This is a genomic window from Paenibacillus nitricinens (genome assembly GCF_052056485.1).
Classification (GTDB): domain Bacteria; phylum Bacillota; class Bacilli; order Paenibacillales; family Paenibacillaceae; genus Paenibacillus_AQ; species Paenibacillus_AQ nitricinens.
On record NZ_CP183948.1, the window covers coordinates 5,075,097 to 5,190,439 of the forward strand.

Genomic DNA, 115,343 nt, shown 5'->3' on the forward strand with positions numbered 1-115,343 from the left:
ACTCATTCCGCGAATCTCCGAATCTGCACGAGATGCTGATCTGCGCAAATCGTCAGCACCGGAGCGAGCTCGCCTGAAAATATCATCAATGTTCGCTCGTCCAAGTCTCCGAGTTTCGTCTGCAGCATCACCGATCCGACTTCCTAAATCATCCGCTGCGCTCCGAGATCGTCGAAGATCAGATACAAGGTTCTCCCCCATCTGTCCAGAAGCTCGACGAAAATCCAGTAAATCATTAGTCGCCCCAAGAATGACCTTCCGCATATTCTGGACAGCACCTGAAATAAGATCCCGTGCTTCGAACGGGACCGTCACTTTTGTTGTTGCTGCTATAATTGTTCACCCCCTTCCTGACTATTTCTTGTTAGCCAGGCGTTTGGCTTCCTCCTCAGCAATCATCCCCGCGGCAAGACAGAAAAAATACTGCCGCTGCTTATCCACCTCATAAGGCAGGATCTCAGCCGGCAGCCGCTTCTGGTTAATCCAAAAGGATGCTACCCAGCTTGCTTCTCCGTCTTGCTTGATGAGTTTTTTGCTTCTTTCATAAGTTCATCCTTTGTTTCTTGGAAATTACGCACAGCTTTGCTAAGCTCCGAATAATCAGCAGGATTGTCTAGGATACGCGGTGGCAACTCATACTTACTGATGCAGTTGAACGCCAGAAGCAAATCCTTGTTGTTCCAATCGAAATCGTGTTCAGTTGCCTTAACGATCATGACATCAATCTCGTTATAGGATTCTTTCGGATCTCCGTTGTCTTCATAGGCCAGCTCATAAGCTCTGCGCACCTCAATAGTAGTAAGGCGGCGTACTGACCAATTTTCTCCGTCTGCTGGCACCGTGACGGTGTCATCGTTCCGACCTGCTTTGCCCTTGGATAGATATTTTTCTAATTTATCGCTCATGTATACTACCTCCATTAAGATATTTTCGAATAGAAAAAGACCGTCAAAGTTACGACGGTCTGATTGAGTATTTAGATACTTAAAGCATTAAGAATTTATAAAAAATATAAGAAAATATGACGGCAAATATAAGAGAGACAATCGCTAAATTTCTTTCACCTTTCCAAGCTCGTAAAGCGTTAGCTATATATAAAACTATCATTCCACCAAATAACACTACTAGATTAACACCGGTTAAGTATACAATAATAAATGCTACTACCACACAACTCCAGATAATTTTGAACCATAAAGGATATTTCATGAGGTACCTTTTAAGCATAACCTGCCTCTATTCTCTTCGAATTTGTATAAATTGTATTCTCCAAACCTTATTACAATTCCTTCCTATTCGAAGTACTAATATAACTACAGGCTGCTTGTAAGAATTCATGCCATATAATCCGGAAACTGTTCAATGAAATCAAAATCATTCGCGGTACCGGAAAGTGTGATATCGATGCCATTGTTGTCGTCAATCTTGGCAACCAGCAAATCCATTTCGTCATGAATATGCACACCGCTGATCATCACCCGTTCTACATTACCAGTCTGCATGTCCTCAAGAGAGCCGGTGATCCGGTCCAGGAACATCGTCTTACCTGCCTTGAAATCAGCCAAGAGCCTGTAACGAAGAGAGGACTCCAGTTTTGACATAACCAGCTTTACGGTGATCTCATACCCGACAATCTGTTTCGTCTTAGACATCTTCCGCGCACGGATAATATCCAATGTCTCTGGCTTCAGAATAACCTCTACTTCTTTAATGGTCTGAATCGAGTCGCCATTGTCATCCTGCACGGATAAATTACGGCCAATAAGTTCGCGTTCCATCTATTACGCCACCTCCCAATCAATATTGAAGATTTCAATCGCGTCCAACGGTTTTGCCGACAGGGAGAAGTAAGCATAATCCATGTCACTGATCTTCGTTGGATGCTCGGTAAATGTAAATTCTGAGCCAATCGCCTTTTGTTCAGCACGTGTCTTCAGATAACTCACGACTGCTGCGATAAACATTCCTCGACCATCCTTGTCATTGTCCAGCTTAGCCTTGTTTGCTTTGCCAGCAGCGTAGATGTCATTCAAAATTTGGTCAATCGTCATGGAAACTCGAATCTTACCGAAGTCCTCCCGTTCCCCTGCCCCAAGCGTGGTCAATGTGTTCACTGCTGACTCAATAATATAATCGTAGCCGTCTCGGGTAGCCATCAGGGTACCTTCGGCTAGGCCTTTAAGTACCTCGCTGTGACTCCAGTCCACCTTTGCCTCCGTCATTGGCACCTTAACACCCGTAAATGATTTATTCGCTGGTGTTCCAGCTGCAAGACCAGCTACCCATGCTGCCCACTGCAGAGAAGTATAAGTCTTTCCGTTAGAATGTTCGCCAGCCAAGGAGCAATTGATGATAAAACGAGCATTAGCAGCGCGACTGCGGGTGTTGTGAGCTTCAATATCATCATCCGTAGATGTTGCGCCTGCAATCACTAGCTGCGCCAGCTTACGAGCCTTGGTGCGTCGATCTAGCAGCCATTGCTTAGCAGCAGCTTGTACCGCTGTGTCCGAGGAAGGTAGATAAACGACATCAAACACTAGACCATCAATGCGATTAAAGATGCTGCTCCAATTGGCTGCCGTGATCGCTGCAGTACCGGTAACTCCGCCGGCCAACTTTGTATAGGCTACATCAGCCAACGCCGTTGCACCTGTGTCCTTGAATCGAACCATATTGGACTTTTTCAGAACACTGATAGCTTCAGTTTTATCAGCGACCAAGAAATTCTCAGTATCATAGATACCTTTCGTATCCCGAATGACAATTTCTTTCTTTGTTGCATCCACCAAACTCGCCCGAATTAGGTACTCGAAATCATTTCCGCGAGTACCTGGATAACGAGCTTCTATAGTGTAGCTACTAGCTACTGCAACCGAAGCAGCTACCTCATTCCCATTGGTAACCCTATACCCCACTACCGTTGCACCATTCTCTGCAGCCAGTTCCAACTCATCTACAAGTAGACCAGATTCCTTAAAGCGCTCGGACTGATCCGCCATATCCACTGCTTTATTTGGCAATCCCCACTCCGCTTGATACGGTATCAAAACGCGGCCAGATACCGATAGGACACGAGACTTCGCAACCGCCTGCAACTCCACATACGCGCCTGGTCTATTCCGTTGTATCGACATTCACTGTTTCCTCCTTTTTTGTCAGTCCAAAATAGGCCTGCACTTTTTGAATAACTTCCTGCTGAGACAGCAGAGTATCTTCTTCACAATCAAAAAGAGCGCCTGCAATTTCAAAGCGTTCCCGCTTCAAAACCACTGCGCTCTCAATCCATTCCTGCTTAGTTCTCTTGTTCAGGGTATCCGGAACAGCATTAGTAGGCTGGCGAATCTGTTTTTTTATGCTCATGTTTAAGTTCCCCTCCCTTTTTTATGAACACAAGAAATAACCGCCCTCTCCCTAGGCGGCACATTCCGTACTATCGTTTCCCGTTAGAGTTCAATGGCTTTTCAGGCGCCTTTGTTGAAATTAAGTGGGGAATTCATCAATTATTTCTACAACTTCGATTTTTCCGTTAATCAACAGCTCAGGAAGTTCGTTATTTATATTACCCTTCCAATATTCTCTTGCTTGTTCGATTTTTCGGGAGAAAGGAATTCCATCTTCCTTTGGTAAAAGATTACCGTCACCTTCAAAGATATTCCCAATAACCCGAAGTTTAACGATCTGCAAGACTTTTCGATAATAAGAATCGAAAATCCCTTTCCATTTCAGAGCTTCTTCATAGCTCTTCGCAGCGTATAAGCAAGACAATCGAGAAGGATATTCAGGATATTCTTGCAATCTAACCATTTCAACTATTACTTCTCTAGTGGCTCTGATTGTTTGCTCCATATATCTAATAGCTACATCTGCATTCTCTTTATCCATCTTAAAGCCGTCATTTGTATAATGACCGTGCAATATTTGAATAAAGTCTTCACCTTTGGAATTTATACATTCCTTCTCAAAAAAGAAGTGATACAAGGTATTTTTTTGGTTTTTGTCAAAGCTAATTATCTGCCCAATGTCCATTTTTCTTCTGGTGACAATGTGATAAACATACAATTCGCTTCCTTCCATGGACTGCCCCCTATTAACCATTGATAACATAGGTGAATTCGGCGTTTACCAGCATTATCCTGCCCGTTAGCTTAAAAAAGAATCGAACAGTAAGTTCAGCTTTGCTCAATATAAAAGTCTTTGATCTTTTCAACTGGACTTCCATCATCGTTCACAAGCAACTTCGGCACATGTAAAAGGTATGAATACCTGAAGGTAACTTCCATCCGATCATTCTGCGGCCGCGTGCGTGGAGCCTCAATAACCATCATGATTCCAAAGCGCTGCGAAACCACACAGAACCGCCGCTGGCGGAGGTAAAGGAAGAAGGTTGATAAGTCTAGGGGAATGGGCTCTCCGTCTTCCTCTACCACACTTCGGTCGATGTCGTAATGAAAGACTAACCCTACATCCTCAATGATTCGGTCTGCCCGTGGCGTGTGTACTTTATCGGATACCAGATCCGTCTCGATAAATACACTAGGGCGATCAAACTGCCCCGCTAACCAGCGAGATCTATCCCGGAGAATTGGTAGCTCCGGATATACCCGCTGTACGAGTTCTGCCCAGACTTTCAACCCTACATCTATCATGACAGCATCCTCCCTAATTCCTTCTCTAGCCGACTCATTATCAAAGCATTCATCCCGCCCTCCAATTGCTGAACAGCGATGTCAAAGAATTGCCGACCAATGAACGATCGTGGCTTAGCCATAAATCCGGTCTTCGCCCTGGGATCGTAGACAAATGTTCCATTCGTTGCCCAATAGCCGGGGACAAAGTGAGCCTTGTGGATGGTGTAACCATCATTGAGATGGCGTGCGTAAGGAAGGTTAGAACCCACTTCGATAGAAATAGAGTTACGGTCTACATCCCATTCCCAAATGTTGTTATCCTCTCCACGAGTAAAGGAGTTCCACATCAATCCAGTGTCAATCAGATCCTGTTTATCAATCTCATCGATGACCAGGTTCAAAAGTGTTTCGCCCACAGCCTCAACAATGTTCTTAAGGATCTGACTAACCCCTTCGTCGCTCAGCTTCTTGAATTTCTTCGCTAAACCATCAAAATCATGCATGTTCACTGCCTTTCACCTCGCAAGTCACCAATAACTCACGCCAGTAACGGCGTGGGTTAGAGTCAATTACCAGATACCTGCGTCCGAACAGTAACACTTCGTCACTGATTCGGACGTCTGCATTCTTCGGCACACCTATTGTCTTTTTGACAATGTATATGACAGGAATGGATTCTGCCTTGACATCGGTCTGGGTCTTAACAACGAAACAGTTCAGATCTGCGACCTTACCCGCCTTCCGATCGCTGAATAGATTGTCCGCATCCTGCTGGCGGCCGACCCGGTACACTGCCAACGGGGTATTCATGCGGTGATTCATAGCAAATAGGCCGTGATGTTCCCATCATTCGGCCCGGACTGCTGCTTCTTGACCCACAGGAAGAGGATAGAGTCCACATCAGCATTGCCTGTGGTCTTCCCTTCAACTGCCTGCCGGGTATATGTCCAAGCGCCGTCACTTTCCGCTGAATAACCGCGGGCAACGGAAGCCAGGTATTCTTCGCTATCCTGTAGAGCCAGCGACTCCGCCAGCTTGACCCAGGCCAGCATGAGCTGCTTATCTGCCACCTCCGGAAAAGAAACAGGCAAATACAGCTCGATCCGGGTCTGTGCGTCATCAATGTACTGCTCAAGCTGATCGTCAGTAGCCTCCTTCACGGCGCTGACACGGCTACGGCCCTTAAGGAGTGTCGTTGTTAGCATCAGGCACACCGCCGCCTTCTAGTGCCTTTAGTTCATTGATAAGCTCGGGCTTCTTCATATCCGCAAAACCTTCAATACCGGCTTTCTTCGCCTTGTCCTTCAGTTGGGGAACTGTCAGATCTTCCAGTGGGATGATCTTCTCCTCATTGACCTCAAAATCAGGATCATCCCGTAAGTGCTCCAGCACAGTCTCGTTTTCCACTAGCACTGGCTTAGCCGGCTCAAATCGAATACTATGCAACCGCAGAGAAGCGTTATTACCTCGGTAAGTTACGTAAGGCATTAAAATTCCACCCCTTCCACGTAGGCCAGAGCTTGCGGCTCTTCGAAGATAGCGTCGAAGTCGGAATGAATTGCATAGAAGCGTTTATCCGTCCAAATCGCCTCTTTGCCCTCAGTCGTCTTACGAATCTGCATATCGTAGGTGTGGACCATTGCAAAGTTCGGCTGATAAGTAAAGAGAATGGCTCCTTCCGGCATACTCCAGACCTCTTCAACATCGTAAGCGTTGACTTTCTTCGTGCCCCCCAAGATCTGCAACTGAATAGATGCGCTGGTGTCCTTCTCAGCCAGCATCTGAAGTCGCTCACTGAAGGTATTTGGATGCATGAAATATTTAAACACCCCACCAGCTCGGTACCGGGTTGGTATCGCACGCTCAACCTCAAACAAAATCCCTGTTTTCTCTTTAGCCGAAAGTGTTTTCCAATCTAAATAATGACCAGTTGTTCTGGCCAGTTTCAACCAACCGTCATTGATTTTCAAAAAGTCATAGTCAGGGTCGGTGTTCGGGGTTGCAGTATCACCATTAAAGCCGATGTCCTGCATATTCTCACCGTAGTTGTTTGCCATAGCCCGCATGATGATGTCCTCTGCGTTTTGGCCACGTACCCGCTGAGTCTGACGGATGAATTCTTCGGTAATATCAAAAGGAACAATTACTGGTTCCACTGAATATGGAATTTGTGGAAAGGTCAGCCCTGGTGTGTTGGAAGCCATAATATCCTCTTTTTTACTACGCATGTTCCGGCCCCGTACACCTACCTTATCAATTGTCCCTTTTGAACTCTTCCGGTTCTCATGACGAATACCTTTAAGGAAGCCATTAGCTTCATACGCCATATCCGTGAAAGCTTCAACTTCCTCATAGTTCAAGGCATTTTGGTCCATTGGTGTAACGATGGTTGATTTACGAATGCTCGTACTAGCGATGTTACCGTTTGTTCTCATGATTTGCATTCCTCCTTCGAATTACAGGAAGCGTCCGAAACTAACGGCGCCTTCTGATTTGCTGATTTCTTCTTCATCACCTTGCGCGGAAGCACCACGGCTGTTCTTTACCAGTTGCACATCTGCTGCCAGCGTCTGCATCTGCTCACTTAGTGGTGCCAGAGCTTTTGCTATGGCTTCTGTAACTGCATTCTCTTCTGCGGTCGTAGTCGAAGCAGCACTGCCTGCAGGTTGGTCACCTTCGACACCTTCTTCTTTCTTAAGCTCCGCAATCTCGGACGTCAGGCCTTCCACCTGCTTTGCGATCGGGGCCAGTGCGGCCGTTACAGCCTTTGCAATATCTTCAGCTTTCAAATCGTCTTCCTCCTCAGGCTCTTCCTCTTCAGGAGCCGTTTTATTTTTCAGTTCGGTCAGAGCTGCAATAGCATCATCGACATGTTTCAGGTTGCCGGCAGAAATCTTCTTGCCAGCTTTTGCAATGGTTTCAGGCGGCGCGCCGATAGCTTTCACGATATCCTCCTTGGTCAACACGTCCTCGGCGATGTCCACAAAGTCCTGTAGTGCCTCCCGAATGGTCTCCGCATCGGTTTCCATCCCGCTGTTATAACTGTCCCAATTAAAAAGAACCGAGTTAAGGGCATCTTGTGCAGCCCAAAATTCTCGGTTCTTCCGGTTCTTATGGTATTTATCAGCGACCGCGCCCTTCTCGATCAGGCCCAGCGCTTTGGCTATTCGACTTAAAATTCCCTTGGATACCTCCTCTTCCTCCTCAATCTCTTCCCGCTTACCTACACCCCACATTGAAAATCCGGTTATCTCTTCTTTCTTGATAGCCTCCCAAGTGTCGTCGTCCGTTACTTTCACAGCTGCCACCCAGGAGCCCTTGATGATCTGCTGCTCACCAAGCGTCATGTCGCAAGGAGCAATGTACGACTCAATGACAAAGCCCTTGTCGGCCTCGAGATCGTGCTGCTTGTCGATGTTGTAAGTATGCTGCTTCTCCATGAAGAGATGGGCTGCCTTCTCAATCTCTATTTCATCCATTTGATCGTCATGTGCATCTGCCACATCCGGCTGATACACCACGCCTTTGACAATCCGCTTATCATCGTCGATTTTGGCGATCTGGACTTGCTTCTGGATGGCGTTCTTCCCAGCGTCTTTGATAATGGCAAACGGCACGCCGTTGGCGCCCTTGTCAACCAGGGAGATGTGCGTGATTTTAGCATCTTTCAGTTTATAGCTCATATTCTGTTCTCACCTCCTTTCAATACAAAAAGCCGCTATTCGCGACTTTTTGTAGAATTAGTTATAAATTCATGCACATCTATAATGTCTTTACACAACTCATAAGGACCATCTTCTTCATACCACTTATAATACAGTCCACCATTCAATTGACGCTTTCTACAAATATCTCTTATTACAGCTGTATAGCGATGTCTTTCTCTGAAAGGAACGTTAAATAAAGCATTTACTTTCATCTGTGCTTCAGAAATTAGAACGTGTTCTTCATCGGTATTAAATTCTCTTTTTAAATTTCCAATTCCCGTTCCTGTGAAATTGTGTATTTTAGCAATTGAAATAGTTTCATCATTGTAAGTTCTCACAGGACCGTAAATATGGCTTATCTCTCTTCTTGAAAGCTTCAATACCTTCCCATTAGGAAAGAGAACATTATATTTTCTCATACCAATTAATTGTTCGTGAATCACCGATAAATAATTTTCAACCACCAGTTCATTCCCATCAAAATAATAGAAGTAACATGGAAATACTATTTGTCGAATATACCCACTAAAATTCATTTTTTTCTTACCTAAATCAATTATTCTGTCTCTAATTCTGATTTGAAAGGCTTGTCCTGAATTCTGTATCTTGCTAACCAATTCTTTATCCATAAAAATCCTCCTTCATTCAATAAACTAAATCTACCAAAGAAGGTCTCTTTATGAAACTACTTTTCTTATTGCATAATAGACTGCATCGTACACCTGCAGCGGATAATCTCCTCGGCACGTCCAGAAGGATCTCCCGGAAACATCAATTTGCTTTTTCCAACAGTAAACGGTTTATCCAATTGTTGAATCTGTCCGTTAGCCTTCTTATGTGTCTTTCGGGTCCTGTCACCTTTAGAAGAACGCCATTTCTTGCCGGTGACCACCTCGGATTGCTTCCAGCCTTCAAACTTACCGCCATTGGCCGCTGCCGTGCTCATGGTTCGCGAAACGGTAATAGCCCGCTCCATGTTGAATGGACCAACATCACCTTTGGCGGCCGCCGCGCTGATCTCACGTACGAGCAGCGCCCGTTCAGAAGGAGTCTTTCCCTCCTTAATAGCTTTCTGAAATGCTCGGGTCATGACATCCTTACTGGTCCCGTTCATATCTGGAACAAGCTTCTGCAGATTCTTTGCGAACCGGGATGCTGCCTTATTCTTCGTGGACCAGGTCTTGTCGGTGTTCAGCACCATCAGCTCAGATTCACCGGCTAAGTGATACAGCGGAGTGAAGGAATCATATACCGCCTGCTCGAACTGTACCGTAAAGAGATCCCCGCTTTGAACAGACAGCAGAACCTTCCCAAGCTCACCAATATCAATCAGCAACTCCTCACTGAGTTCCAGAATCGCATCATGCAACGCCTTCCCTTGCAGCTCAAGGATTTCAACTATCCGGTTTTCACCATGCTTGTACAGCTCCTCTAGCACCGCCCGCTCCGCATGGTTCAGCTCTAAGCTATCCAGAAACTCTGTATCGTCCGCTTTGGCGATAAGCTCCCAGCAATCCTTACACATGGCCGACTACCTCATCATGACTCTGACGCAGCAGACGCTTGGCAATGGTGGATACCTGCTCTTGCAGATTGTCTACATCCGAGTTAGGTTCTGGCACAGTTAATGCAGGCTGACTATTAATCAGTTGAGCAATCGGTGTATCCAAATATTCATCAGTGTATTTTGACTCATCGACCGTTGTATCAAGTACCTCTTCAGCGATCGGGATTAAATCTCTGATCAACATAATGCCTCGGTCTGCGATAAAGTCCAGCAGCGCCTTGCGGTCTTCCGGATCAATAATACGCGGTCCACGCAAAGTTGCCCGTACGCGGAAGATGCCCATGGCCGGGAATAAACGCTTATTAAAGATTTCGTCCATGATCCACTTGCGGTACGGTTCAAAGACCTGCTCCTCTGCAAACCGCAGTGCGGCCTGCGCCGTAGCGCGGTTGTAATCGGAGCTCTGGCCTACCAAGATCGGCGGCAGCCGGAACGCGGAGAGAATATCGGCTTTCTTGTCCTTCCCGTATTCCAGGAACAAGGCATCCTGCTGGAGCAAATCATTCAGCTTGTCCAGCTTAATAGACACCTTCTCAACCTTTTCATCCAACGGTCCGCCAGTCTCCTCCCCGATCGCTTCCAAGTAGAGTATGCCGCCCTGGGATTGCGACCCCTTTACATTTCGCAACAGCTCCATCGATTGCTTAGTCAGTCGGCCATTGGTCACAGTCAGCAGCATGGAAAGCATGCGGCCATTGGAGAAATAGGAAACGTTCAGCTCCTCCGCCTCCCGGCTGCCGACTACGCCTGGGGCATTACCGAACCAGCGCGGCTCCCCATATGGTCCATCGTTACCTAGCTTCAGCGGGATGATCTGATTGCCTTGACCCTCGGTTCCAAACGGCCGAAACCACACCACGGACTGCCCTCTCTTCATGGCATACTTCCGGGCATAGATATCTTGGGAGAATTCCTCTACCTTCTTCGATGACCGGATCAGCCGCTTACGCTTGATCGTCACCTTATCCGTCTCCCGGGTACAACGAACGAATTTCGGATTGATTCGGTAGAGTGTCGGGAACTCACTGCCGGCAGGCCAGGCGACCTCCACATTTGCATTCCCGCTGCTCTCGATGTCCTCAATCAAGGAGCCGATAATCTCATCCGGCGTATCCTCCAGGTTACAGGTCTCCAAGAACTTATCAGCCTTGTTCCACTCCTCCTGCGCGGTCTGATCACTCTCACCAGGGAGGTACTCCAAAGCAATACCATATCCAGCAATGTTTCGCTTGTACGCCTCGATGCACTGCGGAATGATGTTACTGTTTTTCACCAGTAGTTTGCAGGAGGCAGGGTCATTACCTGGTGGAAACGGAAGCAGCCCGTGCTGATCGTATAGGTTTTCAAAGCTATCCGGTAGCTGTGCACTCGAGGGAATATGCCTGTCCTCTGCTTTTGATATTTGGAACCACTGTGCCTCGCCACTCATGCCTTACACCCACCCCACGTCATTATCAGATCGCTCCTCTCTCTTTTTTACGCTGCTTCACACGCTGCAACAGATAATCCGTATGGATACCGTACCTGCGCGCGTCACAGGTATGATCATTTTGTTTAATGGGCTTATCCTCACCGCGCTCGGCGGCTTTTTCATCCCATACGTAAGACACCAACTCCTGAAGGGAATTGGTGTTATCAGCACAGATATAAAGTTCATTATTCTGAAATCGGTTAGATACCGTCTGAATACCATCTAGTACAGTATTCACCGCAGCACGGATATTGTTGATCCCCCGCTTCTTCAGTTCAATAATAAAAGCCTTTGCTGATGGGTCGATGAAGATCGAATACTCATCGCCATCAAGAAAAGCTTCCAGGTCATCCGCATACTCACCATTCGTTTTCTCACCCTTATGGCGGATATTGTGATAATACTCATCCAGCTCATAATAGACGTTCCCTCGAACTCCGTATTTCAGAAATGCCGTGGGGTTGTTGGCCCCGTAGTCAATACAAATAAACTTTCGATCAAACTTGGCCGGAAACCAGTCCCGCGGCTTTTTGTGAATCGCATCATTGAACTTGGAGAAGATTACCCCTTCAGCCATGACCCAAAGCCCTAAGATGTAACGCTGATAGAAGATCCCGCTGTACATTCGACGGTACCGCTCACGCACCCGCTCGGAGAGAGACAGGTTATCCTCCATTGTAAAGTGTAGGTGCAGTGCGTGCTTCTTCTGCAACTGGTCCAGCCATTCTTTTTTGAACCAGTGATACGGTCCTGCGGGGTTGCAGTTGAACCAGAGCTTGGCGCCATCTACGGAACAACGAGCAGTCGCTTGGTCGACGAAGGACTTCGGCATCAAGGCAACCTCGTCGAAGAACATACCAGCCAGTGTGATCCCGGCGATTAAATCCTGTGAGCTTTCGTCTCGTCCACCAAATAAAAAGAACCGGTTGCTTATTAAGCCCCGGGTCACAGTCAAAACATTTTCAGATCGATTGTCATGAACATGATACCCACGGCTGGCCAGCATGCGCTTTAGAGGCCCGACCACATTACGCCGTAGCGCACCAATGGTCTTCCCTGACATGCCGAACTGTTCTCCTCGGAAGGTGTCCATCCCCCAGGCTATATAGGAGAATGACATACAGACCGTCTTGCCTGCCCGGACGGAACCATCACAGATGATTGCATCTTTATCGTGGTGTGGGCTTTCAGGTGTCCACCATGTCAGCACTTTAAGCTGCTTGTTAGAGAATGGAGCCCATTTGAACGCTGGCGGCTTGAGTTTAAGTTTCCCCATCGTTCCACACCTCCGCCGCTCGACCCTTCAATGCATCCATAAAGCCATCGTCTTCAAAATCATCTTTGCCACCGCCACGAAGCATATGCAACTCATACTCCATAGTCTCGATGCGAATACGCTTCTCGTCATCAGTTAGGCGGTTCTTGAGCTCGATAGCACGGATCTTCTTATCTTGGATGCGAGTCAGAGCTTCTTCCAGCTTCACGATATCATCTAACTTTCGAAAGCCTTTCTCTTCAATCTTCGATTCCATCATTTCATTTCGACTGTGCGGTATCTTCTTCGTAATGCCGGTCTTCTCATCATGGATCTCCGCGACTTCCTTGATGGCCTTCATCTCGTAGAGCACACTGCGCTCGGTCTCGGATAACCCATCCATCAGGGATTTGATCCGGTGCATCATGCGGCGCTCACGGATCGTTAGAAGGTAAAGGGATTCATTCGCCTGGATGATCGGGTCAGTATCTACCTGATCGATGAGCTGCTGCTCGGTTTCGGTTAACGCATCCAACCAAATGGTTTCATGCTCGCCTGTGGTGACTGCCTTCTTGTTGCCAGGCGGCCCACCGCCACCACCGCTGTTTCCCTTTGCATTCTGATTGCCTGGGGGAGCACCGCCTCGATTACCGACTGCATTTTTGTTCCCTTTGGGAGCGCCGCGATGTGGAACGTTCTCTTTCATTTCAATTGGAACGCTCCCTTTGGATTCAGGTGGAACGTTCCCATTGAGCTCCTCTTCCCAGCGGTCAACTGACTTCCATTTACGGACCTTATTTTCACCAACAAAAAGAGCAGCTGCGATGTCCTTAAGCTTCATCGTCCCGCTGCTCTCCAGCCATATCTGCCTTGCCTTGTCCCGCTCGGGACTGCGTTCTCTGGCCATGCTACATTTCACCACCTCCTAAGTTAAAACCTCTCTCAATATTTTCCGATATAAGAAAAAGGAGGATGATACTGATGTCTATATTAAACCTGATCGCTACTGCATTTTTATTATTTTTAACTATTTTATTGATTTGGGTGGAAAGAAGTAAATATGTCAAGCTAAGAAAACAAGTTGAGAATCTAATAGAAAGGGCAATCTGCACTCAAAGTCTAAACTGTTATGATGAGGTAACAAAACTTATTAAAGCATATACTCACATAAACAGCGACCCAGATATTAATATGAAGCGGATTATTCTAGAGTTAAAGTTTTTGAAAGAATCAAAAGGTAAGGATCAAGGATTTGAGGATCTTTTTAAAATGATCTCATCAATTATCCCCTTAACAGCAGTAATAGTGACAATAAGCATTGCCTTATTCAAAGAAGATTTTGAAACTTTATTTAGTTTTGGAGACCTAGCTTTTAATTTAGTCTCATTACTCTTAATGTTGATAATTTTCGTCAATTTGTATTCTTTCATAAATAATTTTGCTACAGCAAGATCAAATATATTTATAAATAAGCACTTGTTAATTGCGGAGGAAATTCATAAAGAAGTACCAACCGTCGATTCTACTAATGAGGCTACCGATAATAAAAAAACTGACAAATTAAAATCAGACTAAAATTCATCCTTCTGCAATTCGATATCGATCTCAATCAGCTTCTTCAGGTCATCAACTGTCTTAATCTCAATCCGGCCGTCCTGGAAGTCCTTGACCCACTTGGCTATGCCGGCCTTGACAATCTTGCGATACTGCGCCTTACTCTCCAGGATACCAGCCATGATTTCAAGCTCATGCTGCATTAAAATTTCATCTTGTGTTCCCATTTACGTACCCCTCGACTTTCCGTTATGATGGAATGCGAGACAGCGGATGACTGTGAATGCCACGCGTGGCGCGCCGCTGTCTCAGCCGGGGGATACCCTGGGTGATGGAGAGGACGTTAGCGCGTCCTCTTTTTAATTTTGCGCGGTTTTCTTGGATAGGGATTTATAGGCATAAGAAAACCACCTAATCAATAGGTGGCTGATACTGAACTATCGTTTCCCGTTAGTGTAATATGCAATTATTTTAACCAACACCTATTGCTAAAAATCCAACTCGAAAGACTGGTTATTTACCGAAGTGAGAAACGGATTACGTCTCCTTTAAAAATACATTAACCCAACAAGATGTAACAAACCCAATAAGCCCATTGGATATATAATTAATCTTGAGTATAAGTTCTTAAAATTATTATTTGGATGCTTCTCAAAGAAAAAATGAGCGATCGAGTGAAAAATTAAGAATAGATCTATTATTACGAAAGATAAAAGATGTTGACTTATAAATGAAAACAGTAAAAAAGTATATAGCGGTAGATGCAAAATTGTAAATACTTTGAATGCACGTTTATCTTCCATATCTTTTAGGATTATAAACATTCTCCATTCTTTGGCTCTTATTGCATCCATTTCGTGCAAAAGTAGGAGAGCAAAATTAATTGAAAAAATCATTAGTAAAATTGATGACAAAGTTACACCTCACTTATTGAATATACTCAGAGTTAATCACATCATAAAATAATTACGTTTCGAAACATGGAGGGTTCCATTAAACTGCCCGTCAGCTTAAAAAGAGTATCCTTAACTCATTTAACATGACGTCCATTATACTGCAGCATCGGTTCGCTTAACCAAAACAGGCTCTATGCCGGTCGCCGCCTGGTACCGCAATTTGATCACATCACAAAATACTGGATCAAGCTCCATAGTCCTGCTGGAGCGATCAAGCTGATCACAGGTCATTATTGTAGAGCCACTACCGCCAAAGAAATCAGCGACCGTATCCCCACGCCGGCTGCTGTTCCGGATCGGAATGGCCAGGAGCTCCAACGGCTTCTGCGTAGGATGCACATATTTAGTCACATCCCCCTTCGAAACCTCCCAAACTGTCTCCGGAAGTGGGTCTTCCGTCGGCAATCCTGCCCGCCATACCGTTGTCTGTCTGCGATCGCCGTACCAAGCCGGGACTTTGCCTTTCTTATAGGCATAGAACACCGGTTCATGTTTCCAGCGGTACTGTGCCCAGCCAAAGGTGGCTACGTTCTTGACCCAAACGCACTGGCACCGAACCGTAATCCCTGCTGCATTCATAGCATCTTCAAACTCCCGTTGATAAGACGATGGATGGAAGACATAGATTGCTGCAGTAGGTTCCATAGCCACTGCATATTGTTCAAAGACAGCACGCAAAAAGCCCGCAAACTCCTCTGCAGGCATATCGTCGTTCATTATTGAGCTGGTACCTGCTTCAACAAGGCGAGCCGAATCGCTCTGCACCGCTACATTGTACGGCGGGTCCGTCACAACCAGTGATGCCTTCACCCCGTCCATCAGCCTGGCAACATCTTCAGCATCCGTAGAGTCACCACACATAAGAATATGCCGCCCAAGCCGCCAAATATCCCCGCGACGCGTTTCAGCCTCTTTGATCTGATCAAGTGCTCCCTGGACGTCGAAGTCATCTTCTAAAACCGGTTGATCGATCTCGGTATCAGGAATAACAGCAAACTCAGCTATCAACTCCCCAATCTCCTCTGAATCAAAACCAGACAGCGCCAGATCCGCCCCGCCTTCCTGCAGCTCATTCAGCAGCTGCGCCAGCGCTTCATCATCCCAGCGACCAGATACCTTGTTTAGTGCCAGATTCAGGAGTCGTTCCTGCTCCTGGTTCAAGTTGACTACCGAAACTGCCAGCTCCGTGCAGCCCTGCTCATTGACCAACACCTTGTAACGCTGATGGCCACCGACCATGTTGCCGGTCTGCTCATTCCATACGATCGGGTCAACATATCCGAATTCATCCAGGCTGCGGCGAAGCTTCTCATAATCCGGATCTCCGGGCTGAAGGTCTAAGCGGGGGTTATAAACAGCCGCATTGAGCTGGTCAATTGGTATGATTCTGATGTCCATGGTGATGCCCCTTTCCAAAAGAAAAGCACCCTATAACGGGTGCTAAATTAACTTAAGCTCTTACTAAATCAAAGATCATAGCCTCGCCAGCTGTATCGAACACCATGTCTTTAATCTCGTATCTCTCACCGTGCACTGTTACGAGACCAGCAATTTTCATTGCTTGTACTTCTTCTACTGTAAAAGTCCATGCCGGGAAATTCAGGTCTTTATCTCCTGCTCTAAACCATGTTCTTATTTTATTTACTTCATCGCTCATCAATATCACCTCCCAGCATCATATTTCGACACGTGGCAATATTCCCCTTTGTTGCGAAAGCAGATTCTGGAGGATGTGCCTCCTTTTGAGTTGAGTTGGTTCTTCTATTTCAGGGTATACGCAAACTCGAAGGGAGACGAAGAGAGCCTGCCTGCCCTGCTCTTTCTTACGCTTCACCACACAAACGCATGTTCATGCATTTAACGCCTTAGAACGGCTTACAGAAGGTCATTTTTAGGCATGAAAAAGCACCCGTAATGGGTGCTAATTGCTAATCAATCGGCTTTACTACTGCTAAATATATTTTCTTAAATGTTTCTGTTACGGCATCATTGCCGAGGTGTTCTTCGATCATTTGTTTTTTTGTATCAATTTGACTTGCTGTTGCAATAATTGAAGCTTTAGCTTTGATAATCTCTTGTAGTATTTCAGAAGCAATTTCGTCATTTCCCTTTGCCATAATAATCACCCCTTCTTTATTACATACCGCTAGGTTTCTGTCTCACCTTAACTTTGGGCACAGCTTTTACTATTCCGGCATACTTGATATGAGATCGGTTAAGGATAATGTCTTCAATCCTTACCCAACCGGTATCTTTAGAATAAATATCATCAAGAAGAGCTTGCGGATCATCAACAGCGATTTTTAAAAACTGATCTTTTTCAAATACAATACTGACTTCTTTTTTTTCTGACAACTTGATCACCTCCCTCGACACCATATTTCGACGTCTAGGAAGTTTTTTCCTTCTGGCATTTAATCCTGGAACAAAACTGTGCATTTCCTTCCCAACGGCCCCATATGCAGCCCTTACACTTAGACGGCTGCTTAGGCGGATCTTTTAAGCACCGTTGCTGTTTTTTCTTCTTCTTCAAAACAATTCCTCCAATAAAAAAAAGCCACCCAATTAATGAGCGACTTCGGAATATGTATTATTGTGTGCTAACTTGCTGTATTTTCGCTCCAAAATCATCTACTCCATATCGGAAGAAGAGATACAGCCCTACCAAACCAACTATTCCAACTAAAAACTTGTGTGCTTCACCTTTTACTCGCAGAATCCGTAACAGTATCGCAGCTGCCAGCATGGGAAGAACCATATACAAGCCCAATCCTTCCGCTATCGCCAAGGCCATCGCGTTAAATGTTTTACCCGCCGAATCTCCAAAATCAATCATATAACACCTCCTGCCACTGAATTTCGACAGTAGGAATTTAATTCCTGCAATGCAAAAGAAAAGAACGGCGTCCGCTAAGCATCCGCAGCAAATGCGCTGCGCTCTTTGCTTAAGGTCTTTACGGACTTTGTAACAATGGAGGACAAGACCATTTTACTGAGTTGTTATAAATAATGTCAAAATCCCTAAACTTAATAAGGAGTAATCCATGCTACAATTGCCTGACCACTCTCCACCTAGCTCGCTTTTTTAACAAACTGCTTTAGCACTTAGGTTAAGGAGTTGGGGGGGTATACGTAACGTACAGGTATAAAGTTTTCATATTTCTAATTGAAATAAAAATGGAGTGTAGGGTTACTGACATCCATAGAACACCGCAAATCCACCCCCATAAAGGTACAGGCATTTTAAGATCATCAGAAACAAAAGAACCTACGTAAAATAATACGATACTAGTAAGAACAACCATTAGCTGTACTATAACTGCCCAAGTGAAAAATATAATTAGTATTTCGTAAACCGAAGGCCCTGTGGGTGAACTCCGTCTGTTCCTAAGCCTATCGGACACACCACCAGCGGTAGCAATTATAGTAATGCTTGCAATATTGAATCCAGCGAGAATCGAAATCGCTGCTATAACCTGACCACTAAGCTGTTGGAAAACTGTTATCAATCCTTTAAAGTCATCAACATATCTGTTAGTTAGTAGTATCATTAGAATTGATATAATGAAGGGTAGGAAAATGTCCACAATAAGCTCTGACTTACTGGAATTACGCAAATACTTCGCTAGCGTTGTCCATGGGAAGCTATTCGCCTTGATGAACTTTTTCAAACCACTTATCATAATAGATCAGCCCCTTAGGCGTCTTCTTTGTCCTGCTATATCACGTAAAACTAATTCTGCCGATGTTAACATGGGCTGATTGTTTCGATCAACTTCGACCCTGCGCTTGTATTTTTCCTGAGAGTCATCTAATTTTATAACTTTTTCAGCCCCAGCCAGTTTACCACGAACGACTATTTTCGTAACCCCTTGTTGATCCTTATACTTTCGTACCAAAGGTAGGACACCTTGCATTCCAGCACGCTGATATTTCGCTTCAAATTCCAACTTAACATCTGTTGCGCTAATTTCCTCTACGTCATTTTGAAGAGCTCTGACAGCTTCATTTTCATCGGCAACTACATCTGAACGCGATACTTCAATTTCAACCTTATGAATTGTGTTTAGCTCTCGAATTCCTTCAAAAAAATTATTTTCAACAAGAGTGCATACTTGAATATACGTTAGTGTATTCGCGGCGATGACTCCTTGACCTAACTGCTCTACATATTCTTCAAACCTTGGACGATTTAAGCGAATGTTACTCTGGAGTAATAGTAAGCCATCAACCTTCTTTATTATAAAATAGGTCGATTCCGTTTCCCCCTCCCTAATTAATTTAGGGTTCGGACGAAGGGTTAGATTATCTGCATGTAATAATTCGCCTACAGTTCCATACTCAGCTGATAAAAAACGGCCAAAAATATAATCTTGATCCTCTTCCATATGATCAAGATACATAAGCCATGAATCTCTAAACCGAATAGTCCTATCTTCATTCGTCAAAGCAAATATTGAATTAAAGAGCTCTGCTATTATACCAGGTTCCCATTTAATTGCATCTACTTCATGTCTAGCTCTATTGTCCAGATAGTGCATATCAATTTGGTAAGCATTGAAGCTTTTTGATTTTTGTGACATTTCCATCCCCCTTTTATTATGAGGGATATCTTCAACAATAATTCCTCAAATTCCTCCTTTTTACCTAATAATAACCATAATTCTACAAACTAATCGATAAGAAGGACTATCACTACTAAAAAACAAGGTAATATTTTTTCCTCAAAGAAAAAGCGAGAGGAGGTACGCCCCGGTTAATGCTGCATTATTGCAGCCGTGCGTGTCACTCTCGCCTGATTTCCACATCACCAATATATCATGTCCAAAGCCTAATGAACGGCCATTGTGCGGTCAAATATCGGCCAAAAATCGGTCAATAATAATTTATGTCTAGTAACAGTTAAGATCTTTAAACAATACTTCCTTCTCTATGGGCATTGCTCTTTCAAACATAACTCGGAAATACAATTTTAAATTTTCTTCTTCAATTAACTCCCATGATTCTCTGTCAATCATATAGTTTATATCTACAGGTAGTTCACAACCTACAAGTTCTAACTCTTCACCAGGATAAATTGAATCCTTTACGTCTAAAGAGTATTCAATATACTCATTCCCATCCAGTTGGACAAATCTTCTTAGTGTTAAGCCATTTTGATAGTTGATACGTATCCTTTTTGGCCAAAGAATCACTAATCTAAATTGATTTAACACAGGAGGAGATAAGAGTTTCACTGTAATTGTTAGACTATTTGTGTGAACATCCGCTGTACTTTGATTTGCATGATAATTATATGCCGCTCTAATGAAAAGATACGACTCATCCTCTTGATCTAACGTTGCATTCTGAAAATCCCCTTTGACAACTTGGGCAATTTCTTTAGCAACTGTTAATATTCCTCTATTCGTATTAGTTCCTAATTTATCTGAAAGGATAAGTGAAAACTCAGCCACCTCTCTCGGTGTAACATTGTGCCAAACAGGAAGAATTACTTTCTCTCTCTTAAATACTATTTCCTTTTGAATTAAACCGTTTAGTTCTGTTACAGTCCATTGTTTAGCAAAAAATGCAGGACTCAATACAACAATCCCGTACTTTGAATGCTTTAGACCCTCATCTATCTTTTTTCTCAAACTATCTCCAAGTTGTAAAGACCATTTATCATACCACACAGATAATCCAAGTTTGATTAATTCTGAAGCGAGAGGTTCTACCACTTCTAATTTGTCTTCACTGGCATGACTAATAAATACATCATAAATTTCTTGAGCTGCCTCCCCTCCAGAATCAGCTGTAGCTTCTTTACTCAAACCCTCTATCCTTTGAATTCCATCAGGTCTAATATAAATCTCTCCATTCTCGATGTTCCTGACTCCAATATAGTTATTTTCAAGAAAAATGGAAATGCAAAACAATAGATAGTTCTTATCGATTTCTAGAAGACTTGCTAATCCATCTAGATTCAGCACGTATGACTGGTAACCAAGAGGATTTTCTTTTCTAACGTTATACAAAATTTGTAATAGTGCTCGTTCAACTTCCCCTTTATCTTTTTCGATTCTTTCCTTTTCAATATTACTAGAATTCAAGAATTCCTCATACATTTTCTCTTTCTCATAATAGAGAAAGAGCCTGGATTCCGCTCGTGAAAAAGCTAGATCCCTAATATAATCAAGAGAGTTTTGACGATCCCCAAGAAAATGAGTCCCTATAACTGTTCCAGATAAACCAACCTTTTCAGCAAATAAATTTCCCCCTGCTGAGTTGTAACAAAAAACAATATAATCTAATCGATCGGCAGTCCGTGGCTCAGCTCTACCGAACAGATCATAACTCAGAACTTTTTTCTCATCCAACTTACAATCCCCCTAATCTATTTTCCTAAATGCTATGTTAATTCTCTAATCAAATCCATAATCCTCCATATAAAAAAAGAACTGGCCCTCGCCAGCTCTAATAACATTCCAAATCATTTATATCTATTAATACTTCTAGGCTCAAAGCACAGGCCAATATATAAATAGCTCTCGATTTAACCCGCCGATATTTTCGATCACTCATACCCAACTCACCGCACAGAATGGAATCATACTCATCCTCATGGTCCAGGTAACGCCGCTGAATGATTTCCCGCTCAGCCTTCTTAAGCCGCCCCATTGCCAGATCCAGCAGTTTCGATTGCCGTTCCAGCTCGACTTCCCTATCCGTATTCCATACTGCTATATTTTCCGTAGTCCGGCTGATTACATTAGTCGATCCATGATACCGTGGATCTGGGCTGGCCGTGAGCGCAGCTTGGCGTCGAACAAAGCCGATTTGTCGATATACGCGGACTGTCTCCAAATATTCTTCGACCCGACGACGGGTTTCCTTTTCGTCCATCGGGAGGATGTCAAAAGCCAGTTGGATTGCTAATTTGTCGCTTTTCCCCATGATAATCCCCTCACTCGTGGTATAATTCGAATGAAGGTAAGAGATTGGACCCCCTCCCGACCAAGGATATGGGGGGTCTTTGTATGTCTTAGTATTTTTCAAGCTGCTTAAGCTTCTTCCGTAACTCCACATTCTCCAGCAGTAACCTCCAATTTTGCTCACGCAAGGCTTCTAGTGACTGTAATGGGTCGCTTTCCTTCTGCCCAACCACTCGTAACGTCCGAACTTCATAATCAGTCTTCACTAAGTAACCTTTGTCTACTAATTGCTTTACTAATGAATGCGCCGTAGAGCGTGACTTTATCTTCAGAAGATCCGCTACCTCAGTAACTGAAGGTGCATAGCCCTTATGATCGATGAAGGACTTTATAAGTTCTAGCGTCTCGCTTTGGCGATTCGTTAAAGGCTTATTTGCCATAACTAACACCCTCTCTTCCTTAAATAATCTTCGTTTTTCCAAAATCTCCTTATTACTCACTTTCTGTCGGAAGGAATCGAACGATGGAATGTCCAATACTATATGAACTACTTATAAGCAGGTGAACTGAATGACCGAACCCGTAAACTTAGAAATTGCTAGACGCTCTTCCATGTGGGAGGCGCTTCTTAGCGTATCAAATCCCAATAGTGTTGATCCCCAAGTCCTCCGTCAGTTGAATTTCTTCGCTGGTCAAGCCGGCATCTACCGTGATGCGAAAGAAACTAAAAAGTACACCTCCAATGAAGCTGGGATAGCTGTCTCTTTGCTTCATACAGGTAGTCATTACGATGACGACTTGTCTGAGACTGAAATTATCTATCACTATCCTCAAACATCTCGTATAGGCGTAACCGACTTTAATGAGATACTGTCTGCTAAAAATGCAGCAGAGTTAGGTGTTCCAATCTTCGTAATCTCTTACATAGGAACAAAACGAAAAGTACAACTTGGTAAAATCGTTTCCTGGGATGATCTAACCAAAACATTTTTGGTCTTATTTAATCCACAAGATTTATTTGAAACTAACGTTGATAGAAACATCGATGAGGAACCTTTCATTGCTATAGATTCAGAGCCTGAATCAAAGGTTACCAATGTTAAGAGCCGCCCCGGACAACCTAGATTCAAGTTCCACGTGTTTAAGCGCTATGGTCCATACTGTGCCGTGTGTGATAACAATGTACCGGAGCTTCTGCAGGCGGCACACATTATTCCTAAAAAAAACAATGGTTCAGATGATCCTAGAAACGGATTAGTACTTTGTGGAAATCACCACTTGGCTTATGACTCGGGACTATTTGAATTTAACCCAGAGACAACGGCTATAGAGATGAGCTCGAAATACACTGCTACAGCTCTAAGCATCACCCGCAACAGTCTGAATCATTTGGAAAATCCCCCACACACCGATGCGCTTAAATGGCGTGCTACAGACTGGGAGAAATAACAGAAACTATCTAATTATTTTCGCAATGGATTTGAGGTGATGAATAGATGTTCAAAAGAACATGGCATTTTTTAAAAATCCTTTATGCATTGATATATATTGCTTCAATACTGATAATTGGATTGGTTCTGGCATATCTCATTTTTGCTACAATGGGTAATAGAGCATGGCTTGAAGACACATTTACAATTAACTTTATTGCACTAGCACTTGGATTCATATCGCTACCAGGATTAATTGTTCAGTTAATGTCCCTGATTAATATCAACAAAAAGAAAACTTTCACTTTGGAGAAAAAATGCCCTCATTGTAACCATCTCATTGAATTAAAACTTACTGAAGACTGAACGGATGGGATTTACTCCATCCGTTCTTTAATTACTCCCATAGGGGCAGTTTCTTTACCCTTACCCGTAGCCCTTCCATCGATAGTTTCGGATTACTAACAATGAAATAATCTCCATTATGCTCCACATGAGAGTACACCCAGCGACTCTCTCCTGTGGAATCTTCGGACAAGTATTCAATATAAGCACCAGATGTGTAGTAGGCATGTTTTCCAGTTGTGTACCTACCATCTTTCCCTTTGTAAAGGGTACCTTCTTCAATCACAGGTGCCGTCACTTGGCGTATATAACGCCTAACCTCGTCCAATTTACTGCTAATCTGATAAAACATCCCCCGAAGATACATCTCTTGAGGATCTCCCTCGTTGTAACCCCCCTCATTTTCAGCTTCATTGATCATATTCGTAACCCACTTAATTTGCGGTTCCAGCTTCTCTAGCTCCACCTGTACTAGGTTTTTCATTTCTTCACTCCCCCTTTCTTAATGCATTTAACTCCGTCGAATACCGGTAAAAAGCCTCTTCGTCTCGCTCATTTAGCGCTTGGTCGATCAGTGTCCGTAACTGCGCAATCCGATGTTTCCGCACTGCCGTTTCCCAAACCACTTCGATATATTTATCAATTGCCAGTGCGTAAACCGTAAAGATCAAGGTGGCACCTCCTTAGGTAAGAGAAAAGCAGCTTACGCTGCTCCTCCTCCATCCTTCATTTTCTTTGCCGCCAGCTTGCGATATGCTGTCCATCTGGTTGACAGCTGCCCACTGGTCATACCGTTTTCATTTGCAATTTCACGCCAGGTTTTATCTTCATTAATGCGTTTCTCCAAAAGAACAGGGAACGGGATTGGCTGTCCATCATATTCGACTTCTGGAAAGATAGGACGTTCAGCAAGGATAAAAGCGTCCAGTTCTTCCTTACTTGTCTCATCTGTAGAAGCTTCACCAAGATCAGAACCTCCACCATTCTCGACATTTTCTTGTTCTCCTGATTCATCAGGATCACCCTCGTTATCTTGGCCGTCAGTTCCAGCTCCATCATTCAGCCAATCCGGTTCAATATCAGCACCGTTTGTCTGCAGATCAGAGCCGTCTTCATGCTGGCCATCATCTGTTTGCGTACCAACAGTATCTTCGCCGACTTCCGACTCAATAATCTCAATATCATCAGTCTTCTGCTCGCCGCTCGATGCACCATCTTGCTGCTCGAAGAGATTACCTTGATCGGGATCTTCTCCACCGATCTTATCTGTGCTCATAACGACACCAGAAGCATCAGTGGTGACACGGCGGCCAGTGACTTCACGGTATATATCTCCGTCCTCTTCATCGAAATCGAAAGCAGCCTGAGGATCGCCCAGGAAGACATTGATCTTTTCCCCTTGATTGCTACTGAGGAATAAGAAGTTCTCCTGCATGACTTTCAGCGGAAGCAACAGTTTAATTTCAACCTCCGTGTCGCCAACCTTGATCCCCTTTGCTACCGTCGCACTAAATTTCGCATAATCCTTTATCATATCGATCTTCCCCTCAAGTTTTTTATTGGAGTTGCTTGATCTTCACTTCAATGCGCGGTCTAGCGCTGTACCGCTTACGAACAAAAGCGTCCACTACCTGGCTATCATCCTTCCAGATGATGCCCTTCAGCGCATCCTTAACACCCTTCAGATAGTTGTCCGCATCAGGCTTTGTCACTGGGAGAATATCACCACGCTCTGCAGCCGCTGCTTTTTTCTGACTAAAGCTCTTAGGTGTAGAGCGGAAGGCAGTAACCGCAATTCCGAGAGGTCCTTCCAGCAGTGCTGCTGGCGCATGCTTACTCGCAGCCAAACGGACGTAATCCTTATAATCCCGAGATTTGGCGGGATCATAAGCTCTCGGAAATCCACCGGCAGTACTAAATTTAGGCCGGCCCTGGGCGACCGGTTCTCCGTAAACCGTAAACTGAATCATTACGTTTTCCCCCTCGATGTTTAGCTGGCATCATCGCTGTATCAAGCACGTACACCTTACCTGCCATCGCTCCAGCCTCATCCATAACAACGAAATAATTTTGCTGCTGGAAGAACGGATCAATTGGCTTGCGCTTCTTTGCAACCATTAAGATCTACTCCTCTCATTCGTATACCGATTGCTAATTCAAACTCAGCAATACCCTCGTCCACTTCCGCTGGCTCCATATCCGAAAACTCAGCTAGTAAATCCGTACGTCCCTGGGCAACTCCGGTATCTAGGTAATGACGGCGCATCTGGTTATAAACGTACCAGTAATTACGCTTACTCATCAGGCACCCTTGCGGATCGTCCGCTTCTTCGTCTTTCCTTCGACGCTGATCTTAGGGATCAATACCAATTCCGCAGGCGTCTCCCGCTCAACCAACCAATTATCCGGATTAAGCCGACTGGCCCGGATCGTTTCCTTCTGCCGTCGTGTCGGCCGTTTTCCCTGCTTCATTTTCTCCATCCCCCTTATTCAGCTGCTTCCACTCTTCAGGCCATACATACTGGCCGTCAATCATCTGTACAACGATAGAATCACCGCTATCTGTCACCCGTACTTCGCGAAATATTCCAGTCTTACCATGGAGCTGCGTATAGCGATAAACTTCCTCCGGAGTGTTCAGTGTCACCGAAGGTGTATGCCAACCGCCCGGTTCCGGGAAGCAAAACCCATAAAATTGCTCTTCCATATTGGCTCCTTTACTGCGCCCATTGGCGCTTTTTAATATCTTTCCGTGGTGCTGGCTCACTCTGCGCTCTTTCGTAATTTACAAATTTGTTGTAATTCTTCATGAATACCAGTTCCACAGTGCCTACGGGACCGTTCCGTTGTTTGGCAATTATGATTTCAATGATGTTCTTTTTCTCAGTTTCTTTGTCGTAATAATCGTCGCGGTAAAGGAACGCTACAATGTCTGCATCCTGTTCAATTGCTCCCGATTCGCGAAGGTCACTCATCATTGGACGCTTATCCTGTCGCTGCTCAACACCTCGGCTGAGTTGGGATAACGCGATAACTGGCACTTCAAGTTCCCGGGCTATTTGCTTCAAGGTTCGGCTAATCTGTGATACCTCTTCCTGCCGGTTCGCACCACTGCGCCCTCTACCCTGGATAAGCTGCAGATAATCAATCACGATCATTCCCAGCTTGCCTTCTTTCTTCAACCGCCGGCACTTGGCACGAATCTCATTCACCGTAATACCAGGGGTATCGTCAATGTGAATATCCGCCTCCGACAATAATCCAACGGCCATCGCCATACGTTCCCAATCATCACCTTCAAACTTCCCTGTTCGCATACGACTAGCATCGATCTGAGCTTCAGCACAGATCATTCTTTGTACAAGCTGCGCGGCACTCATCTCCAAACTGAAGATAGCGACGGTCTCCTTCGCTCGTACTCCGACATTTTGAGCAATGTTCAGTGCAAAAGCCGTTTTACCGACCGATGGCCGTGCCGCTACGATAATTAAATCGTTTTTCTGGAATCCGGCAGTCATCTTATCGAGATCAGTAAACCCAGACTCAATCCCTGTGATTCCCCGGTTTATATCACGGACGTTATACCGCTGCTCTGCCTCTTCCCAGACCTGCATTAATGCATCTTTGATCCCAATAAACTCGCGTACTGGAACCGTCTGATCTGAGAGTTTGGATACAGCAGTCTCAGCCATTGCAACGAACCCTTTAACATCCTGCTCCTCCCCAGCATTGCGAAGCAGATCTAGGGCCGTATCAATCGCTTGACGACGAAGGAACATCTCCTGTACTCGCTCAACATAGTAGGCTGCGTTCGCTGTTGTCGGCACTGCATGAGCCAACTTCGACAGATAACTAACCCCACCAACCTTGTCGATTTCCTCGCTGTCCTGCAATTGTGAAGTCAGGCTGATCAAATCAATAGGCTGTTCCGCATTGCTGAGACGACGCATCGCTCTGTATATCCGTGCATGTCCTTCGTCGCTAAATTCCCCGCCTTGCAATATATCTGCTGAAGCTTCATAAGCCGACTGATCTATCAAGGCCGCACCTAGTACCGCTTGCTCAGCTTGAAGGTCAACTGGCATTTCAATTCCCGTCGCCTCTAAAAAACCATCACGATCAAGCATTCGTTTCACCTCGAAGCTTCCGCATTACTGTTTCCCAGTAACCTTCAGGTGGTGGTTTATGACTAGACACCCATTCATCGAGATTGGCAAAATGTTCTGCAGCAGCTTCCTTGCTGCGCTGGCTATCTTGCAAATCTCCCAACCGGCCACGAATATTTGCAATCTTTGGCTCTACCGTTTCAGTCAGAATATAGCGATCAATATTCTCCTGGGCTGTTTCCACCGGAAAATCCTTGAGATATTTATAATCTGCTTTTACCTTTTCGACGGAAGCATCAAAAAACGGGAAATGCTTCTTAATCTCTCGGTAAAGCTGAGCAACTTCAACCACTTCCACGCTTTTTCTCCTCCTCGATGAACTGTTCGAGCTCGTCGATTTCCTGTTGCCGTTGGCTTTTCCGACGCTCTCTTGAGGCTCCCAGGGCGACTGTTCCCTGCTTTGAAGCCGCAGGGGGAGTTAGGTACCGCTCAAGAAATGAGGACAATTCATCCCAGCAGCCATAAATCACGGTTTTGCAATACGAGAATGTCCGGATCTTGTCCGAAGGTCTCCTCCGTTTGGCTTTCTTTCGGGCTATTGCCAGGTCGATAAAAAAGTATACGAGATCCAGCGGCATGGCCTCGTTCGCAATCTCACGAACATGTTCCCAATCGGTAATAACGGGACTGAGTAGCCCGTTATGTTGCATGTAATACTGCTCGATTTGAAGGACACGCTGTTCGACTGTCGGTTTATCAAGATCTATTTGGCCTGTGGAGACGGCACCCACAGCGGCGGTCAGCACCCCGGATCTTGAACTCAACTCTTTTTGATCATCTTCTTCCAAGCCATTAATCCATCTATCAATCAAAATCTTTATAATATCTTTATTAGATCGGAAGTTTTCTTCCGGGTGATCGGAAGTTTTCTTCCTATCTCCATCCTCCAGATCGGAAGTTTTTTTCCTATCTCCATCGTCAGAGTGGAAATTTACTTCCTGTCTGTTTTGATACTTTTTTGAGTTCCGAACACTGAAAATGAGTCCATATGGAGCGCGGGTCACTCGTATGTAACCATGCTCCTCTAATCTTTTAATCCAATCGCGGATTGTTCTTCCGGTCACTCCGAAAGTTTCCTCCAACTCACTGCTGCGGATCGGCTTGTTCCCGAGGACAATACCCCAGACAGTTCCCTCTCTTTCCTTCTCCGATGTCGTGGAGCTGATACACCACAGGAAAAGCCATATCGCGCTGCCTATTTGTTTGTAATGTTGTGGCTGCAAAAGCCCTGAGTATGTCGGAAACGGGTAACTGCCTTCGGGCATTCAATCATCCCCTATAAATCATTCATATCAATCTCTATCATCTTGGAGGTAAACGATCGGATACTTCACTCGCTTGACTGTCCAACCAGGGTAACCTCGGGCGAAGTATTCTCGTGTTTCGCGTTTAAACTCCTCTTGATCTACTTTCATCAACTTCCAGATTCGCTCCCCCATCATGCTCTGCATCATAGGTTTATCGTTGATCATCGATCAGCCACTCTTACCAACGCTCCGGTAGTCTCCTGAATCTCCCTCTTAAAGCACTCAGCGTCACTATTACCGTCAGATAGATGCAGTAACCAAATCTCCTCAACATTACGGGTATCATTGGCTTTCAAAAATTCTTTCACATGTTCCAATCCGAAGTGAGAACGAAGCAGCCGTTTCTTTTGGGCAGGATGCAAGTGACCGGCAACCACCCGCTTGTTAACGATATCTAAGGAATAATTGCACTCCACCATGATGTGAGTAAGGTCTTTGAATCGATGCCGGCAATAGTAGGTATCAGTCAGGAAGACTAGTTTATCTCCCACTGTATTGGCAAGCAGGAAGCCTAGCGGCTCCTCCACATCATGCTGAATATCAAACGGTAGAATTGTCCAAGTACCAATCGTGAACTGTTCCAACGCCTTTATGATCTTCAGGCGATGTCCTGTTAGCCCTCTAGCAGTTGCCGTGCCTGCGCTGGTGTAAATGTTAATGCCTGTGCGCATAATGTCAGGAGCAGCCTTGCTATGATCTAGGTGCTCGTGAGTGACGAGGCAACCTGCAATGTCCGACATTCTAAAATTAAGTGCACGTTGTATGGACTTATAAGGAAAACCGGCTTCCAGCAGAAGCACGGTATACCCGTCAGATATGCGATAGGCGTTACCGGCGCTGCTGGAGCCGAGGCATTGGATCTCGATCATTAGAATTCCATCTCTTGTTCCACAGGAGGTACATCACCAGAGAAATTATCAGGGTCACTTTCACCTGTGGATTTATCATTTGCTGGCGGGTTTTTAGTAGCATCCGCCGGTGGACCATTCGGAGTAATATCAATAATCGGTCCGTTCGCATTCGCCCGAATTTCTTCGTCGACTTCCGCTTCTGCAAAATCACTTTCCATCTGCTTCAGACGTAGATAATCATCATCGATCTTTTGGGAGTCGATAGTTATGTCGCCATAGGCTGCACGGTAAATCGTCTTCCAGGCCATTTTGTCATACCAGCCCTCAACTGTTTCCGTACCAACTTTTTTGTTATTTTCCCATTTGTCCTTTTCCCCTCCCCAGAATTCCGGAGAAGCATGATCTGGCTTTCTCTTTTCGATATCCTTTTTTGTCATGACGACAAGCTTGTTCTTTTCTGGAGCCTTTGAATAACTGTGATAATAAAAGCCTCCGATAATGTCCCCGCGGTCAAAGGCATTGACGATCTCGAACTCATAGCCTTCATACTGATTCTTTGAATCTTTCTTGACCGGTCTGAACTTATCGGTTGAGTAGACCAGTTCAACGGTCACATGATCCGGAACGTCTAGACCATATTTAGTAGCTTTCAGTTCAATGCCTCGGTACCCTTCGATGAAGGTGATATCGTATTTTCCGGTATGTTTGTTCTTATAAGGAATTGGGTTGATGTGGTTAGGCTGCGAAGGGTCAAATCCAACCCTTGCCATAGCCACCACATCACGAGCAAGCTTCTCCATGTTTACGTGTTGCCAAGTTACCGGTACAGCATCACGGAACTTCTCAGACTTCTTCAACCGCTTTTCTTCAGTTGTCTTAAGAATGGCATCCAGAGCGATGAAGTAATTCTGAGCCAGACGTTTCTGAAACTTGGTAAGAGCTACCTCACCCACGCCGGAACCAAACTCGGAAATTACCTTGGTCATGAAGCGTTCCGATTGAGTAGGTTCCTTTTTAGGAATCTCTGCCGGAGCTGTTTGTTGCTTTGTTTGATCTGTAGTACTCAATTAAATCGCCTCCTGTATGGCTGCCGTTTCTATGCGAAGCTTCTTATCTGCTTCACTTACTATCAGTCGAATCACCTGAGCGTCCGTTCCGATCAGTTTCGTTACTGCCTCAGCATTGTCTACGAAGATCGGAGCTAAGAAACCGTAATGAGCACCCAACGTGTTAATGATGTCCAAGCCAACATTGATCCGGGCTGCATTGTTCAGCCCACCCTCATAAGGAACTCCTTTATAAAGCGTGTCGCAGACTTCCTTGATCCCGCCGTTGATTTGATCCTCAAAGAGTCGAAACCGTGCGAGCTTGAATTTGCTGTTGATCTTGGCATCCAGCATGCTGACCTTGGTCTTAGTGAATTCCTCGCAGAGGAACAGTTCATGCTGCAGGCGCTCGTACTCCGCTGCAAGTTCCCGCTCTTGTTTCTCTAGCTCCATCACCCGCATCTGCGCCCGGCGGACACCATCGAATTTAGCGAGATTGCGTTCCATTTCTTCGATCTCAACACGTTGCCGGCGAATTTCGGAACGGGCTGTCGCAGCAGCATCTTCACCTGAAGTTCTCAATACTTCAATCTGCTGTTTAACTTGAGTAGCTTCAGCCTGCTTGCTCGCATATTCCGGATTTGAGGCAGGATCTTTGACACCTGCTCGAAGAACAGTTAGTTGATCATCAGCGGATGCAACCTCAACCTGCAGAGTTTTCAGGGTACTAGCCAAACCTTCGATCTCATCCCGTAGCCGAACGATTTCCTGCTCGAATTTCTGAGCTTCGGCCACCGCCGCTTTACCGGAATTATTGATACGCTCCTTACGCTCCGCTAATCGACGATTAAATTCAGCCTCTGCTTTGTCGTGAGCTGCCTTAATTTGATCTTCTGGAAGTGACTGACCGCAGGCTGGACAATTGGCATCATGACCTTCAGGATGTTCGAAGGTAAGACTCTTAAGCTCAGCAAATTCTGTTCTCAAGCGATCTGCTTCTTGCCGACGATCAGCAACTAAGCGCTCATTCTGCTTGATACGTTGCTCCTTGTCCTCTACTGTACGGCGGTACTTATCCAGCTTGTTATGCATCCGGTTCACTTCATCACGTTTGAGAGCCAACTTATCTAGCACATTGGATTGCATCCGACTCGTGATATCGATCAGCTCGCCTTCAATTTCACGAAGCCGTTTTTCCTTAACCGCTACCTCACCACCTGAAAGAATCCGGGAAAGCTCGGCCTCCCCTGATTCCACCCGATTACGGAGGATAGCGATGTCTTCCTTAAGAAGTTCCTCATCCAACTCCGACACATCCGGCATTTGACGCTGTACTTCACTAATTCGCACCGGAAGCTCCTTGATCTCCTTGTTAATCACAGTGCATCGGGAAGAGATAACCTTTTTATGTGACTCAAGGTCGCGATCTCCCAGGATACCTGGTAATAAAGCAAGTTCCTTGTTACCGTGAATGACCTCGGCGTCCGTAAGATCACCGCATACTTCTAGCAACGTCTTCCTGCGCTCTTCCTTCTTTAGCTGTTCATTGAAGTAAGAAGGTGAAGTCAATAGTTTGAATAAATCCTCTTTGATGATGGAATCAACTTCGGTGGTGTACTCTCCTTTTTTCACAGGAACACCATCAATGAAGTAATTCGTTTCATGTCCTTCGAACGCATCCGTCGCGGAACCACGTTTCTTAGTCCACTTCTCGGAGAAGACACGACGGAAAGTGCGTCGACGTCCATCGATCAGGAAAACTCCCTCGACCTCATGCTCCAACTTGTGCTGAAGAACCTTCCCTGCTCCATCCAAACCCTTAATCTCGAAGTCAGCCTTGTTCTGGCTGTCCTTACCGAACAAGAGCCAGACAAAGCCGTCGAACATAGTGGTCTTCCCAGTAGCATTGTCACCATAGACATCAGCGTCCCCGCGATTAGCGGCGAGGACAAGTTCTTTAATACCTTTGAAATTACGGAGCGTCAGGCGCTCCAAAACGATACGTTTCAAGCGATTCCCTCCTCGATGGCTTCATTGCATTCAGCATGTAAGATCATTTGTTGATCAGGTGTTTCTGGATAGCGGATACCATCCAAATAAGTCCGGATTTTGTATTCCAGCTCAGCCAATTGCTCATTGCTAAAATGATGCTGAATGGATTCCCCGCCTTGCTGGATATTTAGAACCGGAGGATTAAAGTAGGTCTCCGCATCGATGATGAAGTCAACGGTTTCCTCATGTAAGAGAAATGTGTGCGTTCCACGCATGGATGAACTCCCCCTCTTGTGTAGTCCGCCCCCAGCATGATATAGTGGGGGCAAGAAAATTTGATTTTCAAAGAACTGAGATAGCCCATGCCAGTGGGCTATTTTTCGTTGTCGTGTTCAGCAATTTGCTTGTAATCCACGATTACAGGAGCGTTCTCGACACTGGCTATCATGTGGCCATCTTCGTCCAGAACGACATACTCAGAATGAACATGGTCCTCATACTCAGAACCAACCTGCTTAATCTCAATTACTTCATGGCTATCAATCTCGGTTCCAACTTCAAATACTCGTGTAGGATTACTAACCACTGTTAACTTTTGAATGATTTGCATAAGCTGCCTCCTTTCTATGTATTTGCAAGGTGGGCGAGGGAGTAACTACACCAATAAAGACGGCCTTTTCAGCTCCCTTGACCTATGTGATCCGCCACCACCCTGGATGCTTCAGCCGCATCTCCAAACGCCAACCCGGAGGAAAGGTTATTTCTAAGGGTCGACGCTTGGAGACAGGGGCCGAAGCCCTTGCCTTTCCTGTTTAAACCCCTGCTGCTGCTGCCATTTTTTGAATAACTGAACGGCTGTACAGTTTCCCTTCAAACGGAACCAAATCTTCCTGGCTACCAGTGATCGCACAGCCGGGCGCATACTTGCGAAAGATGATCTTGTCGTCGTCAACAAAAATCTCTACAGGGTCTTTGATCTCCAAATTCATAGTTCGACGCAATTCAATAGGGATAACGATCCGTCCAAGCTCGTCCAATTTACGTACAATTCCAGTTGATTTCATATTATTAGCCTCCATAGGATTATTTTTTAGAGTTTATAAATGCATTTGAATCTCAAAGGGTAACCTTGTGCTTTTCACGCTTCGGGTTTAGAATGGACATCAAGAGATTCTCTAACCGAGATTTCAAACCAAGTGACTGCCCTGCCAGGCGGTCATTTTTCATTTCTACTTCAGCGATGCGGATCATATTATTCAGATAGTCTTCAGCATCCTCAATCCTTCCTGGTAGAATCACATCCGGATTCTTCCGGATCATCTGCAGGTTATGAGCTGCATGCTTACCCGCTTCTCTTGCCTCAGCAACCAATTGTTCCCTTTCCAAAGCACTCCCTCATTTCAGATATTTTTTTGATTTCAATTCCGCTCGATGCTCTTTCCATGTCCCTAACCAACTGAATGAATATTCTTTGCAGATAGCCGCCGCCAAGTGTGTCAACGCCGTGATAGCCTCCACCGTCTCCATAAGCAGTCTTTTTATCTGCTGCCGTTCAGTTTCATTAATTTGTTCATTTGTCTTACTGATCGGAGCATGCCCAGAGGCTTCAAGCACTTCTTGCATTTCTTCAATTGTTTTAAATAAAACGTTCGCTCTATGTAGGTCTACGTTGTCCAACCATGGGGCGAATGCCCCACCAGTTATATCTGCAGCTGCTGCTAGAGAAAGCTGTCCATCATCGTAATGTTCAATTGCTGCCCTCATGACTGGTTTGGATGCCTTTCGACTTCCCTTGACGATTTTTCCAATCTGTGAGCCATCAACATGAGTAACTCGTCCAGCTTTTGCTAATGTGTCTCCTTTGCGTTGCATGACATTTTTCAACGCTTCAGGAAAATGTCCAATTGCCAATCTGGTCTCACCTCCTTTGTCCAAATTAGTATGGTGCTATCGGACAGAGGCCTGATGTATGATGTTGTTAAGCAATTCCCCTTGCCGAATCCCCCACCCGCCGTTGCCGGTACAGCTCGGCGGGTTTCCTCATTCATAACGCTCTGTTTTTAACCAGTGGTAGAGATCCGATTTGAGAACAGTTACTGCATCACCCTTCTTCCTGTTCCGATTCAAATGTGGAAAGGTAGGATGATTGGTAAGCTCTTGAACTTTTGGAGCACTCATTCTCAGAAGCTTCATAATATGAGCTGGTCGGAGCACTTCCGGATATTCTCCATTCAACCGTAGTTCCGCAAGCTGCATTTCCAATTTTTCATTCCGCTCGGCAAGATCAGCCGCCAGGCGGAGGGCCTCCGCGAAGGTCGCTGGTGTTTTTACAGCCTTAGCCATGACGGTACCTCCTTACTTGACTTTGACTAGCACATAGCGAGAGTAGCCTTGGCCATGCTCTCGGTAATCGAGAAGCCAACCTTCATTTATCAGCCGGTTAACTTCTTCGGACTTCCTTGTTTCCTTCACTTCACGGATATCTTGAATTTCCAATCAAATCACCTCCCCCTCAAATTGTTCTTTAAAGGAACACTCCTCATTAAAAAAATTTTCCCAAGGGAAATTTAATGATTTACCAATAGCTTTTGCAGCTGGAACTGCTGGAGTTTTAATTCCAGCTTCGATATTTGTATAGTAGCTTCGAGAAATCCCAGCTTCATCAGCCACTTGTTCCTGTGTTTTTCCTAATAATTCTCGAAGTTCCTTCAACCAGAGTCGCAAGATTAACACCCCCCATTGTTCCTAAAAGTAACTTTATGAGTTGATTATATGTTACTTTAAGAAACATGTCAACTTAATTTGATTCTTATAGGAACATTTATTTATTGTTCCTGTAAGGAACGTTATAATAGTTTTATTCTTATGGATGGTGTGGTGTTTATGGAAATAGTCGCTAAACGATTAAAGGGTGAGAGAGAAAACCTTAAGAAGTCGGATTCTAAATGGACACAAGAATATGTGGCCGATCTTGTCGGTGTAGCGAGACCTACATATACTGCCTATGAAAACGCAACTAAACTCCCGCCAATAGATACGCTGAGTAGACTTGCTGACGTATTCGATGTCGATACTGATTATTTAAGTGGTCGATCAGACATACGTAAAAGACCTGATACAAATATGTCTTTTTTCGGTGGTCCAGAGAATTATACTGAAGACGAGATCGAAGAAATGGAAGCCGCTCTCTTGCGTTACCGAGAAATGAAAAAACGAGCGGCCGAACAAACTCAAAAGAAATAATAAAGTCCTCCATCCGATGGAGAATTATAAGGTTGGTAATACATGTGGTACTCATAATTATTCTGATATTAGCGGTACTTTATAGTAGAAGTTTGAAAAATATAATTTCTTTCCTCTTCCTTGGATTTGTAGCTTTGTTTTTGTGGGAATTTGCTTGGTGGGGAAAGGTCATTGACGTCCTTTTTATTTCTAGCATGTTACTAGTTTTAATATTAGGTTTCATAAGAGGATTTAAGGTTAACGAGAATAAACCCAATAAGCACTGAATTATCTAAGCCAGCAATGGCTTTTCTTTTCAAAATAAAATAGAACATATGTACGTAAAATGGGGGCTATCATATGAATTATTCCAACTATTTCAAAACTCCTCTGGAACAATGGATTGAAGAACAATACCGGTCAAACGGTATTTTCACTCCAACCGATCTTGATATAGACAAGCTTGCCCTGAGCTTCGGGGTAGATATTGTTTATTATGAAAAAACCACATTTAGTGAAAATGAGGAAAGAGTCATTTTCATAGATAAACGCAATGATCGTACAGAACAGCGTAAGGTCTTTTTTCATGAGCTTTGTCATGTAATTCGTCACTCTGGTGATCAACGCTGGATGCCAGAATTGTTTCGTGAAGCTCAAGAGATTGATGCTGGCCGTTTTGCGTTATACGCCACGATCCCATTCTTTATGCTTGAGCAGATAACACTTCCCATTCACAGGAGCGAAGCCATTAGCTTACTTGCTTTAGAATTCCACGCCTATCCAGAATTAGTAGAATTGCGTCTCAAACAAGTGGAAGATCGAATAAACGATTCGGAGTTCATGTCAACCTTTACATACACCAACCAGATTCCGTCCAGTCTTGAAACTATAATCCACGAATCCCCTGTTTCAGGCCTCGACTACCTTCAGCAGCCCCGTATTCATTCATTGTATGGTCTAGAAGACTTCTCTCGCCCCCAAGCCTTAGTCATTGAACAGCGTCAGGGTTTCAACTGGAACAAGCCACTGGACCTTAATGTGGAGAGAAATTATAAACTACATAGTTCGTCATTCCACCATTCTCGACATGATGCTACCGTTCTGCCTGGAGACCTCTCCCTACTTCCGAATCGTAAAGGATATGTGACCATCAACTTATCTCGAGTGGCCTGGCGTCATGGCCAGAGCGTAACACGGTTGATCCTCCCTATGGATGCTATTGATGATGCGATTAACTTCTGAAGTAAGGATTTGAAGGGAGTGATGTAATACAGGATGGAATAATAAATCTCATGTAGGAGGACATCATGAAAGGGAAAGTTTTTAAAAGAGGAAAGACCTGGACTTATGTTGTTGATCTCCCGCCAGATCCAGCAACAGGCCAAAGAAACCAAAAAAAGAAGGGAGGATTCCCTTCACAAAAAGAAGCAGATCGTGCATTGGTTGCACTTCTCGCCAGCGTGCACAAAGGCGACTACGTTCCAGAAAACAATCTGACTATCACAGCCTTTTTCGAGATATGGCTAAAAGAATACGCCCTGCAGAAGTATAAAGCCACGGTTTTCGATGTTGAAGAATCAATTATTAATAGCCGAATTATTCCAGTTATCGGAAGGCAAAAGCTGCAGCAAATCAAACCTCTGACCATTAACAGGTTTTATAATGGACTACTTGAAAAGTATTCCCCTGATTATGTCCGACATATCCATGCTATCCTGCGTAAAGCATTCAGACAGGCTGTAAAGTGGGAGATGATTGCTTCGAACCCCATGGAAAAGGTAGAGGCTCCTAAGCTGCGGCGAAAGGAGATGAAGACCTGGAGTATGGAACAGTGCCTCCACTTTCTTGATACCGCTAAAGGTCATGTTCATTATATTGTTTTTTCCCTGGCCATCCATACTGGCATGCGTAAAGGAGAAGTTCTTGGACTCCGATGGGGAGACATCGATTGGGAAGGCAAGAGCTTGAAGATTCAGCAAACTGTAAACTGGACACCATCTAAAGGAATTATCTTTCAAGATACCAAAACATCAAGCTCAGCACGAAGAATACCGATAGGTGATATGCTGATTAGTGATCTAAAGGAGCGACTGCAAATTATAAAAAATGAAAAGGAAGAAATCGGAGTTGAGAATTACAAAGACCATGACCTGGTTTGCTGCTATGGTAACGGAGAGCCGATCAAACCACGGAGGGTCACGGAGACCTTTGCTTTTTTGACAGAAAAATCGGAACTACCAAAAATCAGGTTTCACGATCTCAGACATTCACACGCATCAATGCTACTGAATAACGGTATCAATGCGAAAATCGGAGCAGAACGTCTCGGACATAGCAGTGTTCAGATCTATCTTGATCGTTATTCCCATCTACTCCCCGATATGCAAAGAGATGCTGCAGACCTGATAGATACGAAGATGAAAATGAGCAAGAAACCAGAGGATCAAACAGCGCCGTGACCAAAATGTGACCATTTCCAATTTCTTCGCTTTTCCAACTCTTCCACTTCTACTTACAAGGGAACCTATAGACAGCAAAAAACCCTTACAAAGTAAGGGTTTTTGATAAGTGGGCCCTGAGGGACTCGAACCCCCGACCAATCGGTTATGAGCCGACCGCTCTAACCAACTGAGCTAAGGGCCCGGATCTAAAAATATCCGAATGTACAATTGCTGTTGTAAATAAATTGGTTGCGGGGGCAGGATTTGAACCTGCGGCCTTCGGGTTATGAGCCCGACGAGCTACCGGGCTGCTCCACCCCGCGTCAGAAAAAATATTCAAACAGCGACAATAAATAATATACAGTACAAATTGGGTCTACGTCAAGGAAGAATTTATAAAAGTTCTCAAGGCAGAAATCTAACTCCGTATCTTCCCTTACGGGAACGATAAATTTCTACAAAACGTGGGTCATGATAACCGTAAATCCAGCCATCTTGTTCCAATCTTTTAGCCAAACAACCTGCTTGAAATCTGGTCCTGAACAGTTTCGCGAAGTATATCCAATTCATGATGCCCTCTTCTCCTTTTCGCAAATTTATGATACACCGCTCTGAACTTATCATGCCCAAGTTCCACAAAATAAGCCACCAGAAAACTGGTGGCTAAGGGCATATTCAGAGTCATTCACCGATTGAGTCGAAATAGACCGTAGGATCTTTTCCAAGTGTATCCAGCATGGTATTCCCCTGCTTCTCCCAAGCTTTGAGTGCATTCTCGACGGTTTTCTTCCCCTGATAAACTTCAATGAATAATTGACGTCCAACATCGCTAATCCGGCTAATCCCAGGCTTCTGCATCTGTAAACTGATCAATAAAGGATCCGTTGCAGGTAAAGGCTTAAGCGTATAAAAAGCTTCCAAATTTACAGAAGGGGTTTGAGTGGTAATATAATCCTTACGGGAAGTCAGTTCACTCTTGTTATGGGCTTTAATTTTCGCAACCTCATTACTGTTGACGAACTTAATCAAATCCCAAGCATCTTCCTTATTAGTTGCCATAGAATTAATAGCCATCATATTGCCAAGCCATGTTCCAATAGCAACATCCGGTTTTTCCTGAAAGGTAGGTACAGTAACCACGCCCCAATTGATGGGACTGTAATTTTTGATCTTAGCAGCATTACGGGCCACTCCCGCCAGTTCATTGAGATAACCATATTCTCCCACGACCATTGCTGCTTTTCCTTTGAGGAACAGATCGCCTTGGATTGGACTGTAGGCATTCCCTTCTGTTCCTGCAAAATCCAACCCATTGAACTCAGGTAAAATTTGTTTCTTAACCAACTGGCTGTAAGTAGTCCAAGCCTGATTCCACTGTGTAGTATTTACAGTCATGTGCTGACCCTTATTATCGTACATCGTAAGTTCCAACGGTGCGACATAGCTCTGCATATCCCAAAATGGATCACTTAAGTAACGGTTCATCGAGAACCCGTATATCCGAGTTTCTTTATTAGATGACTTCTTCGTAACCTTATCTGCCAGCGTAAACAGTTCATTCCAAGTCATCTTGTCCGTTGGATAGCCCACACCAGCAGCATCAAAGATTCCCTTGTTATAAAAAAGTGCACTAGACGAGAAGATCGGCGCCAACGCAAAAAGACTTCCTCTACCCAGCTCACGAACTCCATTCAGCATTGTAGGCGCCATATTGCTTAAATCATACTGATCACGCGCTATAAGCGGCTCCAGCGATTGGACAAGATTATGATCCACCAAACTCTTCACTAATGCGCTATCACCGACGATCACATCAACAGGCTTATCCCCGCCCATAATCGCTCGGATATTTTCCAAATTGTCAGAGCTTACGTCTGAGGAGCTGTTATTGTATCGAAGGTCATTCGTATCTATAGCCGGAATAATCTCCAATTTGATTTCTGGATGCTGCAACTCATACATATCCGTAAACTGCTGACGAAAAAACGTATCGTCCTCCCCAGACCATAGACTCCCAATACGCAATACACGCTGCTCCACTGAAGACTTAGAAGGCTCAGCCCAAGCCGTATTCCACCCATCAGAGATTAGTGGTAGTATCAGCGCAGCGCATACCCCAAAGCATAACCAGCGGCGCCACAGCCGTTTATTGTTGTTTATATGATTCATTATTATTTCCTCCCATAAAATACTTGATTCTTCTACATCGAATGGATAAATAATCCATAATTCTAGTAACAGTATAATGCTTTAATCAAGAAGGGAAGTTACAGGACGTTTAAAGTTATACTACGATTTCTTCATATTATTCTCATAAAAATGTTACTAGGAGCTTTTGCAGATACTTATCTCAACTTTACCACTCCTTACTACCTTTCCTATGAGCGAACATTCCTACCCTTTACGACTGGATAATTGCACAAAGTGCAACTATAGTGCCAATTCCTCTAAGAAAAGTTAGTTTAAATGTACGAAATACAACTATTCGTGTCTTGGATGGCAGTTGAGTATGTTGTTTCTCTCTTTTTAATCCCACTCTATGCAATTAAATAATAAAAGCCCCTCACTGAAAAGTGAGAGGCTCGCCCAAACAAGGCTCATTTATTTAAGCTTAAACACCAAATGATGACGGATCTTTTCTCCAAGACTTCAGTGCTTCTACGTCCGTCAATTCAATTTTGCCTTGCGCAAGAGCCACATCAATCAATGTGCTGTAGTTGGACAAGCTTTGTAATGGCATTTCAGCTGCAGCAAAAGCATCCACTGCACGGTCCAGCTCATAGCTGAAGATTGCGAGTACAGCCAGCACTTCTGCGCCAGCTTCTTGCACGGCCTGAGCCGCTTTGATGGAGCTTCCACCTGTGGAGATCAAATCTTCAATAACAACAACCTTTTGTCCCGGCTTAATCAGACCTTCGATCTGATTCTGCTTGCCGTGGCCTTTAGCTTTATCACGGATATAAGCCATAGGCAGATTGAGCTTATCTGCTACCCAAGCCGCGTGTGGAATACCCGCGGTTGCTGTACCTGCAATCACTTCAGCGTCCGGATACTCGCTCTTAATAAGCTGGGCGAAGGCATCTGCGATATAGTTACGAACTTCCGGGTAAGCCATAGTCAGACGGTTGTCGCAATAGATCGGCGATTTGATACCAGAGGTCCATGTAAAAGGCTCCTGGGGACGCAGTGCTACTGCTCCAATCTCCAGCAGATAACTTGCTACTTGTTCACTTCTATTTAATGAGCTCATGCTAGGGTCATCTCCTCAATAATGTTTAGTGCTGCTTGACGTGGATCTGGTGAAGCTGTAATCGGCCGTCCTACTACAAGGTAGTGACTACCCTGACGAATGGCTTTTCCAGGTGTCATAACCCGGGACTGATCGTCCAAGGAAGCACCTGCTGGCCGGATACCCGGTGTAACCGTGCAAAATGCCGGGCCGCAAGCTTCTGCGATAGCTGCAGACTCTTGTGGCGATGCTACTACACCATCTAGACCCGCATCGGCAGCCAGCTTGGCGTATCTTACCACAGTAGCTGCTACCTCTCCAGCGATCCCAATTTCGTTATTCATCACTTCTTGACTCGTACTGGTTAGCTGGGTAACTGCAATAATCAAAGGCATCTTCAGGGCTGCATTAGTACTAACTGCTGAAGCCGCTCCTTCGCGCGCTGCCGCCATCATAGCTGTTCCCCCTGCCGCATGTACGTTAAACATATCAGCGCCAAGATTCGTAAGACTTTGAGCGCCACCTTTTACCGTGTTAGGGATATCATGCATCTTCACGTCAACGAACACAGAGTAGCCACGAGATTTCAGCTCTTGAATAAAGTCTGGTCCTGCCGCATAGAACAGCTGCATACCTACCTTCATGTAGCAAGGAATTCCTTCCAGCTTATCGATTAAGGCTCTTGCTCCAGTCACATCAGGATAATCCAAAGCGATCATCAGACGATTCGCCATTGCTTTCCACTCTACTTCTTCAACTCCCATAACCATGCTCCTATCCAGTGCAAACTACATCCACACTGTTTATTTATTTGACCCTAGGCATAGCGGAACGGTCTGCGTAAACGCAAACCGCCCTATGCATCTTTATGAGATTAGTTCAATTGTCCTACAAAAGCAGGCATGGACTGTGACGAGAAGTTAATCGTCTGCAGCATTCTGAGAAGTGCCGCCACTGTATCCAGTGAAGTCATACATACGACGCCATTCTCAACCGCTTCGCGGCGGATACGGAATCCGTCACGTTCTGGCGTTTTACCTTTAGTCAGGGTATTAAAGACGAAGTTAGCTTGCCCACCACGAATCAAGTCGAGAATGTTTGGCGCACCTTCATCCAGCTTATTCACATTCATTACGTTAAGGCCTGCATCTTCAAGTGCTTGTGCCGTGCCTCCAGTAGCAATGATTTTGTAACCCATGGAATGGAAGCCCTTCATAAGTTCTACAGCTTCTGCTTTATCTTTATCTGCCACCGTAACAATGATAGCGCCTGTAGCTGGAATTTTCATTCCTGCTCCTACCAGACCTTTGTATAAAGCTTTTGCGTACAATTTATCACGGCCCATAACTTCACCGGTTGATTTCATTTCAGGTCCAAGCGTAGGTTCTACTCTGCGCAGTTTGGCAAAAGAGAACACTGGCACTTTAACCGATACATAATCGCTTTCCGGCCACAAACCTTCTGTATAACCGTCATCCTTCAGCTTGCTGCCGAGAATGATTTTGGTTGCCAAATGCGCCATTGGAATTCCAGTCACTTTACTCAGGAAAGGAACTGTACGCGAGGAGCGTGGATTTACTTCGATTACGTATACTTCGTTCTGATAGATAACAAACTGGATGTTGACCAGTCCAATCGTCTTCAGTTCCTTAGCGATCTTGATAGTGATTTCAGCTATTTTTGCTTTTAGACCTTCATCCAGATATTGCGGAGGATATACAGCGATAGAGTCACCGGAGTGAACACCTGCGCGCTCAACATGCTCCATGATGCCCGGAATAACTACCGTCTCACCGTCACAAATCGCATCTACCTCAACCTCTTTACCTAACATGTAACGGTCAATCAATACCGGATGCTCTGGATTCACTTTAACCGCTTCTACCATGTAGCTAAGCAGTTCAGTATCGTTATATACAATTTCCATTGCGCGTCCGCCTAGTACATAGGAAGGACGAACCAGTACCGGATATCCAAGGGATTGTGCAGTTTCTACGGCTTGATCCACATCGGTAACTGTCTTACCTTTTGGTTGCGCGATATCAAGACGACCCAGCAAAGCTTCGAATTTCTTACGGTTCTCAGCTTCATCAATGCTATCGAGGCTAGTTCCGAGAATCTTCACACCAGCAGCACTTAGGGGTGCCGCAAGGTTAATCGCGGTCTGACCACCGAATTGAACGATAACCCCAATCGGATTCTCTTGTGCGATTACGTTCATAACATCTTCAAAGAATAGAGGTTCAAAATACAACCGGTCCGAAGTATTGAAGTCTGTAGATACAGTCTCAGGGTTATTATTGATGATAACCGCTTCGTACCCAGCCTTTTGAATCGCCCATACCGCATGCACTGTGGAATAATCGAACTCAATCCCTTGACCGATCCGAATTGGACCAGATCCCAGCACGATAACTTTTTGCTTATCAGAATGAATGACCTCATTCTCAGTCTCATAAGTCGAGTAATAGTAAGGTGTAGAAGCTTCAAACTCAGCCGCACAGGTATCTACCATCTTGAACACAGGTGTTAATCCTTGCTCCAAACGTAGCGCGCGCACATCTGCTTCTTTAGTATACTTGCCGTCCGCTTGTCCTTCTGCACGAATCTCAGCAATCGCACGGTCTGTAAAGCCTTTGCGTTTCGCTTGGTATAGCGTTTCCGCTGACAAGGTTTCTTCTCCGCGAATCACATCTTCAAAGTTAATCAAACCTTCAATTTTGGAGAGGAACCACCAGTCCACGTTCGTAATATCCTGAATTTCTTGCAGCTCATAGCCACGACGGAAAGCTTCAGCAACCAGGAACAGACGCTCGTCATCAGGCTTCGCAAGACGTTCACGCAGCACATTCTCTTCCAATGCTTCTGCACCTGGCAGACGGAAACGATGAACACCAATCTCCAAGGAACGAATTGCTTTATGAATGGACTCTTCAAAAGTACGGCCGATTGCCATTACTTCACCAGTTGCCTTCATCTGCGTACCAAGCTTACGGTTCGCATGAATGAACTTGTCGAAAGGCCAACGTGGAATTTTACTTACGATATAGTCAAGTGTAGGTTCGAAGCATGCATAAGTCTGTCCGGTAACCGGATTGACGATTTCATCCAGCGTGTAACCCATCGCGATTTTGGCAGCCATTTTGGCAATTGGATATCCAGTTGCTTTGGAAGCCAAAGCCGAGGAACGGCTGACACGCGGGTTTACTTCGATTACATAGTACTGATAACTTTGTGGATCAAGTGCGAATTGTACGTTACATCCACCCTCAATATTCAGGGCGCGAATGATTTTGAGCGAAGCTGTACGCAGCATTTGGTATTCGCGATCTGACAGCGTTTGGCTAGGTGCCACAACAATACTGTCACCTGTATGTACGCCTACAGGATCAAAGTTTTCCATGTTGCAGACAACGATACAGTTGTCATTAGCATCCCGCATAACCTCGTATTCAACTTCCTTCATGCCGGCAATACTTTTCTCCACTAGACATTGTCCGATCGGGCTATAACGAATACCTGCTTTGACGGTTTCACGCAGTTCTTCTGCGTTATCGCAGATCCCGCCGCCTGTGCCGCCAAGTGTATAAGCTGGACGTACAATCAGAGGGAAACCAATCTCTTCAGCGAAATTCATTGCTTCATCTACAGTAGTGATGATGGTGCTATCCGGTACAGGTTGTTCCAATTCACGCATTAGGTCACGGAACAAATCGCGATCCTCTGCTTTCTCAATGGAATCAAGCTGTGTACCGAGAAGCTTAACATTCTCTTGCTCAAGTACACCTGCACGAGCCAATTCTACAGCCATATTTAGGCCGGTTTGACCACCTAGCGTTGGAAGCAATCCATCGGGACGCTCTTGGCGAATAATCGCAGTTACGAATTCAAGCGTAATAGGCTCGATGTACACTTTATCAGCAATATTTGTATCAGTCATAATTGTTGCTGGATTGCTGTTAATCAGTACGACTTCCACGCCTTCTTCTTTAAGGGCTTGGCAAGCCTGAGTTCCTGCGTAGTCAAACTCCGCTGCTTGACCGATGACGATCGGTCCGGAACCGATCACTAGTATTTTTTTAAGCTTATCGTTCTTTGGCATGTTATAGAGCTCCTTTCACGGCTTCAAGCTGTAAGTTAGTTTTTGGCGCCGTGATTCTGGCGTTTGCCGCAAGTTGTGCCTGACGTGAAATAACAGGTGTCTTTGCTTTATGATCTGCAATCAATTGAAGGAAGCGATCGAATAAGTAGCTGCTGTCATGTGGTCCTGGCGCTGCTTCTGGATGATATTGCACCGAAAATGCTGGGTAACGAGTATGTTTAATTCCTTCAACCGTCTTATCATTATTATTAATGTGAGTAACTTCTAGTTCAGTGTTCTTCACAGATTCCTCATTTACGGTATAACCATGGTTCTGAGAAGTGATGAAGCAGCGTCCACTTTCCAGTTCCTTCACAGGGTGATTGCCACCGCGGTGACCGAATTTCAGCTTCTCTGTGTCCGCTCCACAAGCCAGTGCAAACAACTGATGACCTAAGCAGATGCCGAAGATCGGATATTCGCCAAGCAATTCAGAAATGGTCTTAACAGCGTGAGGCACATCTTTCGGGTCCCCAGGGCCATTGGACAGCAGGATACCATCCGGGTTCAGACGGCGAACTTCTTCCGCTTTTACATCATGTGGCACTACAACAACATCACAACCACGTTCGTTAAGCTCACGCAGGATACCAGCCTTCGCACCGTAATCCACAAGTACAATTCTTTCTTTGTTGCCTGGGCTGCTGTACGAACTTGCAGTTGATGTACGAGCTACCTGATTGCGCAATTCCTCAATCGTAGTATTTCCCATCATTTCCATCAGTTCCTCTACACGTTTGTTAGAGGTGGTTAGGATGGCTTTCATTGTTCCGTAGTGGCGAATAATCCGAGTCAACATCCGAGTATCAATCTCGCTGATCCCTGGAATATCGTATTCCTTTAGCAGATCGTCCACACTATATTCAGCACGCCAGTTACTAGGTACTTCTTCATGACGACGCACTACAAAGCCGTGTACGAAAGGTCGAACAGATTCAAAATCATCCCGAGTAATCCCGTAGTTCCCGATCAATGGGTAAGTCATTGTAACGATTTGTCCGCAATATGAAGGGTCAGACAGCACCTCTTGATATCCTGTAATTCCTGTATTAAAAACAACCTCGCCTGTCTTTTCGCCCTCAGCGCCAAATGCGGTACCTGTAAATAAAGTTCCGTCTTGCAGCAGCAATCTCGCCTGCATTCCATTCCACTCCTTCTTGTTTCTGTAGTCTAATGCTTATGCCTTACAAGCCTTCCGGAGTGAACGTGTACACAATCACTGCTCCGTAAAGATCAGCAACTCCGCCCCACCAGTCCGCTAGTTTTTCTCAGTCCATACGGCTTTGCCGTCTACCCATGTCATTACTGGCCAGCCCTTAAGCTTCCAGCCACCAAAAGGAGTATTCCGTCCTTTACTTGCGAAAGATCCTGGGTCTACTTCTTTCTCCTGCTCCAAATCAATCAGTGTCAAATCTGCAGGAGCTCCGATATCCATCACACCGGTGTTCAGTCTGAATACCCGTGCAGGATCAGCTGTCATTCTTTGTACCAGTAAGGATAAATCCCATTTCCCCGTTGCTACAAACGCTGTGTATAGTAGTGGGAAGGCTGTTTCGAATCCAACGATACCAAAAGGTGCAAGCTGCATGCCTTTAGCCTTCTCTTCTTCACTATGCGGCGCATGGTCAGTAACAATCATATCTAGTGTGCCGTCTAGCAAACCTTCGATACATGCCTCAACATCGCGGCGGGAGCGAAGCGGCGGGTTCATTTTCCAATTGGCATCAAGGCCTGGAATATCTTCTTCAGACAGCAGCAAGTGATGCGGACACACCTCAGCAGTCACTTTAATGCCGATTTCTTTCGCTTGGCGTATCAGGCGTACCGATTGTTCAGTACTTACATGGCATACATGGTAATGAACGCCTGTTGCTTCAGCCAGCAAAATATCGCGTCCAACATGGATCGCTTCCGACTCATTTGGAATTCCTTTCAGGCCATGCTTTCTTGCGAACTCACCCTCGGCTACACAGCAGCCTTCAACCAGTGAATTATCCTCACAGTGAGCTATGACTGGCATATCCAATGCTGCGGCGATGTTCATAGCATCTTTCATCATTTGAGCACTTTGCACGCCCACGCCGTCGTCGGTATAACCAATCGCTCCAGCTTCTTTAAGCGCTGCAAAATCAGTCAGCTCACGTCCAAGCTCATTTTTCGTAATGGCTGCATAAGGAAGTACTTTTACGAGTCCTGCTTCACGCGCTTTGTCTTTCACAAATTGTACGGTTTCCGGGGTATCTGTTACTGGACGGGTATTAGGCATACAAGCGATGGTTGTAAATCCGCCTTTGGCAGCCGAACGACTTCCGGTTTCCACGGTTTCCTTGTGTTCAAATCCCGGTTCGCGTAAGTGCACATGCATATCAATGAGTCCTGGAATGAGCAGTTTGCCTTCAGCATCAATGATCTCTCCAGCTTCTGGAGCAGCTTCATTTCCATCGATGAAGGCCGAGATAACACCTTCTTCAAGTACAATATGTTTCCGCTCTAACAAGCCTTCCTTATTCAATACGCTGGCGTTTCTAATAATCACTGTCATGATTCTACCTTTACCCACAGTTCCCGGCTGTGAGCCCTCTCATTATTATATAATAAAAATTCATGTTTGTGTATATTTATTAGTCCTTATTCATCATCATTCTTTGATCTTTATAGTAAAGCTCTTTCGAGAACCGCCATCCGAACCGGAACTCCATTAGACATTTGCGGGAAAATCCTTGATTGACTGCACTCTACAACTGCATCATCAATCTCGACATTCCGGTTAACCGGAGCTGGGTGCATAATGATTGTATCTTTTGCGAGCTTAGCTGCGCGTTCTTCCGTTAAACCGTACTGTCTGCGGTAATCTTCCGCGGAAAGTATGATGCCAGAAGAATGGCGTTCCAGCTGCACACGAAGCATCATGACCACGTCTGCTTTAAGAGCTTCCTCTATGGTTACATAAGGTGCGTATTCCATAAGCTCAGGAGCCTTCATATTCTCCGGTGCGCAGAATTGCACTTTAGCTCCTAGCTTTGTAAGTCCCCATAGATTGGAACGTGCTACCCGGCTATGCATGATGTCCCCGATAATTGAAACCGTGAGGCCCTTTAAATCTCCAAACGTTTTGGTCATGGTGTAAAGATCAAGCAGCGCTTGTGTTGGATGTTCATTGTTGCCGTCACCCGCGTTAATAAGCGGTATGGACACCTTCTCAGCTAACTGCTGCAGCACACCTGCAGGCTTCAAACGCACAACTCCGGCATCGATCCCCATCGATTCCAGTGTGCGTACTGTATCGTAGATCGACTCCCCTTTTTCTACACTAGAAGCTGCAGCCGTAAAATTCAGTACTTGTGCACCCAGTCGTTTCTCTGCCATTTCAAAGGAGAAACGTGTGCGTGTGCTGTTCTCAAAGAACATGTTAGAAATAAAATGCGAGTTCAAAATGGGGGTTAGCTTTGCACTTTGATTGTCCCAATAAGCTGTTCTGTCCAGCAGCCCAGTAATTTCCGAACGGTCAAGCTCTTTAATTCCCAGCAGACTACGTTCCTTTACCTTGGTAAGTGTCATGATGTTATCGTTCCTCCCGGTTTGAAATAATGTAGACCTCGTCTTTGCCGTCGTATTCCTTCAGCGCCACTTCAATCTGCTCATGCTTTGAGGTAGGTACATTCTTACCGATGTAGTCTGGTCTGATCGGTAGCTCGCGGTGTCCACGGTCGGCAAGTACTGCCAGTTGAATCATTCGTGGGCGTCCACAATCCATCAAAGCGTCCATCGCTGCGCGGATGGTGCGTCCGGTGTAAAGCACATCGTCGAACAAAATGACCTTCTTATCATGGATGCCATCACTGCCGGAAGTAATAATGACGTTACTCTTCACTACCGCTTCACTGCCTCCTACTTCGCGGTCATCCCGATAATGCGTGATGTCGAGCTCGCCGTAAGGAATCTCAACGCCCTCAATTTCCTTGATCCGCTCAGCGATGCGCTTTGCCAGGTATACGCCTCGTGTCCGGATACCGACCAGCAGACAATTCTCAATCCCTTTGTTCTTCTCCAAAATCTCATGAGCAATACGCGATAATGCCCGGCGGATCGCCGTTTCGTCCATAATTACATTTTTCTCAGTAACCATAATCTTGTCACCCTCCACTTGTTTCGCCTGTTCAAGTTCCTGGAAATCAAAAAACTCCTTGCCTATAACAGGCAAGGAGTGAAATCCGCAGATGAAGAAGATGGTGGCCGCGCGCATAAAAAGACAGTCCGGTGTATACACACGGGTACCTTTCTAAGAGTCGCGAACCTCGATTCACGTTACCTTGCCAGCCTCACAGGACTGAATTAAAGGCGCTATTCATTTAATGAGAATTATGACAGAACAAACACGGCATGTCAACTTTATCTGCCTAAACTACAACACTTTCCAAGCCTGCTTCTATTAACAACAAAAGGAAGGCGGTATTATAGGGAAAACCTCCCTATAATTAGGCAACAATAGTCATTATGATCAGGTTATGCGGAATTCCTCCCTATAAATTGAAAGATTTCCTTGAATACAACCAAATATGCTGAAATAGAGGGGGAAATTCCCAATAATCTAGCGGATTGAAGCTAAAACACAAAATTAGAGGGAAGAATTCCCTATCTTACAGTAGCTCTATTCTACAGTAGTCTAATCCACAGTAGACTAGCCACTACATAAAGAAAAGCCACCCAAGGTTTCCCCTAGGCAGCTTCAATGTCTAACTAATGATTAAAATTCAAAATCCACATCGCTTAAGCGTCTTTGGATCTCAGAGATGACACGTCTTTCTTCCTCTTCCCCTTTAGCAATGAAGGTAACAGAGAAACGTACAAATGGACCTGCATCATCCCAAGGCACGGTAGAGATTAGCTTCTCACGGATCAGGAATTGCGAGAAATCCTCACCGGATTCGAAACGGCGGCCACCCTTGACACCCTTCGGTGCAGCCACATAAAGGAAGAAGGAACCCTTTGGTTTCTCAGCTTGGAAGCCGAGGCTGTTCAGTGCATCCACCAACAGGTTGTGACGACGAGAATACTTGGCAGCAATTGCTTCTGTAATCTCTGGATGCGCAAGACCGTAAGCAGCAGCTTTTTGAATCGCGATAAATTGACCAGAATCGTTATTGTCCTTCACATCACTGAAGGCTTTTACCACTAAAGGATTTCCGGCAACAAAGCCGATTCTCCAGCCCGTCATATTGTAGGACTTGGACAAGGAATGCAGTTCCACCCCTACGTCCTTGGCACCTGGCACAGAGAGGAAGCTAAGTGGCTTCAAACCGTCATAGGTCAAAGCAGCATATGGTGCGTCATGAATTACGACTACATCATATTTTTTAGCCCATGCAACGACCTCAGCAAAAAACTCAGGCGTCGCACTAGCGCCCGTCGGATTGTTTGGATAGTTCAAGTAAAGAAGCTTAGCTTTATGAGCAACCTCTTCCGGAATTTCGTTCAAATCTGGAAGGAATTTATTCTCCTTCTTCAGCTCTACCGTAAACACTTGTCCACCCAAGTATTTAGTATGTGTACCCAGCACTGGATAACCCGGCACCGTCATGATCGTAATATCCCCAGGATTGATGAAGCAAGAAGGCAACATCGCCAGCGCAGGCTTAGATCCGATAGAATGAACTACCTCCGTAACGGGATCAATGCCTTCAACACGGAATACTTCCCGCAAATAATCAGCTGCAGCTGTCTTAAACTCAGCAATTCCATTGTCCGCATAACCACGATTTTCTTCCTTAGCTGCTTCTTCCGCCAGCTTAGCCACGATACCTGCATCAGCCATCTCGTCTGGCTCTCCTACGCCCATATCGATCAATTCAATATCAGGAAAATCCTGTTTTGCGGATGCTTTCGCACGTTTGATCTTCTCAAATTTATAAATCGAAGTGTCCTTGCCGTAGTTCGCACCGCCGATGCGGTCTGCAAAATTAGTCTGAATGAAGCTGTCTTGGTATTGTTCAATACTCATACTTTCATCTCATCTCCTGGCTATCTATTCTCATTTTAGAAGAAACGGCTTCGCCGTCCCTTGGATGGCTTATGTTTCTAGAGATCCGTTTCAGTTATAAAAATAAGGATAAAGAATAAGGCATAACCTTCTCTTTATCCTTATGTTATTAAATATGATGGAAAGCAGAGTTCAATTCCATAGACTAATTATCACTTCATTTGTACTTATCTGCTGCGCAATGTGAACAGAACCTCTTCCATGTCTTCCGGAATAGGTCTGCTGAATTCTTTATATTCACCTGATGTAGGATGAATAAATCCAAGCACCGCTGCATGTAACGCCTGTCCATTCATAGCTGTTCCTTTGCTGCGTCCATAAACCGGATCACCTACAAGCGGATGACCAATGAATTTCATATGCACCCTGATCTGATGCGTGCGGCCAGTCTCCAGTTGCAGCTCCAGTAGAGTACATTCACCAAAGCGCTCCATCACCGTAAAATGGGTCACAGATTTCTTACTGTTCTTTTCCGTGACAGTGTATAGTTTGCGATCATTTGGATCTCTACCGATCGGAGCATCAACCGTACCTTTGTCATGCGACAAGTTGCCGTGTACAACAGCTATATAGCGGCGTGTTACACTGTGCTCTTTAAGCTGTGCTGCGAGCGACGCGTGACTGGCATCATTTTTAGCCACCATAATAAGACCAGAGGTATCCTTATCAATACGATGTACAATACCTGGACGAATCTCACCATTAATACCGGATAGATCCTTACAATGATACATCAGTGCATTTACCAAGGTGCCAGACGGATGCCCGGCAGCCGGATGCACAACCATACCACGCGGTTTATTAATCACAATGACATCGCTGTCCTCGTAGACAACATCAAGGGGGATATTCTCCGGAATCAAATCGGTCACTTCTGCTTCAGGAACGATGATGGAAACTACATCGCCTTCTGAGAGCTTATAATTAGCTTTCACGGGTGCTCCATTAACCGTAACATGGCCACCACTGATCCACAGCTGCACCTGAGAACGTGAAACATCCTCTTCCCAAGATTCCGTAATATATTTATCGATACGCTCCTTCGCGTTCTCCGCCGAAACAGTCCACTCCGTGACGTCCCTCTCTTCTTCGCTCGTAGTTGCCGCTTGGTGATTGACGTCTTTATTCAAATCATTCATTCCCTTCCCTTACTTCCTTTGCTTCTTTTACTTCTTTAATTTCCGTAATTTCTTCACCGTTCTTAAGATCGCGGAAGGAGTCCAAAAGAATTAAACCAACCCCAATGACGATACACGAATCTGCAACGTTAAAAATCGGGAAGCTATAGCTTCCAAAATTAAACAGAAGGAAATCAACAACCTCACCACTAATCATCCGGTCGAGGAAGTTACCTATCGCTCCACCCAGAACAAGTCCAAGGGCAACCGACAGCATCTTCCGCGAATGTCTAGTCTTGTTCAAGTACCAAACGATACCTGCAACCACTACAACCGTAACTAAAAAGAAGAACCATTGCTGACCTTGTAGGATCCCAAAAGCAGCTCCGCGATTACGATGTGAGGTAATTAGGAAAAAATTCCCGATGACCGGAATCTGTTCCCCGAGCTCCAGACGTGTGGCAATGAGATACTTCGTTCCCTGATCCACCAAAAATACAATAAGAGCAATCAAATAGTACACCACAGAAGTTGTCACTCCGTTCTTATTTTTCCCGCCAGATGCGGTACGAATACTGTTATAAGACTTGTATATTGTAGCACAGCCCTTAGAAGATCGTCTATTGCGTGACACCTCTCGGGCGCTTAATCTTGGGGACTATTTTCCATCGCTAAAATAACGCCTCTCAGGTCAACCTAACAAAGAACCATCCGGTGCAAATCGGTTAGTCGGAAGGATTCTTAGAAAAAGTACAGAAAGGAGCTTACTCATCATGACGCACCTGACAGTACAGCAGCTCTCAGAGCTGCGCGCCCGATTAGAAAAAGACCGTGATACTATTCAGCACAGGCTTCAGAATAATGAAAATTACGGCCTACAGGAATCCATGCGGGATGGCACCGGAGAACTTTCCGAGAATGACAACCATCCAGGAGATGCAGCCACCGATTTGTATAACCGCTCCATGGATATTTCACTGCTAGAGCGGGACGAGCATGAGCTGGATGATATTGAAGCTGCTCTCAACGCTATGGATGAAGGCACCTATGGGATATGTAAGGCTAGCGGTCAACCGATCCCTTTTGAGCGTCTATCCGCCATTCCCTCCACACTTTATTCTAAAGAGCACGCCCCACGTCAAAATGCACCCTTTACTCGGCCCATTGAAGAAGAATTTTTATCTCCTCCATTTGGGCGGACTAGTCTCGATGAGCGAGAGGATCAAAATGGCTTTGATGGTGAGGATGCCTGGCAGATTGTAGAAAGCTATGGCAGCTCCAATTCCCCCGCTATGGCGGAGGGCAATAATATTGACTCCTATAATGATATGGAAATTGAAGCGGATGAGCTGGAAGGCTGTGTGGAGCCTTGGGAGAACTTTATCGCTACCGATATTACAGGTAATCATTTAATGGTAGTGCCGGGACGTAGCTACGAGCGTTATAAGGATAGCGACGAGGGAAGTTTCATGCTTGATCCACTCGAAGGCGAGGAGTAAAAGCATTGTCGCTACAAGAAAATGAACAGCGCGCGGTTCCAGTATCATGATGGAATGGCCCGCTGTTTTTTTATTTTTTCTGCTCTATGTCATTTTGTTAAGAAAATGTTCAGATTCAGCTGGTAAACTGATCTAACGGATGCTGAAATCGACATACAAGGAGTGTAACGTAAGTGAATCAGGAGTATTTTAAAAATGTACAGAAACTCAGTCATGAAGATGATAGACGATATTTATTATTAATGAGAGGTTTGCGTATCATACACAAGAAAAAAAAGCAGTGCAGCCCTCTCCAAAGATTAAAGAACGAAAGATACGGACTGAGGAGAAACGTAGAAGCCCAAGGCTGGGTAAATCCACCTAAGAAAATAGACCGAACCCTAATCACCCTACAACCGGAGTAAAGACCACTTTAAAAGCTATTTGAATTCCAGCTGACGCTGTACAATTCGTACAATATCCGCAATATAATCTCCGATGATCGGCAGATTCAAGGCTCCAAGCCCCTGAAGGACATAAATGATCGTTGCTGCAAAAAAAGTAAAGCCTAGCGCGATCCCAACGCCACGAGCCGTTCCATATAAGATATTTTTCCAAATTAAAGTCCAAGGTGAATGTAACAGCTCTGTATATTGATAAATTCGTGATTTCTCCAATATATTAGCCCATTCAAAGGTTAATCGATACATCGTATTCATTTTTTCTTCCAGTGGAATATCTTCTGGATTACGATGATCTGCTGTTAAACGCTCAGGGTTTTCCTCAGGAATAACCTTTTTCTCCGCTCCCTTATCTGGGCTGTTCTTGTTGTCGGATGTCTTGACGGAGATTCTGTTCTTCTGATCCTCCACAGCCACAGCTCCTCTCATACGTCTATATTCGCCACAAAGTAAACGAGCCCGGTCAAAGAGAATGAATCTCCTTGAGCACGGGGCTCGTTATTTTTGCGGGCGAAATATAAAGACTATATTTCCCGCATAAACAGAAGTTCTCTGTTTACACTTGTGCCGCTAGTATATGCTGTTTTGGGACAGGTAATGCAGATTTACGCTCCAATATGGATACCGATGGATTTACCACCGACATCTACCGATTCAAAAGCATGTTCTCCGCCAAAATCAACCGTAGTTACAAGTACATTGTCTCGCAATACATTCTCAAAGGCTGTAACTGCTGCTTTAAGCTCATCGTCTACATTCAGCGTGAGTGCGATCCGTTTCTCGATCGGCAGATCCAAACGTTTACGGTAATCTTGAACCGCACGAATGATCTCACGAACCCAGCCTTCTTGTTCAAGCTCAGGTGTGATTTCAGTATTGAGCGCAACCGTAATTCCATATCCGGAAGCTGCAGCGAAACCTGCTTTAGCTTCTTTTTCAACGAGTAGCTCATCAGAAGTGATCACCAGCTCTTCTCCCTCTGGTGTCGCAATCGCGATTGAGCCGTCTTGCACCGCTTTGCGGGTGGAGTCACTATCCAAAGCTTTCAGGAAGCCTTGCAGGAAGCCGACGTTTTTACCGTATTTTTTACCCGCAACTTTAAGATTCAGCTTGAGTGTGAAGTCAACAAATCCACTGTCGCTAGTCTCTAGCACGATGTTCTTGATGTTGATCTCGTCTTTAATGATCTCTTCATACTCAGCCAAATGAAAGTCGCGGTTCATCGAAACGATCAGCTCAGACAGCGGTTGACGATTCTTAATGCCTGTTTCGTTACGCACGTTACGCGCCAGCTCAACAATTTGTCTTGCACTTTCCATATCCTCTTCCAGCTCTTTATCGATCAAGCTTTCATCAGCAACCGGATAATCTGCTAAATGCACACTTTCTCCGCCGCCAAGGTTCGTGAAGATATCTTCAGACAACATCGGTGTAAATGGAGCCATCAAAGACGCTGTCTTTAAAAGCACATGAGTCAGTGTACGGTAAGCATCCAGCTTATCTTCACCTAGACCACTACCCCAGAAACGGTCACGGGAACGACGGATATACCAGTTGCTCAGCTCATCTATAAAGTTCTCAATACCTTTGGATGTGTTCACGAAATCATTTACCGCAAGTCCTTTGTCTACCAAAAGAATCAAGCTGTTCAGACGGGACAAAATCCAGCGGTCCAGCTTATGTTCCGATACTTTAAAAGGATGATCGGCAGGATCATAACCATCGATGCCTGCATAAAGCGTCAAGAACGCATGCGTATTCACCAGTGTATCTACAACTTTGGATTTGGTTTCCCCTACAAGACCACGAGAGAAACGTTTGTTATTCCACGGTGCACTATCGGACAGAATTGCCCAACGGAAAGCATCCGTGCCGTAATCGTTCATGATATCCCAAGGATCAATAACATTGCCTTTTGATTTGGACATTTTTTGACCATTCTCATCAAGGATATGACCGTGAGCAATAACAGCTTTATATGGAGCTTTACCTTTAAACAAGGTAGATACAGCTAGTAAGCTATAGAACCATCCACGTGTCTGGTCGATCCCTTCACAGATCATATCTGCTGGATATTGATCATTCAGCTTATCCTCGTTCTCAAATGGATAATGACTTTGCGCAAATGGCATCGAACCACTATCGAACCAAACATCGATAACCTCCGGTGTGCGAACCATCTCTGCACCTTCGCCGAAAGGACTGCGCAGCTTGATCTTATCTACAAAAGGCTTATGCAGCTCGATATCCTCAGGTACATCGCCAATCGCCATCGCTCTCAGTTCTTCAATGCTGTGTGGAGCGAACTCTTTGCCCGTTTCTTGACATACCCAAACATTAAGCGGTGTCCCCCAGTAACGATTACGGCTGATATTCCAGTCCACCAGTTCATCCAGGAACTTCCCGAAACGGCCTTCACGTACATGCTCAGGATACCAATCTACGCTGTTGTTGTTAGCAATCAGCTGATCTTTGATCGCTGTAGTGTTGATGAACCAGCTGTCTGTTGCGTAGTACAAGAGTGGTGTATCACAACGCCAGCAGAACGGATAGCTGTGCTCGTATTTTTCTTTGCCGTAAAGCAGTCCTTTTTCAGACAAAGCTTTAACGATATCCAAATCGCAATCCTTCACGAAGCGTCCAGCAAAATCAGACACTACATCCGTATACTTACCGGAGTTATCAACCACGTTCACGAAGCTGATGCCGTTCTCGCGGCAAGTCTTGTAGTCATCTTCGCCATGCGCTGGTGCCATGTGAACAATCCCTGTACCACTGGAATCTGTAACGAAGGAAGCACCTACAATGACATTGCTTTTCTCTGCCTTGATGTATCCGAATGGAGGAGCGTAAGTTTTGCCGATAAACTCGGAACCTTTATGTGTAGAAAGGACTGTGTGCTCGCCTTTCATTACTTCCTCCACCAAATTTTTGGCAACAATGTAGATACCATCTTCTTGTTGTACACGTACATAGTCCATGTCAGGGTTCATGGCTAATGCCATATGCGCTGGCAGCGTCCAAGGTGTAGTCGTCCAAGCTAGTACGTAGTCTCCACTGTCATCCAGTTTGAACTTTGCAGTCGCACTGAGATCCTTGACGGTCTTGTAGCCTTGGGCTACTTCATGGGAGCTTAGGGTAGTCTGGCAGCTAGGGCAGTAAGGACTAACGCGGTGTCCGCGGTAGAGCAATCCTTTGTCATGCACAGTAGCCAAGATGTTCCACACGCTCTCGATATACGTGTTATCCAAAGTTACGTAAGGATTATCCAGATCCGTCCAGTATCCGATACCCTCAGTAAACTCGCGCCATTGCTTCTCATAACCAAAGACGCTGTCTTTACATTCCTGAATGAATTTTTCTACGCCATATTCCTCGATCTCTTGTTTGCCGGAGATACCAAGCTTCTTTTGTACACCTAGTTCTACTGGCAGACCATGTGTATCCCAGCCGGCTTTACGAACCACGCGGTAGCCTTTCATCGTTTGGTAACGACCGATGAAATCCTTGATTACACGGCCCAGCACGTGCCCGATATGCGGAGCACCATTGGCTGTAGGAGGACCTTCGTAAAATACATAGTTCGGACGTCCTTCACGATTCTCCATGGATTTACGGAACGTATTTTCGTCGCTCCATTTCTTCAGTATGCGGACATCTCTTGCCCGCGCTTTTTCTTTGACATCTACTTTTTGCATGTGATGGTCAATCCTTTCATGGTTTAGTCTGTAAAGCCGTAAGCGGCACGCTTTATCTCAGGCATCCGAGCCGCGATCCCGTAGGGCAGCACTGGCTCGGGGTGCCACATGGAGCGGCGAGTGAAACGCCGGTCTGCTCTAGCAGTGAAGGCCCCGCAGGCTAACCCGCCAGGGGAGCCTAAGAAGGGCCGCTCCTTCAGCCACATGAGTCCGTTCGCTTCCACCACCGTACCTATATGCACGAGGCTTTACATTGCCGGTGTCCAGAGGGCGGCAGCCCTTGGGGTCCCCCTTAGAAAGGGGGATTTAGGGGGATGGCCACCCCGGAACAACAAAATAAGCGTCATCCCACCCCCAAAGGGGCGAGACAACGCTCGCGATACCACCCTAATTCTGCGCATGAGCACATCCTTAAGGGGAATGTATTCAGCACAATCTCAGTCCTGTGCGTAAATCTCATGCACAGGTCCGGTGTAACGTCCGGCAGACGGCTAAGCTTACGCACGATCAACGCTTCAGCTTAACTTCTAGGGGAAGATCTTCCGGCAGGGTTCGAACAATCGGCTCTCAGCAATCGCCGACTCTCTGGAGAACGTTACCTTGTCGTACTTGTCCCGTCATCGAATACATATAAACATTATACAGATATGTTCTATTTATAGACTTTTTAAGTCTAAATGTCAACAACCGCTAGCGAAATCCGCAATTAGGAGTATACCAGAGTATGCTGAATACTTTATTATGATCGATTTTAGCGGAAAATAAAAATAGAGGGAATAACTCCCTCTATTTAGCCGATTTTAGCATGAAATTATAAATTAGAGGGAATTCCCTCTAATCTGATCGAAGACCATTAAGCCCCGGATCTGGCCTAATCACACACCAAATCAGCATTCAATCGTCATAATGCATCAGATACGATGTAGAACATCATCCTTAAAAGTTACGCTCTCGCTTGCCTCACGACTCTCCAAGGCATTCCAGTCATCCTGAGACAACAGCTCAAGCTGTGCTTCCACCAATGTGCGAAAACGAGTGCGATAGATCGAAGCTTGCTTGCGCAATTCTTCAGTCTCAATAGCAACCTTACGGGATTTGGATAACGCTTCGTTAATAATCCGATCCGCGTTCTTTTCCGCTTCCTTGATAATGAGCTGCGATTCCTTCTTGGAGTTGTTCTTCACATCATCCGCCGCTTCCTGAGCGACTAAGATCGTTTTCGATAAACTCTCTTCAATATTCACAAAATGATCTAAACGCTCTTGAATGGACAAAAGCTGATTCTGCAGCTCTTTGTTCTCACGGATGACACTTTCGTAATCCTTAATGACTTGATCCAGAAATTCGTTGACCTCGTCCTCATCATAACCGCGAAGTCTCCGAGAGAACTCCTTGTTATGTATATCGAGCGGTGTTAATGGCATGCTGTGCACCTCCTAGAAATTTCGGACCTTCTAAGTCTCTGAACCAACCCTGCGCAGCAGACAAAGAAGCAAGACTGTACTTCAAGTAAAGGCAGAGGATTATATCGACGTTCCAACTGCCATTCATGGTTCGCCTCTTCTATAAAATATCGGCGTCCTGCTTTAAAAATGTTTGATTCCCTCGAAATAATCAATTTCGACAAGTAAAGCCGGATTCCTGCAAGGGATTCACACAAATTTACCAACCTGAACACGGTATCGGCCCTTTTTCGTCAAACTACCGACCTCTAGAACCTTGAATCGACCAAATCCTTGAATAGATACCATGTCACCATCTTTAAGTCCGCAGGAAGGGTCTTCTTCCACTTTCCAATTTACCCGAACGCGTCCAGCCTTGATGGGAGCAAGAATTTTGCTTCGGCTAAGCCGTGTTACATCTGCGGCAATGCCATCCAATCGTAGGGACGCTACAGTCAAATCCATCATTTCCAGCTTCACCTCACTATTACGCAAGGCAGAAAGTGGCAGTACCTCCGTGCTCACCTGTATTCGATGAACTCCAGTTAAATTCATGGCTAAATAATCTGCAATATCAGCAGCTACTACCACATGACAACCATCGTCCAGAACATGAATATCACCGATTTTGCCACGTTTTACTCCAACACCCAGAATAGAGCCCATGTAGTCCCCATGCTCTAGCGCCAGAAACTTTTGCTCCCCAGAGGTTATCGCAAGAACCTTCAGCTCCATGTCCTCATGTTCCAGATCACGATAATCAGGCGCAATGAGTGCTCGCTTCCGCTCTGCCTCAGGGTGGCCGCCTTCCCATCTGACGATAACATCTGGATGCCGATTGACGAGACTTTGCAGAATAAATCCTTGGCGCGGATCTAGAAATTCGGTCAGTTTCGTCTCATGATATTCTCCAGCATGGGTAACCCATTCCCAAGCCTTGTCCACAAATTGTCTTTCATCGGGATGAAAATGCCCGTAAACTTCTGTCTTCATCACTTCTGCCTAAAAAATTAAGTGCAAAATGGATTTGAGTCCACCTGCCGCAAATTCTAAGACAAGCAGTGCTATGATCGGGGAAATATCAAGCGTACCAAAGAGTGGCGGAATAAACCGACGAAATGGTGTCAAATACGGCTCAACAAGCTTGCTCAGCAGTTCTCCGATAAAGTTCTCACGAACATTTGGTAACCACGACATCAGTACGTAGAAAATAATCATGTAAAAATAAATATTAAACAGCATATCAATAATGTAATCAATTTGGAGCAAAGCTCATTCACCTCATTCTGTTATAGTCTGGATCGTCACCTAGGATTTCTGTAATGGCACCTTGAATTTCAACGGTATCTGGCGTGCACATAAATATATTGCCCCCAATTTTAGAGATTCCTCCCCCAAGGGCATAAACGGTTCCGCTAAGAAAATCAATAATTCTCATCGCCTGATCATTACGGACACGCTGAAGATTAATCACTACCGTCCGGTGAGAACGGAGATGGTCCGCAATTTCCTGTGCCTCATCGTACGAACGCGGCTCATAAAGTACAACTTTTACATTCTTCTGCGAATGGATACTGACAACGTTGCCCCTTTGATTTTTGCGGGTTTCGACAGGGGCTGGCTCATATTCATCCTCATCTTGGGAAATACGCTCCCGCTCCACAATTTCCTCTTCCTCCTGCAAGCCCAAAAAACTCATAAATCGGTTCATAACGCTCATCACGATCCCTCCTAATGGCCTACTAACACCGTACCTAGGCGTACCCAGGTGGCTCCTTCCTGTATCGCCACTTCAAAATCATTCGACATTCCCATGGATAACTCCGTAATCGGCTCAGGTGTCAAAGCAAGTTGATTGAGCTCATCGCGCAGCTCACGAAGTCCGCGAAATACAGGGCGGGTAAGCTCCGGATCACCTTCTAAAGGTGCCATCGTCATTAGTCCAATTACTTTTACACGGTCGAGACTAGCAATTTCACGCAAAAATCCAGGTACCGCCTCAGGCGACAGACCAAATTTCGTATCTTCTCCAGAGATGTTTACTTGAAGAAAGACATTCACTTCTTGATCTGCGGCAATCGCCTTTTTGTGTAATTCTTGCGCCAGGGATATCCGGTCTAAAGAGTGTATATATTGAAACTTGCCAATAACGTCTTTAACCTTATTGGTCTGCAAATGCCCGATAAAATGCCATGTCCCTTGGTCCCCTAAAACCTTCCATTTGTGCTCAGCATCCTGCCAGCGACTCTCGGCAATATGCTCTAGGCCTGCCTCCAATACGGAGGACACCATTTCCAGAGAAACATATTTCGTCACTGCAATTACCTTGACGTCATTTCGATCCCGGCCGCTTGCCGCGCAGGCACGTGCTACACGTTCCTCTACTTCAGCAATTCTCTCCTGCAGTGTTAAAGCCAACTTTCAACTCTCCTTTATTCCGATCCAGCTCGTCATCCTGCCTGTAACCCCATTTTCTTTACGATAAGAAAAGAACAAATCTTGATTACAGCTTGTACACCAAGAAGTACATTCGATATGAGTCGGCAATATTCCTGCTTTAATCATAATGCGTCGATTCATTTCTTTCAAGTTTAGCATGTATTTGTTCTCATCTGTGTCAGATGTTCTGTATAGCCCTACAGAATCGGCTGTTTCTGTCGGCTTGCTCAAATCACCCTCCAATTGACGGACATGCTTCATCACATAATCGTCCACCTCATAACAACAGTCCCCAATGGAGGGTCCGATCGCTGCAATGATATCCTGCGGATGGCTGCCGTAAACGGTCTCCATTTTACTCACCATCGCGGCTGCAATCTGGGCCACAGTTCCCTTCCAGCCAGCATGCGCAAGACCGACGACTCGGTGCACTGGATCATAAAAGTAAAGAGGCACGCAATCCGCATAAAAAGAAGTAAGCAATACACCCGGCACATCTGTAAGCAAGCCATCGGTTGTCTGAAATGCCGAGGCTCTATCCTTTTGGCCCCGACCACGATCGGCTTCCCTTACCACTGCTATTTCTGCTCCATGGGTTTGTTCCCCACAAGTCCAAGCTTCCGGCTTGAAATCAAGAGCTTCCGCAAGCGTCCTACGATTCGTTAAGACATCTTCCGGAGCATCCCCAACATGAAATGCACAATTCAGGCTGTCATAAGGCTTTTTGCTAGCCCCTCCCTGTCTACCTGTAAACCCTGCTGTAATTTCTTTATGCTCCACACACCAAGGCTCCAGATGGAGCAGCATAAGTGTTTCCTTCCCCTGCACAAACGGTTCCATATCCTCACCTCCGCCTAAGTGTACCACATGTAAATACCCCCACAAAATGCCGCTTAAGCTTAAAACCTCAAATTAACAGCTTTTTATGCGATGCACTCCAATTCTTTTATAAAAAACAAAAAACGCACCTAATTAATAAGTGCGCCGTTCGCCTCGGTCCCCTCGTTCCAGATACATCGTTTCTCGTTCATCCTGCCCTTGAGGCATTCTTGATTCTTCTATCTTCACAAGCACGACATCAGATCCGATTTTGACAATGTTTCGCCATGGAATAATCAGATCCGTTCCTCCTCCGAACAAACCCATAAACCGTGTGTAGCCGGGAATTACGATGGCATCGATAACACCTCGGCGTAAATCAAGCTCTAAGTCACTGATTTGGCCTAGTCGCTTGCCATCCACAATATTAATAACGTCCTTAGTCTGAAAATCAGAGATTTTCATCTTTTTAGCTGATCCTAAATAATCCTCGTTCATTTCACCACCCCTGTACAATCAGACCTATAGTCCAATATATGTTATGAAAGCTTGGCCACATGCATGAAATATCCCCACAAAGTGAGGCGATGCTTAAACAATAAAAAGAGGAGATCACCCAAAATCCTTAAACGGATTCTAGATGTCTCCTCATTTGAGACGATTTAAGACTTCACATGCTTTTGCATTTGCTGAATCGCAGATTTCTCAAGCCGTGAAACCTGTGCCTGTGAGATACCAATCTCATCTGCGACCTCCATCTGTGTTTTTCCTTCGAAAAACCGCATGGATAAAATTCGTTTCTCCCTTTGACCTAACTTTCGCATCGCTTCACGTAAGGCGATTTCTTCGATCCACGACACATCCTTATTCTTATCATCGCTAATCTGGTCCATTACATAAATAGGATCGCCACCGTCATGATAGATCGGTTCGAATAAGGACACTGGATCCTGAATAGCATCAAGGGCAAAGACTACATCTTCCTTCGGTACACCAAGTGCTTCAGAGATTTCGAATATCGTCGGTTCCCGCGAATTCTGATTGGTCAGACTATCGCGTACCTGAAGCGCCTTGTAAGCAATGTCTCGGAGTGAACGCGATACTCGAATCGGGTTGTTATCACGTAAGTAACGGCGGATCTCACCAATAATCATCGGAACCGCATATGTGGAGAACTTAACGTTTTGTGATAAATCGAAATTATCGATGGCTTTCATCAGACCGATGCAGCCTACCTGGAACAAATCGTCAACAAATTCCCCCCTATTATTGAACCTCTGGATAACACTTAGAACAAGCCTAAGATTACCATTTACCAATTTCTCTCTGGCGGATCGCTCGCCCTGCTGCTGCAGCGAAGTGAACAGTTGCCGCATTTCCACATTCGTTAGAACAGGCAGCTTAGCAGTATCCACACCGCAAATCTCGACTTTATTACGGGTCATGATGATTTACCTCCCAAGGAGAAACATTACTGTACATTATCTCCCGGGTTGGCCATTTTATTCCTTGCTAATTTCACCTTATACCATCTTGTTAAACTCCTTACGCAGCCGCTTAATAATTCGTTTCTCCAGACGAGAAATGTAAGATTGGGAAATTCCGAGTAGATCCGCCACATCTTTTTGCGTCTTTTCTTCGCCCCCACGCAGTCCGAAACGCAGCTCCATAATGAGTCTTTCCCGTTCACTCAGCTTTTCCAGCGCCTTTTGCAGCAGCTTGCGATCGACCTGTTCTTCAATGTTCCGATAAATGGTATCATTTTCCGTTCCTAATACGTCTGAGAGCAGCAACTCATTACCATCCCAATCGATATTAAGAGGCTCATCAAAAGAAACCTCACTTCGTGTCTTGCTATTACGCCGCAGATACATCAAAATTTCATTCTCTATGCAACGTGATGCATAAGTTGCTAGTTTTATTTTTTTCTCGGGATCAAAAGTGTTAACCGCCTTAATTAATCCGATAGCCCCTATCGAAACCAGGTCTTCAATATTGATTCCGGTATTCTCAAATTTACGAGCGATATACACTACGAGGCGCAGGTTACGCTCAATCAGCATCGCACGAACAGCTGCATCGCCGCTGGATAGCCGCTGAAGCAGATACTCTTCTTCTTCCCGTGTCAGCGGTGGAGGTAGAGCCTCGCTCCCGCCGATATAATAGATTTCCTGACTCTTCAACCCCAGTAGAAACAGCATGCGGTAATATTGCAGCTGCAGAGCAATTTTCCATTTGACCATTATTGTTCCTCCTCCAAGAAGTACACGGTTAGCGTATAAAGCTTTTAATTCCCGCTTTCAGCCATCAGAAGTTTGGTTCAGCTAGCTTTAAAGATTAGGAAGGTAGTGCTGCATCAGTGGCGCTCTCTTTTTGAGTTAAATCTGGATGAATGACCGCCCGATAGGCTCCATCTCCTGAGAGTGTCCCGCCATCCAGCCCAATTAAGACTCTTTTACTATAAAAGATATCTTCACCGAGCTTTATCGTCACAAGGTCTGGCTTCAGTGCGAGCATAAATGATGCCCCTCGGTTAATCCCCCTGTAAGGTACTAGTCGCATCCTATCCTGCCAAGCAAACGACTGCCCGTCCGTTTCTAGCAAAAGTTTGTCCGCACCATCCTGAGTGAGTCTCCCTTTCCATGCAGCAGGCAGATGCCCCTCCCAGAGCGTCGATTCCATCACCATCACCGGTATGCGGGTCAAAGGATCACAGAGACGATTACCTGTGTCTAACAGGCCAGGACAGGAAACACTTACACCATCAATTTCAACAACCACCTCACCGATATAGGTTTCAAGCTGCTCCCTTCTGATTCGTGAAGAATGCACTGCCTTGAAGCAGATTAACACCAGGGGGAATACTGCAATGACAAACCAAAAGCCGATCTTTAGGCCGTAGGCATGCCCTCCTGAAGCAGTGAACATAATACCATTCCAAATGTCGCTGGAGCTCTGCAGCAAATAGTGAATACCAACAATTCCACCTGCGGCTGCAAAATTGATAATATAGAAAGCTCCCATAGTGCGAAGATAGCTTTGCAGACTCCCAAAACCAAAGGCAATCCATAACATAACTACCGACAATCCAAACTTGATAAGGAAGGTATACATGAAAGACAGCTCCGGTACAAACATCATCACTACATACAGTGCGCCAACGAGAGCTGAGACGATTAAACGCCACCATGAGATTCTCAGCTTAACCATCCAGCCTGTCAGCCACAAAAGAATTCCGTCGATCACTAGATTGGCGGCGAATATCAAGTCAATATAAACAACCAGTGCATTCACCTGCTTAATGGCGGAATCTATCCTCTAGCCAAATTGGATCAGGCTCTGTTTTTTGGACGATATGATTAGTATAGAAAGTCTCGCTTTCAAAGTCTGTCTAAACTTGGGGGGCATTCTTGCGGTTTTTTTGTCGAGTTATAGCGCGTGAGGATTTATTCCTTCTTCATGGAATTTTTTAGATCTTTTATTTCAAAAAAAAACACCGTACCGCCATAGCTAATTAGCTAAGCGATACGGTGTTCTCGTATTAACTTGATTCTCTTTAATTAATCGTTGTTGCCCCGAGTACGATTACGCAGGAACGTCGGAATATCGAGCTGGTCAGAAGAACTCTGATTGCCGAAAGGACGTAAATTTGCTGCGCTCTTATCCGGTGCTGCCGCAGGCTCGTTATTCGTCGAGACCGGACGACGTCCTGGAGTTTCAGGCGAAGGTTTATGTTCAAAGCCAGTAGCAATTACTGTTACTTTGATATCATCCTTCAGATCCTCATCTATAATCGCACCAAAGATCATATTCACTTCAGGGTCAGAGGCGGATGTAACGATCTCAGCCGCTTCATTCACTTCGTATAGAGAGAGGTTGGATCCTCCCGTAATGTTCATAATTACGCCACGAGCACCTTCAATAGACGTTTCTAAGAGTGGGCTCATGATGGCTTTGCGTGCGGCTTCTGACGCACGGTTCTCACCATTTGCGATACCAATACCCATGAGCGCTGAACCGCGCTCGGTCATGATGGTCTTCACATCCGCAAAGTCAAGGTTAATTAGACCAGGAACCTTAATTAGATCAGAGATACCTTGAACAGCCTGCCGGAGAACATTATCTGCTTCACGGAAAGCTTCTAACATCGGTGTTTTCTTATCAACGATCTCAAGCAAACGGTCATTTGGAATGACGATTAGCGTGTCGACTTTTTCTTTCAAAGCTTCGATACCAAGCATTGCCTGGTTATAACGTTTTCTTCCTTCAAAGGTGAACGGACGAGTAACTACACCCACAGTCAAGGCTCCGCACTCTCTAGCAATTTCAGCTATAACTGGCGCAGCACCTGTACCGGTACCGCCACCCATTCCTGCAGTAACAAACACCATGTCTGCACCTTTAAGGGTATTCGAAATCAGATCACGGGATTCCTCCGCTGCTTTCTTACCGACTTCAGGGTTGGCGCCTGCACCCAAACCGCGGGTTAGCTTGTCCCCAATCTGCAGCTTGTGCTCCGATTTGGCCATATGCAACGCTTGGGCGTCTGTATTAACCGTAATAAACTCTACACCCTGAACGCCGTTTTCAATCATCCGGTTGACAGCATTACTACCTCCGCCGCCTACGCCGATGACTTTTATTTGCGCCAAGCTCTCCATTTCAAAATCAAATTCTAACATATAGTTCCATCTCCCCCTCAATGTGCTTGGATGGCCGGTCCAAGTATATCTGGACTTACACTTATATAAACTCGCTGAACATGTTCTTTAGACGCTCGACAAACCCGGTCTTCTGAGCCGTTTCCTGATTTGGAGTGGCGTTCTGCTTACTCCGGTTGACCGTCTTTTTGTTGCTGCTTCCACCACTGCTTCTTCCACGGAAGCTACGGACAACATTATGCAGGATACCAACACCTCCGGTAAACCCAGGGTCCCGTACACCGATATAATCCGGTACAGCGATGCGTACAGATGCGGCCAATTCAGTCTGGGCCGCCTTTAATACGCCAGGCATCGAAACAGTTCCACCCGTTAGTATATAACCTCCAGGTAGTTCACTGTAACCAAGCCGTTTCACTTCCTGTTTAATCAGATGGAAGATTTCTTGCACCCGTGGTTCGATAATTGCCGCTAAATCCTCTTGGTTAAATTCCTTCTCTACATTACTGCCAATGCGCAGCACCTTGAAGACAACGTCAGAGGCTGCATCGTCAATCCATGCGCAACCATACTTTAGCTTTACTTTCTCCGCTTGATCAGTAAGTGTACGTAGTCCGTATGCAATATCATTTGTTACAAATTCTCCGCCGATCGGAATCGTAGAGGTTGCACAAAGGGAACTTTCTTCGTATATGGCTATCGTTGTCGACCCGGCACCGATATCAACCAGAACAGATCCCATCGATTTCTCGTCCTTGGAAAGCGCCAATCCACCAGCACCAAGAGACATCAGCACAAGATCCTTCACTTTCAGCCCTGATTTCTCAACACAGCGCAGTAGATTATGTATTGGCGTCTTAGCACCCGTAACGATGGTTGCGTCCACTTCTAAACGAACACCAATCATTCCGCGCGGGTCCTGAATACCTTCGAGACCATCGACGATAAATTGTTTAGGAACAACATCAATCACTTCTCGCTCCGGAGGCATAGCGATGACTTCCGCAGCTTTAATAACGCGATCGATATCATCCTCACCGATTTCACGATCCTCATTCTGAACGGCCACGACACCGTGGCTGGATTGCAGGCCAATATGATTACCGGAAATGCCTACATAAACCTCTGATATTTGAATACCCACCATTTGCTCTGCATGATCTATAGCACTTTTGATCGATTGCACAGTTTGGTCGATATCTACAATCGCGCCTTTACGTATTCCTTCCGAATCAGCAGATCCAACGCCAATAATATTAAAGGTTCCATTGGTAACTTCCCCAATTATTGCCCGAACTTTGGATGTACCGATGTCCAAACTAACAATGATGTCATTGTTGCTCAAGTCCTATGGCACCTCCTGTTATAATCAAAATAATTTGCATAACCTTATCCCGGTCCCGGGAAACTTCTCTGTACATATTCAACATACCTAACCCTTTCCCTCTTTTTTCTACAAATTTTTTGAACGGAATAATATTCCAACATCCCTAAATGTGATTAGTTACTCATAATTTTTTATAAGAATGATAATTATCACAAGAAATATAAGCCTTTTTGGTTATTACTAACCATATATAGGATTATATTTCAAAAAAATCGAAGAAAAAAGAGGGATATAGCTTCTTGCCCGTAAATCCGATTGTAGCATTTTTTGAACTCTATTAGTAGGGACTATTGACCTCTACTCTACTCTTGCACATCTTTTTGCTCATCGCCCTTTTGCTCCTCACTTTCGACCTGAAAAGGAACATACGAGTCGGCTTCAAGCATCGTGATAAGTCCAGGCTCCTTTGTCTCTATTACCTGATTCAAGTATGACACTTTGCTCTTTAATAAAGAGATGGATGTGATCACTTCGAAACGGGATCTAGTATAGAGCTTGATACGATCCGGAAATGACAAGGTTGGCGACGGAACAATCTCAGAGATATCACTTGTCAATTCATTAGTAATGCTTGCTAACGCTTGACATAGCTTAGCCTTATTCGGATCGTCCGGATCCCAGTTAGTTAATATGGGCTTCTCAACGGCTATCCCCGTATCATTTACTGGCACTGCAGCTCCACTCGACAGAATCGCCTTCAAGATGCCACCCTGTTCCAGTTCATAGGCCACCGCAGGGAATTCTTCAATCTTCACTGTAATTACCCCGGGAAAATCCTTCTTTACGGCCACGGCCTTAACCGTCTTAAGCTCCAGCAGAGATTGTTCCACAGACTTCGTAGAAACGGCAAAGAATTGTCCACCTATATGAATTCCACTTTGCGAGAGTAATTCTTCACTAGTAGAATACTTGCTTCCCTGAAAATCTATCACTGTAATGTGACTAATAGACGATCTAAAAAAAATCACAGCAAGAAGTGCAGTGAACAGTAGCAGAAGGATCGCCGTAATCTTACGGCTCATTTTTTTCTTAGGCTTGTCCTCTTTAAGAAGAGGTAATCGGGTTGTTGTCATTCTCATATCTCCGTAATAAGGCCCTGTCTCCTTCCTTGGTAGAACTGAAGGAGACAGGGAGCTTTAATTGGCCAAATCAAGTGGATCCGGTACGGGTACCTTGCGGCTTATACGCGCGCCAAGCTTCTGAAACAGCTTCTCTATTCCGTCATACCCGCGGTCAATATGGTGTGCTTGCTCAACGACTGTAGTCCCTTGTGCAGCGAGCCCAGCAATGACCAGAGCCGCACCTGCACGCAAATCAGTAGCTTCCACAGTAGCACCATACAATCTCTGAACGCCGCGAATAAACGCACGATTCATATCAATAGAAATATCAGCGCCCATCCGCGCCATTTCTTCAACATGCTTGAATCGTCCCTCAAACACCGTCTCCTTGATTACACTGAAGCCATCAGCGAGAGACAACAGCACCATGACCTGAGATTGCAGATCGGTTGGAAAAGAAGGATAAGGAGAAGTCACAATTCTCTCAACAGCACGTGGACGCCCCATACAACTGATATTAATTATATCATTGCACACTGTGATTTGAACACCAGCCCGCTTGAGCACATGAATAAGCGAAGTCAGATGCCCCGCGTTGGCATGTGTCAAAGTCACATTTCCTCGTGTAGCTGCCGCAGCAATCATTACGGTTCCAGCCACAATCCGGTCAGGTATCACCTCATACGTACAGGGATATAGGTTTTTCACCCCTTGAATTGTGATGGTGTCCGTACCTGCACCGATAATCTGAGCACCCATACTATTTAGAAATTGCTGTAGGTCCTGTATCTCCGGCTCTCTCGCGGCCCCCGATATCGTTGTTGTTCCCTCTGCCTTTGCGGCAGCCATCATAATATTCTCCGTTGCTCCTACACTTGGATAGTCGAGATGAATATCACTCCCTATAAGCTTAGAACCCCGACAGAATATTCTTCCGTTGCTCTCCTCGATCTCCGCCCCTAACGCCTTAAGTCCTTGTAGATGAAGATCTATTTTACGCTCTCCGATCGCACAGCCCCCGGGCTGATAGATCGTTACCTCTCCAAATCTGGATAACAACGGTCCCATTAGAAAAATAGAAGATCTCATCTGCCGCATTAAATCCTCAGGGATATGAGATGTCCCGACGGCAGACGTATCTATCGTCACCGTATCCTCTTGATGCACGCACCTGCAGCCCAGCCGATCTAGGATGTCTAGCATAGTCTCGATGTCCAGCAGCTTCGGCACATTATGCAGTGAGTGAACTCCTTCGGCCAGCAGGCTTGCCGCTAGAATCGGCAGCGCCGCATTTTTTGCTCCATGGATACGAATGGTGCCTGACAGGGGACTTCCACCCTCAATCACCAATTTGTCCAATGTATCACCTCCGAGATTACCGCTCACCCACCACAAACACTTCCGTTACAAGCTCATATGAAATGTACAAGTATAAACGTCTTCGGCGTCCTTTATAAGGACGATAGGCGTTTAAGCGAGAAATATAAGGATGATGTATAACGTGAAACTTATACTTTCTTATATTTCAAGAATATCCTGCACTACATCTCAGGTTTGGAAGTGTCCTGGGTGATTGTCACGATTATAGGATTATCCTATGTTCGTTCCTCCAAGTGTGTGACAGAGAGCTGCCAATAAGGAAAACCCGTATGCAAAACGATGATATCTTAAGACTTCTTACCTGCAAGTCTTCGGAGCTCGCTTGTGATTACTGCCGCAGAATCTCTTTTACCAAGTCGTTTGGAGGCCTCTGACATCTCCTCACGCACGGCTTCAGTTCCGATGATTTTTTGAACCGCCTCAAATAGAGCCGTGCCGTTTAAATCTTTCTCAAGCAGTACCACAGCAGCACCTTCACGTTCCAACTGTCTTGCATTCGCCTCCTGATGGTTATTCGTCACATTAGGAGATGGAATAAGTACAGAGGGAATACCCAGCGCTGTAATCTCAGCGAGAAAAGATGCTCCCGCCCGATTAACGATCAAGGAGGTACAAGCCAACACCTCTGGCATATTATGAACATAAGGAAGGACATGCAACCAGTTTGGTAAGCTACCCAGCTTTTGACGTAATTCCGCCCGTGTCTCTTCGAAATAGGGTTCACCTGTAACATACACATAATGAACACCATTACCCTTACCCACTTTAGGGGCCATTTCAATCATGGCTCTATTAATAGCCTTAGCCCCCTGACTGCCACCAACCACCAAAACCACTGTACTGCCATCCGAAATCCCCAGCGATGCGAATCCACGTTGTGGGCTTGCTGTAGTAACTGTTGTAGCACGTGGATTACCAGTATAGATCACATTTTTGCTGCCCGGAAAAGAGGACTCTGTTCCTTCAAAGCTTACGGCAACTGTACTCGCATACCGACTCAGAAAGCGATTGGTCAGACCTGGTATGGCATTTTGTTCATGGATCAAAGTAGGGATGCCCAACCGGGATGCAGCATAAACGACTGGACCACACACATAACCGCCTGTTCCAATCACAACATCTGGTTTGAATTCTCTTAGCATTTCTTTGGATGCCTTAACACCCTTCAAGAAACGCATCACGGTCTTGACATTGTCTATGGATAGCTTGCGCCGAAAACCAGTGATGTCAATAGATTTGAAAGGGATATTCTCTTGAGGAACAAGCTTGCTCTCTAAGCCGCGCGTTCCACCAATATACAGGAAGGTAGATTTGCTATCTTCCAACTCCATTTGCCTAGCAACAGCGACCGCAGGATAGATATGTCCACCCGTGCCTCCGCCGCTTAATACGATACGCATCTCTTTCACCTCGCAAAACGGGATAAGTTCAATAGAATGCCAAGGGATGTTAGCATTAATGTAAGTGAAGATCCGCCATAGCTAATCAGAGGAAGCGTGATGCCCGTTACAGGCATTAGACCAATAACAACACCAATATTAATAATGACTTGCACAGCCACCATACAGACGATGCCAACGGCCAGATAGCTTCCAAAACGGTCAGGCAGACTCATCGCCACCTTCATCCCGCGCCAGATTAGAATAAGAAATAGGATCAACACAGCCAAACCACCGATAAACCCCAGCTCCTCGGCCAATATAGAAAAAATAAAATCTGTTTGTGGCTCAGGCACATAACTGTACTTCTGCCGACTCATTCCTAATCCAAGACCACCGAGCCCCCCAGGACCGATCGCATATAGCGACTGAATGATCTGGTAACCTGCACCAAGGGGGTCGGACCATGGATCAAGAAAAGCGGTAATCCGCTGCAACCGGTAAGGCGCTGCTGCAATCAAAGCAACAAACCCTGCCGCACCAGCTACTCCAAGGGAAAGTAAATGCTTCATTCTAGCCCCTGCTGTAAAAACCATCATCAAGGCTGCACCAAACATGACAGTACCTGTACCCAAATCCGGCTGGAGCATGATCAACGCGAAGGCTGACCCAATGAGCGCAAGCGGTGGGAGCAGGCCGCGTGTGAAGGAAGTGATGTCGTATTCCTCTTTTCCTAGCCAATTGGCTAAGAATAGAATCATCCCCATCTTCATGAATTCAGAAGGCTGGATCCCGAAGGAGCTAATTCCTAGCCAGCTGCGCGCTCCCCCGCGTACTACACCAATACCCGGGATAAGCACAATAACAAGTAAGAAAAAGCAGATTAGAAGTGCCGGCTTAGCCAGCTTTTTCAGCACCCTGTAATCGGTATTCGCCGTAACGAACATTGCGACTAGGCCTAGTCCTGCAAACAAAAGCTGTCTTTTTACAAAGTAAAACGAATCTCCATAATTGCGGAAGCCCAGAACGGACCCGGCGCTGTATACCATCACCATGCCGATCACCAGCAAAGATAGAATAGGAATCAGCAACCAAATATCGGGAGCATGACGAGTTTTGTTCATCAGGAGCACACCTCTTGCATCCGTAGTAGGGATGGGGCTTATCCACCCCCCTACTTAAAGGTTATGCACCGCCTCTTTAAAAATACACCCGCGCTCTTCATAGGATGTAAACATATCCCAGCTTGCACAGGCAGGAGACAAAAGAACAACATCTCCTTCTTCCGCCAGAGCGGAAGCTTCCTGAACAGCTTGCTCAAGCACGGCAGCGGCACTCTCCCCATTATCGACGGAGATAATCTGCTTTAATCCTGCCAACTGTGCTACATTTGTTAGCTTGTCCCTAGTCTCCCCTAACGCCACTATCGCTTTGACTCGGCCGCTCAGGACTGGCAGCAGCTCCATATAATCGGAGCCACGATCTAATCCACCAGCGATCAGCACTACGGGACGCTGGAAGGATGTTAGTGCCATAATCGTCGCTTTGGAGTTAGTTGCTTTGGAGTTATTATAATAAGTGACTCCAGCCTTATCAGCTACATACTCCAGCCGGTGCTCCACACCGCGAAATGAAGCAAGCACATCACCCAATAAAGAGGGGTCTGCTCCAGCAGCGATGGCAATTCCACATGCAGCAAGTGCATTCTCCACATTGAAACGCCCCGGAAGGCTAATGGAATCTACATCAGCAATGATTGTTTCTTGGCCTGCAGAATTGCGATAGATAATGCGACGCATCAGATCGTCATCTTGACCTGTAATATAGGACGGGCTAACAAATACGCCGTAGGTCAGCTCCTCAGACCTAGAGAATGGGAGAATCGAAGCCTTCACATATGGTACCAGTTCCCGGCAAAAAGGATCGTCCCAGTTCAGCACAGCCGTATCCGTAGCTACTTGATTGGCGAACAGCTTTGATTTGGAATCGACATAATCCTTCATGCTGCCATGATAATCCAGGTGGGTCTCCGCAATATTCAACAAACAACCTATTTTGGGGCGGAAAGTCTCCGTACCTTTGAGCTGGAAGCTGCTGAGTTCGACCACCATCCAGTTATCCTCTGTAGCTTCTTGCGCCGCCTCACAGAGAGGCGTGCCAATGTTACCTGCAACAATCGGATTCATACCTGCAGCTTCCAGCATTTGACCTACCCAGGTCGTCGTTGTCGTCTTGCCATTGGATCCCGTGATGCCAATTATCGGCGCTGCACAAAGACGGTATGCAACCTCTACCTCTGTAACTACTTCAATGCCAAGCTCAAGAGCCTTTTGTACAGGAGGTGCAGAATAAGGAATGCCTGGATTCTTAATGACCAGACTTACGCCTTCATGAATCAGTCCATCCGGATGCCCACCGCTTATAACACAAATTCCCAAAGATTCCAATTCGGAAGCTTCGGGACTTTGATCTCTTTCCTTTTTATCGTTCACCGTAACTACAGCGCCTCGATCATGCAGCACTTTAGCAACCTGGACACCGCTTTTTGCGAGTCCAAGCACAACAACTTCTTCACCACGGTACATATCTGGATGTTTCATTTGCTACAACCCCTTGCTAATAAATAGTCCAACAGCAGCTAATATCAAGCTTACCGCCCAGAACGAAATTACCACACGCCATTCCGACCAGCCACCAAGTTCAAAATGATGGTGAATCGGGCTCATTCTAAATACACGTTTGCCACGGGTTTTGAAAGAAACCACCTGTATCACGACTGATAACATTTCCACCACAAACACACCGCCAATAATTAAAAACAGCAGTTCGCTCTTTGTGACAATAGCAATCGCACCTATCGCACCGCCAATACCAAATGAACCGGTATCTCCCATGAATACCTTAGCAGGATGGGCATTAAAGACCAGAAATCCAAGAACGGCCCCGATCATAGCCGCTGCACACACTCCAGCTGCAATTGACGTAGCCTGCATCGCTACAACAGCATAAGCTGCCAATGCAATAGCACTTACACCAGACAGCAAACCATCTACTCCATCGGTAAAGTTAACAGCATTCGTTACGGCCATCATCATAATAATAATGAACGGATAGTAGAAAAAGCCGCCCCAATCAAAGCTGAAATCAGTACCCGGAACGCTGATGCTTGTGCTATGTCCTGCAGAAATCAGCAGACCGCACATCACAGCACCTACCAACAGCTGCCCGAACAATTTTTGACGCGCCGTAAGGCCCAAAGAACGCTTGAATACGATTTTGATATAATCATCCAAAAATCCGATCAGTCCAAAACCAAGCGTAGCCACTAGTAGTACGTAGAAATCGTTATTCACCACAGAAAATTTCAGATAAGCCAATGTAAAAGCCACGATGATTACGATACCGCCCATCGTCGGCGTTCCCGCTTTCTTTAAATGGGATTGCGGTCCGTCATCTCGCACCTGCTGTCCGAATTTCATCCTGCGCAGTAGCGGAATGAAGAGCGGAGCGGCAATGACCGCAAGGATAAAGGAAACAGCAATAGTCAATAACAATAGTTGATAATCCATGGGTACACCCCCTCCATTTATTTAGGTCTCTTTAATCTCTTTACTCAGGCTCTGAAGAACTTCCTCAAGCCTCATCCCTCTGGATCCTTTGAATAGTACAATATCCTTGGAGCTGCTTTTCTCGATAAGGACGGCTGTTAATTCTGACTTATCCGTAAAAGCCAGCACACGCTCGTTTCCGAATCTTTCCTTTGCAGCTTCTGCAATATGGACTGACAATGGGCCATAGGTATATACAAAATCAGTCACTGCGGGGTCTAGGTAGTAGCCAATTTCTTTATGAAACTCTATTTCATCCGGCCCAAGTTCCAGCATGTCCCCCAGTACTGCGATTTTTTTGCCACTGCATTTCATAGTTTGAAGCACATCAATGGCCGCCTTCATAGAAGTCGGACTGGCATTATAAGCATCATTCAAAAGGGTAAGCCCGGAAGAAGTTTGAATCACTTCAATCCGCATACCTGTCAACTTTAGCTTACTTAACCCATTCTCTACATTTTGTTCTGTAACTCCAAAATGGCGAGCAACCGCTAGTGCAGCCAACGCGTTGACAACGTTATGCTGGCCTGGCAGCGGTAATGTAAAAGCATGTTCCTTATGAAGGCTTGACGTAAACGTCATACCACCATTATGGGACATCATCCCTGTCGGATAATCATCATTATCTCCGTTCAGGCCGAAACGGAAGGACACCATCCCCTCCGGAGCCTCAAAAGCGGACTCTTGCATTACCTCAGTCAGCAGCGGTTCATCACCGTTATAAATTAGCAATCCCCCTGGCTTTAGCCCTTCGACGATTTCCAGCTTGGCACGGGCGATTTCTTTGCGGGATCCCAGTTGCAGCAGATGCGACTCACCTATATTAGTAATGACTGCAACATCTGGTGCAGCCAAAGAAGCCAGCAGAGCAATTTCTCCCCGCGAGCTCATACCCATTTCAAGCACTGCAATCTCTGTATCCTCAGCCATGGATAGAATCGTGAGCGGAAGACCAATATGATTATTGAAGTTTCCCTCTGTCTTGTGCACCTTGTACTGCATTTCGAGCATGGCCATAATGATATCTTTTGTCGTAGTTTTGCCATTACTCCCCGTAACAGCGACAACCTTCGGAGCGACCTCATTTAAATACGAAGCGGACAGCTTCTGAAGCGCCTGTAGCGTATCTTCAACAATAATGACTCCGCCACCCTCAGGTGCAGGACCTTTATTACGCTGCCATAAGGTCCCAGCAGCACCGTCAGCAATCGCTGTAGCTGCATAATGATGACCGTCGAATTTGTCTCCCGTTAGAGGAACAAACAGGCAACCTGTAGTTATCTTACGGGAGTCAGTAACGACGCCCGTAACAGTTATATTCACAGTTTCAGCAGCAGGAACTTCACCTGCGCACATCACAGCAATTTGTCCTAGTGTTCTTGTAATCAATAGATTCGACCCCTTATAACTTCTTTAGCGACGATGCGGTCATCGAAATCGTGAACCACTCCGCCAATCAGTTGGTAGGTCTCATGACCTTTCCCCGCAATCAATACTACATCGCCAGAGCTTGCCATTTCAATAGCCTTCCCAATGGCTTCTCGGCGATCAACAATCATATGATACTGGTCAGAGGTGACTCCATCCTCTACTAGCCCTGCTTCTATATCCTTCAGAATGAGCTCAGGGTCCTCCGTCCGAGGGTTGTCAGAGGTTATGAATACCATGTCGCTATATTTTGCGGCAATCTTACCCATCAAAGGTCGTTTCGTGCGGTCTCTATCTCCTCCACAGCCAAACACAGTAAGCACTTTACCTGTAGCAAATTCGCAGACTGTTTTTAATACATTTTCCAGCCCGTCTGGTGTATGTGCATAGTCAACGATAACGGCATAGTCTTGCCCCTCATCTACTGACTCCACCCGTCCAGCTACACCATCAATCGCTTCAAGACTAGTCTTGATATCTGACAGTGACACATCTTCCAACAACGCTGCCGTAATCGCCGCAAGTGCATTATAGACATTGAATTTACCAACCATACGAAGTGAAATGTCCGTCTCACCCTTAAACGTATCTACATGAAAAAAAGTTCCTTTTGCAGTGATCGAGATTTGCGAAGCTCGGACATTAGCGTTGTTATCAATGCCATATGTAATCACTTCCGCTGCAGTTTGGGTTGCAAAATAGTGGCTCGCCTCATCATCAGCATTAAGCACCGCATATTTGCGTTCTTCTTTCCAAGGAGAGATCACATTTCCTAGTCTAGAGAAGAATAGACCTTTAACCGCCCGATACTCCTCCATTGTATGATGATAATCCAGATGATCCTGGGTTAAGTTCGTAAATATTGCTGTACGGAAGTCTGCACCCTTCACACGTCCTTGCTGAAGCGCATGGGAGGAGACTTCCATTACGCAACATTCCACACCTTTGGAGGCCATATCATGAAGCGAGCGCTGCAGATCTAGTGATTCTGGAGTGGTCCCTGACATAGGGTAGCTTTTGCCGTCATAGCGCATTTGAATGGTCCCAATCAGACCCGTCTTCATATTCTGGTCTTGCATAATTCGCTCAATAAGATAAGTCGTAGTTGTCTTCCCATTTGTACCCGTAACCCCGATCATTCTCATTCGGCTGCTAGGTGAGCCAAAGAAGGCATTCGACATGACAGACATCGCAAAACGGCAGTCATCCACAACGATCTGTGGAATATCAAGCTCTAGCTTATGCTCACATACGATAGCAGATGCTCCAGAGGCTACGGCTTGCGGCGCAAATTTATGTCCGTCTACGGTGTGACCCGGTAAACAGATAAACAGATCACCCGGACTTACACGGCGGGAATCAATCTGAAGATCAGTAATCTCCACCTCCCCGTCCCCGTATAGACGCGAAGTAGCAAGACAAGCAGATAATTCATTAACTTTCATAGTAATCCCTCACTCTACATTTTCGGATACAAACTGAACCCTTATATCTTTATCATTATTCACTAGAAGCTCCCATATAAATCCTGATGGTTGAGCCCTGTTCTACTCTTGCCCCAGCTTTCGGAGCCTGATTGATGACCGTATTGCCAGAGCCTGAACGCGCCAGATTAAAATTCATATTTAAATCCTCATAGATATCTTGTACGGTTGCACCTGTAAGGTCAGGCACGGTCACAATCGGAGTTTCACCGTATTTATAGGTTTTTGGAAGCTGATCACTGCGCTCAGGAACCTTCATATAGTGCAGCGAGTCTTCCAAAATATTTTGCACGATTGGAGCTGCAACTACACCCCCAAATTGAATCCCTTTCGGGTTATCCACTGCAGTGTAGACAACGATCTGTGGATCATCCGCCGGCGCAAAGCCAATAAAAGAAACAATATGCTCTGTCGGAGAATAACGTCCATTTACAACCTTCTGTGCAGTACCCGTCTTGCCACCTACACGATAGCCGTCGATAAAAGCCGGCCGTCCCGTGCCTTTGGCAACCACGCTCTCAAGTGCTGCCCGCACCTTCTTGGATGTCTCCTCCGAAATCACCTGCCGCACAAGCTCAGGCTTCACCTCTGATACCGTCTCTCCCGTTTCCGGATTAACCCATGACTTTGTTACATGTGGTTTATAGAGATTACCACCATTGATAGCCGCGGACACCGCAGCAATCTGCTGAATAGGTGTAACCGAGACCCCTTGGCCAAAGGCCGTAGTTGAAAGCTCTACCGGACCTACTTGACTAAGCTTGAACAGAATCCCATTAGATTCTCCGTTTAGATCAATTCCCGTTTTGCTGCCGAAACCAAAATCACGAATATATTTGAAGAGTGTTTCTTTGCCCAGCCGTTGCCCAAGAGCAACAAAACCAGGGTTACAGGAGTTCTCAACCACCTGAAGGAAGGTCTGGCTGCCATGGCCGCCTTTTTTCCAACAGCGCAGCTTCGCACCCGCCACTTCGATAAACCCAGGATCATAGAAATGATCGTTTTGCAGGTCTACCTTACCTTCTTGCAATGCTGCAGCAAGTGTGATGATTTTGAACGTCGAACCAGGCTCGTAGGTCATCCAAATGGGCAAATTCCGATTATAGATCTGCGGATCATATTCCTTATATAGACCCGGTTCATAACCCGGTCTACTTGCCATGGCCAGAATTTCACCATTCTTCGGATTCATCGCTATAGCCCAAGCGCCCTGCGCCTGATATTTCACCATAGCTTGATCCAGCTCACGTTCCATAATGGATTGAATCTGTTTATCAATCGTCAATTGCAGATTAAGCCCATCCTGAGGGGCAGAATACTTCTCCGATGATCCAGGCATGAGTCTTCCACCTGCGTCAGACAAATACGAAATATTGCCTGCTATTCCTTTAAGTAAATTATCGTAAATGTTCTCGACGCCGGTAATCCCTTGGTTATCAATACCTGTAAAGCCTAGTATATGCGCGGCAAGATCGCCGTAAGGATAATATCTTTTGCTATCCTCAGCGACAACGATGCCCGGCAACTGCAAATCACGGATGCTCGCGGCAAGTTCCATCGTAATTTTGCGGCCGCCGGGCTGTAGTTTCACCGACATTGATTTTTTAGTCAGCAAGCTCATCAGCTTCTCCTCGGTCATCCCAAGCAGAGGCGCCAATTGCTGCGCTGTCTTTTGCTTCTCCTTCACCTGCACAGGCACCGCATAAACCGTAGGCGTACTGATATTATAGGCCAGCGGTATACCTTCACGATCCAAAATTTCACCACGCTTGGCTGTAAAAGGAATATTCCGGCGCAAGGAATCTTCTACCTTGTCACTTAATTTCTCGCCTTGGGATAATTGCACGTAAGCAAGACGTACGACCAGCGAACCGAATAACACTGCCAGTCCCAGCAGCGTCCATAGCATTCTCCGCCGTGTTACGACCTTCGAAACCTTCATTCCGTTCTCCCCCGCTTTCACCTATAGACATGAGCTCTTATCTTCATGACTATTCGGGACAAACTGGGGTTAGAACAAGCCTATGGCCCACTCTGCGATTCCGTACCCTCATCAGCAGACGAAGTTGCCGGAACATCTTCACTATTATCATTGAATGGTTTCAGCTTTAATGTAAGTAGTGGTTTTCCATTTTTTGTTCCTTCAATCTGCTCGGACACATATCCTTCGCCTTCTACCGCTATCTCCACTTTTAGAAGGGTTAAAACCTCAAGAGCATCGCGCAGCGACTCTCCTTGCAAATTGGGAATAGTAGGCTTGTCCCCTTGCTTGCTTAACAGGTATATACGCTGGCCAGGAGAAAGCTTCGTTCCAGCCTCTGGATATTGGGTTTCCACAGAAGCTTCTTCACCGACAACAGCAAAATCAAAGCCTTGATCCAGAAGCGTTTCTCTTGCTTCCTTCATCGTTTTCCCCGTCAGATCAGGTGTAGTTCGGAGCACAGGTGCATCCGATTTAACTGTTTTTTTACTGTCCTTATCACTAGTTTCAGTTGCTAATTTAGGAACCCCCATGTATTGCAGTGACTGCGATACGATTTCTTTAAATACAGGAGCTGCAGCTTTACCGCCGCCAACCTCAACGTTCGGTTCATCAATAATAACAATAACAGCGATTTTCGGATCATTCACAGGCGCATAACCAATAAAGGAGACCAATACTTTGGACTTCACGTAGTCCTTACCTTCAACCTTAATAGCCGTTCCTGTCTTCCCCGCCACACGGTAACCTTCAATGTGAGCGTTCCGTCCTGTCCCTTTGACTTGGTCGGCAACTACCTGCTCCAAGTATTCACCTGTTTGCTTGGCACTTGCCTCATCAATCACCTGACGCACTACACTAGGCTGAGTAACCTTAGTATTTCCGGTGTTTGGGTCCGTAACCTCTTTTACCACATATGGAGTCATCAGTTTCCCGCCATTGGCGATCGCAGATACAGCAACCAATTGTTGAAGTGGGGTAACTAGCACTTTACCATGCCCATATGCGAGTGTAGCAATTTCGATAGGACGTCCAAGGTTAGGGTTAACGACCCCACTGGCTTCCCCTGGCAAATCGATTCCTGTCTTCCCATTAAAGCCAAAATCATCAATATACTGTAAAAGTCTATCTTGTCCGAGCATTTCATAAAGTTTTACAAAAAGAACGTTACTAGACCGCTTCACACCTTCCAGGAAGCTGATTTGCCCCCAACCGGAACGATTAATATCATGCAATGCCTTACTGTAGCCCTTAATTCTGATAGATCCTGACAGAAATGTTGCTACGGGATCAAAAAGCTTCTCTTCTACAGCTGCTGCAAGTGTAACAATCTTGAAGGTGGAACCAGGTTCATAAGTTGATTTGATAGCATGGTTGTAGAAACCCGCTGCATCAGCACCCGTATCCATATACTTATTAGGATCAAAGGTGGGCATATTCGCCATCCCCAAAATCTCCATCGTATTCGGATCAGCGGCAATGACACTCATACTTTTCGGCTTATATTGCGCATATGCCTTTTCCATGGCCGCTTGTATATATTGCTGGATCGTACTGTCGATGGTAAGCTTGAAATTACTGCCATTTACTACAGGTTTATAGGTATCTTTTGAATCCGGCAGCTTAACCCCTTGACCGTCACTTTGATAAAGCAGCTTGCCATCAGCACCCTTAAGCTGTGCATCCAGGGACTTTTCCAGACCCATAATCGCCTTGCCATCCCGATCTGTGTAGCCTAATATATGTGCAGCAAGCGAACCCTTAGGGTAATATCGTTTCTGCTCTCTAACCAGACCAATCCCGGTTTCTTGAATTTTATGCTCTTTACCCAGGGCTACATAAAACTCTTTCACCTTATCAGCAAGTTCCTGATCAATCTTCCAGCCTTCATTACGAATTTCACGATTCTTGAGGTATTTGCCATCCTCGCCTTTAGCCTCAATCAGCTTCCGCAGCTCATCTTCTGGCTTGCCAAGTAGCTCATGCAATCCCTTGACGACCTCATCACCAATTCCCTTTTCAGCAATGACTGCCGGGTTTACAACTACAGTATAAGCAGGGACATCACTTGCGAGCACACTCCCATTACGGTCAGAAATCGTTCCTCGCTCGGCTTTGATAGTCGAAGTGTGCGCCCAAAGTGTAGCAGCCTTTTCTTGCCATTCTGAACCCTCCATAACTTGAATCCAGAAGACTCTAGCTATCAAAACAAGAAAAAAGAGGGTAATACACCCTCCTATAAACAGCGTGCGAAGTTTTATTCTCTTTACCATAAGCGAACCTCACAATTTTTTTATTGCGATCTTGCCAATCGCTCACTAATTATCGCCTTCTGTCGATATCGGATTCGCCGGAATAAAGATGGTAGCATTTTCATCCGGTGCTACATATCCAAGATCCTTTGCCTTTTGGGCAACCTTCTGCTCCAAATTCTGCTTCTCCATCTCATACGTGGAAATTTGCTTCTTAGCGGTCGCTATATCCTTATCTAATTTCTGAGCCTGCAAGTTCAAATCATAAATGTGAACGTAACGTGAAATCAGGGTGATAGCCACTAAAACGCATACTCCTAGCGTCAGCATATACAAAAGTTTCTCTTGCAGCGGAAGTACTCTTCGTTTGGTAACTACTTTTGTCTTCTCGCGGTAAAGGGGGTTTACTTCTTCTTTTCTTTTGGGCTGAACTGCTAAATTGCCGCGGGTATAGGCCATCTCTGACTCTCCTTTATCGTCAATTACAATTTTTCTGCAATGCGCAGCTTAGCTGAGCGGGCTCGAGTATTAAGCTCAAGCTCTTCCTCAGAAGGCACAAGCGGTTTGCGGTTGATTAACTTAAGCGTGCCTTTCGCGCCGCATACACAAAACGGAAAGTCAGGCGGGCATGTACATCTGCTTAAATAGCTGCTTAGTATTTGCTTGCAAATTCGGTCCTCGAGCGAATGAAAAGTGATAACGGATACTCTACCTTCTGGTGCAAGGCAACGTACTGCGCTATGTAATCCTTCTTCAAAAGCACCCAACTCGTCGTTTACAGCAATCCGTAAACCTTGAAAGCTGCGTTTAGCGGGATGTCCTCCCGTTCTTCGTGCAGCCGCCGGAATACCTTCCTTGATAAGCTCAGCTAATTCTCCTGTGGTCTCCACAGGACTTTCTTCTCTTCTGTCTACAATTTTCTTAGCGATTCTCCGCGAGAACTTCTCTTCTCCATATTGGAAAAGCACACGGGCAATCTCCTGCTCAGACCACGTATTCACAATATCAGCAGCCGTTAATAGCGCTGTCTGATCCATCCGCATGTCCAGCGGAGCATCATGATTGTAACTAAATCCGCGTTCTCCCTCATCAAACTGGGGAGAGGATACGCCAAGATCAAAGAGGACTCCATCCACTTGGGGAATGCCATCTTTTTGTGGTACAAAGGGCACATCCTTAAGTACACTCTCCAGATCACGGAAATTGGTCTTAATGAGTACAACCTTATCTCCGTATTCAGCTAGTCTTTCTTTTGCGTTCTCCAGAGCCCAATCATCTTGATCCAAACAGATTAATCGGCCTTCGCCGCTAAGTTTGGAAGCGATTAGTGCGCTGTGGCCTGCTCCACCGAGAGTGCAATCTACATAGATTCCGTCTTTTTTGATGTGCAGCCCTTCTGTCGCTTCTTCTTTAAGCACCGTGATGTGGTGAAACAAGCTGCATCCCTCCAGGACAGTATTCGATATTGTGTTTTTATAGATCAAAATTGAAATCCACCAATTTTTCGGCAATTTCGTTGAACGATTCCTCGGACTGTTCGAAGTACTGCTCCCATAGCTCTTTGTTCCAGATTTCCACCCGGTTCGAAACGCCCAGAATAACACAGTCTTTGTCCAGTTTGGCATACTGCCTTAAATTGGCCGGCAGATTTACCCTTCCCTGCTTATCCCATACACATTCTGTTGCGCCTGAGAAAAAAAAGCGACTGAATGCACGGGCATCTGATTTCATCAGTGAAAGGCTTTTTAGCTTTTGTTCCATGATTGCCCATTCTTCCATGGGATAAACAAATAGACAGGAGTCTAGACCACGGGTCGTCACAAAGGAGGTTCCAAGCAATTCACGGAGTTTAGCCGGAATAATAATTCGGCCTTTGTCGTCAATGCTGTGTTGATACTCTCCCATGAACATCCTTTTCCCCACCCCTAATCCCCGAATCCCCACTTTACCCCACTTTTCACCACTTAAGCATAATAGATTCGCCATTAAAAATCAAAAACCTTTTTCTGGCGAAAGGAATTTTTTGCTAAATCAAATAGATCATTACCCAATTCACAATTCGCCACATAAAAAAAGCCATGCAATCGGAATCCTGTCCGCTGCATGGCTTTTCAAGCATTAACGCCTTCGTCTTCCTTATAAGGACAACGAAGCGTCTATGCGAGAAATATAAGGATAATGTATAGCGTAAAACTTATACTCTCTTATATTTTACAAAAGTTGCTTCAGTTCAAGGTACTCTTGGTTAATATACTTTATTGTTGTGCATTCCGTAATTAATCGTTCAGATTCCAGCTGTCCAAATAATCCACTTGTGCTGAAGTCAGGCTATCAATGTTAATGCCCAGACTTTGCAGCTTGTAGCGTGCTACCTGCTCATCGAGCTCATAAGGAACATTCTCAACTTTTACGCCTATGCTCTTATAATTATCATTAACATATTTCAACGACAGTGCTTGTAACGCAAAAGTCGTATCCATAATTTCGGCAGGGTGTCCATCCGCAGCACCCAGATTTACAAGTCTGCCTTCTGCAAGCAGATATAGTTTACGTCCGTCGCGAAGCTGGTACTCTTCGATATTTTTCCGAACAGTACGCTGAGATATGGATCTTTCAGACAATTCAGGCTTATTCACTTCAACGTCGAAATGGCCTGCATTGCACATGATTGCGCCATCCTTCATCACATCATAATGTTCACCGCGAATGACATAACGGTTACCCGTTACTGTAACGAAGAAATCACCAACCTTAGCAGCTTCCAGCATAGGCATAACTTCGAAACCATCCATATGTGCTTCAACGGCTTTAATAGCATCCACTTCTGTCACAACCACTTTTGCGCCCAACCCTTTGGCACGCATAGCAACACCTTTACCGCACCAGCCGTATCCGACAACAACTACAGTTTTGCCAGCAACGATCAGGTTGGTCGTCCGAATAATTCCATCCCATGCGGATTGGCCTGTGCCATAGCGGTTATCAAACAAATATTTGCAATAAGCATCATTTACTGCGACCATTGGGAACTTCAACACACCTTGCTTTTGAAGAGCTTTTAGACGAATGATGCCGGTTGTTGTTTCTTCAGCACCCCCACGAATATTCTCCATTAGATCAGGACGCTCCGAATGTAGCAAGGTAGCAAAATCCCCACCATCATCAATAATCAAATCCGGTTTGCTTTCCAGCGCCTTGATATTAAGGGCTTTGAACTCTTCAGGAGAAGGGTTGTATTTAGCAAATACGGTAATTCCGTCCTCTACAAGCGCCGCACATACATCATCCTGTGTAGAAAGTGGATTGGATCCAGTAATGGTTACTTCTGCACCGCCTGCTTTGACTACCTTCGCCAGATAAGCGGTTTTAGCTTCCAAATGAAGCGTAATGGAGACTTTCAGTCCTTTGAACGGCTGTTCAGCTTCGAACTGCTCACGGATACGGTTCAATACCGGCATATGTTGACGAACCCAGTCGATTTTCAAATGACCTTCGGATGCGAGTGACATATCCGCCACGATACTATTTTGTTTTGATGAACTCATAATGAAACCTCCTAAAAGTTTTGTGAGCATTACTTCTTGAATCTACTTCGTACAAAACTTACTTCGTAAGCATACACTTTGTTTTATGGAGCAATACTTCTCTACATATAAATGATGCGATGCGTCCCACTATAATCAGGTTCAATAGCCATCAGCTCATCTAACCATGGAAGTCCGTAGCGGTTCAAGTAATACATGATATTGTACACTCTTTCTTGCAGTTTACCCAGTGGCATTAACGACAGCTCGATTCGCTCCCATTGACGGATTGCAGCTTCATTCTGTTTTGCCATTGCATCTTGAGCTTTCGCTTGTAAAAAAGTAATCTGATCTAAAATCTTATCTTTATTGTTATTCCCTAGTTTTAGCAGACCTGCCTGAATGGTTCCAAGCTGCTCAATCAGTGGTTCGTACATGGCGGAGAAAGTAGCTTTAGTTTCTTCGAAACGTTGTTCAATCCCCAGCTCATCCTGTGCAGCCAACCACTCATGTCTTTTACGATCTAAACCCTGTCTTACATCCTCAAAGCTTAGTTGATATTTATCCATATGCTTATGAAGCGTACCTTCCACCACTGTGAAAGACATTCTCGGGATGATCAGGGGCATTTGTCCTCCAATGGTCTCAAACGCATGATGCGGAATGGCCCAATAAGCAATCTCACCTTGACCTAGCACCGTAGCTAGAACCGGCAACACATAATCCTGCATAAGCGGACGTGTCAGCACGTTGTTACTGAATCGTTCCGGATAAACCTTCACTTCCTCCAGTAGTTCATCACGGGTGAACGATACCTGGCCCTTGCGATCGGAAAAATTGCCATCTTTCTTATGAAGCAATAATCGTACACCTTCATGTATATAAAAGAGGTTGGCATTGCCTGCCGTAACGTCAGCTTGAAGCTCATATCCTGCGTTTACGATATCAGAAGCAGAATTCATGTACGCTGTTTCCAGTGCATCATTCTGCATAATTAGCGAAGTGAAGAAAGGCTCTTCTACCTTACGAAGGTTAGGATCAGCAGAATCAAGCAGGATCAGACCGAATTTACCAAATAAAGAACCCATCAGCTTGGCAAAAGCATCCGTCATACTGTCTGATCTAAATGAAGAAGATCGAATAAATTCCATGATTTGCGATTTAAAGTCACTATCTTGAAGTAGCGCATCCAGCTGCTCCACTACTTGCTGCCAGCTTTCCTCTTCTACGTGAATATTACTCACCGAGGAGCGTTTCTCCTCTGATTTTTCTATCTTAATCTTTGTAATCTCTTGCGTACGATTCAATACATACGTATGATTCACTTCGTCCCAGTCATGATCCTCTCCTGCAATCCAGAATAATGGGACTACAGGCCGACCGAGCTGTTCTGCTGCTTCTTTTGCCGCCATAATGGTTGTCATTGCTTTATATACTACAAGCAGTGGTCCTGTAAAAAGTCCGCTTTGCTGCCCACCAGTAACCACTAATGTTCCCGGCTGTTCCAAAAGCGCCAGCGAAGCCATCACTGCATCATGTGAGTTATGCTTTTCATTATATTGTCGCAGACATGCAGCAACTTGTGTCCGGTCCGCACGGAGACCCTCACTACGATCCAGCCATTCTGCCCGAATGCTTCTACTCTCTTTACTTCGGAAATCCCCACCATACAAATGACTAACCTTCTCAAAATTTTCTATATAGTCGCGCGCGAGTGCAGATCCACCCGGGAGCGGTTCCTTAACAATATTCATTTGCTAGTGCCTCCAGTTCTACTGAGCAGTTATATGTAAATCCAAGTTCGTAAACTCTATATGATTGTATCCAAAGTCAGGGGCCGCGTCAAAAGAATTACATACCTGCAAAAAAGCAATGCAAGAGCAGCCGTTTTATTTTCTTTTCCTTTAAAATGATTATTAAATATCCCCACTACATACAAGAGGCGAGAGCATAACGCTCCCGCCTGTCTAATACTCGCTATAGATTTAAGCGAATTTTTTGCTTACCCAGTGTCCTTTGGATACTTCTACTAATTCAAAGTCACTATCATTGCTCTTTTCGTTAGCAGAATAAATAGGACTACCAAGCTCATCATGCAAGTGAATACGTTTCTTGTTCACTTCAATTTCCGGATCCGGAATTGGAATAGCTGACAAGAGAGATTTAGTATAAGGATGGATAGGATTTGCATAAAGCTCTTCACTTTCCGCCAATTCTACCATTTTACCCAAGTACATAACTGCTACGCGATCACTGATATGTTTAACCATGGACAGATCATGCGCTATGAAAAGATAAGTTAGTCCCAGACGATCTTGCAATTCTTTAAGCAAGTTTACGACCTGAGCCTGGATGGATACGTCAAGTGCGGAAATCGGCTCATCACAAACGATGAACTTAGGATTTACCGCTAACGAACGGGCAATCCCAATACGTTGGCGTTGTCCACCAGAGAATTCATGCGGATAACGAGTAGCGTGATCATGGTTAAGACCAACCATATCGAGCAGCTCTTCGATCCGTTTTTTACGTTCTGCACGGCTACCAGCCATTCCGTGAATGTCCAGAGCCTCGCCGATGATATCCGAAACCGTAAAACGCGGGTTAAGTGATGCGTACGGATCTTGGAAAATCATCTGCATGTCACGGCGCATTGCTTTCATTTTGTTAGAAGGCAATTTATAAATGTCTGTACCATTATATTTCACACTTCCGGCAGTTGGCTCATACAAGCGAAGAATTGTACGTCCAGCAGTAGTCTTACCACAACCGGATTCTCCTACCATTCCAAGCGTCTCGCCTTCACGTATGGAGAAGTTAATATTATCAACAGCCTTAAGAACCTTGCCTTGACCTACATTAAAATATTTCTTAAGACCTTCTACCTCTATTAGGTTCTTACTCAAGAGTACTGCACCTCCTTGGCCATCGAATGCAGATTCCAGCAACGCGCCATATGCGTTTCGCTGAATTCTGTGGCGCCGGGATCGATTTGTTCGCAAACATGCATTGCTTCATTGCAACGCGCGGTGAACGGACATCCGATCGGCGGCTTGATCAGATCCGGCGGTGTGCCGATGATCGGAATAAGCGGCTCGCCTTTCTTTTGGTCCAGACGCGGCATTGAGCGCAGCAGACCTTTGGTATATGGATGCTGTGGATTCTTAAAGATTTCCCATCTTGTTCCGGTCTCCACAACTTCACCTGCATACATTACAATAACCCGATCACACATACCGGCAACGACGCCAAGATCATGGGTAATCAAAATGATGGAGGTACCTAGTTTTTGCTGCATCTCTCTCATAACTTCCATGATCTGCGCCTGAATGGTTACGTCAAGAGCCGTTGTAGGCTCGTCCGCTATGAGTAAAGCCGGACGGCAGGCTAGCGCGATTGCAATCATTACACGCTGGCGCATACCGCCTGAAAACTCGTGGGGATATTGGTTAAAGCGAGCCTCAGCATTTGAGATGCCAACTAATTTGAGCATCTCAATACCTTGCTTTTTCGCTTCGGCCGCTGACATTTTCTGATGTTTAATCAAAACTTCAGTGATCTGTTTGCCCACTTTGATGGTTGGGTTCAAAGAAGTCATCGGGTCTTGAAAAATCATGCCAATATCTTTACCGCGAATGGATTCCATTTCTTTCATGCTTTTGTCTAGCAGATTTTGTCCTTGGAAAATAATCTCTCCCTTTTTCACTTTTGAGGGTGGGGAAGGGATCAACCGCATAATCGATTGTGCAGTTACACTCTTACCGCTGCCGGACTCACCGACGATGGCAACCGTTTCACCTTTGCCAATTTCAAAATTCATACCACGGACAGCTTGCACTTCTCCGCCTTTAACAAAAAACGAAACATGCAAATCTTTGACTTGTAAAATAGGTTCCATCCATAACCCTCCTACTTCTTCAGCTTAGGATCAAGCGCGTCACGAAGACCATCACCGAAAATATTGAAAGAAAGCATGGTTAAACTGATCAGAATGGCAGGGAACAGGAAGCGCCATGGATAGTACAACCAACCGGTGAGAGAATCGTTAATCATAGATCCAAGTGAAGCGATAGGAGCTTGTACACCAAGACCCAAGAAGCTTAGGAAAGCCTCAGCAAAAATTGCATTTGGTACAGAAAGTGTAATCGTTACAATAATCGGACCCACTGCGTTTGGCAGAAGGTGTTTGAACAACAGTCTGGCAGAACCGGCACCCATGGAACGGGAAGCCAATACGAACTCGCGATTCTTGAGCTGCATAATTTCACCGCGTACAATCCACGACATCGTAATCCAACCCGTAATGGTTAAGGCTAGGATGATGGTACCAAGACTTGGTTCAAGCACAACCAAGAGCAAAATTACAACAAGCAGATAAGGAATAGAGTACAAAATTTCGGAGAATTTGTTCATGATATTATCTACACGGCCGCCGAAGAAGCCCATAATACCTCCATAGATAACACCGATGAACAAGTCGATGGCTGCCGCAGCTAGACCAACGATCAAGGAGATCCGTGCGCCGTACCAAGTACGAACGAAAATATCACGTCCAAGATCATCCGTTCCAAACCAGTGATCGGAGGAAGGGGGCTTATTGGTATTCATCAAGTCATTGGAATAATAGTTATATTTCGAGAATAAGGGAGCGATAATCGCTGCTAGCACGATCAAGCCTAGAATCCCAAGCGCGGTCATCGCCATTTTGTTCTGACGCAACCGTTGCCAAGAATCTTTCCAGGCAGAGAGACTCTCCCGCTGAATTACCTCGGCTTCTTTTTCATCTACACCGACTTTTTGAAAGTCTTCCGGTTTTAGATTCATGTTCTTTAACAAGTTATTATCAGATGCCACTCTTTAGCCCTCCTTTCCTCCACTTAATTTCATACGTGGGTCAATCAATACATAAGCAATATCAGTAATGAAACGGGCTACCATGAGTAGTACACCATAGAAAATGGTAATCCCCATAATAACGGTATAGTCACGGACACCAATCGCTTCCACGAACTGTTTACCAATACCCCCAACGCCAAAGATCTGCTCGATAACAACCGAACCTGTTACGATGTTAGCTGTCATAGGTCCCATGTAAGTAACAACCGGCAGGATACCGTTACGAAGTACGTGACGGCTTAGAATAGCCATCCAGCTTAATCCCTTAGCCTTAGCCGTTTTGATATAATCCGCATTCAGAACTTCAAGCATACTTGAACGTGTCAAGCGCGCTATAAATGCTATCGGCTGAGCCGAGAGCGCTGCTACAGGAAGGAAATAATAGATTGGCCCTTTAAAACCTGAAACCGGTACCCAACCCAATTTGAAAGCGAACACATACTGTAATAATGACGCGACTACAAAGCTCGGAACCGCAATCCCCAGAACTGCCAACACCATCGCGGCGCTGTCCAGAAACTTTCTGTGATAGAGTGCCGCTAACATGCCGAGAAGAACCCCAACAATAACCGCCACAACAATTGCGACGAGTCCCAGCTTCAGCGACGCTGAAAAGGTTTGGCCAATCAAATGTGATACATCTTGATTCAGGCGTTTCATGGATACACCCAGATCACCTTGGACAATATCACCTAAATACTTAAAATACTGATGAGAGAGCGGCTTGTCCAGACCATATTGCTCCATCAAACGCGCTTTAATTTCTGGCGGTACTTTTTTCTCAGAAGTAAACGGATCCCCTGGAATAGCTTTCATCAAGAAAAAAGTTGCAGAAATCAGTACAAATAATGAAACCAACATATAGAAGAATTTATTTGCGACATAACGAACCATCCCCATCACACCTCCTCCGACAATTTTTTTGAGAGCATTATATTGATTTTATGAAAAAAACGGATTTTTGTCCATTTTCTAAATATGTTATAAATAACAATAAATAACAAATAGACGGAAATACAAAAAAAAGGGATATATATGGAGTTCCACATATATATCCCGAAGTATTGTGTTACTTCAGTCAACTAACTATTCTGTTTAATTTACATGAGCTAAATCTTAGTGCTCAAGCAAGTATCCACGAGTCAAGTCAATTGCACCACTGAAGTCAAGAGTAACACCTTTGAGGTACTCTTTAGTCAGGGAGTTGTTAGTGTAGTAGTACAATGGAATCAAAACTTGATCTTGCTCGATGAGCAATTTCTCAGCTGCTGCAAACTTGTCTTGACGTTCTTTCAAGTCAGTACTTGCTTTAGCTTCGCTGATCAATTTGTCATACTCAGGGTTAGCGTAACCAGTATCATTGTTACCGCCACCTGTTACCCACATATCAAGGAAAGTCATTGGATCATTGTAATCCGCAGTCCAACCAGCACGTGCAACTTGGTAGTTCAGGTTTTGACGGTTTTCAATAAATACAGCCCACTCTTGGTTAACGGTTTGTACGTCAATACCAAGATTGTTTTTCCACATATCAGCAATCGCCAAAGCGATTTTCTTGTGGCCTTCACTTGTGTTGTAAGTCAAAGAGAATGTAGGCAGTTTATCCATACCTTCTTCTTTCAGACCTTCAGCAAGCAAAGTTTTAGCTTGTTCTAGATCTTCAGTGAAGTAACTATCTTTAACTGCTGCACGGTATTCACCATCAGCACCAGCGATACCCGGAGGTACATAACCGAATGCTGGGAATTGTCCACCTTGTACTACATTGTCAATCAAAGCTTGACGGTTAATGGACATTGCAAGAGCTTTACGGATTTTAGCGTTTGTGAATGGTTTTTCAGTGATATTGAATTCGTAGTAGTATACGGAAGCAATACCTTTACGGCTGAATTCTTTAGGAAGTTCTTTTTGCACGATTGGAATTTGTTCTGATGGAATTTCACCAGTTGGTCCACCGGCACGATCGTATTCACCGTTCTTGTAGCTGAGCAGTTCAGTTGCACCGCTGTTTACAAGGGAGAAGTCGATTTTGTTAAGTTTAATGGAATCTTTATCCCAGTATTTATCGTTTTTAGTTACAACAAGTGTTTGACCTGTAGTCCACTCAGTAAGAGTGAAAGCACCGTTAACGATCATAGTATCTTTGCTTGTTGCCCATTTTGGATTACTCTCAATGGATTTGTGTACAGGGTAATAAGTGTAGAAGGAAAGCAATCCAAGGAAGTAAGGAGTTGGGGCTTCAAGAGTAACTTCAAGAGTTTTCTCATCAACCGCTTTGATACCTACTTGACTGAAATCGGTAATTTCCTTGTTGTAGAACTTTTGAGCATTTTTGATGTAGTACAATTGATAAGCGTAAGGTGCAGCGGATGCAGCAGCAGGATCGAGCACGCGTTTCCAAGCGCGAACGAAGTCTTCTGTTGTTACAGGATCGCCATTACTCCATTGTGAATCACGGAGTTTGAAAGTATATACCAGACCGTCAGCGGAAACATCCCAGCTTTCAGCAACACCTGGTTCAGCTTGACCAGATTCAGCATTCATGCGAGTTAGACCTTCGTACATTGTTGTCAGGACAGTGTGAGCTTGGCTATCTTGAGCCAATCCTGGGTCAAATGTTGGAGGCTCAGAGCTTAGGTTAATTCTCAGTGTTTGGTCCGCAGCCAATTTCTCTTCTGTAGCCGCATTACCAGTTCCCGTGTTACCAGTGTTACCAGCGTTACCTTTATTGCCGCTGTTCGCGTTGTTTCCGCCGCAGCCAGCAAGCACTGTGCCGATAACAAGTACTAATGCAAGCATTAGCAATAGACTTTTACTCTTCTTCATCTAGCAGTTCCCCCTAAATAGAATGTGGTATATGGTTTATGATTATACAACCAGTGGTCAAAAAAATCTAGTGGTATGTTTTCAGAAAATTCTTTTTTTATTAAAACTTTAAACTTTTGTGACGTTGCCGCTTCACCGGAGCAGTGGAACATTACATCGCTTGTGATATGTACTTAATTAGCCCTACAAACATAAATAATAAATATCCGGCACTCATAAAAAAGAAGGAAAGTCTCCAAACTGCCCGAAATAACCGCTTCCCATCTACTTTTCCTTTTAGTCGATTCTGAGCGCCGCCAATCAGTCCAGTGGATATTAATACAATAAGTAGTATAAGATAAAACCCAAAACCGTTATTAAACAAGTTGTTAAATAATGCAGAGACCGACAATAATAAAAAAAATGTAGTCACGTCCATAGCGAGCATAAAAGTTTTCTTTTTATCTTTTTTCAAGCCTTTTCCAATGAAATAAACAATTAAAAACGGTATTATTGGAATCAAGCTTAAAGTAACGACCGAATTCATCAGCAATCCCATAGCTTCACCTCTCCTCCGAGATCATACCTATATTCCCTCTACTAATTGGCAGATCAAGCGATGTAAAGGAACCAATGTTCCAGTGCGTTCTGCCATTTCTACAAGACTCCCATTGATCCAATGAATTTCTGTGCTCCTTGAAGCTAGAACATCTGCCAGCATGGATGAAGTATTGCCCGCCGTTGTCCTGCACACTTTAAGAATGTTATCCCACGCATCATGATCATAAGTAACTCCGCAGGCATCATATACCATAGTAGCTTCTCTAAAAAGTTCTCTCATTAACTGCAGGCGCTCTTCTGAAGCAAGCAGTTCACCATTTGGAATACGCCAAATCGCTGTGAGCGGATTAATAACGGCATTGATTAGGAGCTTCCGGTAAATCATGGTATCCACTTCATTCGACAAAAAGGCTGAGAATCCTGCCATAATGAGAACTTCTATTAAATAATTCACTTGTAAATCAGTATGTATACTGTGGGCTTGTCCATTCTTTAAGCTCCATTTCCCTACCCATACCTCACCCGCACCTGCATGAATGACTTCAGTTAAAAACTTTCGCTTCGCAGCTTCTGTTGTTACGGCAGCATATAAATTAGCTTTCGGCAGCAATTTACTGAGCATCTCCATATGTCCAATGCCATTTTGAAAACAAATGAGGTGTACCTGTAGTTCCCTAAGAGGGGACAGAAATTCAGGTAAAACATTATGTAGTATGTCCTGTTTAACCGTTACTATGATCCAATCACTGGGCTCACGAAGATAGGCAGCTGCAAATCCCTCTATTGGTGCGGACACAAATTGATCCCCTGAAATCGAAATCGGATCGCGGCCATCCTCATAGCTCACAGTTAAGCCCTCATCTTTTAATTTCCGGCACTGCTCTACCCCTCGACACCACAATCTCACTTCATTCCCGGACTGGGTCAATCTCCCTGCCAAAAGCAGCCCAAGTGAACCCGCACCGATTATATCGATTTTCATCTGATCCTCCTGTTGATCTCAAACGCAATTTTTCTAAGTATAGCCTTAATATACCAAGAAGAACCACCGTTGTCGTCCTCCATAAATGACAATACAAAACCAAAACGCCCGCAAATGGCGCTAATAAAGCGAACCACTTACGGGTGTTTTAGTTTGCCTATCTTTTATTCAATACGTTCTAAATTTCCATTCCCATCCATTTTGAAACGAGTCTTCATTTCTTCTTCTTCTTCGTTTAAGAAAGCTAGCCTACGCGCACGATCCATAATCTGAATTAAAGCTTTGTAATCATCATTGACTACCCGGTAGTCACTTTGAGCAAGATTAACCTCTTTTGACAACCGCTCATTCTCAGATCTTAATTCAGTTAATTCATCTTCCTTCTCGCGCAAATCTCTCTCCAGCATTTTCAGCTGGCGTCCTGCCTCCTGGATTGTACCTTTCCATTGTCTCAGGAAACGTATAACCGCATCAATGGATAATGTGTTTTCACTTAATCCTTCGCCTCGTCCGAACTCCTCATCGGTATCCCCGAGAATCAGACCCGCTACCTGCGCTCCTCTTACTGACGGTTGCTTTTTCAGGTAACTTCTCTTTTGACGTTGGCCTTTAGCGATTCCAATTGCACCTTCATAGCTTTTTCGAACACAGCTGTTCCAGCGGAATCCGCATGCAGCCGACGTTCTGCCGATTTTCTCACCCACTTCTTCAAAAGCAGCAAGTTGTGTGCTGCCCTCCCGAATGTGGCGCAAGGTTACTTCTGCCAGTATTAGATCATCTTCTGCACTCCAAGCATCCTGTCTAACGGCTGTCATCCAACCAAACCTCCTAACAACATCTTGAAATAACCATCTCCATAACCGACAGCTCTGCCGGGTAGTGAATAGGGATAAAAGCTGCTTACTCCATTTCTATGCTTCTCATAGAGTTCATAGAATCTATTTGATACTAAATTGTATTTCCATTATCTGCCCACATCATACGCTTTAAGTAATAAATTCTCTTTTTTCAAGCACTAAACACTTCAGTCAATTATAAAAATCACATTTTTTCAAGATTAGTGTATTTTTTTCAATGAATTCGTTTACACATTTTTACTGAACGGGTATAATAAGTCGAAGGAATATTCGTGAGATACATACTGGAAGGGGGACTCTCTCTTGGACCGCATGTTTCGGGTATTAGGTTTTTTTACATTGGCTATAGGATTGATGGCTTTCGCCGGAGGTCTGACAGAAATGGCCTTGCTTTTCTTTTTGCAAACCGCTTTTTTCGTAATTCTCGGTTATTTGAAATTTACTGAAAAAACTTATGTTCTACTTTTCTGGGCATACATGATTTTGACTTTCACCGGTTTCAGCTATTGGACGATCTTTCAAATGGGTCTTCCACTATAAATTGCAGTACACTCTTGAAGCGGATGAGGTCCTTATTTAATAAGGATCACTTCCGTTTTTTTGTTTATCAGTTAGTATATATATGAGGCCCCACAAATACCTGAGTACGCATTGAAGGATAGCCTCACTTTGTGGGGATTTTTTGTATGTATGCTATTTTAGAAGGGTTAAACATATTATTAGTACATACATATATCCATTCAAGAAGAAACGGTTTTGCCGTCTTTTAGGGACAGTTTCCATTTCTACGAGAAATAGAAGGATGATCTATGGAGTAAAACAGATAAATTATTATCTTAAATTTCAAAAAAAGGTGGTGGTGTGGTGCGCTCCCGCAATGCCCAAAGCCGCATGATGGCAACCATACTAATTCTCTTCTGCTGTACATTATTTCCGTTACAATCTACGATGTACCTGTCTGCCGATCCTAGCGGTTCTTTTTTCAATTCCTCTATACCAGATAATGAAGAAACCCGTAAACTTCTGGAGCAGACCTTATCTTCCGCAGAAATTGAACGGGAGATCATCAAGATTACAGCCGAACAAAAAGCACTTGAAGAAAAGGTAGATTACCTAGAAGAGCAAGCTATCCAGAAAAAATCCGCCATCGTAAATCAACAAGAGCGTGCAGGTGCGGTCCTTCGTTCTTATTATATGGGGGATAGAGATGGTCTCTTAGCCGCATTTCTATCCGCGAAGAGCATTAGCAGATTCCTGGCACTATTCGATTATTATGAAATAATTATTGGAAATGACCGCAACATTCTCACACAATACGAGGACCAATATAAGGATCTAAAGAAGACCCTCCAGACTGCACAGCGCAGCTCGAAGGATCTTGCACAGCTGCGAACCGCTCTGGAGGAACAGAAAATTCGGGTAGCCGCGCTCAATAAAGAAATTGAAGGTGGGATTAAAGACAGTAGTGATCCTGATAATATGAGCGCTCTGCTTCAAGAATTCACATTATATTGGGAGAATATTGGTTTGCGCGAGGTAAAGACCTACTTCAAAGCATTATCTACCGCAATGAATAAATTACCGCAGTTTGTCCAGAATCGAGAGGGTGTTCTTACTCGTAAGGGGATGACTTATGTTCTGAATCTGAAGGAAGAGGATTTAAACGAATTCCTTCAGTCCCAGAATAAGCTATTTAACGATTTCGCATTTCATTTTAATGACGGAACGATTACTGCTACAGGAAAAAGTGGAGCTTTAGCCCTTTCATTAACCGGCCACTACGTCATACAGGAAGAACCCATCAACGGACTTATATTCCAAGTCGATCATGTTGTATTTAATGGACTCGAATTACCTGACACCACTAGAAGAACACTTGAGGAAGAATTTGATTTAGGCTTTTACCCTGCAAAAATTGTTTCTTTCCTACGTGCCACAGAAGTAGATAGCAAAGAGGGCGTCCTCCAGGTTAAACTATCTATCTCATTCTAAGCCTTCCTTGATGAAATCTTTGTACCCGGCCGCATCAATTTTTCCTGTAAGCAGTAAGGATACTGCTTCAACAATCTTCCTCCAGCCGCCTTGGAATTCGACCTCCGGGGCGGTTTCTTCTGTCAGTAAAAGTTCGACTCCAAAAGGAAGCCTATATTTGAAATCATTTTCCGAACGATATAGGACATCCAGCGCAGGCAAGCTCCCCGTGTTCTCCAGCCAGTCCATCTGAGAAGCTTCAGAGGTGATAAACGTCAGCCAATTCACGGCTTCCTTTGGATTTGGGGATTGAGCTGGAAGTGCAAAGGAACGACTGTAATAGGATTCAAGTCCTCTCCCGTTACTTACGGCCAGCGGTGCTTCAGCAACTAAAGATGAATTCCCATGTTTTTTCCACTCAGAAAGCGGTAGAGCAGCAACAGCAACGCTTCCGCTCTGAATCATATCCCAAACATCTTTGTTATATCGACTGGTAAGGTAAAAATAACTGCGGGCATTTTGAGTCCACTTTATCACTTCTTGGTTATCCGATAGCAAGCTGCTGTTCATACTCTCCATAACGGCGGACAATCCATATGGATTACGTGTATCCATCGCGAGTAAATATTTCCCTTGCTCTTTGAGCACATTCTGAAGTAATGTGTTCCACTGTTCCAGACTTCTTGGTAAGGTAGTGAATCCCAGTTCCGCAAGCCGCTGTGGTGAATAAACAAGTACATAAGGGTCGATATCCAGCGGCACTCCCCAATTATATCCGTTCCATTGCATCCAGGGGATTAACTGAGTTAACGGTGCAGTTCCCGGAATGCTCTGATACACATCCACCGGCAATAAATATCCACGTGTAGCCCAGTCGAGAATACTTCGTCCATCCGCCATAACGATATCCGGGCTATCCCCGATGGTTAGATCACGCTTCAAAACTTCGTCTGCATCCTCGCTATCAATATTTCTTAATATTACCTTTACTCCACTTTCTAAAGTATAACGATTGCTTAGAAGCTCCAGTTCACTGAATTCCTCACTATTTAAGGATACTGTTATGCGCAGGCTATCTATAGATCCCTCTTCCCCTGAAGAGGGGTTTGTCGACTGACTTTGTGGTTTTTTCATAGGATGTGGGTCGTTATTGGTACTCAATTCCATACTGGGTGACAAGCTTGTCAGCGATAGTAGTAAAATTGCAAAAAGCAGCCAATAATTTTTGCGTTTCAGCACATTTCCCCACCTTCCCCATGATTACTCACCCCTATTTTACCAAACCCGCCGCTGCTTGTCTTTAGAATGTGAAAACGTTCTCTTACTATTATATAGGTGAAACGATAGAAAAATTTAAAACGTTCATGATTCTCTGAGTGCGAGGGGCGCTCCGTGTGCGGATTATTCTTCCGATCGCTGTTGTCTCCAGATTTATGGATGATATTCCTAAGCGGTATAAATCCGGAGACAAAGGCGAACGCTAGCGCTTCTACAGAACAATTCCTCCCCCTCCGCTTTCCGCTCTTCATCTCATAACCATAACCTAAAAAATTCCTCCGCCGTTTCTGGGCGGCAGGAAAAAGCCGGGAGGTCTGCTGCTCCCGGCTGAGATTGAAAATAAGTTAGAGAAGATCCGCGGCCAATTGGGCCAGACGGGAACGCTCGCCTTTTTCCAAAGTAATATGTCCGCTAATCCCTTGCTGCTTAAACTTCTCAACAATATAGCTAAGTCCGTTACTCGCAGCATCCAGATACGGATGATCGATTTGCTCCGGATCCCCCATAAGAATGACTTTACTCCCTTCACCCGCTCTGGAGACGATCGTCTTCACTTCATGACGGGAAAGGTTCTGAGCTTCATCAATAATAATGAACTGTGCAGGGATTGAACGGCCACGAATATAAGTTAAGGCTTCTACCTGTATGCTGCCTAAGCCCATTAATATTTTATCGATATCGCCAGCTTTTTTGGTGTCGAACAAGAACTCCAGATTATCATAAATAGGCTGCATCCAAGGTCTGAGCTTCTCATCCTTCTCTCCAGGTAAATATCCAATATCTTTCCCCATTGGAACGACTGGACGGGCAATGAGCAGTTTTTTGTATTTATGCTCATCCTCAACTTTGAATAGTCCGGCAGCAAGTGCCAATAATGTCTTTCCTGTACCTGCCTTGCCTGTAATGGTTACAAGCGGGATTTCATCATTGAGAAGCAGCTCCAATGCCATTCGTTGTTGAGCATTTCGCGCGCTGATCCCCCAAACTGAATCATTGCCCAGATAGAGCGGCTCCAGACGGGTTGCCTCACTATTCACCTTGAGAAGAGCTGATTTGCCCGTGCCTATCTCATCCTTAAGGATCACAAATTCATGAGGGTAGAGCGGGTACGACAGCGCGAGCTGTTTAACCGTTAAAGAACGGTGACTGTAATATTCATCAATCAATGCCGGATGAACCTGCAAAGATTGGTAACCGGTGTAAAGTTCATTTAAATCCCCAGTACGATCTGATAAATAATCCTCTGGTGTAATTCCTAGCACATCCGCTTTTATACGGACCAGCACATCCTTACTCACAAGCACTACGGGACGCGGATCAGGCTTCTCTTTCTCTTCAATTAAATAATTGAGCGCTACAGCCAAAATCCGATTGTCGTTAGACACCTCTCCAAACATTTCCTGTACTTTCACAAAACTGCGATGGTTAAGTTCTACCTTCAGCTTGCCTCCATGCTCCAGCTCCACACCACTATGCAGATGTCCTAGTTCACGAAGTCCATCCAGCAATCGGGAAACCGTGCGGGCATTCCGACCAATTTCGTCAGCGTTGCGCTTTTTGGAGTCGATTTCTTCCAGCACAACTGCTGGAATAACCACCTCATGCTCCTTGAAAGAGAAAATCGAATTGGGGTCGTGCAAAAGCACGTTGGTATCTAGCACAAATATCTTGTTCATATTATCCCCTCCACAGCGCCTGGTTTGATTGATCATACATAACTCTTTCCGCCAAGGGAAAAGATAAGGTACAGAAACGATCTTGGCTGAAAGGAGTAATCACATATGAGAAAATCAATATGTCTGTTGCTGGTACTGCTGCTATTGACAAGCTGCGGTATCGCTAATAAAAAGACATCACCCTCTCCTCAGAATAAACAATCTGCGAATGCTGTAAAGGGTACGGGAAACCATGAGGTCCGGCAATTGGCCAACGATGGTGCAACTAATCCTAAGGCCACCTCAAAAGCTGGTCACACCGTCAGTGTTAAGGGCGAAAGTGAAATTGCACTTAAGGATCATTTTGAACAGTTGGCCAAAAGAGTTCCTGGTGTGAATGGCGCACACTGTGTAGTCATGAACAAAGTAGCCATTGTAGGTCTTGACGTAGAAGGTTCTCTAGACCGATCACGTGTCGGAAGCATTAAATATTCTGTAGCGGAAGCTATCCGCAAAGACCCGAGAAGTGTACGTGCACTTGTCACAGCCGATATGGATCTCTCCAGCCGCTTAGCGGACATGAGCCGCCATATCTCTCAGGGACATCCGATTTCCGGATTCTCATCCGAACTGGCTGATATCATCGGTCGAATCATGCCGCAGCTGCCAGAAGATACTAAACCGATTAAAAATGCACAGTAGAGGTTAAAAAAAAGCCCAGTGATATTCTCACTAGGCTTTTTTCATGGCAGCAAATACTTGTCCGTCCAGCTTCTCAGCGGCACGTCCATCATAAACCTTTGCATATCTTGGGGCGGATTCAAGCTGCGCTCCATAAAAAAGCGCGTTACGCACCGCCATAATTTCAACATCAAAGCAGCACATCTTGAAAGGTACATCCTGAAGTGGATCCTGCTTTACAACGGCACTGCCGTTGATAGCATATACAGTACCCTCACCGAACACAGTGACAGTTACTAACGGATTGACCTTCATGTTATTCACGAGTCTGGAACGATGATCTACAGCCAGACGCACAGTACTAGGACTAACTGCATAAATCCACGAAATGGCCGTGGATGTTGGACCTCCTGATTCCGCATCAACTGTGTTGAGAAGAACAAAAGTTTCCGATTGCAGCATCGATAACAAGGTTTCGTTCAGCTGAGCAACGGCTTCGGACATAAGTACTGGCCCCCTATGCGGCGTAAATTCATTCAATTTATTATATTATAGCACAGGCTGAAACTTGCATTCAATTTTAAGGTGAAGTGTTATTAAGGACTTTAAGGCGCCTCAGTGGATTCTGAAGTGGAACCAGCAGAAACTCCTGCTAATCGATCCTGCAAGCTTTTCTTGGCCGCCTCAAGCTCCTCATCATTAATATATACATACGGACTTCGCCATGTTCCAGTCACGGGTTTGAATTCGATATCATCTTTGGAAATCTTCCAATAAGTCGCAATCATATCTTTAATCTGCGAATTTTCGATATCAGTCTTCATATTACTGTCCACTGCGTCAAGAACCTTGCCTATTTTTAATACTCCACCAAGCGATTGCATCTGATCCACCAGTGAATGTAGGACCTCATTCTGACGTTTGTTCCGATCAAAATCGTCTGAAGCCTTAGTCTTAGGCTTACAATTAGATTTACGATATCGCACATAATCTAGCGCTTTATCTCCATCAAGCTCCGCCGGACCTTTTTTCAGATTGATATTCGTACCATCTACGCTGTCTGTATAACACATATTATCGCTAATGTTGACTTTGACTCCGCCAAGCTCGTCCACCACATCACGGAAGCCTTGAAAATCCAGGATCGTTGTATAATCTACGTCAATATCTAGATATTTCCCCATCATGGTCTTCATCTCATCTTCTGCCAAAATACCAGAGGAATCTTCTTTTCCCTTAAATCGAGCATAGAATTCGTTAATCTTCGTTTGCTTGTATCCATTGAGCTCAACTAAGGTATCGCGTGGAAGAGAGACAATGGTTGCTGATTTTGTCTTAGGATTAAGCGCTGCAACCATAATAACATCTGTTAATCTAGATGGATGTTTTGGTCTATTATCCGTACCCAGGATAAGCATTGTCAGTGGTTTTTCTGTAGCTGAATGCCCTGGAGCAACCGTTCCTTTATTACCTGCATTAAAGACCCCATTTTCAAGCTTCCAATACAGATAGCCCCCGTAGCCCAATACACCAAGAATCGCAATAATGAGTAAGGTTAACAGGATTCTAACTAATCTGCCAAAAAAGCCTCTCTTTTGCGGTTTCTTCTTTTTTTTCTTAGGAGCACCCTTCACAGGCTGTTTTCTATTATTCGGTTGTTGACCACTTGCTCGTGGAGGTAAACTGCTGTTTCGTGTACTCATAGTAGAATAAAGTCCTCTTCATTTCATTTGGAATTAAAAAAATTGCTACACTTAAATAGACGTTCCATAAGCAGTAAAAGTTTCGATTACTGTCTTTTTGCTGCAGCTGCAGCCTTTCTCTTCTGTCGAGCTTCTACGATATAACGTATCCGTACCATCAGCATTAATCCGACAGCGACCAGCAGACACTGAATGATCGGTAGCTTATCATGTTGAAAAATGAGGAGCATGCCGGAACCGATCGCCATCATTATGTACAGCATAATCTCTTTGCCAATCGATAACTTTTGATTCACACGAAATACCTGATTATACACAAATGTAAGCAATATAAAAATAACAATATAAGCGACGATTGGATGCTCAGCAAACCAGACTTGCATAGATACCGCACTCCTCCCAAATTTAAGATACGTTTACATTATATCATCAGTAAGGGAAGTTTTTGTTATAAAAAAAACCGCCGAAAGTTAAACCTCCGACGGCTCTTTACTATGATAAGCTGATCTTACGCGTTTGCTTGTGCCATTTTACGTTGCTTCTCTACACGTTCGCGTTCGCCTTTGTTCAGAATCTTTTTGCGCAAACGAATGGATTTAGGTGTGATTTCACAATATTCATCATCATTCAAATATTCAAGTGCGCCTTCCAAAGAGAAGGTACGTGGTGTCTTCATTTTTACAGTATCATCCTTACCTGAGGTACGCATGTTGGTAAGTGCTTTTTCTCTACAGATGTTAACGATAATATCGTTATCACGGGTATGCTCGCCTACGATCATACCTTCATAAATTTCTGTACCTGCATCCAAGAAGAGAATACCACGATCCTCAACGCCCACAATTCCATATTGTGTTGTTGATCCAGTCTCACTGGCAACAAGCACACCTTGATGACGTCCGCCAACTTGACCAGCAACCAGTGGAGCGTAGCTGTCAAAAGCATGGTTCATAACGCCGTAACCGCGTGTCAAAGTCAAGAAGTAAGTGTTGTAACCAATCAAACCACGTGCAGGAATCAGGAACTCCAGACGTACTTGACCCGTACCGTTGTTAATCATATTGACCATTTCGGCTTTGCGAGTGCCCAGACTTTCCATAACAGAGCCCATGCTTTCTTCTGGAATGTCAATCATAAGACGCTCAAGCGGCTCCGATTTAACACCATCGATTTCTTTAATGATTACTTGTGGTTTAGAAACTTGCATTTCATAACCTTCACGACGCATATTCTCGATCAGAATACCAAGGTGAAGCTCACCGCGTCCAGAAACGATAAATGCATCAGGACTATCTGTTTCATCCACACGCAAACTCACATCTGTCTCAAGTTCTTTAAAGAGACGTTCACGAAGCTTACGGGAAGTTACCCATTTACCTTCTTTACCAGCAAAAGGACTGTTATTCACAAGGAAAGTCATTTGCATTGTTGGCTCGTCGATCTTAAGAACAGGCAATGCTTCTGGATTCGCTGGATCAGCAATGGTCTCACCAATGTTAATGTCCTTGATCCCTGCGATAGCAACGATATCCCCTGCGCCCGCTTCTTCTGTTTCAATACGTTTTAAACCTTGGAACCCGAACAATTTCTCAATACGTGCGGTTTTACTCTTACCGTCACGCATAATTACAGTTACAGATTGACCTTGTTTGATCACACCGCGGTTTACACGGCCAATAGCAATACGACCCAAGTATTCGTTATAATCCATCAACGTTACGAGGAATTGAAGCGGGTCTTCTACACTTTCAGTTGGAGCTGGGATATGCTCAACGATTGTTTCGTAAAGTGAAAGCATTGTCTCATCTTGCTTCTCAGGGACCATGCTTGATGTTCCGTTAAGAGCAGATGCATAAACTACTGGGAATTCCAATTGTTCATCGTTAGCTTCAAGCTCGATGAACAAATCCAGTACTTCATCAATAACTTCCTTCGGACGTGCAGCCGGACGGTCAATCTTGTTCACGACCACGATTGGAGTCAGCTTCTGCTCCAAAGCTTTACGCAATACAAATTTCGTTTGCGGCATGCAGCCTTCATAAGCATCAACAACCAGCAATACACCGTCAACCATTTTCATAATCCGTTCTACTTCGCCACCGAAGTCAGCATGTCCAGGTGTATCCACAATATTGATCAAAAACTCTTTATAAGTAATTGCTGTATTTTTAGCTAGGATTGTAATTCCGCGTTCCCGCTCGATATCGTTAGAGTCCATAGCGCGTTCTTGTACGTGTTCGTGTGCGCTGAAGATCCCCGATTGCTGAAGAAGCTGATCGACGAGTGTTGTTTTGCCATGGTCAACGTGGGCAATGATCGCAATGTTGCGAATATCTTTTCTTGAATGCATGATTTGTATCCAAATCCTCTCATTTATCAAATTAAAACTGTTAAAATTCTTAGCATGTCACGGCAGTCTCACAAAAGAAGCGCCAGGCAGAAAGCCGACGCTTCAACATAACATTAATATTATAGTGAAAGCACTATGAAAAGCAAGTCTTTTTATGAAAAAAACAGTTACCAAATTCCGTTTTTTTTCACAAGATCCAACATTAATTAACTTCGATACCATCTATTTCGGCCACGAGTTCTACCCCGGCCTGTAATCAGCCAAATCCCTGCAGCGATGAATACAATACCAATCAGATAGATTACACCCGTACCCATGAGACTGAAAATACAAAGCGCTATGCTTAGAACGCCTAATATAACAGCAATTGCAGATAATCCCCCTGTCCGTCTTGGAGAATTAATGGAATATTCATACAGACCTACGGCAATGCCAAGCAGAAGCACAGGCCATAAATATTTCATAAGCCCCCATCCCCATATATTGCAAAGACCAAACAGTAAACCATATACCGTTAATATTCCAGCGGGAATCAATACCGTTGCCGAAGCACGGCGGCTAAAAAATAACATATGTAGAACTAATCCTGGAAGTAAAATCACTAACGGCCAAAGGGCACGTCCCAAAAATCCGAAGACGCCCAGCTTACCGAATAAAATCAAGACGCCCGCAGCTACAATGAATATACCTAGTCTCATGTCATTCTTAGAAGACATCCTTCACCCATCCCTTCAAATTCACGTCTACCTCACTACCTTGTCCTCACTTACCCAGAAAACGACAGGTTTCTCATTCATATTATCTGAAATATACACAAAATGCCATCACTGACCTCGCAAAAAAAGGACAATTCCAATTTATGGAGATGTCCTTTTAGTATTGCCTTTTATTGCAATTTATTAACCTAATGATGTTGTTCTTCGTTTAACTGCTCCTGTAACAACTACTAATATCCCTAAAGCGATCGGCAGTATGGAATGTGTGGATGGGAGTAAAAAAGAGAGCATTGTCCCTAATTTTGCATCCTGAAGCATCATATCACCTGCTGTAAAGGCTAAAATATAAGCGCCGATAAATACGAGTATCGGAAATCTATGCAGCCACCCCACAATGAGGCCACTTCCCCATACTACAATCGGAATACTGAGCGCAATCCCGATGACAATTAAAGCCAAATCCCCTTTGGCTAGACCGGCAATCGCCAGAACGTTATCAAGACTCATAATAAAATCAGCCACGAGAATCGTTCGGATGGATTTCCAAACGGAGGACGTTTCCGCGACTCTAAGGTCCTCCTCTTCTTCCAGCAGCAGCTTGAACGCAATCCATAGCAGCAAAATTCCTCCTCCAGCCTGGATATAAGGGATTTTCAACAGTAATACCGCGACAAAAGTAAGCAAGCAGCGCAGAACAACGGCTCCCGCAGCTCCCCACCATACCGCAGTCTTCCGGTGCTTCTCCGGAAGGTCCTTACTGGCCATTGCGATGACCATAGCATTATCTCCACTCAGTACAAGATTGATCATCAATATTTCACCAAGGAGCAATAATGATTCCATTCGCTCTTACCTCCCCGAATCACATGTAACTACATGTATGTCCGGAAGTGACAAGCTATGCTTCCTGTCCAACTTTTTTTTGAGGATAAAAGCATGTATGCTCTTTTTTTTGCGTATACAAAACTAAGCATATCTTCGTGCTCATCTTAACAAATTTTAGGGGTGACTGCGCCTTGAATACATCCATATGGGAGTTTGTATTATCACTGCTCAATATTATTTTCCTAGATCTGATTCTGGCGGGAGACAATGCCATAGTCATCGGGCTTGCTGCACGTAATTTACCGAACAGCACTCAAAAAAAAGCAATTGTGCTTGGAACAGCAGGTGCCGTCATATTACGGATTTTCGCAACGGTTCTGGTCGTATGGTTATTAAAAATCCCTTGGTTACTGCTGGCAGGCGGGATTTTACTTATTCTAATAGCCTATAAGCTGTTAACAGATGAGAACCATTCAGCGAATATCAAGGCGGGTCAAAGCTTAGGGGCTGCTGTGGGTACAATCATTTTAGCCGATGCTGCGATGGGACTGGATAATGTCATCGCCATTGCGGGAGTCGCTAAGCACAATATCTCTCTAGTTGTCATAGGACTATTAATCAGCGTTCCAATTGTGGTCTGGGGGAGTACTCTTTTTATTAAATTAATCAACAAATATCCATGGATTATTTATATTGGCTCAGTAGTCCTAGGGTTTACAGCCTCAAGCATGATTACAGATGAGCAGCAGCTATCCCCATTTTTTGAGCAGCATCCACTATTGAGAGCTCTGTTTATATTCGTGATCATTGTTGGCATCTTAATTGGAGGGCACTGGAGACGCCAATCAAGCCATAATAATTCAAAAAAGCTGCCTCAACCGTAGATGTTGCTACGAACGAGACAGCCTTTTGTTTATAATATTAGAACCATTCTTCCTGTAATCCAGCCTGAGCACTTACTACATCTCTAGGCTTCTCATCTCCATACGGAGTGATCAGTACAGTCTCCGTGGCTTCGATCGCTGCTTCCAGCAATGCAGCATATCCAGGAAGCGTAGCTTCAATCTTATCTACAATCCGTAAATTCGGGTTCGTTGCAGGTGATTTTGGTACAAATAAAGTGCAGCAATCCTCATAAGGAAGGATAGATAAATCATAGGTACCGATATTCTTAGACAGCTCCACAATATCACTTTTGTCCATCATTACCAGCGGACGCAGTAGAGGAAGTTGTGTAGCACGGCCGATCACGTTCATGCTTGATAGCGTCTGGCTAGCGACCTGCCCAAGACTTTCACCGGTTACGATCGCGAGTGCCCCCTCACGTTCAGCAAGCTGTGTAGTAATTCTCAGCATCGCTCGACGCATCAATGTAATAATCAGATTATCCTGACCAATTCCAGTAAAAGACGTCTGCACCTCTGTAAAGGGTACTAAATGTAGCTTGATGACTCCCGCATATCGTGACAATACCCGCGTAAGATCAACCACCTTTTGCCGGGCAAGCTCACTTGTATAAGGATAACTATAGAAGTGAACACACTCCACCTCGAGTCCACGACGCATGGATGACCAGCCGGCTACAGGACTATCAATACCTCCGGACAGCAATAACATCGCTTTTCCATTCGTACCTAGCGGAAATCCACCAACACCTGCAATATTTTCGCAGAATATATAAGTATGGCCTTGACGAATTTCGACCTTCAGCTCCAATTGAGGTGACTTTACATCCACAGTAAGTCCGGAATAGCCTTGCAGCAGGGGTGTCGAGACTAGCTTATTCATCTCCATGGAGCCATATGGGAACTCTTTCCATACCCGGCGTGCATTAACTTTAAATGTAGTTCCCGGTGCAGGCGCGATGATCTCCAAAAAATGACGGCCGACAGCCACAATATCCTCGAGCTCTGACTTGGCCACCTTAACCGGACTGACAGAAGCGATTCCGAATACATTCTTCAGCGCTTCTACCAATGGGGTCGCAGGTTCTCCATTCAGCTCCACGTAAATTCTTCCAAACTCTTTGGTTAGAATCACCTTTGGATAAGGCTTAATCATTTCTTTCACATGACGTAGTACCGTTTTCTCAAATCTGGCACGGTTCTTGCCCTTTAATATAAACTCTCCGAAACGCAAAAGCAGCATATCGGCATAATCAATACTATTGGCACTGCCTTTAGCAGATTCCTGATTTATCACACTCATTAGTTACTTCATACCTCCTTCAGCAATCTTTAAAGCTCGTACCGCAGTAATTAGTGCTTTCTCAAGCGCCGCGACATCTTCTTCAGTATGACTATCACCGAAACTGATGCGGATGCCTCCTGAAGCTACAGAGATATCTTTCCCCATAGACAATAGAACACGACTAGGTTCTGCCAGCCGGGAGGAGCAAGCCGATCGGGTAGAAACAGCCATCCCCAGTTCCTCCAGCTTACGGGCGAACACTTCCCCTTTCATGCCAGGATATGAGAAATGCACAATATGAGGGGCTCCATCCTCTCTGCTGTTTATAACAAATTCAGGAACGCTGTGCAAGAAGCGTAACAGTCGATTTCGAAGTGCCAATACTCGGGCATGGAAGGATTCGCGTTGTTCACCACTCATCCGCACTGCTTTGGAAGAGGCAACAATTGCAGGTACATTCTCAGTTCCGGCACGTAGTCCCTCTTCATGAGAACCACCTGAAAGTAAGGGAAACAGTTGAATTCCTTCTTTAATATAGAGAAGCCCCGCTCCGCGAGGACCTCGGATTTTATGAGGAGACAAGCTGTAAAGATCCGCTTTCCATCCTTTAAGGTCAACAGCAAGCTTACCATATCCCTGAACGCCATCCACATGAAATAAAGTTCGTGGATTTACGGATTTAATTAGCCTGCCAATATCCATTAGCGGCTGTACTGTTCCAATTTCATTATTTACATGCATCACACTTACGAGTACGGTATCACGCCGTACTGCAGCAGCCACTCGCTCTGGATCAATCATTCCAGTGCTGTCAGGCGCTACAAAAGTAATCTCCCAGCCATTTCGCTGCAGCTGCAGACAACTTTCATATACAGAGGGATGTTCTATTTCCGTAGTTATCAGATGACGTCCTCTTGACTGATATTGCAAAGCAGCACCTTTAATGGCCAAATTGTTACTCTCCGTAGCCCCAGATGTAAATAGGATCTCCTTTGGTTGTACAGATAACGCAGCCGCGCATACTTCTCGTGAGCGCCTGATCAGCTTTGCCGCCTCATTACCGGCGCGGTGTAAGGAGGAAGGGTTAGCATAATGCAGCTTCATAATTTGTTCCATCGTCTTCACCACGTCTTCATAGGGTGGTGTGGCGGCGGCATAATCCCAGTAAAGCATATATCGATTGTCTCCTTTACTTCTTTAAAGTACAGAATCATTCTTTTTTAAATTTTGAAAAAGGATCAAACGGTGATCCCAAATACCAGCATGTGGTTTAAGGGAACTACCCGTTTGATCCTTTTTATTATACAGCGTAATCCGCGCGAGCGCGTTCTATTTTAGTGAGATAAGACTGCGTCTCTTTTGGGAGCAGTGTAAGTTTCTCCAATAATTCCTGATCATTGCTTACCCCTAGATTAATTACCCTTCCAGGCCCTGCATTATAAGCTGCTAATGCCATCTTTTCCTGTCCGTCAAATCGCTTCAACTGATAAGACAGATAGCGTACACCACCATCAATATTTTGAGCAGGATCGAATGAATCAGAAACCCCTAAACCACGCGCTGTTCCATCCATTAATTGCATTAATCCTTTAGCACCAGCCGAAGAGACAACATTTGGATTAAAGGAAGATTCTGTATCAATCACAGCTTTTATCAAATCGACTGGCACCCCATACTTAGCACTTGCCGTTTGAATCAGATCATCATAGCTTGTTGGTTTAGTATCCGTTATTTCCCCGGAAATTACACTGTCGATGTTTTCAGCTGTTCCGCCGATCTGTTGCCATAACAGGCTACTTACAGAGGATGCATCCGGAAGTGACGTCAAGAAGTTTGTATCCCCGTCATTAGAGGAGTTAGAAGATAAAGCTTGAAGCATAGCTGCAAATTGAGAGGCCGACGCGCCCGATCTTTCCGTTTCATTCGCTGAGCTACTTTTGTCGGTTGCACTCTTTAAGCTTACCCATTTAAGCTGCCCTAACCCATTGGTTACAGCGGGATTAATCTCCATACCGGCGCACTCCTTTGATCCTGTTGAATCATATCTATTGGTCTAACCTTAGATTTCGATGAATTACGGCTTAATATTACATTTTATCCGAGATTATTGCTATATGCTGGAATGAAAAACAGACTTCAGACCCTGATATTTAGGTCTAAAGCCTGTTATAATTCAAACTTACCAGTTCATTTTTAACGAGCAAAGGGTATCATCACAAAGTAACTAAGTGTGGATACAATCCCTAAGCCCATCGCCCATGCCCCAAGCGTTTTTTGCTCCTTGGCATATGCATAATAACCAATCACAACTGAAATGGGCCCAAGAATGATGGACCAGAGAAACAAGGAGGCAATACCCATAGCAAGCCCAGTATAACCCATCGCTTTGCTTCCACTATATTCCTCTTCATTCTCCTTAGTTTCACTCGCCACACGTGGTGTTGTATCCCGGATCGGCATCGAAACCGGATTCACCTCTGCAGCATATTCCTCTTGATGTTCTCTGTCCCGGCGTGGATAGTCTACTCTGCGCGGACGCAAAATAACTTTTCTCGGACCGGATGGTCCATTTGATGAACTTGATTCATGTTCCTTTTCTCTGTCCATTAGGGCGGCCTCCTAGGAGTTCGGCTTAAATGTTAAACAGCATGTTGCAGACGATGTTGCGACTTGATCGTGGTGACCTTCATTCGTCATTTCTTCAGCATATTCTTCTTTAAATCCACTACCTGCGTGCTTGTCGATCTCAATAATAATTTCTTCTGCCCGGCATAAATTATGCTTGCCCCAATAATGACAATTGCTTACACTGCATTTGACTAATGGCTTTACACTCGACATATTTATCACCTCGGCTTCATTATGTCCGCACGATTTACCCCCTATTCGACAGGACCGTTTCCAGTTGATGTAACGATGCCCACGCAAAATATCCCCACAAAGTGGGGGGGTGCTTCGATGCGTACTCAGGTACTTTGTGGGGGCCCCAAATATATAAATTCTAAATACGTCAAAAAAGGATCAGCCCTCGTCATTATAAATTGACGAAGTGCTGATCCTTTACAGGAATTAGTTAACTGTTAAACCTGATTTTGCATACGTTTCTCAGTCAAATAGTCGTTTTCATAATAAGTAAGGTCATCGCGTAGCTCTTCATAGGTCTTGGTAATTTCTAGAATGATATCACGAGCCGGACGAACTGGCTTTTTACGGAAACGGATAGCATCCTGTCCAGTATAAGCATAACGTCCATCTTCAGAATAGCTTTCGTTCTTTGGATAGAAGAAGTTATTCACGCCATAGTGATATACATTATAAAGCGCTTTCTGCGCAAAAGATTCATCGAATGTAGCACGACGCAGCGCAACTCCCAGCTTCTCATAAGACATTTCCGAGAACACTAACAGATGACGAACATCGGACAGAAATCCTTGATAAAATTGTACAGTTTCTTCATCATCTTCTGTTACAAGCTGAGGCAATGCATGCTCGTTCAGAAAAATCTCCATCTTATCAATTACATCTTTAAGTTTGTCTCTCGTCGATTCACATAATTTCTGCACATTGGCTGCTGACATGGCGGTTGCTCCCCCTTATTATTCCCTGCTCTTGTAGTCAATAAAGTTAATCTTATGAAGAAATAGTCTTTAGACATATCTCTTTATTCTTGCAATATCAGGATGCAAACACAGAGAAGTCTAACCTTCTGAAAATTAAAAGAACATCTATCGACGTATCTCCTGCAATATCAGGATGCGAACTCAAGATGCTTATTCTCTCTGATATTATCATAAAAAACGTTTGGAAGGTATCCTTTTCTAAGATGCATAAAACATACGCTCTCTTCTAAACCTATAGCCATTACAATGCGTAGAGGAGCGGAAATCATGTCACGTAAAAATCTAACGGTTGCAGGTTTGGTAACAGCTGCGTTCACAGTTGTATTGCTTACCTTTGCACTACGTCCTGCCACTAATGGGACGACGACCAGAGAAGTCGCTAATGTTGCTATAC

Annotated in this window: 127 protein-coding genes, 2 tRNA genes and 1 other annotated feature (2 of these 130 cut by a window edge); of the genes, 12 read left to right on the plus strand and 117 right to left on the minus strand. The window is 44.9% G+C overall.

From position 1 onward, the window contains the following. From ACN6KS_RS22595 to terS, 18 genes are all read right to left on the minus strand, one after another. On the minus strand, positions 1-264 hold the 5' end (the start) of the coding sequence (locus tag ACN6KS_RS22595; RefSeq protein WP_440960542.1) for a hypothetical protein. Its footprint begins 3,858 nt before the window's first position; 264 of the gene's 4,122 nt are visible here — the first part of the coding sequence; the start codon lies at positions 262-264; the stop codon falls past the left edge of the window. Between the two features lie 230 nt (positions 265-494). Beyond that, the gene (locus ACN6KS_RS22600) at positions 495-905 is read right to left on the minus strand and encodes a hypothetical protein (protein WP_440960543.1); all 411 of its coding nucleotides are present in this window, start codon (positions 903-905) and stop codon (positions 495-497) included. A gap of 429 nt (positions 906-1,334) precedes the next feature. After that, positions 1,335-1,778, minus strand: a complete 444-nt coding sequence (locus ACN6KS_RS22605) for a phage tail tube protein (protein WP_060622117.1) — start codon at positions 1,776-1,778, stop codon at positions 1,335-1,337. A 3-nt stretch (positions 1,779-1,781) separates the two neighbouring features. Beyond that, the gene (locus ACN6KS_RS22610) at positions 1,782-3,134 is read right to left on the minus strand and encodes a phage tail sheath subtilisin-like domain-containing protein (protein ID WP_440960544.1); all 1,353 of its coding nucleotides are present in this window, start codon (positions 3,132-3,134) and stop codon (positions 1,782-1,784) included. Beyond that, on the minus strand, positions 3,115-3,360 hold the full coding sequence (locus ACN6KS_RS22615) for a hypothetical protein (protein WP_440960545.1): 246 nt from the start codon (positions 3,358-3,360) through the stop codon (positions 3,115-3,117). The genes ACN6KS_RS22610 and ACN6KS_RS22615 overlap by 20 nt, the downstream gene beginning before the upstream one ends. A gap of 120 nt (positions 3,361-3,480) precedes the next feature. Continuing rightward, positions 3,481-4,074, minus strand: coding sequence for a DUF2441 domain-containing protein (locus ACN6KS_RS22620; RefSeq protein ID WP_440960546.1), 594 nt, complete (start codon positions 4,072-4,074; stop codon positions 3,481-3,483). Between the two features lie 95 nt (positions 4,075-4,169). Continuing rightward, positions 4,170-4,646, minus strand: a complete 477-nt coding sequence (locus ACN6KS_RS22625; RefSeq protein ID WP_440960547.1) for a hypothetical protein — start codon at positions 4,644-4,646, stop codon at positions 4,170-4,172. Continuing rightward, positions 4,643-5,131 carry an HK97 gp10 family phage protein gene (locus ACN6KS_RS22630; RefSeq protein ID WP_440962434.1) on the minus strand — a complete coding sequence of 163 codons (489 nt, stop codon included), beginning with the start codon at positions 5,129-5,131 and terminating at the stop codon, positions 4,643-4,645. The genes ACN6KS_RS22625 and ACN6KS_RS22630 overlap by 4 nt, the downstream gene beginning before the upstream one ends. Further along, positions 5,124-5,438 carry a hypothetical protein gene (locus tag ACN6KS_RS22635; RefSeq protein ID WP_440960548.1) on the minus strand — a complete coding sequence of 105 codons (315 nt, stop codon included), beginning with the start codon at positions 5,436-5,438 and terminating at the stop codon, positions 5,124-5,126. Before ACN6KS_RS22635 ends, ACN6KS_RS22630 begins: the two co-directional genes overlap by 8 nt. 8 nt (positions 5,439-5,446) lie before the next feature. Next, the gene (locus ACN6KS_RS22640; protein ID WP_440960549.1) at positions 5,447-5,833 is read right to left on the minus strand and encodes a hypothetical protein; all 387 of its coding nucleotides are present in this window, start codon (positions 5,831-5,833) and stop codon (positions 5,447-5,449) included. Then, on the minus strand, positions 5,811-6,116 hold the full coding sequence (locus ACN6KS_RS22645; RefSeq protein ID WP_440960550.1) for a Rho termination factor N-terminal domain-containing protein: 306 nt from the start codon (positions 6,114-6,116) through the stop codon (positions 5,811-5,813). Before ACN6KS_RS22645 ends, ACN6KS_RS22640 begins: the two co-directional genes overlap by 23 nt. Continuing rightward, on the minus strand, positions 6,116-7,063 hold the full coding sequence (locus tag ACN6KS_RS22650) for a major capsid protein (RefSeq protein WP_440960551.1): 948 nt from the start codon (positions 7,061-7,063) through the stop codon (positions 6,116-6,118). The genes ACN6KS_RS22645 and ACN6KS_RS22650 overlap by 1 nt, the downstream gene beginning before the upstream one ends. A 21-nt stretch (positions 7,064-7,084) precedes the next feature. Beyond that, complete coding sequence (locus ACN6KS_RS22655) at positions 7,085-8,311, minus strand: XkdF-like putative serine protease domain-containing protein (RefSeq protein WP_440960552.1); 1,227 nt, start codon at positions 8,309-8,311, stop codon at positions 7,085-7,087. 35 nt (positions 8,312-8,346) lie between these two features. Continuing rightward, a complete protein-coding gene (locus ACN6KS_RS22660) occupies positions 8,347-8,964 on the minus strand; it encodes a hypothetical protein (protein WP_440960553.1) in 618 nt (205 codons plus the stop codon). Between the two features lie 65 nt (positions 8,965-9,029). Further along, positions 9,030-9,860, minus strand: a complete 831-nt coding sequence (locus tag ACN6KS_RS22665; protein WP_440960554.1) for a phage minor head protein — start codon at positions 9,858-9,860, stop codon at positions 9,030-9,032. After that, positions 9,853-11,331 carry a phage portal protein gene (locus tag ACN6KS_RS22670; RefSeq protein ID WP_440960555.1) on the minus strand — a complete coding sequence of 493 codons (1,479 nt, stop codon included), beginning with the start codon at positions 11,329-11,331 and terminating at the stop codon, positions 9,853-9,855. Before ACN6KS_RS22670 ends, ACN6KS_RS22665 begins: the two co-directional genes overlap by 8 nt. A gap of 25 nt (positions 11,332-11,356) precedes the next feature. Beyond that, positions 11,357-12,649, minus strand: coding sequence for a PBSX family phage terminase large subunit (locus tag ACN6KS_RS22675; RefSeq protein ID WP_440960556.1), 1,293 nt, complete (start codon positions 12,647-12,649; stop codon positions 11,357-11,359). After that, positions 12,636-13,535, minus strand: a complete 900-nt coding sequence (gene terS / locus ACN6KS_RS22680) for a phage terminase small subunit (RefSeq protein ID WP_440960557.1) — start codon at positions 13,533-13,535, stop codon at positions 12,636-12,638. Before terS ends, ACN6KS_RS22675 begins: the two co-directional genes overlap by 14 nt. 74 nt (positions 13,536-13,609) lie before the next feature. On the opposite strand from terS, the gene ACN6KS_RS22685 reads away from it, so the two are divergent. Then, on the plus strand, positions 13,610-14,203 hold the full coding sequence (locus ACN6KS_RS22685) for a hypothetical protein (RefSeq protein WP_440960558.1): 594 nt from the start codon (positions 13,610-13,612) through the stop codon (positions 14,201-14,203). Here ACN6KS_RS22685 and ACN6KS_RS22690 read toward each other — a convergent pair. The 11 genes from ACN6KS_RS22690 to ACN6KS_RS22740 all read right to left on the minus strand — a co-directional run bounded on the left by ACN6KS_RS22690 (position 14,200) and on the right by ACN6KS_RS22740 (position 22,492). Further along, complete coding sequence (locus ACN6KS_RS22690) at positions 14,200-14,409, minus strand: hypothetical protein (protein ID WP_440960559.1); 210 nt, start codon at positions 14,407-14,409, stop codon at positions 14,200-14,202. The two genes, ACN6KS_RS22685 and ACN6KS_RS22690, sit on opposite strands and share 4 nt — an antisense overlap. A 321-nt stretch (positions 14,410-14,730) precedes the next feature. Beyond that, positions 14,731-15,078 carry a DUF6713 family protein gene (locus ACN6KS_RS22695; RefSeq protein WP_074087491.1) on the minus strand — a complete coding sequence of 116 codons (348 nt, stop codon included), beginning with the start codon at positions 15,076-15,078 and terminating at the stop codon, positions 14,731-14,733. A gap of 153 nt (positions 15,079-15,231) precedes the next feature. After that, positions 15,232-16,536: a site-specific DNA-methyltransferase gene (locus ACN6KS_RS22700; protein ID WP_440960560.1), complete on the minus strand. Its 1,305-nt coding sequence runs from the start codon at positions 16,534-16,536 to the stop codon at positions 15,232-15,234. 52 nt (positions 16,537-16,588) lie between these two features. Beyond that, complete coding sequence (locus tag ACN6KS_RS22705; RefSeq protein WP_440960561.1) at positions 16,589-16,795, minus strand: hypothetical protein; 207 nt, start codon at positions 16,793-16,795, stop codon at positions 16,589-16,591. A gap of 271 nt (positions 16,796-17,066) precedes the next feature. Next, complete coding sequence (locus ACN6KS_RS22710; protein ID WP_440960562.1) at positions 17,067-17,255, minus strand: hypothetical protein; 189 nt, start codon at positions 17,253-17,255, stop codon at positions 17,067-17,069. 19 nt (positions 17,256-17,274) lie between these two features. Continuing rightward, positions 17,275-17,493 carry a hypothetical protein gene (locus tag ACN6KS_RS22715; RefSeq protein ID WP_440960563.1) on the minus strand — a complete coding sequence of 73 codons (219 nt, stop codon included), beginning with the start codon at positions 17,491-17,493 and terminating at the stop codon, positions 17,275-17,277. A 235-nt stretch (positions 17,494-17,728) separates the two neighbouring features. After that, complete coding sequence (locus tag ACN6KS_RS22720; RefSeq protein WP_440960564.1) at positions 17,729-17,974, minus strand: hypothetical protein; 246 nt, start codon at positions 17,972-17,974, stop codon at positions 17,729-17,731. A gap of 853 nt (positions 17,975-18,827) precedes the next feature. Next, the gene (locus tag ACN6KS_RS22725) at positions 18,828-19,721 is read right to left on the minus strand and encodes a hypothetical protein (RefSeq protein WP_440960565.1); all 894 of its coding nucleotides are present in this window, start codon (positions 19,719-19,721) and stop codon (positions 18,828-18,830) included. Positions 19,722-20,030: 309 nt separating this feature from the next. Next, the gene (locus tag ACN6KS_RS22730; RefSeq protein WP_440960566.1) at positions 20,031-21,497 is read right to left on the minus strand and encodes a toll/interleukin-1 receptor domain-containing protein; all 1,467 of its coding nucleotides are present in this window, start codon (positions 21,495-21,497) and stop codon (positions 20,031-20,033) included. Positions 21,498-21,594: 97 nt separating this feature from the next. Beyond that, complete coding sequence (locus tag ACN6KS_RS22735) at positions 21,595-22,074, minus strand: ArpU family phage packaging/lysis transcriptional regulator (RefSeq protein ID WP_440960567.1); 480 nt, start codon at positions 22,072-22,074, stop codon at positions 21,595-21,597. Between the two features lie 88 nt (positions 22,075-22,162). Continuing rightward, positions 22,163-22,492, minus strand: a complete 330-nt coding sequence (locus ACN6KS_RS22740) for a helix-turn-helix domain-containing protein (RefSeq protein WP_440960568.1) — start codon at positions 22,490-22,492, stop codon at positions 22,163-22,165. Between the two features lie 130 nt (positions 22,493-22,622). Between ACN6KS_RS22740 and ACN6KS_RS22745 the strand changes: the two genes are divergently transcribed. Next, the gene (locus tag ACN6KS_RS22745; RefSeq protein ID WP_440960569.1) at positions 22,623-23,501 is read left to right on the plus strand and encodes an HNH endonuclease; all 879 of its coding nucleotides are present in this window, start codon (positions 22,623-22,625) and stop codon (positions 23,499-23,501) included. Positions 23,502-23,548: 47 nt separating this feature from the next. Next, complete coding sequence (locus tag ACN6KS_RS22750) at positions 23,549-23,848, plus strand: hypothetical protein (protein WP_440960570.1); 300 nt, start codon at positions 23,549-23,551, stop codon at positions 23,846-23,848. 31 nt (positions 23,849-23,879) lie between these two features. Here the strand turns inward: ACN6KS_RS22750 and ACN6KS_RS22755 are convergent, their stop codons facing one another. From ACN6KS_RS22755 to ACN6KS_RS22860, 22 genes are all read right to left on the minus strand, one after another. Further along, positions 23,880-24,311: a DUF5348 domain-containing protein gene (locus tag ACN6KS_RS22755; protein WP_440960571.1), complete on the minus strand. Its 432-nt coding sequence runs from the start codon at positions 24,309-24,311 to the stop codon at positions 23,880-23,882. A 4-nt stretch (positions 24,312-24,315) separates the two neighbouring features. After that, positions 24,316-24,498, minus strand: coding sequence for an IDEAL domain-containing protein (locus tag ACN6KS_RS22760; RefSeq protein WP_440960572.1), 183 nt, complete (start codon positions 24,496-24,498; stop codon positions 24,316-24,318). A gap of 32 nt (positions 24,499-24,530) precedes the next feature. Further along, complete coding sequence (locus tag ACN6KS_RS22765; protein ID WP_440960573.1) at positions 24,531-25,361, minus strand: hypothetical protein; 831 nt, start codon at positions 25,359-25,361, stop codon at positions 24,531-24,533. Between the two features lie 22 nt (positions 25,362-25,383). Next, positions 25,384-25,797, minus strand: a complete 414-nt coding sequence (locus tag ACN6KS_RS22770) for a RusA family crossover junction endodeoxyribonuclease (RefSeq protein ID WP_440960574.1) — start codon at positions 25,795-25,797, stop codon at positions 25,384-25,386. Further along, positions 25,748-25,945, minus strand: coding sequence for a hypothetical protein (locus tag ACN6KS_RS22775; RefSeq protein ID WP_440960575.1), 198 nt, complete (start codon positions 25,943-25,945; stop codon positions 25,748-25,750). Before ACN6KS_RS22775 ends, ACN6KS_RS22770 begins: the two co-directional genes overlap by 50 nt. After that, positions 25,917-26,129 (minus strand): hypothetical protein, encoded by a 213-nt coding sequence (locus tag ACN6KS_RS22780; protein ID WP_440960576.1) that lies wholly within the window; start codon positions 26,127-26,129, stop codon positions 25,917-25,919. Before ACN6KS_RS22780 ends, ACN6KS_RS22775 begins: the two co-directional genes overlap by 29 nt. Next, positions 26,129-26,308, minus strand: coding sequence for a DUF6906 family protein (locus tag ACN6KS_RS22785; RefSeq protein WP_440941447.1), 180 nt, complete (start codon positions 26,306-26,308; stop codon positions 26,129-26,131). Before ACN6KS_RS22785 ends, ACN6KS_RS22780 begins: the two co-directional genes overlap by 1 nt. After that, entirely contained in the window at positions 26,238-26,534 is a 297-nt protein-coding gene (locus tag ACN6KS_RS22790; protein WP_440960577.1) for a hypothetical protein, read from the minus strand. The genes ACN6KS_RS22785 and ACN6KS_RS22790 overlap by 71 nt, the downstream gene beginning before the upstream one ends. A 10-nt stretch (positions 26,535-26,544) precedes the next feature. Beyond that, complete coding sequence (dnaB, locus tag ACN6KS_RS22795; RefSeq protein ID WP_440962435.1) at positions 26,545-27,954, minus strand: replicative DNA helicase; 1,410 nt, start codon at positions 27,952-27,954, stop codon at positions 26,545-26,547. After that, positions 27,947-28,291 carry a hypothetical protein gene (locus ACN6KS_RS22800; protein WP_076138555.1) on the minus strand — a complete coding sequence of 115 codons (345 nt, stop codon included), beginning with the start codon at positions 28,289-28,291 and terminating at the stop codon, positions 27,947-27,949. Before ACN6KS_RS22800 ends, dnaB begins: the two co-directional genes overlap by 8 nt. After that, a complete protein-coding gene (locus ACN6KS_RS22805) occupies positions 28,278-29,258 on the minus strand; it encodes a hypothetical protein (RefSeq protein WP_440960578.1) in 981 nt (326 codons plus the stop codon). Before ACN6KS_RS22805 ends, ACN6KS_RS22800 begins: the two co-directional genes overlap by 14 nt. A 203-nt stretch (positions 29,259-29,461) precedes the next feature. Beyond that, the gene (locus ACN6KS_RS22810) at positions 29,462-30,169 is read right to left on the minus strand and encodes an MBL fold metallo-hydrolase (protein ID WP_440960579.1); all 708 of its coding nucleotides are present in this window, start codon (positions 30,167-30,169) and stop codon (positions 29,462-29,464) included. Beyond that, the gene (locus tag ACN6KS_RS22815) at positions 30,169-31,218 is read right to left on the minus strand and encodes a recombinase RecT (protein WP_440960580.1); all 1,050 of its coding nucleotides are present in this window, start codon (positions 31,216-31,218) and stop codon (positions 30,169-30,171) included. The genes ACN6KS_RS22810 and ACN6KS_RS22815 overlap by 1 nt, the downstream gene beginning before the upstream one ends. Beyond that, positions 31,219-33,207 carry a hypothetical protein gene (locus ACN6KS_RS22820; RefSeq protein ID WP_440960581.1) on the minus strand — a complete coding sequence of 663 codons (1,989 nt, stop codon included), beginning with the start codon at positions 33,205-33,207 and terminating at the stop codon, positions 31,219-31,221. Then, positions 33,204-33,464: a hypothetical protein gene (locus ACN6KS_RS22825; protein WP_440960582.1), complete on the minus strand. Its 261-nt coding sequence runs from the start codon at positions 33,462-33,464 to the stop codon at positions 33,204-33,206. Before ACN6KS_RS22825 ends, ACN6KS_RS22820 begins: the two co-directional genes overlap by 4 nt. A 98-nt stretch (positions 33,465-33,562) precedes the next feature. After that, entirely contained in the window at positions 33,563-33,799 is a 237-nt protein-coding gene (locus ACN6KS_RS22830) for a hypothetical protein (RefSeq protein WP_076221306.1), read from the minus strand. 202 nt (positions 33,800-34,001) lie between these two features. Further along, positions 34,002-34,253 carry an AbrB/MazE/SpoVT family DNA-binding domain-containing protein gene (locus ACN6KS_RS22835; protein WP_440960583.1) on the minus strand — a complete coding sequence of 84 codons (252 nt, stop codon included), beginning with the start codon at positions 34,251-34,253 and terminating at the stop codon, positions 34,002-34,004. A 52-nt stretch (positions 34,254-34,305) separates the two neighbouring features. Then, complete coding sequence (locus ACN6KS_RS22840) at positions 34,306-34,575, minus strand: hypothetical protein (protein ID WP_440960584.1); 270 nt, start codon at positions 34,573-34,575, stop codon at positions 34,306-34,308. Positions 34,576-34,584: 9 nt separating this feature from the next. Further along, entirely contained in the window at positions 34,585-35,100 is a 516-nt protein-coding gene (locus ACN6KS_RS22845) for an XRE family transcriptional regulator (protein WP_440960585.1), read from the minus strand. Positions 35,101-35,229: 129 nt separating this feature from the next. Next, positions 35,230-35,532, minus strand: coding sequence for a hypothetical protein (locus ACN6KS_RS22850; RefSeq protein ID WP_440960586.1), 303 nt, complete (start codon positions 35,530-35,532; stop codon positions 35,230-35,232). A gap of 12 nt (positions 35,533-35,544) precedes the next feature. Continuing rightward, on the minus strand, positions 35,545-35,685 hold the full coding sequence (locus ACN6KS_RS22855) for a hypothetical protein (protein WP_179088918.1): 141 nt from the start codon (positions 35,683-35,685) through the stop codon (positions 35,545-35,547). Continuing rightward, positions 35,686-35,913: a helix-turn-helix transcriptional regulator gene (locus tag ACN6KS_RS22860; protein WP_440960587.1), complete on the minus strand. Its 228-nt coding sequence runs from the start codon at positions 35,911-35,913 to the stop codon at positions 35,686-35,688. A gap of 159 nt (positions 35,914-36,072) precedes the next feature. Here ACN6KS_RS22860 and ACN6KS_RS22865 point away from each other — a divergent pair, with 159 nt between their 5' ends. From ACN6KS_RS22865 to ACN6KS_RS22875, 3 genes are all read left to right on the plus strand, one after another. Beyond that, positions 36,073-36,432, plus strand: coding sequence for a helix-turn-helix domain-containing protein (locus ACN6KS_RS22865; RefSeq protein WP_060622074.1), 360 nt, complete (start codon positions 36,073-36,075; stop codon positions 36,430-36,432). Positions 36,433-36,771: 339 nt separating this feature from the next. After that, complete coding sequence (locus ACN6KS_RS22870) at positions 36,772-37,653, plus strand: ImmA/IrrE family metallo-endopeptidase (RefSeq protein ID WP_440960588.1); 882 nt, start codon at positions 36,772-36,774, stop codon at positions 37,651-37,653. 65 nt (positions 37,654-37,718) lie between these two features. Further along, positions 37,719-38,870 carry a tyrosine-type recombinase/integrase gene (locus tag ACN6KS_RS22875; RefSeq protein ID WP_440960589.1) on the plus strand — a complete coding sequence of 384 codons (1,152 nt, stop codon included), beginning with the start codon at positions 37,719-37,721 and terminating at the stop codon, positions 38,868-38,870. Positions 38,871-38,980: 110 nt separating this feature from the next. Here the strand turns inward: ACN6KS_RS22875 and ACN6KS_RS22880 are convergent. From ACN6KS_RS22880 to lspA, 14 genes are all read right to left on the minus strand, one after another. Then, positions 38,981-39,054, minus strand: a tRNA-Ile gene (locus ACN6KS_RS22880). 44 nt (positions 39,055-39,098) lie between these two features. Then, positions 39,099-39,175, minus strand: a tRNA-Met gene (locus tag ACN6KS_RS22885). 82 nt (positions 39,176-39,257) lie between these two features. Next, entirely contained in the window at positions 39,258-39,422 is a 165-nt protein-coding gene (locus tag ACN6KS_RS22890) for a hypothetical protein (RefSeq protein ID WP_019909365.1), read from the minus strand. Between the two features lie 111 nt (positions 39,423-39,533). Further along, positions 39,534-41,021, minus strand: coding sequence for an ABC transporter substrate-binding protein (locus ACN6KS_RS22895; protein ID WP_440960590.1), 1,488 nt, complete (start codon positions 41,019-41,021; stop codon positions 39,534-39,536). 442 nt (positions 41,022-41,463) lie between these two features. Further along, complete coding sequence (gene pyrE, locus ACN6KS_RS22900) at positions 41,464-42,102, minus strand: orotate phosphoribosyltransferase (protein WP_094873046.1); 639 nt, start codon at positions 42,100-42,102, stop codon at positions 41,464-41,466. Beyond that, positions 42,099-42,845 (minus strand): orotidine-5'-phosphate decarboxylase, encoded by a 747-nt coding sequence (gene pyrF, locus ACN6KS_RS22905; protein ID WP_094873047.1) that lies wholly within the window; start codon positions 42,843-42,845, stop codon positions 42,099-42,101. Before pyrF ends, pyrE begins: the two co-directional genes overlap by 4 nt. Before the next feature lie 110 nt (positions 42,846-42,955). Continuing rightward, on the minus strand, positions 42,956-46,183 hold the full coding sequence (gene carB, locus ACN6KS_RS22910) for a carbamoyl-phosphate synthase large subunit (RefSeq protein ID WP_094873049.1): 3,228 nt from the start codon (positions 46,181-46,183) through the stop codon (positions 42,956-42,958). Between the two features lies 1 nt (position 46,184). Then, positions 46,185-47,363, minus strand: a complete 1,179-nt coding sequence (carA, locus tag ACN6KS_RS22915; protein WP_094873050.1) for a glutamine-hydrolyzing carbamoyl-phosphate synthase small subunit — start codon at positions 47,361-47,363, stop codon at positions 46,185-46,187. A gap of 117 nt (positions 47,364-47,480) precedes the next feature. Next, complete coding sequence (locus tag ACN6KS_RS22920) at positions 47,481-48,764, minus strand: dihydroorotase (protein WP_440960591.1); 1,284 nt, start codon at positions 48,762-48,764, stop codon at positions 47,481-47,483. A 110-nt stretch (positions 48,765-48,874) separates the two neighbouring features. After that, positions 48,875-49,780: an aspartate carbamoyltransferase catalytic subunit gene (locus ACN6KS_RS22925; protein WP_094873052.1), complete on the minus strand. Its 906-nt coding sequence runs from the start codon at positions 49,778-49,780 to the stop codon at positions 48,875-48,877. Positions 49,781-49,784: 4 nt separating this feature from the next. After that, positions 49,785-50,348 carry a bifunctional pyr operon transcriptional regulator/uracil phosphoribosyltransferase PyrR gene (gene pyrR / locus ACN6KS_RS22930; RefSeq protein WP_094873086.1) on the minus strand — a complete coding sequence of 188 codons (564 nt, stop codon included), beginning with the start codon at positions 50,346-50,348 and terminating at the stop codon, positions 49,785-49,787. A 618-nt stretch (positions 50,349-50,966) separates the two neighbouring features. Then, entirely contained in the window at positions 50,967-52,220 is a 1,254-nt protein-coding gene (locus ACN6KS_RS22935; protein ID WP_440960592.1) for an LL-diaminopimelate aminotransferase, read from the minus strand. Between the two features lie 206 nt (positions 52,221-52,426). Next, complete coding sequence (locus ACN6KS_RS22940) at positions 52,427-53,398, minus strand: RluA family pseudouridine synthase (RefSeq protein ID WP_440960593.1); 972 nt, start codon at positions 53,396-53,398, stop codon at positions 52,427-52,429. Continuing rightward, complete coding sequence (lspA, locus tag ACN6KS_RS22945; RefSeq protein WP_094873056.1) at positions 53,391-53,903, minus strand: signal peptidase II; 513 nt, start codon at positions 53,901-53,903, stop codon at positions 53,391-53,393. Before lspA ends, ACN6KS_RS22940 begins: the two co-directional genes overlap by 8 nt. 247 nt (positions 53,904-54,150) lie before the next feature. Between lspA and ACN6KS_RS22950 the strand changes: the two genes are divergently transcribed. Next, positions 54,151-54,876, plus strand: a complete 726-nt coding sequence (locus tag ACN6KS_RS22950; RefSeq protein WP_094873058.1) for a molecular chaperone DnaK — start codon at positions 54,151-54,153, stop codon at positions 54,874-54,876. Between the two features lie 419 nt (positions 54,877-55,295). Here ACN6KS_RS22950 and ACN6KS_RS22955 read toward each other — a convergent pair whose 3' ends face one another. From ACN6KS_RS22955 to ACN6KS_RS23140, 38 genes are all read right to left on the minus strand, one after another. Further along, positions 55,296-55,586, minus strand: a complete 291-nt coding sequence (locus ACN6KS_RS22955) for a DUF5665 domain-containing protein (RefSeq protein WP_373455841.1) — start codon at positions 55,584-55,586, stop codon at positions 55,296-55,298. 335 nt (positions 55,587-55,921) lie between these two features. Continuing rightward, positions 55,922-59,014: an isoleucine--tRNA ligase gene (ileS, locus tag ACN6KS_RS22960; protein WP_440960594.1), complete on the minus strand. Its 3,093-nt coding sequence runs from the start codon at positions 59,012-59,014 to the stop codon at positions 55,922-55,924. A gap of 23 nt (positions 59,015-59,037) precedes the next feature. Next, positions 59,038-59,256, minus strand: a complete 219-nt coding sequence (locus ACN6KS_RS22965; RefSeq protein ID WP_143812184.1) for a hypothetical protein — start codon at positions 59,254-59,256, stop codon at positions 59,038-59,040. Between the two features lie 113 nt (positions 59,257-59,369). Further along, positions 59,370-59,644: a binding site (T-box leader), on the minus strand. Between the two features lie 281 nt (positions 59,645-59,925). Then, positions 59,926-60,438, minus strand: coding sequence for a DivIVA domain-containing protein (locus ACN6KS_RS22970; RefSeq protein WP_076299650.1), 513 nt, complete (start codon positions 60,436-60,438; stop codon positions 59,926-59,928). A gap of 228 nt (positions 60,439-60,666) precedes the next feature. Beyond that, positions 60,667-61,449 (minus strand): RNA-binding protein, encoded by a 783-nt coding sequence (locus ACN6KS_RS22975; RefSeq protein WP_094873063.1) that lies wholly within the window; start codon positions 61,447-61,449, stop codon positions 60,667-60,669. A 9-nt stretch (positions 61,450-61,458) separates the two neighbouring features. Next, a complete protein-coding gene (locus ACN6KS_RS22980; protein ID WP_060622150.1) occupies positions 61,459-61,698 on the minus strand; it encodes a YggT family protein in 240 nt (79 codons plus the stop codon). A 34-nt stretch (positions 61,699-61,732) separates the two neighbouring features. Beyond that, a complete protein-coding gene (locus ACN6KS_RS22985) occupies positions 61,733-62,176 on the minus strand; it encodes a cell division protein SepF (RefSeq protein WP_094873064.1) in 444 nt (147 codons plus the stop codon). 11 nt (positions 62,177-62,187) lie between these two features. Beyond that, positions 62,188-62,874 (minus strand): YggS family pyridoxal phosphate-dependent enzyme, encoded by a 687-nt coding sequence (locus tag ACN6KS_RS22990; RefSeq protein WP_042190837.1) that lies wholly within the window; start codon positions 62,872-62,874, stop codon positions 62,188-62,190. 3 nt (positions 62,875-62,877) lie between these two features. Beyond that, the gene (pgeF, locus tag ACN6KS_RS22995; RefSeq protein WP_094873066.1) at positions 62,878-63,735 is read right to left on the minus strand and encodes a peptidoglycan editing factor PgeF; all 858 of its coding nucleotides are present in this window, start codon (positions 63,733-63,735) and stop codon (positions 62,878-62,880) included. Between the two features lie 132 nt (positions 63,736-63,867). After that, positions 63,868-64,212 (minus strand): YlmC/YmxH family sporulation protein, encoded by a 345-nt coding sequence (locus ACN6KS_RS23000; RefSeq protein ID WP_076284758.1) that lies wholly within the window; start codon positions 64,210-64,212, stop codon positions 63,868-63,870. Between the two features lie 164 nt (positions 64,213-64,376). Beyond that, positions 64,377-65,159, minus strand: a complete 783-nt coding sequence (gene sigG, locus ACN6KS_RS23005) for an RNA polymerase sporulation sigma factor SigG (RefSeq protein WP_036683631.1) — start codon at positions 65,157-65,159, stop codon at positions 64,377-64,379. Positions 65,160-65,237: 78 nt separating this feature from the next. Then, on the minus strand, positions 65,238-65,960 hold the full coding sequence (sigE, locus tag ACN6KS_RS23010) for an RNA polymerase sporulation sigma factor SigE (protein WP_028530613.1): 723 nt from the start codon (positions 65,958-65,960) through the stop codon (positions 65,238-65,240). A 91-nt stretch (positions 65,961-66,051) separates the two neighbouring features. Next, positions 66,052-66,999 (minus strand): sigma-E processing peptidase SpoIIGA, encoded by a 948-nt coding sequence (spoIIGA, locus tag ACN6KS_RS23015; protein WP_094873089.1) that lies wholly within the window; start codon positions 66,997-66,999, stop codon positions 66,052-66,054. 275 nt (positions 67,000-67,274) lie between these two features. Continuing rightward, on the minus strand, positions 67,275-68,396 hold the full coding sequence (gene ftsZ / locus ACN6KS_RS23020; protein ID WP_094873067.1) for a cell division protein FtsZ: 1,122 nt from the start codon (positions 68,394-68,396) through the stop codon (positions 67,275-67,277). 61 nt (positions 68,397-68,457) lie between these two features. After that, positions 68,458-69,720 carry a cell division protein FtsA gene (gene ftsA / locus ACN6KS_RS23025; RefSeq protein ID WP_094873069.1) on the minus strand — a complete coding sequence of 421 codons (1,263 nt, stop codon included), beginning with the start codon at positions 69,718-69,720 and terminating at the stop codon, positions 68,458-68,460. Between the two features lie 344 nt (positions 69,721-70,064). After that, positions 70,065-70,835: a cell division protein FtsQ/DivIB gene (locus ACN6KS_RS23030; protein WP_094873070.1), complete on the minus strand. Its 771-nt coding sequence runs from the start codon at positions 70,833-70,835 to the stop codon at positions 70,065-70,067. A gap of 63 nt (positions 70,836-70,898) precedes the next feature. Next, positions 70,899-72,182: a UDP-N-acetylglucosamine 1-carboxyvinyltransferase gene (gene murA, locus ACN6KS_RS23035; RefSeq protein ID WP_094873072.1), complete on the minus strand. Its 1,284-nt coding sequence runs from the start codon at positions 72,180-72,182 to the stop codon at positions 70,899-70,901. Positions 72,183-72,490: 308 nt separating this feature from the next. Continuing rightward, positions 72,491-73,603 carry an undecaprenyldiphospho-muramoylpentapeptide beta-N-acetylglucosaminyltransferase gene (murG, locus tag ACN6KS_RS23040; RefSeq protein ID WP_440960595.1) on the minus strand — a complete coding sequence of 371 codons (1,113 nt, stop codon included), beginning with the start codon at positions 73,601-73,603 and terminating at the stop codon, positions 72,491-72,493. 5 nt (positions 73,604-73,608) lie between these two features. Continuing rightward, a complete protein-coding gene (gene spoVE / locus ACN6KS_RS23045; RefSeq protein WP_042130238.1) occupies positions 73,609-74,706 on the minus strand; it encodes a stage V sporulation protein E in 1,098 nt (365 codons plus the stop codon). A gap of 54 nt (positions 74,707-74,760) precedes the next feature. Continuing rightward, positions 74,761-76,182 carry a UDP-N-acetylmuramoyl-L-alanine--D-glutamate ligase gene (murD, locus tag ACN6KS_RS23050; RefSeq protein WP_094873075.1) on the minus strand — a complete coding sequence of 474 codons (1,422 nt, stop codon included), beginning with the start codon at positions 76,180-76,182 and terminating at the stop codon, positions 74,761-74,763. A gap of 3 nt (positions 76,183-76,185) precedes the next feature. Further along, a complete protein-coding gene (gene mraY / locus ACN6KS_RS23055) occupies positions 76,186-77,151 on the minus strand; it encodes a phospho-N-acetylmuramoyl-pentapeptide-transferase (protein WP_042190854.1) in 966 nt (321 codons plus the stop codon). Positions 77,152-77,172: 21 nt separating this feature from the next. Continuing rightward, a complete protein-coding gene (locus ACN6KS_RS23060) occupies positions 77,173-78,579 on the minus strand; it encodes a UDP-N-acetylmuramoyl-tripeptide--D-alanyl-D-alanine ligase (RefSeq protein ID WP_341135481.1) in 1,407 nt (468 codons plus the stop codon). Continuing rightward, entirely contained in the window at positions 78,576-80,063 is a 1,488-nt protein-coding gene (locus ACN6KS_RS23065; protein ID WP_440960596.1) for a UDP-N-acetylmuramoyl-L-alanyl-D-glutamate--2,6-diaminopimelate ligase, read from the minus strand. The genes ACN6KS_RS23060 and ACN6KS_RS23065 overlap by 4 nt, the downstream gene beginning before the upstream one ends. Before the next feature lie 55 nt (positions 80,064-80,118). After that, positions 80,119-82,044: a stage V sporulation protein D gene (locus tag ACN6KS_RS23070; RefSeq protein WP_076284763.1), complete on the minus strand. Its 1,926-nt coding sequence runs from the start codon at positions 82,042-82,044 to the stop codon at positions 80,119-80,121. Between the two features lie 80 nt (positions 82,045-82,124). Further along, positions 82,125-84,356, minus strand: coding sequence for a penicillin-binding transpeptidase domain-containing protein (locus ACN6KS_RS23075; RefSeq protein WP_440960597.1), 2,232 nt, complete (start codon positions 84,354-84,356; stop codon positions 82,125-82,127). A gap of 45 nt (positions 84,357-84,401) precedes the next feature. Then, positions 84,402-84,794, minus strand: a complete 393-nt coding sequence (locus ACN6KS_RS23080; RefSeq protein ID WP_094873081.1) for a septum formation initiator family protein — start codon at positions 84,792-84,794, stop codon at positions 84,402-84,404. A gap of 23 nt (positions 84,795-84,817) precedes the next feature. After that, complete coding sequence (gene rsmH, locus ACN6KS_RS23085; RefSeq protein WP_042190866.1) at positions 84,818-85,771, minus strand: 16S rRNA (cytosine(1402)-N(4))-methyltransferase RsmH; 954 nt, start codon at positions 85,769-85,771, stop codon at positions 84,818-84,820. A gap of 37 nt (positions 85,772-85,808) precedes the next feature. Next, a complete protein-coding gene (gene mraZ, locus ACN6KS_RS23090; protein ID WP_036683674.1) occupies positions 85,809-86,246 on the minus strand; it encodes a division/cell wall cluster transcriptional repressor MraZ in 438 nt (145 codons plus the stop codon). Between the two features lie 365 nt (positions 86,247-86,611). Next, positions 86,612-87,883 (minus strand): adenosylhomocysteinase, encoded by a 1,272-nt coding sequence (locus ACN6KS_RS23095; RefSeq protein ID WP_280786820.1) that lies wholly within the window; start codon positions 87,881-87,883, stop codon positions 86,612-86,614. Positions 87,884-87,981: 98 nt separating this feature from the next. Continuing rightward, positions 87,982-89,613 (minus strand): bacillithiol biosynthesis cysteine-adding enzyme BshC, encoded by a 1,632-nt coding sequence (gene bshC, locus ACN6KS_RS23100; protein WP_440960598.1) that lies wholly within the window; start codon positions 89,611-89,613, stop codon positions 87,982-87,984. A gap of 231 nt (positions 89,614-89,844) precedes the next feature. Further along, positions 89,845-90,765 carry an ABC transporter ATP-binding protein gene (locus tag ACN6KS_RS23105; RefSeq protein WP_042190873.1) on the minus strand — a complete coding sequence of 307 codons (921 nt, stop codon included), beginning with the start codon at positions 90,763-90,765 and terminating at the stop codon, positions 89,845-89,847. After that, positions 90,762-91,757: an ABC transporter ATP-binding protein gene (locus ACN6KS_RS23110; protein ID WP_094870344.1), complete on the minus strand. Its 996-nt coding sequence runs from the start codon at positions 91,755-91,757 to the stop codon at positions 90,762-90,764. The genes ACN6KS_RS23105 and ACN6KS_RS23110 overlap by 4 nt, the downstream gene beginning before the upstream one ends. A gap of 11 nt (positions 91,758-91,768) precedes the next feature. Next, positions 91,769-92,683, minus strand: coding sequence for an ABC transporter permease (locus ACN6KS_RS23115; RefSeq protein ID WP_042194363.1), 915 nt, complete (start codon positions 92,681-92,683; stop codon positions 91,769-91,771). Positions 92,684-92,716: 33 nt separating this feature from the next. Next, positions 92,717-93,649, minus strand: a complete 933-nt coding sequence (locus ACN6KS_RS23120; RefSeq protein ID WP_076284768.1) for an ABC transporter permease — start codon at positions 93,647-93,649, stop codon at positions 92,717-92,719. A gap of 222 nt (positions 93,650-93,871) precedes the next feature. Continuing rightward, a complete protein-coding gene (locus ACN6KS_RS23125; RefSeq protein ID WP_094870343.1) occupies positions 93,872-95,581 on the minus strand; it encodes a peptide ABC transporter substrate-binding protein in 1,710 nt (569 codons plus the stop codon). A gap of 151 nt (positions 95,582-95,732) precedes the next feature. Continuing rightward, positions 95,733-96,119: a DUF3397 domain-containing protein gene (locus ACN6KS_RS23130; RefSeq protein ID WP_094870342.1), complete on the minus strand. Its 387-nt coding sequence runs from the start codon at positions 96,117-96,119 to the stop codon at positions 95,733-95,735. A 27-nt stretch (positions 96,120-96,146) separates the two neighbouring features. Continuing rightward, entirely contained in the window at positions 96,147-97,103 is a 957-nt protein-coding gene (locus ACN6KS_RS23135; RefSeq protein ID WP_440960599.1) for a ketopantoate reductase family protein, read from the minus strand. 164 nt (positions 97,104-97,267) lie between these two features. Next, positions 97,268-97,918 (minus strand): RsfA family transcriptional regulator, encoded by a 651-nt coding sequence (locus ACN6KS_RS23140; protein WP_042130271.1) that lies wholly within the window; start codon positions 97,916-97,918, stop codon positions 97,268-97,270. Positions 97,919-98,263: 345 nt separating this feature from the next. On the opposite strand from ACN6KS_RS23140, the gene ACN6KS_RS23145 reads away from it, so the two are divergent. After that, on the plus strand, positions 98,264-98,500 hold the full coding sequence (locus tag ACN6KS_RS23145; RefSeq protein WP_042130273.1) for a DUF2626 family protein: 237 nt from the start codon (positions 98,264-98,266) through the stop codon (positions 98,498-98,500). Between the two features lie 324 nt (positions 98,501-98,824). Further along, positions 98,825-99,952, plus strand: a complete 1,128-nt coding sequence (locus tag ACN6KS_RS23150) for a coiled-coil domain-containing protein (RefSeq protein ID WP_256989818.1) — start codon at positions 98,825-98,827, stop codon at positions 99,950-99,952. On the opposite strand, the gene ACN6KS_RS23155 is transcribed toward ACN6KS_RS23150, so the two are convergent. Together ACN6KS_RS23155 and ACN6KS_RS23160 are read right to left on the minus strand one after the other, a co-directional pair. Next, positions 99,944-101,170 (minus strand): extracellular solute-binding protein, encoded by a 1,227-nt coding sequence (locus ACN6KS_RS23155; RefSeq protein WP_440960600.1) that lies wholly within the window; start codon positions 101,168-101,170, stop codon positions 99,944-99,946. The two genes, ACN6KS_RS23150 and ACN6KS_RS23155, sit on opposite strands and share 9 nt — an antisense overlap. Positions 101,171-101,553: 383 nt before the next feature. Then, entirely contained in the window at positions 101,554-102,885 is a 1,332-nt protein-coding gene (locus tag ACN6KS_RS23160; RefSeq protein WP_094870338.1) for a PhoH family protein, read from the minus strand. 105 nt (positions 102,886-102,990) lie between these two features. Here ACN6KS_RS23160 and ACN6KS_RS23165 point away from each other — a divergent pair, with 105 nt between their 5' ends. Further along, complete coding sequence (locus tag ACN6KS_RS23165) at positions 102,991-103,566, plus strand: YhcN/YlaJ family sporulation lipoprotein (RefSeq protein ID WP_094870337.1); 576 nt, start codon at positions 102,991-102,993, stop codon at positions 103,564-103,566. 30 nt (positions 103,567-103,596) lie between these two features. On the opposite strand, the gene ACN6KS_RS23170 is transcribed toward ACN6KS_RS23165, so the two are convergent. From ACN6KS_RS23170 to ACN6KS_RS23195, 6 genes are all read right to left on the minus strand, one after another. Next, on the minus strand, positions 103,597-104,049 hold the full coding sequence (locus ACN6KS_RS23170; protein ID WP_076299659.1) for a pyridoxamine 5'-phosphate oxidase family protein: 453 nt from the start codon (positions 104,047-104,049) through the stop codon (positions 103,597-103,599). Between the two features lie 101 nt (positions 104,050-104,150). Beyond that, a complete protein-coding gene (locus ACN6KS_RS23175) occupies positions 104,151-105,248 on the minus strand; it encodes an LCP family protein (RefSeq protein ID WP_440960601.1) in 1,098 nt (365 codons plus the stop codon). An 86-nt stretch (positions 105,249-105,334) separates the two neighbouring features. Beyond that, positions 105,335-105,631, minus strand: coding sequence for a YlaH-like family protein (locus ACN6KS_RS23180; protein WP_042190898.1), 297 nt, complete (start codon positions 105,629-105,631; stop codon positions 105,335-105,337). A gap of 125 nt (positions 105,632-105,756) precedes the next feature. Further along, positions 105,757-107,598, minus strand: coding sequence for a translational GTPase TypA (gene typA / locus ACN6KS_RS23185; protein WP_042190900.1), 1,842 nt, complete (start codon positions 107,596-107,598; stop codon positions 105,757-105,759). A gap of 206 nt (positions 107,599-107,804) precedes the next feature. Beyond that, complete coding sequence (locus ACN6KS_RS23190; protein ID WP_094870335.1) at positions 107,805-108,314, minus strand: hypothetical protein; 510 nt, start codon at positions 108,312-108,314, stop codon at positions 107,805-107,807. 183 nt (positions 108,315-108,497) lie between these two features. Then, entirely contained in the window at positions 108,498-109,157 is a 660-nt protein-coding gene (locus ACN6KS_RS23195; protein ID WP_094870334.1) for a TerC family protein, read from the minus strand. 173 nt (positions 109,158-109,330) lie between these two features. Between ACN6KS_RS23195 and ACN6KS_RS23200 the strand changes: the two genes are divergently transcribed. After that, positions 109,331-110,023, plus strand: a complete 693-nt coding sequence (locus ACN6KS_RS23200) for a TerC family protein (RefSeq protein WP_440960602.1) — start codon at positions 109,331-109,333, stop codon at positions 110,021-110,023. 37 nt (positions 110,024-110,060) lie between these two features. Here the strand turns inward: ACN6KS_RS23200 and thiI are convergent, their stop codons facing one another. From thiI to ACN6KS_RS23230, 6 genes are all read right to left on the minus strand, one after another. Further along, on the minus strand, positions 110,061-111,347 hold the full coding sequence (gene thiI / locus ACN6KS_RS23205; RefSeq protein ID WP_341135490.1) for a tRNA uracil 4-sulfurtransferase ThiI: 1,287 nt from the start codon (positions 111,345-111,347) through the stop codon (positions 110,061-110,063). 3 nt (positions 111,348-111,350) lie between these two features. Beyond that, entirely contained in the window at positions 111,351-112,502 is a 1,152-nt protein-coding gene (locus tag ACN6KS_RS23210; RefSeq protein ID WP_094876448.1) for a cysteine desulfurase family protein, read from the minus strand. A gap of 127 nt (positions 112,503-112,629) precedes the next feature. Next, a complete protein-coding gene (locus ACN6KS_RS23215; protein ID WP_440960603.1) occupies positions 112,630-113,340 on the minus strand; it encodes a lytic transglycosylase domain-containing protein in 711 nt (236 codons plus the stop codon). A 182-nt stretch (positions 113,341-113,522) separates the two neighbouring features. Next, positions 113,523-113,936 (minus strand): DUF5353 domain-containing protein, encoded by a 414-nt coding sequence (locus ACN6KS_RS23220; RefSeq protein WP_256990450.1) that lies wholly within the window; start codon positions 113,934-113,936, stop codon positions 113,523-113,525. Between the two features lie 12 nt (positions 113,937-113,948). Beyond that, the gene (locus tag ACN6KS_RS23225; RefSeq protein WP_440960604.1) at positions 113,949-114,170 is read right to left on the minus strand and encodes a DUF1540 domain-containing protein; all 222 of its coding nucleotides are present in this window, start codon (positions 114,168-114,170) and stop codon (positions 113,949-113,951) included. 239 nt (positions 114,171-114,409) lie between these two features. Then, positions 114,410-114,907 (minus strand): YpuI family protein, encoded by a 498-nt coding sequence (locus tag ACN6KS_RS23230; protein WP_042190914.1) that lies wholly within the window; start codon positions 114,905-114,907, stop codon positions 114,410-114,412. Between the two features lie 309 nt (positions 114,908-115,216). Here ACN6KS_RS23230 and ACN6KS_RS23235 point away from each other — a divergent pair, with 309 nt between their 5' ends. Then, a protein-coding gene (locus ACN6KS_RS23235) for a S8 family peptidase (RefSeq protein WP_440960605.1) crosses the window boundary here: on the plus strand, positions 115,217-115,343 show its 5' portion. Its footprint extends 1,814 nt past the window's final position; the window shows 127 of its 1,941 coding nt (coding positions 1-127); the start codon lies at positions 115,217-115,219; its stop codon lies off the right edge, out of view.

Bases quoted from the DNA above. Each gene is read 5' to 3' on its own strand.
- ACN6KS_RS22825 (WP_440960582.1), bottom strand. From the start codon at position 33,464: ATGCGTGGAACGCACACATTTCTCTTACATGAGGAAACCGTTGACTTC.
- ACN6KS_RS22660 (WP_440960553.1), bottom strand. From the start codon at position 8,964: ATGGATAAAGAATTGGTTAGCAAGATACAGAATTCAGGACAAGCCTTT.
- ACN6KS_RS22630 (WP_440962434.1), bottom strand. From the start codon at position 5,131: ATGCATGATTTTGATGGTTTAGCGAAGAAATTCAAGAAGCTGAGCGAC.
- ACN6KS_RS22850 (WP_440960586.1), bottom strand. From the start codon at position 35,532: ATGGCTAAGGCTGTAAAAACACCAGCGACCTTCGCGGAGGCCCTCCGC.
- ACN6KS_RS22835 (WP_440960583.1), bottom strand. From the start codon at position 34,253: ATGAAATCAACTGGAATTGTACGTAAATTGGACGAGCTTGGACGGATC.
- carA (WP_094873050.1), bottom strand. From the start codon at position 47,363: ATGCAGGCGAGATTGCTGCTGCAAGACGGAACTTTATTTACAGGTACC.
- ACN6KS_RS22745 (WP_440960569.1), top strand. From the start codon at position 22,623: ATGACCGAACCCGTAAACTTAGAAATTGCTAGACGCTCTTCCATGTGG.
- mraZ (WP_036683674.1), bottom strand. From the start codon at position 86,246: ATGTTCATGGGAGAGTATCAACACAGCATTGACGACAAAGGCCGAATT.
- ACN6KS_RS22720 (WP_440960564.1), bottom strand. From the start codon at position 17,974: ATGATTGATTTTGGAGATTCGGCGGGTAAAACATTTAACGCGATGGCC.
- ACN6KS_RS22615 (WP_440960545.1), bottom strand. From the start codon at position 3,360: ATGAGCATAAAAAAACAGATTCGCCAGCCTACTAATGCTGTTCCGGAT.
- mraY (WP_042190854.1), bottom strand. From the start codon at position 77,151: ATGGATTATCAACTATTGTTATTGACTATTGCTGTTTCCTTTATCCTT.
- ACN6KS_RS22780 (WP_440960576.1), bottom strand. From the start codon at position 26,129: ATGAGTAAGCGTAATTACTGGTACGTTTATAACCAGATGCGCCGTCAT.
- ACN6KS_RS22830 (WP_076221306.1), bottom strand. From the start codon at position 33,799: ATGCAAATCATTCAAAAGTTAACAGTGGTTAGTAATCCTACACGAGTA.
- ACN6KS_RS23190 (WP_094870335.1), bottom strand. From the start codon at position 108,314: ATGTCTTCTAAGAATGACATGAGACTAGGTATATTCATTGTAGCTGCG.
- ACN6KS_RS23140 (WP_042130271.1), bottom strand. From the start codon at position 97,918: ATGACAGCCGTTAGACAGGATGCTTGGAGTGCAGAAGATGATCTAATA.
- ACN6KS_RS23070 (WP_076284763.1), bottom strand. From the start codon at position 82,044: ATGAAGGTTTCGAAGGTCGTAACACGGCGGAGAATGCTATGGACGCTG.
- ACN6KS_RS23165 (WP_094870337.1), top strand. From the start codon at position 102,991: ATGAGAAAATCAATATGTCTGTTGCTGGTACTGCTGCTATTGACAAGC.
- ACN6KS_RS23230 (WP_042190914.1), bottom strand. From the start codon at position 114,907: ATGTCAGCAGCCAATGTGCAGAAATTATGTGAATCGACGAGAGACAAA.
- ACN6KS_RS22765 (WP_440960573.1), bottom strand. From the start codon at position 25,361: ATGATAAAGGATTATGCGAAATTTAGTGCGACGGTAGCAAAGGGGATC.
- ACN6KS_RS22690 (WP_440960559.1), bottom strand. From the start codon at position 14,409: ATGGGAACACAAGATGAAATTTTAATGCAGCATGAGCTTGAAATCATG.
- ACN6KS_RS22670 (WP_440960555.1), bottom strand. From the start codon at position 11,331: ATGAGTGGCGAGGCACAGTGGTTCCAAATATCAAAAGCAGAGGACAGG.
- ACN6KS_RS22740 (WP_440960568.1), bottom strand. From the start codon at position 22,492: ATGGCAAATAAGCCTTTAACGAATCGCCAAAGCGAGACGCTAGAACTT.
- ACN6KS_RS22785 (WP_440941447.1), bottom strand. From the start codon at position 26,308: ATGGAGAAAATGAAGCAGGGAAAACGGCCGACACGACGGCAGAAGGAA.
- spoVE (WP_042130238.1), bottom strand. From the start codon at position 74,706: ATGAACAAAACTCGTCATGCTCCCGATATTTGGTTGCTGATTCCTATT.
- ACN6KS_RS23210 (WP_094876448.1), bottom strand. From the start codon at position 112,502: ATGCTTTACTGGGATTATGCCGCCGCCACACCACCCTATGAAGACGTG.
- ACN6KS_RS23130 (WP_094870342.1), bottom strand. From the start codon at position 96,119: ATGGGATTGCTGATGAATTCGGTCGTTACTTTAAGCTTGATTCCAATA.
- ACN6KS_RS23160 (WP_094870338.1), bottom strand. From the start codon at position 102,885: ATGAACAAGATATTTGTGCTAGATACCAACGTGCTTTTGCACGACCCC.
- ACN6KS_RS23080 (WP_094873081.1), bottom strand. From the start codon at position 84,794: ATGGCCTATACCCGCGGCAATTTAGCAGTTCAGCCCAAAAGAAAAGAA.
- ACN6KS_RS22810 (WP_440960579.1), bottom strand. From the start codon at position 30,169: ATGATCGAGATCCAATGCCTCGGCTCCAGCAGCGCCGGTAACGCCTAT.
- carB (WP_094873049.1), bottom strand. From the start codon at position 46,183: ATGCCAAAGAACGATAAGCTTAAAAAAATACTAGTGATCGGTTCCGGA.
- ACN6KS_RS22675 (WP_440960556.1), bottom strand. From the start codon at position 12,649: ATGGGGAAACTTAAACTCAAGCCGCCAGCGTTCAAATGGGCTCCATTC.
- ACN6KS_RS22600 (WP_440960543.1), bottom strand. From the start codon at position 905: ATGAGCGATAAATTAGAAAAATATCTATCCAAGGGCAAAGCAGGTCGG.
- ACN6KS_RS22650 (WP_440960551.1), bottom strand. From the start codon at position 7,063: ATGAGAACAAACGGTAACATCGCTAGTACGAGCATTCGTAAATCAACC.
- ACN6KS_RS22865 (WP_060622074.1), top strand. From the start codon at position 36,073: ATGGAAATAGTCGCTAAACGATTAAAGGGTGAGAGAGAAAACCTTAAG.
- ACN6KS_RS23075 (WP_440960597.1), bottom strand. From the start codon at position 84,356: ATGGTAAAGAGAATAAAACTTCGCACGCTGTTTATAGGAGGGTGTATT.
- ACN6KS_RS23195 (WP_094870334.1), bottom strand. From the start codon at position 109,157: ATGGAATCATTATTGCTCCTTGGTGAAATATTGATGATCAATCTTGTA.
- ACN6KS_RS22705 (WP_440960561.1), bottom strand. From the start codon at position 16,795: ATGAGCGATGAAGTAAATAAAATAAGAACATGGTTTAGAGCAGGAGAT.
- ACN6KS_RS23065 (WP_440960596.1), bottom strand. From the start codon at position 80,063: ATGAAAGTTAATGAATTATCTGCTTGTCTTGCTACTTCGCGTCTATAC.
- ACN6KS_RS22685 (WP_440960558.1), top strand. From the start codon at position 13,610: ATGTCTATATTAAACCTGATCGCTACTGCATTTTTATTATTTTTAACT.
- ACN6KS_RS22725 (WP_440960565.1), bottom strand. From the start codon at position 19,721: ATGTCACAAAAATCAAAAAGCTTCAATGCTTACCAAATTGATATGCAC.
- typA (WP_042190900.1), bottom strand. From the start codon at position 107,598: ATGCATTCAAGAAAAGATATTCGCAACATTGCGATCATTGCCCACGTT.
- ACN6KS_RS23135 (WP_440960599.1), bottom strand. From the start codon at position 97,103: ATGAAAATCGATATAATCGGTGCGGGTTCACTTGGGCTGCTTTTGGCA.
- ACN6KS_RS22610 (WP_440960544.1), bottom strand. From the start codon at position 3,134: ATGTCGATACAACGGAATAGACCAGGCGCGTATGTGGAGTTGCAGGCG.
- ACN6KS_RS22700 (WP_440960560.1), bottom strand. From the start codon at position 16,536: ATGGACATCAGAATCATACCAATTGACCAGCTCAATGCGGCTGTTTAT.
- ACN6KS_RS22665 (WP_440960554.1), bottom strand. From the start codon at position 9,860: ATGTGTAAGGATTGCTGGGAGCTTATCGCCAAAGCGGACGATACAGAG.
- ACN6KS_RS22770 (WP_440960574.1), bottom strand. From the start codon at position 25,797: ATGATTCAGTTTACGGTTTACGGAGAACCGGTCGCCCAGGGCCGGCCT.
- ACN6KS_RS22935 (WP_440960592.1), bottom strand. From the start codon at position 52,220: ATGAGTATTGAACAATACCAAGACAGCTTCATTCAGACTAATTTTGCA.
- ACN6KS_RS23000 (WP_076284758.1), bottom strand. From the start codon at position 64,212: ATGAACGAGGATTATTTAGGATCAGCTAAAAAGATGAAAATCTCTGAT.
- ACN6KS_RS22775 (WP_440960575.1), bottom strand. From the start codon at position 25,945: ATGGTTGCAAAGAAGCGCAAGCCAATTGATCCGTTCTTCCAGCAGCAA.
- ACN6KS_RS22920 (WP_440960591.1), bottom strand. From the start codon at position 48,764: ATGACAGTGATTATTAGAAACGCCAGCGTATTGAATAAGGAAGGCTTG.
- sigG (WP_036683631.1), bottom strand. From the start codon at position 65,159: ATGACCCGTAATAAAGTCGAGATTTGCGGTGTGGATACTGCTAAGCTG.
- ACN6KS_RS22625 (WP_440960547.1), bottom strand. From the start codon at position 4,646: ATGATAGATGTAGGGTTGAAAGTCTGGGCAGAACTCGTACAGCGGGTA.
- ACN6KS_RS22605 (WP_060622117.1), bottom strand. From the start codon at position 1,778: ATGGAACGCGAACTTATTGGCCGTAATTTATCCGTGCAGGATGACAAT.
- pyrE (WP_094873046.1), bottom strand. From the start codon at position 42,102: ATGAGCTCATTAAATAGAAGTGAACAAGTAGCAAGTTATCTGCTGGAG.
- ACN6KS_RS22980 (WP_060622150.1), bottom strand. From the start codon at position 61,698: ATGCTGTTTAATATTTATTTTTACATGATTATTTTCTACGTACTGATG.
- ACN6KS_RS22640 (WP_440960549.1), bottom strand. From the start codon at position 5,833: ATGCTAACAACGACACTCCTTAAGGGCCGTAGCCGTGTCAGCGCCGTG.
- ACN6KS_RS22890 (WP_019909365.1), bottom strand. From the start codon at position 39,422: ATGAATTGGATATACTTCGCGAAACTGTTCAGGACCAGATTTCAAGCA.
- ACN6KS_RS22620 (WP_440960546.1), bottom strand. From the start codon at position 4,074: ATGGAAGGAAGCGAATTGTATGTTTATCACATTGTCACCAGAAGAAAA.
- dnaB (WP_440962435.1), bottom strand. From the start codon at position 27,954: ATGCTTGATCGTGATGGTTTTTTAGAGGCGACGGGAATTGAAATGCCA.
- ACN6KS_RS23175 (WP_440960601.1), bottom strand. From the start codon at position 105,248: ATGAGTACACGAAACAGCAGTTTACCTCCACGAGCAAGTGGTCAACAA.
- ACN6KS_RS22645 (WP_440960550.1), bottom strand. From the start codon at position 6,116: ATGCCTTACGTAACTTACCGAGGTAATAACGCTTCTCTGCGGTTGCAT.
- terS (WP_440960557.1), bottom strand. From the start codon at position 13,535: ATGGCCAGAGAACGCAGTCCCGAGCGGGACAAGGCAAGGCAGATATGG.
- pyrF (WP_094873047.1), bottom strand. From the start codon at position 42,845: ATGGGAGTTGAAGAAGTAGAGTGGAAAGCAATGGCGAATCGTCTGATG.
- ACN6KS_RS23215 (WP_440960603.1), bottom strand. From the start codon at position 113,340: ATGGAGATTAATCCCGCTGTAACCAATGGGTTAGGGCAGCTTAAATGG.
- pgeF (WP_094873066.1), bottom strand. From the start codon at position 63,735: ATGGAACCGTTTGTGCAGGGGAAGGAAACACTTATGCTGCTCCATCTG.
- ACN6KS_RS22695 (WP_074087491.1), bottom strand. From the start codon at position 15,078: ATGATTTTTTCAATTAATTTTGCTCTCCTACTTTTGCACGAAATGGAT.
- ACN6KS_RS23180 (WP_042190898.1), bottom strand. From the start codon at position 105,631: ATGCAAGTCTGGTTTGCTGAGCATCCAATCGTCGCTTATATTGTTATT.
- ACN6KS_RS23220 (WP_256990450.1), bottom strand. From the start codon at position 113,936: ATGGACAGAGAAAAGGAACATGAATCAAGTTCATCAAATGGACCATCC.
- ACN6KS_RS23115 (WP_042194363.1), bottom strand. From the start codon at position 92,683: ATGAATCTAAAACCGGAAGACTTTCAAAAAGTCGGTGTAGATGAAAAA.
- ACN6KS_RS22755 (WP_440960571.1), bottom strand. From the start codon at position 24,311: ATGAAAAACCTAGTACAGGTGGAGCTAGAGAAGCTGGAACCGCAAATT.
- ACN6KS_RS22985 (WP_094873064.1), bottom strand. From the start codon at position 62,176: ATGAGCGTTATGAACCGATTTATGAGTTTTTTGGGCTTGCAGGAGGAA.
- ACN6KS_RS22655 (WP_440960552.1), bottom strand. From the start codon at position 8,311: ATGAGCTATAAACTGAAAGATGCTAAAATCACGCACATCTCCCTGGTT.
- ACN6KS_RS22870 (WP_440960588.1), top strand. From the start codon at position 36,772: ATGAATTATTCCAACTATTTCAAAACTCCTCTGGAACAATGGATTGAA.
- ACN6KS_RS22925 (WP_094873052.1), bottom strand. From the start codon at position 49,780: ATGACACTTACCAAGGTAAAGGAACGTAGTCTGCTGGGAATTAAAGAG.
- ACN6KS_RS23030 (WP_094873070.1), bottom strand. From the start codon at position 70,835: ATGACAACAACCCGATTACCTCTTCTTAAAGAGGACAAGCCTAAGAAA.
- ACN6KS_RS22875 (WP_440960589.1), top strand. From the start codon at position 37,719: ATGAAAGGGAAAGTTTTTAAAAGAGGAAAGACCTGGACTTATGTTGTT.
- ACN6KS_RS22895 (WP_440960590.1), bottom strand. From the start codon at position 41,021: ATGAATCATATAAACAACAATAAACGGCTGTGGCGCCGCTGGTTATGC.
- ACN6KS_RS22750 (WP_440960570.1), top strand. From the start codon at position 23,549: ATGTTCAAAAGAACATGGCATTTTTTAAAAATCCTTTATGCATTGATA.
- thiI (WP_341135490.1), bottom strand. From the start codon at position 111,347: ATGAGTGTGATAAATCAGGAATCTGCTAAAGGCAGTGCCAATAGTATT.
- ACN6KS_RS23170 (WP_076299659.1), bottom strand. From the start codon at position 104,049: ATGTCCGAAGCCGTTGCTCAGCTGAACGAAACCTTGTTATCGATGCTG.
- ACN6KS_RS22635 (WP_440960548.1), bottom strand. From the start codon at position 5,438: ATGAATACCCCGTTGGCAGTGTACCGGGTCGGCCGCCAGCAGGATGCG.
- ACN6KS_RS22975 (WP_094873063.1), bottom strand. From the start codon at position 61,449: ATGAAGACAGAAGTTTACGGGCATTTTCATCCCGATGAAAGACAATTT.
- ACN6KS_RS22790 (WP_440960577.1), bottom strand. From the start codon at position 26,534: ATGGAAGAGCAATTTTATGGGTTTTGCTTCCCGGAACCGGGCGGTTGG.
- ACN6KS_RS22970 (WP_076299650.1), bottom strand. From the start codon at position 60,438: ATGCCATTAACACCGCTCGATATACATAACAAGGAGTTCTCTCGGAGA.
- pyrR (WP_094873086.1), bottom strand. From the start codon at position 50,348: ATGGTTACTGAGAAAAATGTAATTATGGACGAAACGGCGATCCGCCGG.
- bshC (WP_440960598.1), bottom strand. From the start codon at position 89,613: ATGAATATTGTTAAGGAACCGCTCCCGGGTGGATCTGCACTCGCGCGC.
- ACN6KS_RS22950 (WP_094873058.1), top strand. From the start codon at position 54,151: ATGACGCACCTGACAGTACAGCAGCTCTCAGAGCTGCGCGCCCGATTA.
- ACN6KS_RS22805 (WP_440960578.1), bottom strand. From the start codon at position 29,258: ATGCCCGAAGGCAGTTACCCGTTTCCGACATACTCAGGGCTTTTGCAG.
- murD (WP_094873075.1), bottom strand. From the start codon at position 76,182: ATGAAACATCCAGATATGTACCGTGGTGAAGAAGTTGTTGTGCTTGGA.
- murG (WP_440960595.1), bottom strand. From the start codon at position 73,603: ATGCGTATCGTATTAAGCGGCGGAGGCACGGGTGGACATATCTATCCT.
- ACN6KS_RS22735 (WP_440960567.1), bottom strand. From the start codon at position 22,074: ATGGGGAAAAGCGACAAATTAGCAATCCAACTGGCTTTTGACATCCTC.
- ACN6KS_RS23125 (WP_094870343.1), bottom strand. From the start codon at position 95,581: ATGAAGAAGAGTAAAAGTCTATTGCTAATGCTTGCATTAGTACTTGTT.
- ACN6KS_RS22940 (WP_440960593.1), bottom strand. From the start codon at position 53,398: ATGAATGATTTGAATAAAGACGTCAATCACCAAGCGGCAACTACGAGC.
- ftsZ (WP_094873067.1), bottom strand. From the start codon at position 68,396: ATGTTAGAATTTGATTTTGAAATGGAGAGCTTGGCGCAAATAAAAGTC.
- ACN6KS_RS23110 (WP_094870344.1), bottom strand. From the start codon at position 91,757: ATGGAACCTATTTTACAAGTCAAAGATTTGCATGTTTCGTTTTTTGTT.
- ileS (WP_440960594.1), bottom strand. From the start codon at position 59,014: ATGCAAAAAGTAGATGTCAAAGAAAAAGCGCGGGCAAGAGATGTCCGC.
- ACN6KS_RS22710 (WP_440960562.1), bottom strand. From the start codon at position 17,255: ATGGCAAAGGGAAATGACGAAATTGCTTCTGAAATACTACAAGAGATT.
- ACN6KS_RS23225 (WP_440960604.1), bottom strand. From the start codon at position 114,170: ATGTCGAGTGTAAAGCCATTAGTCAAATGCAGTGTAAGCAATTGTCAT.
- ACN6KS_RS23120 (WP_076284768.1), bottom strand. From the start codon at position 93,649: ATGGTTCGTTATGTCGCAAATAAATTCTTCTATATGTTGGTTTCATTA.